Raw genomic sequence first — 111,157 nt, forward strand, 5'->3', positions numbered from 1 at the left:
GAAATCCCCATAACCATCGCCTGTGGCCCGCGGGTTCCTTCCTCGGGGACTTTCGTACGCCTGCCGGCGCCCGAAACTCTTCACGGAAGCGGACCGCCTGCTCGTAGAAGCGAGATCTATACAAGCTGACATTAAGTTCCGCGCGAGCAGCCTCCTGATCTGATCCAAAACGGTCCTTGCCGAGACTGATCCATTGCCTGAAAGCGGACGTAGGTAGAATCGGTGCGCCTGCCCCGGCTTAGGCGACGTTGCGGACGTCCGTTCTCCAAAGTTGTTACGCCGGGTGGACGGGGATGCACGTGCAAGCTGGGGTCAGAACGGGTTATCAACGCGCTTGTCCGCAGCAAGCGCTTCATAATCATGCAATCGCCTCTGTTGTGCGTGACAGGAGGTCTTCCGCCAGCCGTGACGCGGCCTCTCGCGCATCCTGGCGAGCCGCATGATCAATATCGGGTCCAAAGAGGGTCTTCTGGATGATTAGACTGCGGACATCTTCGATACCGATGAAGCGCAACCACGCTTGTATATAAGGTTTTTGAAAATCGAAGCGCTGCGCCGGAGTGATAGATTGCGCTGCATAGTCGAGACCTCGCGCGTAGACTACCACTGCGATCTTATCCCGGAGCAGTCCTCCGAACCCGTGTTCAGGATCGAACGAGAAAAGGATGTCCTTCTGCGATACCAGGTCGATGAAGTGCTTGAGCTTGTAGGGAATGCTGAAATTCCACAGAGGCGTCGACAGCAGGACAATATCCGCCCAGTGCAGTTGTTGCGCCAACTCTTGCAATGTGGCCCATGCCTGCTGTTGAGAAGGGGTAAGCGGCGCGCCGCTGAGCCCCGCATATTTGGCCAACATCGCGTCCACACCGAATTCTGGGAGGTCGACATCCCATAGGTCGAGCGTTGAAATCTCCAAGTCGGGTCGTCGAGCACGATAGCTTTGAACAAAGGCGTCGGCGACCTCACGCGAGGCGGAACGCTCTTTGCGGGGCGAGGAAACGATATGCAGTAGCTTGGTCATGGATCACCCTTGCTCATTGTGACGAACCACATTGCGTCATATTTCAATTCGATATAGAAATTGAGATTATCGACGATATTAATCATGGATCAGAATATATGTTGGAATTGGTCCTGCTCAGGACGTTCGTCGCCGTGTTCGACGAAGGCGGCTTCAGTCGGGCAGGAGCGCGACTAAACCTTACGCAGTCGGCCGTCAGTGGGCACCTGCGCCGTCTCGAGGAGCAGGTCGGAAAGCCCTTACTCAACAGGACGACGCGCTCGCTGGAGATGACACCCGATGGCGAGCGCCTGCTCGCCTATGCCCGGGCGATGCTCGCCCTTAACCGGGATGCTTTGGCCGATCTGGCGCAGGCACCCTTTCACGGCAGGGTTCGCGTCGGCCTCTCGGAAGACTTCGCACAGGTCCCCATCCTTCGCGCCTTGCAGGCATTCGGCGCTGATCGCCCCGGATTGCAGGTCGAGGTGCAAGTCGGGATTCCGAGTGCGCTCCTCTCGAAGATGAAGGAGGGCAACATCGAACTGGTGCTCGGATCACAATGTGAGGGTGAGGAGATGGGGCGCCTCCTGTGGCGCGAGCCTCTTGTCTGGGCATGGGGGGATCGTACCGGCGTGAATCTTCCGGACCCGCTGCCGTTGGCGGTGTTGCCGGAACCTTGCCCCTACAGGGAAGTTGCTCTTGAACGGCTTGCCAAGGCCGGGATCAGCCAGCGCACGGTGATGATCTGCGCAAGCAACTCCAGCCTGAGGGCGGCTGCCATCTCAGGCTTTGCTGTAGCGCCGATGATCGCCAGTCAGCTGAGAAACGGCCTTGTCAGGGTACCCGAAAGCTACGGTCTGCCAGAGTTACCAGAAGCGGAGTTCAGGCTATTTGCCGCATCGAACGGCGATACCTCCGTCCTCGAAGAACTGGCGGAGGCCATCATGAATGCCGTTCCTCGAAGGCACGCTGGCGAGGACTGATCCTGAACTCGCACCGACGTCTGCTTTATGGCTAGTTCCGAATGTCCAGAAATGGCGCAACCGCGCGACCTCCATCATGGTCACAACAATGTCTGCTGTCAGGCAATGGTAACGGTCACCTCAATGGCCGAGATTGCGGCGGGAAGCGGCCATTTAAACCCGGGCTGACGTCAGTCGCCTTTGGATCATGGGCGTGAATTCGCGGGCGGACGAGCGGCCGCTTGAGATCAAAACTCGGTCGCTCGAGGTAATTGGGTTTTGACCTCACCGATACTCGAAGATCGACCTGAAGATCCCGGGCGCTATCACCGATAGCGGATTGACCTCCAGGTTGGGCTTGTTGGCGTTGCCCTTGAGCCTGTAGGTGACGCCGATCAGGCCGCGGTCGCGGCCGTTGCCGAGCAGCGCGCCTATCACCGGCAGTTCGCCGAAGATGCGGTTTACGCCGTAGGCCGGCATGAACGTGCCGGTCATGTCCATGTTGTTGTTCTGGTCGTAGAGCGTGCCCTGGAAGGTGGTGCCGATGCGCGGGCCGCGCAGCACGCCGTTGCGCAGCTTCAGATAGCCACTGCCCTTGTCGATCTCGCTGAAGCCGCGCTCGAATTTCACCCTCGACGTGTCGAGATTGCCCTTGACCGCCTCGTTGAGGCTGCGGCTGTCGCCGGCCGGCGTCGTCGACACGATCGAGGCGAGCTTCGGCTCGTTGACGACAACGAAATTCCTGGCGTCGACCTGGCCCTTCATCGGCCCGTCGCCGGCCCCGGTGAGCGCCAACGTGATCGAGCCGCCTTCCATATGCTCGTAGATGTTGAGGAAGCGCAGTATGGCGCCGGCGTCGGCCGACTTCATGTTGAGCGTTCGCAGGCCGCCGCCGGTCGTGTTGCTGACGGTGATCGCGGCTCCCGAACTTGCGGTGGCGCTCACCTTGAGCCCGTTCACTCTGGAGCCGGCGGCGCTGTAGTCGAGCTTCAGATTCGACAGCACCTCGTCGTGGAAGCCGGTCAGGGAGCTGACGTCGGCGCTGACCGAGATCGCATCGACGCCGGTGGTCTTCGTCGCGGTATCGACATCGGACGTGAATTGCTTGATCAGCGAGCGTGCGTCCAACGCGCTGCCGCTGACCTCGACCGCATAGGCCTTGCCCGACCGCTTCACCGAGACGGCGACGTCGTCGCCCCTGTTCAACGTGACCTTGCTGAACCGGGCCGAGGACAAGGCGCCGTTAATCAGCACGGCGCTGCCGTCGATGGAGAAGGTCTTGCCGTCGAGTTCGAAATTGGACAGCGTCGTGGTGTCGCCGGTCTTCGCCATGGCGAAGACGACCTTGGCGGGAATGCCGGGGCCCTTGCTCCAGCCGGCCCAGGGAATGTCCAGCCTGGCATTGGTCAGGTCGGCCGACACGTTCTGGTAGCCGGCGCCGCTCTTGTCGATTGCCACCTTGATGGTTCCGGAAAGCAGTGTCGACAGGCCAGGCATGGCGCTGGCGCGCGTCTTGTCGTCGAGCACCAGCGCTACTTTACGACTGCGCGGCGGACCGCCATCCCTCAGCGGCTCAATCAGGTCGAGCTCGGCCGGAATCCCGTTGAGCAGTGCCTTGGCCGAGATCACCGCCCGGTCGGGCGCGACCGTGATCGAGCCGTCGGCATGGCTGACCGTCTGGCCCTCGAACGGCTTGGCAAGCGACAGGTCCTTGTAGTCGAGCGCCACCAGCCAATCGAGTTTGGACGAGTCGACACCGGACTGCAGCGGAATATCAGCCTTGACGTGGCCGGTCACCGTGCCGGACAGGTCGTCCGGCAGCAGGCCGACATGGCGCATAGCGTTGATCGGATCAAACGATGCCAGTTCGGCGATTGCCGGCGCCTCGCCGGCGACATCGATGTCGAGCGCGCCGATCACCGGCGGATGGTTCGCCGCCTTGACGGTAAGCGTGCCGTTGCTTGCCGCCACGGTGCGGCCGCTCGGCATATAGACGCTACCCGACGACAGCGCGACGTCGACGTCGTTGCCGTGGAAGCCGACGACGCCGACGGCATCGCGGATCGGCGGAATGCGGCCGGCCGTGTCGAAGCGCGATCCTTCGACCTGGAAGCGGCCGAACACTTCATCGGCGGAAAGCGGCACGCCGTTGCCGAGCCGTCCGGGCACGACCTGGAATTGCAGGCTGCCATTGGCGACGCGGCCGCCGAACAGGTTCTTAAGCACCCACAGCCTGGCATTGCGCGCCGAAAACCACGGCCATAATTGCTTGACGTGCGAGACCGGCATGTCGTGGACATTGAGCGCCACCGATATGCCCGGCGCCTGGTTGGCGACGTATGAAACCGAAGCCGTGCCCAGCACTTCGCTGCCGGGTCCGGACCGGACGCCGATCTGCTCGGCGATCAGCTTTTGGCTCGTCGGCTGGTAGAGGCCGGCAATACGGGCGATGAAGCTGAGCGCCGGCTCCGGCGAATCCGAAGGCGCCAGGGTCGAACCGTCGCTGGTGAGGTCGTAACGATAGGATGGCTCCTCGCCGGCTGTGCCGGTAGCCGGCTTCGGCCCGATCGAACCGGCGAAATCGAAGGTCGAGCGGCCGGTTTTCAGCAGCAAACTGTCGACCTGGATCTTGTTCGACCCGGCGACGAGCGTCGCATCGAGATCGATATCGGCCGGAAGCAGGCCGCGCGAACCGAGATCGAGCACCGATCCGGTCAGCGACAGGGCAGCGGTCAGCCGCGAACCGTTGTCGCCGGTCCCTTCCGACCCCGCCAGCTTCAAGGCGATCGCGCCCAATTTGCCACCTGCTGCCGCAGCGTCGGCGTCCGCCGTCTGGATGCTGGCGTCCAGCATGGTGATGCGTCGCGTCGCCGGATCGCGGGTGGCGGAAGCGGCGATGGTGAGCGCCCTGCCGTCGACATCCGCGTCGGATGAAAACTCCATGCTTCCCGGTCCCGATTGCGAGACTGAGGCGTCGGCGATGGTGACCGACTCGACAGATCCGGTCTCGGGCAGTACCAGCTCGACGTTGCGCAGATCGATCTGGCGCATCGAATCCTCGCGCACCGCATCGAGCGCCCGGTTGAGGTTGGCGAAGACGGCGGCGGAAAGTTTTTCCGGATCGATGAGGCCGTCCTGGTTGCGCAGCTCCGCCGTCCAGTCACCGCCGGACGGCATTGCCGCCATGACGATGTGCGCGTCGGAAATCCGGGCGCTGGTCAGCCGCACCTCGCCCGAAAGCAACGGGATCAGCCGGATGCCAAAGCGGACCCGGCCGGCGTCGGCCATCGGTGTTCCGTCGGCGGTCTTGAGGCTGACGTCGCTGACCTGCAGCGCAATGAAGCTCGACCCGTCAAGCGTCAGCCGGGCCGGTCCGACGGCAACGTCGACATCGAAGCCGGCCAATTTCTCGATTGCCGTTTCGGCTTCCGCGCGAAGCCGCTCCGAGCCGAAGCCGGATACGCCGATCGCGTAGACGCCGGCGGCAGCCAGCAGCACAAGGGCGACGAGGCCGGCAAACAGCCGCGCCATCAAACGGACGCCGCGACCGATCGACGCCTGGCCGAGCGGCGGGACGCGGCACGCGGACGGAAAGGTTCCCAGGTCGGTGATCTCGTCACGCCTGAACCTGATCTTCTCGTGCTGCGGTAGCTCCTGATCCACGCAATCTTCCGTTGAGACGAATTCGATCGTGGACGAATCCTCGCTCGACATTATATCGGTGCAGCCTGGCGCGTAACTTCAAACAAGGGCATCGGTATGGCTGACCTCGACGTGGGCGATGTTGCGCCGCAATTCGATCTTCCGCGCGACGGCGGCGGTTCACTCAGCCTCGCCGCATTGCTGGGAAAACCCATCGTACTCTATTTCTACCCACAGGACGACACCACAAGCTGCACCAACGAGGCGATCGGCTTTTCGCAGTTGAAGCCAGAGTTCGAAAAGGCCGGCGCTGTCGTCATCGGGCTCTCGCCGGACAGCGCCAAGAAACACGACAAATTCAAGGCGAAGTACGATCTGAGCGTCGATCTTGTCGCCGACGAAGAGCGCAAAGTGATCGAGGCTTACCATTTGTGGGTGGAAAAGAAGCTCTACGGCCGCACCTATATGGGCGTCGAGCGGGCGACGTTCCTGATCGGCCGCGACGGACGCATCGCCAGGATCTGGCGCAACGTCCGCGTCAAGGGGCACGCCGAAGAGGTGCTGAACGCGATTCGCGCTCTTTGAGAGCTGCGCCAGGCCGCCGCAATGCGATACCCGTTTTGCGCGAAGACCTTTGCCTGTCGTTCGATCCGGCAAAACTTTGTTAACCCTAATAATGTGTAATCAGGCTCGTCGTTGGTGTCGTAACGAAAGCTTGGTCCCGTGAACGTAGCCAGTCAGTCAGCGGTCTTCGGCAGACGCAAAGAGCCCCACACGGTCATCATCGCCCGGGGCGACCAGATAAGGCATTTCACCATACACCCGTGGCTTGCGGCATTTTGCGGCTCGGCGCTAGCGGCGATCGTCATTGGCTACCTGCTGGCGACCTCTTATCTGGTGCTGCGCGACGATCTGATCGGCGCCACGACGGCGCGGCAGGCGCGCATGCAGCAGGCCTACGAAGACCGCATCTCGGCACTGCGCAGCCAGGTCGATCGCATCACCAGCCGCCAGCTACTCGATCAGCAGCTGATGGAAACCAAGGTCAGCGAGCTGCTGGAACGGCAGAGCCAGCTCAGCCTGCGTCACGGCCGCCTCGGGCCGATCCTCGAACGAGCCGAAAACGAGGTCGCAACGCCGCCCGTGCCGACGGCAAAGCCGGACGAACATGCCGACGCGACCGGCAGCATCCAGCCAATGGGCTATTCCGTCGCCAGCCTTGCCGCCCCCCTTGCCGCTCCTGTGGGCGTTGACGACACCAGGCCGTTCTCACTGTGGTCGACCCGCGCCGATCCGCTGCCGAGCGAAAGCGCGGCCGACCGGGCGGACAAGCTCTTCGTTTCGATCAACAACTCGCTGAAGGCCATCGAGAGCCAGCAGCTCACCCGCATCGCCACACTTGCCGACAATGCCTACAAAAGCGCCGACGCGATCTCGCAGGCGCTTGAGGCCGCCGGCCTGCTCGTCGATAGCGAATTCGAAAAGAGCGACGTCGGTGGCCCGCTGATACCACTCGACAGCTCGTTGGTCTTCGACAGCAAGGTCAAGGAGTTGGACGAGGCTCTTGACGCGCTGGACCATCTTAAAAAGGAAGCGCGGCGGCTGCCGCTCGCCAACCCCGCGCCCGGCCATAGCGTCACCAGCCCGTTCGGCGTGCGCACCGATCCCATCCTCGGCACGGCCGCCTTGCATTCCGGCATGGATTTCAGGGCGCCGGTCGGTATGCCGGCCAAGGTCACGGCAGCCGGCGTGGTCGTCAAGGCCGGCTGGAACGGCGGCTACGGCCGCATGATTGAGGTCGACCACGGCAACGGTTTTGTGACGCGTTACGGGCATCTCAGCGAAATCGACGTCGCCGTCGGACAGAAGCTCGATGCCGGAGACATCATCGGCAAGACCGGCAACAGCGGCCGCTCAACCGGCCCGCATCTGCATTACGAGGTCCGCCACAACGGCGAGGCAATCGATCCGCTACGGTTTCTGGCCATCGGCAAGAAGGTCGAGCGGTACCTCTAGGGAGCCGGGCTGCTCCCTTCGGGCTCGGCATGACGCCAGGTTCGCTCCGCACGGGGTGTCAATTTTATTTTTGAATTCCATTTGACTGAATAAATCTTCGGTGCCAGTCTGACCTCTCTCGAGGGCGCAAGGCATGGCACTGCGGGGAACCAATCAGGAGTTCGGGCGGCCGTATAATCGGCGCATCGTGCTCGAATCCATCCGCCTTCACGGACCGATTGCCCGCGGCGACATTGCAAGACGCGTCGGGCTCACCGTGCAGACGGTGTCGACCATCGTTCGCGAGCTGGAAGAGCACGGTTACGTGTTGTCGCTGCGCGAAGAGCCCAAGGGGCGCGGCCTGCCACCGGCGACGCTGCGCATCAATCCGGAAGGCGGCTATGCCGTCGGCATCCACGTCACCCCGCTGGGCATCAATGCCGCCCTGATCAACCTAAGCGGCGATGTTATCGAGAGCACCTACCGCGAAGCCCCAAATGCAACGCCCGACCACGCTTTCGACCTGATCGGCGCCATGGTGCTCGAATTGACGGCATTGCGGCCCGGTGGCCGCGTTCTCGGCATCGGCATGGCGCTGCCCGGACCGTTCGGCGTGGAGTCCATGAGCTTTGTGGGGCCGACCACCATGACCGGCTGGAAGGATGTGGCGCTGCGCGAGCGGCTGGCCGCCTCAACCGGGCTGCCGGCCTTTTTCGAAACCGACATGGCGGCGGCGGCTATCGGCGAGCGCCTCTACGGCCTCGGGACGGCATATTCCGAATATTACTATCTCTATTTCGGTGTCGGCCTCGGCGGCGTCATGGTGCATGATGGGGCCGCATTGCGCGGCGCCTGGGGAAATGCCGGCGAGATCGGCCACATTCCTGCTGTGCCGGGCGGCGAGCCGTGCCCGTGCGGCAATCGCGGCTGCCTCGAACGGTATCTCTCGCTCGAGGCGCTGCGGCGCCGCAAAATCGCCGACGCCGAGTGGGTGAGCGAGATTGCGCCGATATTCCGCAACGCCGTCACCATCATCGAAAACCTGTTCGACCCCGAAACCATCATCCTCGGCGGGCTGGCGTCCACCGACCTGCTCGAAAGGCTTGCCGGCGCGGCCGCGCACCTGCCCAATTCGGTCTCGGCGCGAAGCGATCGCACGACGCCCCGCGTCAGCGTCGCACGCGGCGGCCAGCATGCGGTGTTGCGCGGCGCCGCCGCACTTGCCGTTTCGGGGGTGCTTTCGCCGCGCTTCGGCCAGATCTTCACCGCCGAACGCGAACGCGGTCGGGATCTCTTGCATAACAAGGGGATCGCGGCATGAGTGAACCGCTGCTGGTGCTCGACAACGTCGCCAAGAATTACGGCGCCATCGAAGCGCTGAAAGGCATCAGCTTTTCGATCGGCAAGGGCGAAGTGGTGGCGCTTCTGGGCGACAACGGCGCCGGCAAATCGACGCTGGTCAAGATCATTGCCGGCGGCCTCGAGCCGACCTCCGGCCGCATGCTGTTCGAAGGCAAGGAATTCCTGGCCAAATCTCCCGCCGAGGCCAAAGCCGCTGGGATCGAGACGGTCTACCAGGACCTGTCGCTTTGCACCAACGTCGACGTGGTCGCCAATTTCTTCATGGGCCGCGAGATCACCAGGAAGGTTCTCGGCATTCCGGTACTCGACGAGCGCGCGATGGAGCAGGTGGTACAAAGGGCACTGGCCAGCGCCGGCACCCGCATTCCCTCGCTTCGCACCAATGTCGAGCATCTTTCCGGCGGCCAGCGGCAGGCCATCGAGCTCAATCGGTTCGTGCATTTTGGCGGCAAGCTGGTGCTTCTCGACGAGCCGTTCGCGGCGCTCGGCGTCGAGCAGACGCGGCGCGGCCTCGACATGATCCGCCAGGTGGCGAGCCAGGGCATCGGCGTCGTCATCATCACCCATATCATGCAACAGGCCTTCCAGGTCGCCGACCGGATCGTGGTGATCCGGCAAGGTGTCGTGGCTGGCGACGTCGCACGCAACAAAACAAGTCCCGACGCGGTGATCAACATGATCACCGGAGAGACGCTCGCCGGTGCCGGACCGGCGAACTGAGGGACAAATGAGGGGTCCGGCGCAAGAGGAGCGAACGACATGAAGAAAATACTTCTTTCCGTCTTCGGTATCCTGGCACTGGCCTTTGCCACGCTCACGCCGGCATTCGCTCAGTCGAAGGGCACCGTCTACTACATGGTGCCGACATTGCTCGATGAGTTCCAGACCGGCTCGGTGAGCGCGCTGGAACTGTTCCTGAAGCAGGTCGGTTACGAGATGAAGACGCTGAACGCCGACAACAAGACCGACGCGCAGCAATCGCAGATGAACGACGTCATCGCGCTGAAGCCGGCGGCGATCATCCTTGCCGCCGTCGATTTCAATGCGCTGAAGCCGTCGGTCGAGGCGGCCCGTGCCGCCGGCATCCCGGTCGTCGAGTTCGACCGCCAGATAACCTCGACCCCGTCCGACTTCACCTCGGTGGCCGGAACCGTCGAGATCGGCTACGTCGCTGCCGATCAGGCGCAAAAGCTCCTGACCGCGAAGAACGGCTCGGTGAAGGGCAAGATCCTGCAGGTGCTCGGCGATCCGGGCGACCCCTACACGCTCGACATTCAGAAGGGTTTCGAGGAGAAGATGAAGGCGTTCCCGGACGTCAAGATCATCTCGCTGCCGGCCATGCAATGGGAGGCCAGTAACGCGGGCACCATCGTTGCCGACCAGATGCTCGCCAACCCCGACATCGACCTGATCTTCAGCCACGCCGCGCATCTTTCGGTCGCCGCCGTCGCCTCGCTCGAGGCCGCCGGCAAGAAACCGGGCGACGTCATGCTGATGAGCTCGAACGGCGCTCCGGTCGGCCTCGACCTGATCCGCAAGGGCTGGCTCAATGTCGAAGTCGAGCAGCCGCTCTACGCTCAGGCTGCGGCGGTCGCGATGTTCATGGACAAGGTGGTCAGCAAGCAGGAGATCAAGCCAGGCGAATATGATGTGCTTGGCCTGAAATCGACCCTGACCAAGGAAGCGTGGGGGCCGAACATCAAGATCCCCGGCGCTGCGATCACCAAGGAAAACGTCGATAACCCGGCCTTCTGGGGCAACATGAAGCCGCCGACCGAAACCATAAAGCCGGTCGAATAGCGAACTCACCAGAAGCTCCGGGCCATGCCGGCCCGGAGCCCAGCCCTGCAGCCACGGTGCGTTCGAACGGACGCGCACGGGAATGCTGCAGCAATTTGCAACCGCGCCTGATAGTCCGAAAACCGGGTGGTTTTTCGGGGTCGGCGCCAACCGGATCCTGAGATGAACCCCCGCACGCGCCAAACCCTCGAGTTCATCCTCGACAATCTCGTCTGGTTCATGCTGGTCTTCGTGCTGGTGGTCTTTTCCATCCTTATCCCGAACTATTTTCAGCTCGGCATCTTCGCCAACATCATCGAGGCGTCGAGCGTGCTCGGCGTCATGTCGATCGGCTTGGCGCTGGTCATCATCGCCGGCCATATGGACCTGTCTGTCGAATCGGTGGCGGCGCTCAGCGCCATGGCGGTCGGCATTCTGTTCTGCTCGTCGGGCATCGGCCTTGGCATCCAGTTGCAGCCGCAATGGCTGATGGTTCCGGTTTCGCTGCTCATCGCCCTTGCCGTCGGCGGCCTCATCGGCGTCATCAACGGCTACCTGGTGGTCAAGGTGAAGATGAGTGCCTTCATCATCACGCTGGCCTCCTACATCTGGGTGCGCGGCCTGGTGCTGGTCATTTCCGGCGGCCGCTCGGCACAGGACCTTGCGCCGGCAATCCGCTGGTTCGCCATCCAGCGCCTGGGCGGCCTGCCGCTGACCGCCTGGATCGCCATCGCCTGTTTCATCGTCTTCTCGCTGATCATGGCCAAGACGCCCTTCGGCCGGCACCTGGTCATGATCGGCGGCAACGAGACGGCGACCTTTCGCGCCGGCATCCGCGTCAACCGCAACCTGGTCATAGCCTTCGTTCTCGCCGGCGCCATTGCCGGTCTTGCTGGCTGGCTGCTGGCAATCCGCACCTCCGGTGCAACCGCCAATCTCGGCGTCGGCCTGTTGTTCAATGCCTTCGCCGCGGTCGTCATCGGCGGCGTCAGCCTGAAGGGCGGCGTCGGCACCTTGCCCGGCGTCTATGCCGGCGTGCTGCTGCTCTCGGCCATCAACACGGCGATCAATTTGATGGGCCTGCCGGCCAACTTCACCCAGGTGATCCACGGCCTTCTGGTGCTCGCCGCCGTGCTGCTCGACGCATTCAAGCAGACCATTCGCCAGAGGCTGGCATGACCGGCCGTCTGGAAGATAAGGTCGCGCTGATCGTCGGAAGCGCACGCGGGATCGGCAAGGCGATCGCACAGCGCTTTGCCGAGGAGGGCGCGAAGCTGGTCCTGGCCGATACCGAGGTTGAGGCCGGGCAAGCGACTGCGGACGAGCTTGGCGCCGCCTTCATTCGCACCGACATCTCGCAGATGGCCGATGCCGAGGCTGCTGTTGCACTGGCGCTCGACCGTCACGGCCGGCTCGACATCATGGTGCAGAATGCCGGAATCTATCCTTGGCAATTGCTGGAAAACACGAGTCCCGACGATTGGGATCGGGTCATGGCGGTGAACTTGCGTGGCAGCTTCATCGCCGCACGCGCGGCGCTGGTGCCGATGAAGGCACAGCATTTTGGCCGCATGCTGTTCACCTCCTCCATCACCGGCCCGCACGTCACCAGCCCCGGTCATGGCCACTATTCGGCGACCAAGGCCGGTATCAACGGCCTCATCCGTTCGGCGGCTCTCGAATTCTCGACGTACGGCATCACCGTGAACGGCGTCGAGCCCGGCAACATCCTCACCGAAGGCATAGAGCAGCATCGCGGTACGGCCTTCATCAAGAACATGGAAGACGCCATCCCGCTCGGCCGTCTCGGCAGCCCACGCGATGTGGCCAATGCCTTCCTGTTCCTAGCCTCAGATGACGCCGACTACATCACCGGCACGACCATCATCGTCGACGGCGGGCAGCTTTTGCCTGAGGGCAAGGATTTCCGGCTGCTGCCGCCATGATCCTCGATTTCGGCGGCGGTTTCTTCCTGCGCCGGGCGACCGCCGCCGATCATCCGGCACTTGCGATGATCTGTCTCAAGACCGGCGATGCCGGCAAGGAGGCCAGCTGCCGAGAGGACGACCCGGACCTGCTCGGCCTGCTCTACACCATTCCCTACCAGGCCCTCGAACCCGATCTGGCCTTTATTATCGATAGCCCGACAGGTGCGGCCGGCTATCTGCTTGGCGCAGCCGAAACAGCCGCTTTCAATGCCAGCCTGGCATCAGACTGGTACCCGGAGCTGCAGCGGCGCGTTGCAGCCCCGGGACCCGACAGCTCACGCTGGCGTGGCAGCGATTGGGCGCGGCACCGGGTCCATCATCCCGATTTCGCTGTTTCGCCTGCGCTGGCGGCCTACCCGTCGCATGGCCATATCGACCTGTTGCCGCAAGCGCGCGGGAAAGGCATCGGCAGGCGCGCGATGGCCTTCCTCGAGCAGCGCCTTGCCGCGAGCGGCTCGACCGGCATTCACCTCGAAGTCATGCCGGAGAACGATGGTGCGCTGAAGTTCTATAAGGCGATTGGATTTGAGGTGGTGCAGGACGCTGATTCATCGAAGCGTTGTGTTTATGTGGCGAAACTGATTGCTCACGCTCCGGCGAGTGCAGGCTGATCTGCGACAAGCCAATCGCCCAAGTTGCAAAGAACCGGGAGGCCGATGGAAGTACAATGCTGCCGTTCTGCAGCAGCCAGTTGCCCCGTGTGAACACCTTTGCCGCGGGAACGAAACCTTCCTCGGGTGGTCCACCGCAGACACGAAAGTTACCAGCATCAACACAGTGCGGGGCTAATTCGAGTGTTGGCGGAGCGGCTACTAGTTCACTGTGGGCGGCAGGGGAACATTCGCGACCGTTTCCCCGGCCACGATCGAGAACACATAAAGCAGATAGATCGCTAACACCAACAGCGCGAGGAATGAGCCGCTGGCCAAGATTCCCGCAATCGTGGCGCGGCGATACGGTTCGCCTTTTTCCTTCTTGAAGGTGTCTTCTGCGCTACGGGTTGTCTCCACAACCCGTTCGCCCGGAAGCCGGTTTCCTTCGGCCTCCTTAGATATCTTATCGGCGAGATCTCCTGCGATCACCGCATCATCCGGAAGATGACTCGCAAGCCATCCAGGAATATTTTCGCGCCCACCCATGCCCATGTGCAGTAAGATTTTAGCTTTCTTTTGTGCTCCCTTAAATTACTGTAAGCTTTAACTTTCGGCAATCGTTTGCCACCCAGGGAGCCAGCAGATCAGACTTAGGTCCCACGGGAAAGACAGTTCGATCAGACCAAAGTCCTACTGTCTATGCGCTCACCCCGGACCGCGAAGCGTTTGGGAGCGGAGATACCGCAACAATCACGAAACCGCCAGTTGCGTCGATTGCTGGTTTGTTTGCCGGGACAACTCAGTATCGAAGGGTCCATGTGCACTGCGGCGGGACCTTACCGTCGACCGACCACGTGCCTGTTAGCCAATCTCGATACCATCACTCTCGAGAGGCCTGCCCTGGCTCTGCGACCTCTTCAGCAGTGAATGTGACGCCTCGATCAGCCGACGCGATAGGGCGATCGTGTAGCGAAGCTCTTCAATCAGCGCGGTTCCGTGTTCAGTGGCCTGACGAGCACGTGCTACTTGGTTATTGTCGGGCTTCCGAGGGAATTCTTTCACGCTCCGACCTCCAAACCATGCCGACATTATCGCGAAGACCAGTGCCTGGCAACGAAGAAGCCCGCCGCCTCTTTCCGATGCGGCGGGGCGATCAAGGAGAAATGATAAGATGCCAGATAGTTGCGTCTACCAACCGCCAGTTGGACGATTCTCCGACGGTGCAGGCGTGTGAACCGGACATTGCAAAAAGACAATGCCTGAATGAACACGTCGATGGAAAGTGGTGGGCGATGACGGGCTCGAACCGCCGACATCTTCGGTGTAAACGAAGCGCTCTACCAACTGAGCTAATCGCCCGCTCCGGGCCGGACCTTTAAGCAGTTAGGACCGGCTTCGCAAGGCCAAATGAACGGCGAGTGGCTTGGCCGGGAGTCGGTTTCGGCAACAAAGTTCGGCTTGTCAAAAAACCTTCTCCTGTTTGCTGTTATGCTGTCCGGGTCCGCTTGACACCCGGTGGCTTACCCCTTATCCACCGCCCCAACGACGAACACGGCTGACACGTGCTCGTCCATGCGCGGGTGTAGCTCAGTTGGTTAGAGTGCCGGCCTGTCACGCCGGAGGTCGCGGGTTCGAGCCCCGTCACTCGCGCCATTTCTCCTTAGGGCCACGTGCCCTTGATGTCGGAGAAATGTCGACGTTGATTTGTCAAAAATCATCTTCTTTCGTGACCCAGTCCAGGTCCATTCCTTTCGAATTCTGGCATTGATCCTCATCCATCGACCTGCCCGCCTGTTTGTGGTCAAGCCAGAAGACAATAGCTTCTCGGACAAGAGCCGGGTCTAACCCATTCGCTCCCGCTCACAGTCTCATCCCGCAGCGCCGGGCTTCACCCCTTGGCGAGCAGTGCCTCGACTTCCTGCAGCGTCGGCATGGACGGCGCGGTGCCCGGGCGCGTGACCGAGATGCCGGCGACGGCGCAGGCGAAGCGCACCGCCTGCAGGGGTTCGATCCCGCTCGACAGCGCGGCGGCCAGGCCGCCATTGAAGGCGTCGCCCGCCCCGGTGGTCTCGATGACCGGGCCGGCGGCGACCGCTGCGACATGCTCGGAACGGTCGGCCGTGTGCAGCAGCGCGCCCTTTTCGCCGAGCGTCACGACGACAGCGCCCACGCCCTTCTCAAGCAGGCTGTCGGCGGCACGGCGGGCATCGTCGATGGAGGACACCTTGATGCCGGTCAGTTCCTCGGCCTCAGTCTCGTTCGGCGTCACATAGTCGCAAAGTGTATAGATGCGGTCCGGAAGCTTGGCCGCCGGCGCCGGGTTGAGAATGGTGGTCACCCCTGCCCCGCGCGCGATCTCCAGCGCCCGCATCGCCGCCTCGATCGGCTGCTCAAGCTGGGTGACGAAGACGCCGGCCGCGCGGATCAGGCCGGCATTTGCCTCGATATCGGCGGGCGTGATCAGCATCGCCGCACCGGGGCTGACGATGATCGCGTTGTTGCCGCTCGTCTCCTCGATGAAGATATAGGCGGCACCGGTGTAGCTTTCCGGCGTGTCGATGACGGCGCTCTTCACTCCGGCCTGCGACCAGGTCTGTCTCGCCATATCGGCAAAGGGGTCAGCCCCGAGGCGGGTCAGGAAGGTGACATCGGCACCGAGCCGGCCGGCTGCCACCGCCTGGTTCGAGCCCTTGCCGCCGGGGCCGAGCGTGAAGGACGTGCCCAGGATCGTCTCGCCCATCCGCGGCTGGCGGGCGGCGCGGTAGGCCGTGTCGGCGACGAAGACGCCCAATATGACAACCGGCTTCATGACGATCGGTTTCGCCGGCATGCCCCTACTCCGCATCCGGTGGCACGACGCCCTTGCGGAAGGCAAAACAGCCATAGAAGCGGCGCTCGCCGGTCTGGATGACGCAATAGGCCTTCTTGGCGCGTTCGTAGAAGGCGTAGCGCTCGACCGAGATCATCGGCCAGGCCTTGCCCTCGGCGGCATCGATCTCTTTTTGCACTTCCTGCTGCACGGCGGGAATGTCGTCCGGCTTGCCGACGATCTCCATGCGCGCGGCCGCGTCGTCGACGAAGGTGTCCAGCGGATAGAGCGAAAGCACCGCCTTGACCACGTCGGCCGCCGACGCATCGATGCGCAGCAGCCGGCCAAGCACGGTCTGGCGCGCCACCGAATCGGACGGGAAATTGGTGTCGGAGATAATCAGATCGTCGCCGTGGCCCATCGCCCGCAGCGCCTGCAGCACATCGGCATTGAGCAGGGGATTGATTCCTTTGAGCATGGTATTCCTCGCGAAGTTTGCTGGGGCGAAATCAAAGAGGCTTGCCGGTCTCTGCGTCGAAGAGATGCACCTGGTCGAGCCGCGGTTTCAGCTGCAGTGTGTCGCCCGGCTTGAAGTCGTGGCGCTCACGGAACAGCGCCACCATCTCGCCCTCGCCGAAGCGCAGGAACACCAACGTCTCGGAACCGGTCGGCTCGACCACCGAAATCTTCGCCGAAACACCATCTGGATGGATTTCGAGGTGCTCGGGCCGCACGCCGTAGACGACATTGCGGCCATCTTCCACGGCACTCTTGGCAGCAATCGGGAACGGCGTCCCGGCGATCTCGACGACGGGCTTGTCGCCCTTGCGCACGACGCCCTTGAGCAGGTTCATCGAGGGCGAGCCGATGAAGCCGGCGACAAACAGGTTGGCCGGCCGGTCGAACAATTCCAGCGGCGCGCCGACCTGCTCGATGCGACCGTCGCGCATCACCACGATCTTGTCGGCCATGGTCATGGCCTCGATCTGGTCGTGGGTGACGTAGATGGTGGTGGTCTTCAGTCGTTGGTGCAGTTCCTTTATCTCCGTGCGCATCTGGACACGCAGCTTGGCATCGAGATTGGAGAGCGGCTCGTCGAACAGGAACACCTGCGGGTTGCGCACGATGGCGCGGCCCATGGCGACGCGCTGGCGCTGGCCGCCCGAGAGCTGGCGCGGATAGCGCTTGAGGTAGGGATTGAGGTCGAGGATGTCGGCGGCCCGCTTGACCCGCTCAGTGACCACCGCCGGGTCGGTTTTGCGCAGCTTGAGAGCGAAGGCCATGTTCTGCTCGACCGTCTTGTGCGGATAGAGCGCGTAGTTCTGGAACACCATGGCAATGTCGCGCTTGGCCGGCGGCAAATGGTTGACGACGCGCTCGCCGATGGCGATGGTGCCGCCGGAGACCGTTTCCAGCCCCGCTACCATCCTCAGCAACGTGGACTTGCCGCAACCGGAAGGCCCGACCAGCACCACGAACTGCCCGTCGGCGATGTCGACGCTGACATCGTGCAGAACCTTGACGGTTCCGAACGCCTTGGCCACATTGCGGATCGCGACTTGAGCCATCATTCCCCCTTTGGTTGCCGTGAAGCTAAACAACGCAAACGGCGAGGGCAAGTCGGTCTCTTATAGATAAAAAACCCATTCACGTTGACACCGCACTTCGTTGTGCGAATAGTGACAGTGTCCGGCTTATGACCCTGTTCCGGGCGCACCGGTACGCTTGTCCGGGACTGAATGCCAAGCGTCGCGGGAGGGAGAATTCGGGCCGCTATTTACGGGAGTCGCTGTCGTTGGGGAACATAATCGGCGCTCCATCATCTGAACCAAATTCACGATTGACCTTCTGGGAGGAACGAGATGAAAGTCAGCCTTTATAACCAATTTGTCCGCGCCGGGGCCACCCGCCGCGACGTGCTGAAGGGAGCGGCCAGCATGGCCGCCCTCGCCGCGGCGTCTGGCGCCGGGCTTGGCGCCCTGACGCGCCCGGCCGCGGCCGCCGATGACCTGCGTGCGCAGATCCTGCAGATTCCGGGCGTCGGCAAGGGTCAGCCGACCGATGCCGATTTCCAGCAGGTCGGCGAGCTTTGCCTGGGAGCCACCAAGGCCAATGTCAAGGAAGGCGAATTCGCCGGCGTTGAACTCACCTTCATGGGCCTCAACAACCAGAACCTGCACAATGTGCTGTTTCGCGGCTTCCTGAAGCCGTGGGAGACCTATACCGGCGCCAAGATCAACTGGATCGACCTGGCGCAGGCTGACTACAATCCGCGTCTGCAGCAGGCGATCGCTACCAACACTATCGACTTCGACATTGTCGAAATGGGCGCACCGTTCGAAGGCGACGTCTGCGGCAAGGGCCTGACTTCGGAGATGCCCGACTGGGTCAGGACGCAGATCGACATGGACGACCTGGTGGCCTATCTGAAACCTCCCGTCGGCACATGGAACGGCAAGCAGTATCGTGTGACCGTCGACGGCGACGCGCATAACTTCAACTACCGCACCGATGTGTTCGCCGATGCCGATCTCGCCAAGGCGTGGAAGGATGGGGGCGGTGAAGGCGAATGGGGCGTGCCGAAGACCTGGCAGCAAGTGCAGGCGGTGACCAAGTTCCTCAAGGGCAAGCAGGTGAACGGCCAGGACGTCTATGGCTATCTCGATGCGCCCAAGCCCTGGGGCGGTTTCGGCTTCTACTTCCTCGGCAGCCGCGCCAGCGCTTACGCCAAACATCCCGACGACAAAGCTTGGCTATTCGATCCGGACACCATGAAACCGCGCGTCAACAACCCGGCCTGGGTCCGCGCGATCCAGGACGTGATCGATGCATTGCCTTCCGAACCGCAAGATCAGATCAATGCCGACCCGAACCAGACCTGTTTCTCTCAATTCCTCGGCGGCACCGGGTCGATGCTGGTTTGGTGGGGAGACGCTGGCTCGAACGTCAAAACCAACGACTCGTCGGTCGTAGGGGACGTCACCGGCTTCTCGATCCTGCCGGGCTCGGACGATGTCTACAACTCCAAGACCGGCCAGTGGGACAAGCTCGCCAGCGGCCCGAACCATGCGCCGAACTGCGCCTATCTCGGCTGGGGCGTCTACGTCATGGCGCGCGTCGACAGCGACGAAAAGAAGAAGAAGGCCGCCTGGTCCGCCGCCGCTCATCTCGGCGGCAAGGACCTGTCGCTCTGGTGCGCGGCCTATCCGTCGGGTTTCCAGCCCTACCGCAACTCGCATTTCAACATTCCGGAATGGGTGGCGGCGGGCTACGACGAAGCGTTCATAAGCTCATATCTCAAGTCGGAAGCCGACAGCTACAACCATCCGAACGCGGCGATCGAGCCGCGTATCCCCGGCATCTTCCAGTACTACAGCGCCGCCGAGGACATTTTGGCCAACACCTTTGCCGGCAAGATGAAGGCGCAGGAAGGCGCCGACGCCATCGCAGCCGCTTGGGAGAAGATCACCGACCAGATTGGCCGCGACAACCAGATCAAGCTCTACAAGGCCTCGCTCGGCATGTAGGCTGAGATCGTGAAACTTGGTCCGGCAGCGCAAAGCCGCCGGACCTCCGCTTGACCGACTTGGCCTCGACCGGCTCGGCCGGTCATCGAGCCTCCTGTGAACGGGCAAGACGCGTGGCTGACCGGACCCTGGCTGACCAGACTTTGTCGACAAGTGAATGGCCGGCAGGCGCCGTGCCATCCGACCTGATCCCACGGAGCCGCAAACGGCTTGGCTGGGCGCTGATGGCTGCTGCAACGCTCGGCCTTCTGGCGGTGATCGCGCTGCAGATCCTTTACAAGAGCGATGTCGACGCTATCGGCTTCGAGAGCTGGCGGCCGGTGGTCTACGCCTATGTGCTGTGGGGTGTCGCACTCGGCATCGGCCAGGTGCTGACGCGCGGCGAGGACGGCCAGCGCGCGCTGTTCCTGCTGCCGGCGCTGCTGTTCACCATTGCCATGGTGATCTTCCCGACCCTGTTCGGCTTCTACATCGCGCTGACCGATTGGAACCTCAGTTCTTTCAGCGGCCGGAAGTTCAACGGGCTCGACAATTTCTGGCAGATGCTGAACGATGCCTATTATCGCAACGCGCTGTTCAACATGGTGCTCTACGTGCTGGCGGTGTTGGTCGAATATGTGATCGCCTTCGGCCTGGCGCTGCTGCTCAACGCGCAGATCCGGGCGCGAAAATTCTTCCGCGTCGTCTTCCTGCTGCCGCTGATGCTGTCGCCGGTGGCGGTGTCGTGGATGATCGGCAAGTCGTTGATGGAATACCGCTTCGGGCCGGCCGCCACGCTGGCGCGGCATCTCGGCTGGGAAAACCCGGCCTTCTTCTCCAACCCGATCACCGCCCGCATCTCGATCATGGTGCTCGACGCCTGGACCTTCATCCCGTTCATGATGATCATGCTGCTCGCCGGCCTGCAGGCGATGTCGCGCGAAGTGCTCGAGGCGGCGCGTGTCGATGGCGCCAACCCATGGCAGACCTTCTGGCAGGTCACCTTCCCGCTGATGCTGCCGGTCTCGGTGACGGCAGTCATCCTGCGCATCATCTTCAAGCTGAAGCTCGCCGATATCATCATCACCGTCACCTCTGGCGGCCCGGGCGGCGCGACCGATTCAGTGTCGAGCTTCATCTACCGCGAATATCGCGATCGATCGAATGTCGGCTACGGCACGATGCTGGCGATGGCCTATTTGATCATCATCATCGTGTTCGTGACCTGGCTGCTGAAATTCGCCAGCCGCTTCGTGCGCAACGTCAACTGATCGGGCCGGCAAGATGAGCGTTCAGACCACGGACTATGCCGCTTCCGAAATTCGTTCGCCGGCGAGCTTCGTCGCCAACCGCGTCTTCATCTACGGCGCGCTCATCTTCTGGGCCTTCATCTGTCTGTTCCCGATCTATTGGACGATAACCACTTCGTTCAAGACCGCGGTGGACGTCACCCAGGGCCATCTGATTCCGTTCGTCGACTTCCAGCCCGACTGGAAAGGCTGGCGGTCACTCGGCCTCTCTCCGGACTCGATCCTTCGGACGTCGACGGTTCGCGACGAATTTATCAAGCGCTTCATGAATTCGGTCATCACTTCGGTCGGCGCCTCGAGCCTGGCGATCGTCATTGGCAGCCTCGCCGCTTACGGGCTGACCCGCTATCGTTACAAGTTCGCCTGGTTCAGGAACGAGGACATCTCCTTCTTCTTCCTGTCGCAGCTGATCCTGCCGCCGGTGGTACTGGCCTTGCCCTTTCTCGTGCTCTACCGGGAAGTCGGCCTGCTCGACACACGCATCGGGCTGATCCTGCTCTATACGCTGATGGTGCTGCCGATCGTCATCTGGATCATGCGCGACCAGTTCAATTCCATTCCCGTAGAACTGGAGGAGGCAGCACTCGTCGACGGCCTGTCGATCTGGGGCGCTTTCTTGCGCATCGTCATGCCGATCGCGCTGCCGGGCATGGTCGCGGCCTTCATCCTTGCAATGGTGCTGTGCTGGAACGAGTATTTCTTCGCCGCGCTTCTGACCTCGACCGACGCCAAAACCATCCCTGTCATGGTGGCGAGCCAGACCGGCTCACAAGGCATCAACTGGTGGTCGATGGCAGCGCTCGCCACCGCGGCCATCACACCGCTCGCCGTTATCGGCATCGCGCTCGAGCGTTACCTGATCATGGGCATGACGGCGGGCGCGGTGAAATAACTGCGCCAGCCTTCCCTTCTTCCACAACAAGGGAATAACAAGGGAAGAGGGAAAACCGCGCTAACCCGAAAGGGTTGCCCGCAAATGATCGAGGATCATGGCGATCCCTTTTTGCCCCAATTCGGCCGAGGCTTCGGAAGCACTTGCCGTGTACCAGCCGGTGTTGTCGGCGAAGCGGTCGGCATCGACCGCTTCCGGGCACAACGCCAGCATCAGCGACGTCTCGCCGATGCCGGCATGGTCAAACGGGTATTGGGTGTGCATTGAAGCCGGCATCAGCGGATGCACCTGCACCCAGTTGAAGAAATTGCTGCCCTCGGCGTGCTCGGCATAATAGTTGGCCATCGCCGCAGAGCCCCACCAGCCTTCGCCACGTTCTTTCTCCAGGAAGCGGAAGATCGCCTGCCGGCCGGCGGCCTTGAAGGCGAGATCGGTTGGCATGCCGGCAGCAAAATTTTCGGTCTGGTGGTGAATGATGGCGTGGATGTTGCGGAAGCCGATACGCAGCAGGCTGTAGAACAATTCTTCCGCAAATGGCGCCAGCACATTGCCGCCGACCTGCACCGAACCACTGCCCTCCGGTGCTGCAACCGCATAGCTCGCCGCGCCGTAATAGAAGGGCGGCAGAATGACGATCTCGGCTTCTTTTTCGAACAGTTCCAGGCTCTTGATCACCGCCAGCGTGTCCATGCCGACGGCCATGTGCTCGCCATGGTATTCAAGCACACCGAGCGGCAACACGACCGGCCGGTTCTCGACAATCGCCTTGCGGATCTGGTGCGGCAGCATCAATTCGTACCGCATGACAACTACTCCATATTGGTGTGGCGGGCGCGCATCGCTTCAGGCGAGACGCCGGTCAGGTCCCGGAGCTTCAGCACCATCACTTCGAAGAGAACGAACAGCGCGCCTTCGAAGACCGAGCCCATCGGCAGCACGGACGTCTTTTCCGGCCCCTGGTCGTCGGCCATGGTCTGAGCCGGGATAAGCAGTGTGAAGTCGGCCAGCTTCGCGGCAGTGCTGTGGGATTGCGCGGTGAGCAGCAGGACTGTGGCACCGGCCTCGCGCGCGACCCGCATCAAGGTCAGCACCGTCGAGGTCTCGCCCGGGCCGGAACTGGCGAGGAAGACATCGCCCGCGCCCAGGGGCGGCGTGGTCATATCGCCGACAACCGAAACCGGCAGACCGAGGTGATAGAGCCGCATGGCAAAACCCTTGACCTGCAGCGCCTCGCGGCCGCACCCATAGGTGACGATCTTTCTCGCGCCCGCCAAGATGGCGCAAGCGGCGTCGATGCGGCTTTCGTCGATACGTTCCAGCACGGTACCAAGCTCGCTCAGCGCAATCCCAAACAGGTTTTCGCCGGCGTCCCTCATGACTGCACCAGCTTGCAGTTGCCGGAGAACCACTTGAATATGTCAGTCACATCTGCCCCGAACAGCTTGTTTTCATTCATGCTATCACCGCGAAAATCGGTGTCCAACGACACGCAGTGCTTTTGATGTGCCACAGCCGTGATAGTGTCACGGCAAATCGCAAATGAGGAACAACAGTATATGAAGACACGGCATTTCGACCGCATCGGCAATGGCGGCATCACCTTCACCGAGCTCGGCTTCGGCACCGCGCCGCTCGGCAATCTCTACCGCGCCGTCTCCGACGAGGACGCCAATGCCACGCTGGAGGCGGCATGGCGGGTCGGCTGCCGCTACTTCGACACCGCGCCGCTTTATGGGCTAGGCCTAGCCGAAACGCGGCTCAATCCGTTCCTGCGTTCGAAGAAGCGCGACGACTACGTGCTGTCCAGCAAAGTCGGACGCATCATGCGCGCCTGTCCGCCGGATCAGCGCACCGGCATCGGCAAATTCTTCGACACCCCTTCGCGCCGCGAGGTCTACGACTATAGCTATGACGGTATCATGCGCTCCTTCGAGGCCTCGCTGGAACGGCTCGGTGTCGACCGCATCGACATCCTCTTCGTGCACGATGTCGACGTCTTCACGCATGGCAGCAAGGAAGCCTCGGACCAGCGCATCCAGGAATTCATGAGCTCCGGCTACTATGGATTGCTGGCATTGCGCGACCAGGGCGTGATCAAGGCGTTCGGCGGCGGCATCAACGAGTGGCAGGTTGCCCAGACGCTGGCCGAGCGCGGCGATTTCGATCTGTTCCTGCTTGCCGGGCGCTACACGCTGCTGGAGCAGGAGGCGCTGCAGTCTTTCCTGCCGCTATGCCAGCAACGCGGCATCGGCATCGTTCTCGGCGGGCCTTACAATTCCGGCATCCTGGCAACCGGGCCGAAGCCCGGCGCCTACTACAACTATTCGAAGGCGCCGCAGGACATCATCGACCGCGTCACCCGTATCGAGGCCGTCTGCAAGCGCCACGGCGCGCGCCTGATCGAGGCGGCGCTGCAGTTCCCGCTGCTGCATCCTTCCGTCGTCTCGGTAATCCCCGGCGGCCAGTGGCCTGGCGAAGTCGAAAGCAATCGCTCGCTGCTCGACGCGAAGCTGCCATCGGCGCTGTGGGCCGATCTCAAGAAAGAAGGCTTGATGCGCACGGACGCGCCGACGGCGTAGCGCCGTCCTTTCCAACAGAAAAGAAAAACCGGATATGCCGGTTCTTCTTTTCTCTGAAAGACTTAAGGAGGCGCTTAGTTGACCGCGTCCTTGAGGCCCTTGCCGGCCGAGAACTTCGGCACGGTGCGCGCCGGGATCTTCACTTCCGCACCGGTCTGCGGATTGCGGCCGGTCGACGCGGCGCGTTTTGACACGGTGAAATTTCCGAAGCCGACAAGCCGGACATCGCCGCCCTTTTTCAGTTCGCCGGTGATGACGGAAAACACCGCATCAACCGCCGACTGCGCGTCACCCTTCGAAATACTCGCGGCATCGGCGACAGCGGATACCAGTTCGTTCTTGTTCATAAAAATTCCCTTCCATGAGAAAACCGGAACACTCGACTCATCCGGCAGGAAACGGACTTTAGAAAGAAGCGCCCCGGCAACCAAGTCGAAAAGCGCCAAGAAAGTTGAAAAAAGCCCGGAAATCTGCGGTTCTTCACATGAAAAAGCCGGGCTCAAGGCCCGGCTCTCTCTTTGTGCATTGCAACTTTAGCAAGCGCTAATGCGCCAGCGATTTACCAGCTTCGTCTGCGACATCGACCACGGCCGGCGCATTAACGGGTTCGACCCACTGGATCGGTTCCGGCATGCGCACCAGCGCATGGCGCAACACTTCACCGACGCGTGAGACCGGAATGATTTCCATGCCGCTCTTCACGTTTTCCGGAATCTCCGCCAGATCCTTGGCGTTCTCTTCCGGGATCAGCACCTTCTTGATGCCGCCGCGCAGTGCGGCAAGCAGCTTTTCCTTAAGGCCGCCGATCGGCAGCACCCTTCCGCGCAGCGTGATCTCGCCGGTCATCGCCACATCGGCCCTGACCGGGATACCGGTCAGCACCGAAACGATTGCCGTCGCCATCGCCACGCCAGCCGACGGTCCGTCCTTCGGGGTTGCGCCCTCCGGCACGTGGACGTGGATATCGCGCTTATCGAACAGCGGCGGCTCGACGCCGAAATCGATGGCCCGCGAGCGGACGTAAGAGGCCGCCGCCGAGATCGATTCCTTCATCACATCGCGCAGATTGCCGGTCACGGTCATGCGCCCCTTGCCGGGCATCATGACGCCTTCCACCGTCAACAGCTCGCCGCCGACTTCCGTCCAGGCGAGCCCGGTGACCACGCCGACCTGATCGTCGCTCTCGACCTGGCCGAAGCGGAAGCGCGGAACACCAAGGTAATCGGCAAGATTGTCCGCCGTGATGTTGATCGTCTTCTTCTTCGTCTTCAGGATCTCGGTCACCGCCTTGCGCCCGAGCTTCATCAGCTCGCGCTCCAGGCTCCTGACGCCCGCTTCACGGGTGTAGGTCTGGATGATGCCGCGGATCGCGTCCTCGCCGACGGAGAACTCCTTCGGCTGCAATGCGTGGTCGCGGATCACCTTGGGCATCAGGTGACGCTTGGCGATTTCGATCTTCTCGTCCTCGGTGTAACCGGCGATACGGATGATCTCCATGCGGTCCATCAAGGGCGCAGGGATGTTCAGCGTGTTCGCCGTCGTCACGAACATCACGCTCGACAGGTCGTATTCGACCTCGAGGTAATGGTCCATGAACGTCGAGTTCTGCTCGGGATCGAGCACCTCGAGCAAAGCCGATGACGGATCGCCGCGGAAATCCTGGCCCATCTTGTCGATCTCGTCGAGCAGGAAGAGCGGATTGGATTTCTTCGCCTTCTTCATCGACTGGATGACCTTGCCGGGCATCGAGCCGATGTAGGTGCGCCGGTGACCGCGGATCTCGGCCTCGTCGCGCACGCCGCCCAGCGCCATGCGGATGAACTCGCGACCGGTCGCCTTGGCGATCGACTTGCCGAGCGAGGTCTTGCCGACACCGGGAGGTCCGACGAGGCACAGGATCGGCCCCTTCAGCTTCTTCTGGCGGCTCTGCACGGCGAGGTATTCGACGATGCGGTCCTTGACCTTGTCGAGGCCGAAATGATCCGTATCGAGCACGTTCTGGGCAAAGGCCAGATCCTGCTTGACCTTGGAGTTCCTGCCCCATGGGATCGACAGCAGCCAGTCGAGATAGTTGCGCACCACGGTCGATTCAGCCGACATCGGCGACATCGTCCGCAGCTTCTTCAGTTCGGCTTCCGCCTTTTCGCGGGCCTCCTTGGAAAGCTTGGTCTTCTTGATACGCGCCTCGATCTCGGCGGCCTCGTCGCGGCCGTCCTCGCCCTCGCCGAGCTCCTTCTGGATCGCCTTCATCTGCTCGTTGAGGTAGTATTCGCGCTGTGTCTTCTCCATCTGGCGCTTGACGCGCGAGCGGATGCGCTTCTCGACCTGCAGCACCGAGATTTCGGCTTCCATGAAGCCCATCGCCTTTTCCAGCCGTTCCTTGACGGACAGCGTGGCAAGCATCTCCTGCTTCTCGGGGATCTTGATGGCAAGATGCGAAGCGACCGTGTCGGCGAGCTTGGAATAGTCGTCGATCTGGCTGGCGGCACCCACCACTTCGGGCGAGATCTTCTTGTTCAGCTTGACGTAGTTCTCGAAGTCGGTGACCACGGAACGCGCCAGCGCCTCGACCTCGACCTCTTCCTCATCCGGTTCGACCAGCGCCGCAGCACGGGCTTCATGGAAGTCGGGACGGTCGGTGAACGCGACGATTTTCGCACGCGAGGCACCTTCGACCAGCACCTTCACGGTGCCGTCCGGCAGTTTCAGCAATTGCAGCACATTGGCGAGCGTGCCGATGTCAAAGATGGCATCGGGCTCCGGATCGTCGTCGGCGGCATTCATCTGGGTCGCGAGCAGGATCTGCCTTTCCTGACCCATCACTTCTTCCAGCGCCTTGATCGACTTTTCACGCCCGACAAAGAGCGGAACGATCATGTGCGGGAACACCACGATGTCGCGCAGTGGGAGGACTGCGAAGACGCCGTCGCTGGGAGCCTTGGATAATTTGGCCATTGTCCAACCTTTCATGTCGCGGCCGCCAATCGGCCAACCGCGAATCTCATATTAACGACCGAGGATCGTTCCGCCTACCACCGTTTGTGACGGGAGTTTTACAGCACAGAATTCGGCACCACGGCCTTCTGCCATTAGTTGGAGGCACTGAGGGTAAAGATCAAGGGTCAACACGGTCCGTACCTCCAATCCGCACCCAGCACGCGGCGCCATGCGCGGTATGCGACAGCAAAACGGCGCCCCGCGGCGCCGTTTCAGAAAAATCCATTGCCGGCTCACGTCAGGCGCTGACGTTGCCCTTCTTCTCCTTCTGCTCGGAATAGATGTAGAGCGGCCTGGCGTTGCCTGACACCACCTCTTCCGAAATAACCACTTCGCGCACGCCTTCCAGTGCCGGCAGCTCGAACATGGTGTCGAGCAAGATCGCTTCCATGATCGAACGCAGGCCGCGTGCGCCGGTCTTGCGCTCGATGGCGCGCTTGGCGATCGCCGAGAGCGCGTTCTCGTGGAAGGTCAGGTCGACATTTTCCATCTCGAACAGCCGCTGATACTGCTTGACCAGCGCGTTCTTCGGCTCGGTCAGGATTTGGATCAGTGCCGGCTCGTCGAGATCCTCCAGCGTCGCCAAGACAGGCAGACGGCCGACGAACTCGGGAATGAGGCCAAACTTCAAGAGGTCCTCAGGCTCGACCAGGCGGAAAACATCGCCGGTGCGGCGATCCTCGGGCGAAGCGACGATAGCGCCGAAACCGATCGAGGTCTTCCTGCCGCGATCCGAGATGATCTTGTCCAGCCCGGCGAAAGCGCCGCCGCAGATAAATAGGATGTTGGCGGTGTCGACCTGCAGAAATTCCTGCTGCGGATGCTTCCTACCGCCCTGCGGCGGCACGGACGCGACAGTGCCCTCCATGATCTTCAAAAGTGCCTGCTGCACGCCCTCGCCCGATACGTCACGGGTGATCGACGGGTTGTCCGACTTGCGCGAGATTTTGTCGATCTCGTCGATATAGACGATGCCGCGCTGGGCGCGCTCGACATTGTAGTCGGCCGACTGCAACAGCTTCAGGATGATGTTCTCGACGTCCTCGCCGACATAACCGGCTTCGGTCAGCGTCGTCGCGTCGGCCATGGTGAAGGGGACGTCGATGATGCGGGCCAGCGTCTGCGCCAGCAGCGTCTTGCCGCAGCCGGTCGGGCCGATCAGCAGGATGTTCGACTTCGCCAGTTCGACATCGTTGTTCTTGCCGGCATGGGCGAGGCGCTTGTAGTGGTTGTGGACGGCCACCGACAGCACGCGCTTGGCGTAGGGCTGGCCGATGACGTAGTCGTCGAGAACCTTGAGGATTTCCTGCGGTGTCGGCACGCCCTCGCGCGACTTCACCATCGAGGTCTTGTTCTCTTCGCGGATGATGTCCATGCACAGTTCGACGCATTCGTCGCAGATGAACACCGTCGGCCCGGCGATCAGCTTGCGCACTTCGTGCTGGCTTTTGCCGCAAAACGAGCAATAAAGCGTGTTCTTGGAATCACCGCTGTTGTTGCCGACCTTGCTCATTTTCCTGTCCTTTCATGGCCGCCCGCCGATGGTCTGGTTGAAAGGGCGCATATTCAATCTATCGCGGGAATCCGCTGCCGCCAGTGCCCCGGCTCCCGCAACGCATTCCGTACGAAACACAAATCGGAAAACGGGGCAATGATTCGAACAACCCCACGCAAAGCTAAGCCGTCGAAAATCAACATAGCCTTAACGTAGGCAATTGCACCCGTCGAGGGAACAGCCAATTGTGGCCGAAATGCCGCAAGCTGCGCCAAAAGCGCGTAATCCCGCCACTCATTGCCACCGCGTGGCCACCGCGGGACTATAAGGCAATACCTTCGACCGGCTCACGTGACGAAATGACCTTGTCGATGAGGCCGAAATCCCTGGCCTCGTCGGCAGTCATGAAATGGTCACGGTCGAGCGTTCTTTCAATCTCATCGTAGCTCTTGCCGGTGTGCTTGACGTAAACCTCGTTGAGGCGGCGCTTCAGCTTGATGATATCCTGGGCATGGCGCTCGATGTCGGAGGCCTGGCCCTGGAAGCCGCCGGAAGGCTGGTGGACCATGATGCGGGCATTCGGTGTAGCAAAGCGCATGTCCTTGTGGCCGGCAGTCAGGAGCAGCGAACCCATCGATGCGGCCTGGCCGATGCAGAGCGTCGACACGGCGGGCTTGATGAACTGCATGGTATCGTAGATCGCCATGCCGGAGGTGACGACGCCGCCGGGCGAGTTGATATAGAGGTTGATTTCTTTCTTCGGATTCTCCGCTTCGAGGAACAGCAGTTGCGCGCAGACCAGCGTCGCCATGCCGTCCTCGACCGGGCCGGTGATGAAAATGATGCGCTCCTTGAGGAGCCGCGAGAAAATGTCGTAGGCCCGCTCGCCGCGATTGGTCTGTTCGACCACCATCGGAACGAGGTTCATGTAGGTTTCGACGGGGTTCTTCATGGACTATCCCTTTTTGAGGATGGGATTCCGGCGCCGGAGATTTGCAATCGGGCAGAATCGGTTCTGGATCGTTATTGTGTAAATAGGATGCCGGCTCACCCTAGCGCAAGGCCGCCTCTCCTAGCCATCCGGTTAAGTCGAATCAAGGTTTCCAAAGCAAGTTTTGCCCGTCGCCGTGCCGGCAGCCCTCTCCTGCCGTCGGAAGGTCGCTCATGCCTGGCCGGCGTTTAGCGTTTTCTTAACCGCATCGCTTAACGAAAAGTGGTGAAACCGCTTTTTCCAGCCACGGCTTACCCTACAATTCAACGTTGAACTCGCTTCATGCAGTTCAAACAGGGGAGTGCGATGATCAGGAAAGCTGCTTCCTTGGCCCTTACCGGCATCACCGTTCTCGGCATGGCGTCCGAAACGGCTGCCGGCGGACGCGTGATCGAATGCTACGAGCAGGTCAACAGGCCGGCCGTCTACGACACAGTCTATGAGGACGTGCTCGTCAGCCCAGCCGGCCAGCAGGTGGAATACGAAGCGCCAATCTACGGGACGCGCGAGCGCTTGGTGCAGATCGCGCCGGCGCACGTCAGCTACGAGATCGTGCCCGCCATCACCCGCATCATCTACCGCTCCGTGAAGGTTGCTGACGGCGGCTATTCCTGGGAATGGCGCATCATCAATGGCCGCAAGGTGCTGTGCAAGGTCAGGCACAAGGCGCGCTATGAACGCGTGGCCGAAATCGTCGTGGTTGAGCCGGAACGCCGGCGGCGCGTTGTCCTCCCCGCCGAATACGAGAGCGTCGCCGAAGAGGTTCTGGTGCGGCCGGAGCAGCGGCGCATCATCGACATTCCGGCGTCGTATCAGACAGTGGCTCGCCGCTTGGTGGTCAGGGAGGGTTCGTCGAGCTGGCGGCGAGTGCATATTCCGAGGCATTGCCGATACTAGGCGCTCAGGGCGCCTCGGCCCTGAGCCATTTCTTCAGGCCGTCGACATCGTCATTGCCGACGCAGGCCGCAACCCTTCTGCCAACAGCCGCGCCGAACTTGTAGCCGTGGCCGGAGCAGGCCGAGACGACCAGGCATTTGCCTTTCCGGTGGGCCAGGAATCTCTCGTCGACGGTGAAGGTGTAGGCGCAGGTGACCACTTCGGTGACCCTGTACTCCTCGATCCGGGCAATCGGCGGCGAAAACAGGTTGCGGATCGCCTCACCCTCGCCCGGCACCGGCTGGCGGTTCCAGTCGGCATCGCTGGTCGGCACCCTGTGCAGGCCCGAGCCGAATTTCATGCCGGCGCCACCTGTCGGCGGAATTGCGTAGCCGTCGATGGTGCCGCCGACGTTGAGGACGACCGGCGCTGCCTGCCAGGCTGCCTTCAGATCAACCGGCGGTTCGACATAGGCGAGCGCGGTGCGCCAGGTTTTCAGTTCGCCGTCCAGTTCCGGGAACAGTTTCAGGACCCAGGCGCCGGCAGCGACGACGATCCGGTCGGCCTGCATCGTTTCGCCGCTCGCAAGCACGACCTGTCCGGCGTCGGCGTCGATCTCGGCGACCTTGCTGTTTTCGTAGACATTGGCGCCGTTCGCGCGCAGCCACCTGGCGAGGCCCGAAGCGATCTTGCGGCAGTGCAGCGCGCCGCCGTCCGGCGAAAAATATGCATAGCGGAATGAACCAGGTTCTAGGAACGGCCAGCGTTCGACCGCGGCGTCCGGCTCGACCAATTCGAACGGATAATTTCCCGCTTCCATGCCCTCGCGGTATTCCTCCGCCTCATCTCCCGGCTCGCGCGAAATACAGATGAAGCCGCGCGGATCGAGATGGCTTTCACCGAGATCGGCCCACATCTCGTCCCAGGCCTCATAGGCTTCGGTGATCAGCCGGCCGTAGCCCGTTCCGGCCCGGTAGGCGCGGCGAATAATGCGATGGTGGTCGCCGGAGGCGGCGAGCGGATTGGGAATCGATCCCTGCTCGACGATCGAGACGAGGTGACCAGCCTTGACCAGCGACCACGCCGTCGAAAGTCCGGCAATGCCTGCACCGACCACGATCACATTCATGAAAACTGTCCTTCCGCAACCGCTTCGGCGGCTCACCTCACGGCAGGGCCAACATACGGTCTGGCACCAGACTGGCAAGCCGCGCTAATGATCTGGCATGACCGAATTGAAGCCGCCCTACCTTGCCTTTGATCCAGCCACGCGCAGCCTGCGGCTCGATCCGCACGAGCCGGCTTTCTTCCACAATCCATACGAGGCCTACACCTTCCTGCATGGCGCATCGAACGCCTTCTTCTGGGAAGAATTTGGCTTCTGGTGCTTTGGCGGCTTCGACGATGTCAACCGTCTGCTGCGCGATCGCCGCTTCGGCCGCCAGAACCCGGCCGGCATTCCGGACAGCCGAGGCATCGGCCAGGACCGTACGCATCTCAGCGCATTCGACGGCGTCGAGGCCAATTCGATGCTGGAGCTGGAGCCGCCTGTCCACACACGGCTCAGAACGCTGGTCAACCGCGCCTTCGTCTCGCGCCAGATCGAGCGGCTCAGGCCGCGCGTCGAGGCGCTGGCCAACGAACTGATCGACCGCTTCGAACCAGGAGAAGTCGACCTGCTGCCGGCGCTCGCCGCTCCCTTGCCGATCACCATCATTGCCGAGATGCTCGGCGTGCCGGTCGACATGGGGCCGCAGCTGCTCGACTGGTCGCATCGGATGGTCGCCATGTACATGCACGGCCGCACCCGCGAGACCGAAGAGACGGCCAATCGCGCGGCGCGGGACTTTTCGCATTTTTTGCGCGGCTACGTCGCCGAGCGGCGAAAGAGGCCGGGCGACGATCTTCTGTCGCTGCTGATTGCGGCGCAGGAGGACGGCCAGAAACTGTCGGAGGACGAGCTGGTATCCTCGGCCATCCTTTTGCTCAATGCCGGCCATGAGGCAACTGTCCACCAGACCGGCAATGCGGTGCGGTCGATCCTCGCACAAGGCGGCGATCCACGCCGCTTCTTCACCTCGTCGGAAGCAACAGCCGCGACGGTCGAAGAGTGCCTGCGCTTCGACGCGCCGCTGCACATGTTCACGCGCTACGCCTATCAGAAGGTCGAGGCCGGGCCTGGTATCGTCGTCCAGCCGGGCGAGACGATCGGTCTGCTGCTCGGCATGGCCAATCACGACCCGGCGGCCTTTGCCGAGCCCTTCGCCTTCAGGCCGGGCCGCGCCGACCAGAAGAACGTATCGTTCGGCGCCGGCATTCATTTCTGCATCGGCGCGCCGCTCGCCCGGCTCGAATTGCAGGTGTCGCTGAAAACCCTGTTCGACCGGCTACCGCAGCTGCATCTTGCCGAACAGCCGCGCTTGCGCGACACCTATCATTTCCATGGGCTGGAAACGCTCGCCGTGCGCTTTTGAGCATTCGTCCGGCAGGCTCAGCCGCAGGGGTGATCAAAGCTTGATCACATACTCCTTGCGAGTCGTTTCAAACACTTCCCAGCTGCCCTTAAAGCCCGGCCTCAGCACGAAGCTGTCGCCTGCCCTGACAGTGCGCGCATCGCCGCCGTCTTCGGCGATCACCGAAACCCCTGACAGGATGTGGGAGAACTCCCACTCATCATATTCGATGCGCCATTTGCCTGGCGTCGCTTCCCAGACGCCGGCATAAAGGCCGCCGTCCTGTTCCTCGACATTCCAGGTGCGGAATTTCGGATCGCCCGAAATCAGGCGATCCGGCGCCGGCGCGCCAAGTTCCGGTTCGACGGTGTCGACGCCGACGGAAAGAAATTTCGGCGGAGTCATGGCGATCAAACCTTGGCGAGAGCCTGTTCCAGATCGGCGACGATGTCGTTGACGTCCTCGATACCGACCGAAAGCCTGACTGTGTCCGGCCCTGCCCCCGCGTTGATCTTCTGCTCGTCGGAAAGCTGGCGATGCGTGGTCGATGCCGGGTGGATGACCAGCGACTTGGTGTCGCCGACATTGGCCAGGTGCGAGAACAATTCGAGCGCTTCGACGAATTTGATGCCCGCCGCATAGCCGCCCTTCAACCCGAAGGTGAACACCGCGCCGGCGCCAAGCGGCGAGTACTTCTTCTGCAGCGCATTGTTCTTGTCGCCGGGCAGGCCGGGATAGGACACCCAGGCGACCTTGGGGTGCTTGGAGAGCCATCCGGCGACCGCCGCCGCATTGTCGCAGTGGCGCTGCATCCTGAGCGGCAACGTCTCCAGGCCAGTCAGGATAAGGAATGCATTGAACGGCGAAAGCGCCGCGCCGATATCGCGCAGGCCAAGCACGCGGGCAGCGATGGCGAAGGCGAAATTGCCGAAGGTCTCGTGCAGGACGAGGCCGCCATATTCGGGGCGCGGCTCCGACAGCATCGGATATTTGCCCGACTTCGACCAGTCGAAGGTGCCGCCGTCGACGATGGCGCCGCCGATGGAATTGCCGTGACCGCCGATGAACTTGGTCAGCGAATGCACGACGATGTCGGCGCCATGTTCGATCGGCCGCAGCAGATAGGGCGAGGCCAGCGTGTTGTCGACGATCAGCGGCAGGCCGTGCTTGCGTGCAACGTCGCCGATCTTCTCGATGTCGACGAAGACGCCGCCCGGATTGGCCAGGCTTTCGATGAAGATTGCCTTGGTCCTGTCGTCGATCTGGCTCTCGAAGCTCGAGATGTCATTGGTGTCGGCCCAGCGCACCTGCCAGCCGAAATTCTTGAAGGCATGACCGAACTGGTTGATCGAGCCGCCGTAAAGCTTTGTCGCTGAAACGAAAGTGTCGCCGGGCTGCATCAGATTGTGGAAGACCAGCACCTGCGCGGCATGGCCGGAGGCGACCGCAAGGCCTGCCGTGCCGCCTTCGAGTGCCGCGATGCGCTCTTCCAGCACCGCCTGGGTCGGGTTCATGATGCGGGTATAGATGTTGCCGAACGCCTTCAGCCCGAACAGCGAGGCGGCATGGTCGGCATCGTCGAAGACGAAGGAGGTCGTCTGGTAAATCGGCGTCGCTCGCGCGCCGGTCGCCGGATCCGGCTTGGCGCCGGCATGGACGGCGAGCGTGTTGAAACCGGGCGTGCGGGCCATCGAAAAACCTCCCTTTGAACCTTCTGAAAAGCGCGCCGCATTCTTGGCGGAGCCCGGCTCCGAATGCAAAGAAGAAAATGCCCTTCCCCGTGACAACGGCGGGCGGGGCTGGCGGAAAAATACAGCAGAACTGGAAGATTATTTCTGGCGAACGCCGAAACTCTGGAATCCCGGGCGCATCAGCGGCTTTTTCGACGACAAGACGCCGGAATTGACGCCGGTCCAGCCGATCTCGCCGGACAGCTTGCCGTATTCGATCTTCGGGCAACGGTTCATCACCACCTTGACGCCGGCGGCCTCGGCACGCGCGGCGGCCTCGTCATTGCGCACACCAAGCTGCATCCAGATGACGTTCGGCAGCGGATCGAGCCGCAAGACCTCCTCGACGATGCCCGGCACTGCCACGGAGCCGCGAAAGACGTCGACCATGTCGATTGGCTCTGGAACATCGGCCAGCCTGGCATAGGTCATCCGCCCGAGGATTTCCTTGCCGGCCTGGCCGGGATTGATCGGGAACACCGAAAACCCCTTGCCGAGCAGATATTTCAGCACAAAGTAGCTCGGCCGCACGTCATTGGCCGACGCGCCGACCATGGCGATGGTCTTCACCGAATTGAGGATGCCGGCGATATAGGCGTTGTCGTAGGCGTCGTGGTTCATGCCTTGTCATACAGCGCTTCGGAGTGAGGTGCCAACAGCCGAGCAAGTGGCTTGCAATGGGCCAGAGGGGAACCTCGTCAGCCGGGCAGCGAGATCGTTCCGTCTTCCGCAATCGGAAAGGCCGGATTGTGCGCGACTTCCCAGACATGCCCGTCGGCATCGGCGAAATATCCATACCAGCCGCCCCAGAAGGCGCGGCCAGCCGGCTTGACGATACGGCCGCCGGCTTTCTCGGCCATCGCCAGCACTGCATCGACCTCGGCGTCGGAGCGGGTGTTGTAGGCGAGATAGACGGCCGACGGCGCCTTGGAGAAGGTAACGCCCGAATCCTCTTCGGCGCTTTGCCGCGGGAACAGGCCGAGAATGGCGCCGCCCATCTGGAAGAAGGCAACGCCCTCGGTGATCCCGGCATGGCGCTTCAGGCCCATCGCCTCGTAGAAGTGCACGGCGCGGTCGAGATCGTCCGTGGCGATGGTGATGATGGAGACGCGCGGTTCCATACCCGCCTCCTATTCCTCCGGCCATTCCGGCTTGCGCTTGCCGATGAAGGCGCCGATGCCCTCTTCCGCATCGCGCGCCAGCATGTTCTCGACCATGACGCGCCCGGTGTAGTCATAGGCCTCGGCCAGCCCCATCTCGGCCTGCTCATAAAACGCTTCCTTGCCGATCTTGACGACCAAGGACGATTTGGAGGCAATGGTTTGCGCGTATTTGGTGACGATTTGATTCAGATATTCGCGCGGCACGACGCGGTTGACCAAGCCGAATTCCTTGGCGGTTACCGCATCGATCGTCTCGCCGGTCAAAAGCATCTCCATGGCGTACTTGCGCGAGACGTTGCGCGACAGCGCGACCATCGGCGTCGAGCAGAACAGGCCGATATTGACGCCAGGCGTGCAGAAGGTCGCCTCGTGCGAGGCGATGGCGAGGTCGCAGCTGGCGACCAGCTGCAATCCGGCCGCTGTCGCCAGGCCATCGACTTCGGCGATCACCGCCTTAGGATGGCGAACGATCGCCTGCATCAGGGAAGCGCAGGCGGAAAACGTCTTTTCGAAGAAGGCCCTGCCGCGATCGGCATCGGCGCGGTGCGCGCTCAACTCCTTGAGGTCGTGCCCGGCGCAGAACACTTTGCCGGTCGCCCCAAGCACGATGACGCGGACGGATTTGTCGGCCTTGGCGCGGTCGAGTTCCGCCGTCAGCGCCGCCATCATTGCAAGCGAAAGAGCGTTGGCCGGCGGATTGGCGAGCGTCAGGCGCAGCACGCCGTTGTCCAGCCTGGAGACGACCGGCCCTTCGGCAACGGCAGGCTTGATGGCGACGATTTCGGCCATGATCGTTCCTCTGCGATTCCGGATCGGTGATGAACTAATCTAGTATGCCGGCTCGCTTCGTCCAACTCCCTCGTCCGCTTCTGCCCTAATGAATGGCCGTTGCCAGAAACGCCACGTCGCGTTCATACAAGCAGGGCGCAAACCGGGAGACTGAAATGCCTGCCCAAAGCAATCTCCAGCCGATGCTGGCGGCTGCCGAAATCAACACGCTGATGGCAACCGTTTTCCCGCAGCTCAACGACCAGTTCACCTTCTATGAGGCGTTGGAGGTGTTTCCAGGCGGCTGTATCGTGCGACTCAATGCCGACGAGCGCCATTTGCGCCCCGGCGGCACCGTGTCGGGTTCGGCGCTGTTCACGCTGGCCGACATAGGCGGCTATGTCTGCGTGCTATCGCATGCCGGACCGGATGCGCTTTCGGTCACCACCAGCCTCAACATCAATTTCGTCCGCAAGGCCGAGGCCGGGCCGATCGACGGCCATTGCCGCATCCTGAAGCTGGGCAAGAGCCTGATGGTGTTCGACATCGACATCGTCGCCGGGCCTGAGAGACACACGGTAGCGCACGCAACGGGCACCTATTCGATCCCACCAAGGCGGGTACCGGCCTGATGCTTTCTATTGAATTTTTTGTTGATGTGTATATATGTGCGCACAGGGATTTTTGTTTGAGCGTGACAGCCGCAAAATCGTGAAGCGTCTCGAGGATGATGGTTTCGAGCTGGTTTCCGTACGCGGCTCGCATCACAAGTTTCGAAAGGGCGAGATCGTGTTGATCGTTCCGCATCCGGAGAAGGATCTACCAACCGGTACAGCTCGCGCCATCTCCAAACAAGCGGGCTGGATATAGGTACCTGAAGCGTCTTGGAGGCTGAGATGAAGAACTATTTCGCGTTGGTCGATAAAGATCCCAACAGCGCGTTCGGCATTCGCTTTCCCGACATTCCCGGCTGCTTTTCAGCCGCGGACGAGGCGGAAGACATCGTTCCGAATGCAGTCGAAGCGTTGCAACTGTGGGCGGAGGACATGCCTGTTCCCGAACCGTCCAGCCATGAGGCGATCGTTGCGCTTGCGGATATACGCAAAGCACTTGCTGAAGGAGGCTATCTGGTCTCGGTACCACTCATCGACAATGACAGCGCCGTCGTAAGGGCGAATGTAACTTTCGAGCGCGGCGTCTTGCGGGCGATCGACGCCGCAGCGCGCGACCGAGGCATAACGCGATCGGCATTCCTCTCCAGCGCAGCTCGCAAGGAAATCGAGGCAAAGCACTGAACTCACCTGACACAGGGCCAAAATCGCGATGTGGTAAAATCATACCTTTAACTCAAATCCTTGTTTTCATTTAAGTTTATCTTCCAGCAATCATTTCATGCGCCTTGACGCGATAACCACCCTCCCCTATAAACCGTGACGAAGCAGCGGCCCGCAAAGGCCGCCGTTTTGTTATTGGCGACGGCAAGTGCCTTTTGCCAATCCAAGCAACAAGAAACGCCTTCTTTTGAAGGTCCGAACCGAAAGCAACAATCCATGGCAACCTTTTCGCAGAAGCCTGCGGATGTGGTGAAGAAGTGGGTGCTGATCGACGCCGAGGGTCTCGTCGTCGGCCGTCTCGCCACTGTCATCGCCAATCATCTTCGCGGCAAGCACAAGCCCACCTTCACCCCGCACGTCGACGACGGCGACAACGTTATCGTCATCAATGCCGACAAGGTGGTGTTCACCGGCAAGAAGTTCACCGACAAGGTCTATTACTGGCACACCGGCCACCCCGGCGGCGTCAAGGAGCGCACCGCGCGCCAGCTGCTCGAGGGCCGCTTTCCCGAGCGTGTCGTCGAAAAGGCCGTCGAACGCATGATCCCGCGCGGCCCGCTCGGCCGACGCCAGATGAAGAATCTCCGCGTCTATGCAGGCACGGAACATCCGCATGTCGCCCAGCAGCCCGTTGTCCTCGACGTGGCCAAGCTGAACGCCAAGAACAAGAAGGTTTCGTAAGATGGCTGAGCTTTCCTCGCTCGCAGAACTCGGAACTGCCACCGGTAACACCAACACCCAGCCGGCGGCACCCGTCCATGTCCAGAAGCTCGACAAATCGGGCCGCGCCTATGCCACCGGCAAGCGCAAGAACGCCATCGCGCGCGTCTGGGTGAAGCCCGGCTCCGGCAAGATCGTCGTCAACGACAAGGTGTTCGCCGAATATTTCGCGCGTCCGGTCCTGCAGATGATCCTCAACCAGCCGATCATCGCGGCCAACCGCGCCGGCCAGTACGACATCGTTGCCACCGTCATCGGCGGCGGCCTTTCCGGCCAGGCCGGTGCCGTGCGCCACGGCATCTCCAAGGCGCTGACCTATTACGAGCCGGCGCTGCGCGCCGTACTCAAGAAGGGCGGCTTCCTGACCCGCGACAGCCGCGTCGTCGAGCGCAAGAAGTACGGCAAGGCGAAGGCCCGCCGGAGCTTCCAGTTCTCCAAGCGCTAAGCGCTGCGCAATTACACGCTATCGAAAGGCCGCCTCCGGGCGGCCTTTTCATGAATGGCGGCAACCAATCACCGGCGGCAGGCGCGGCTCGCTCGCATCGTGGCAGACTTCAGGCCTTGATGAAGTCGATAAACGCCCGGAGCGGCGCCGGCACGAGGCGCCGGCCGGGATAATAAAGGAACGGCCCGGAGAAGCTCTGCCACCAGGGTTCAAGCAGCGGCTCGAGCGCCCCGCTCTCGAAATGAGGGCGTAGCCAATCTTCGAACAGGCTGATGATGCCGGTGCCAGCGATGGCTGCATCGACTTTGAGGTCCGTCGCCCCGCCCAGGGTCACGAGAAGCGGCCCCGTCGGGTCGACCCGCACCACCTCGCCGTCGCGCTCGAATTCCCACGGCGGCATCGCACGGCTGGCAAAGCGGCCGCGCAGGCAGGCGTGGCCGAGCAGGTCGCTCGGGTGTTGCGGCCGGCCATGACGATCCAGGTAGGCAGGGCTGGCGGCGGTGGCGAAGCGCTGCACGCGCGGTCCGATCGGCACGGCGATCATGTCCTGCTCCAGCCGCTCGTCGTAGCGGATGCCGGCGTCGCAGCCGGCCGCCAGCACATCGACGAAGCTTTCCTCAGCGATCACCTCCAGCCGGATGCCGGGATAGGCGGCAAGGAACCGCGGGACGATGCTGGGCAGGACCAGCCGCGCCGCGCTGACCGGCACGTTGAGGCGCAACAAGCCCGCCGGCCTGTCGCGAAAGCCGTTCACCACGTCGAGAGCCGACTCCACCTCGGTCAAGGCTGGACCGAGCCGCGCCAGCAGGCCTTCGCCGGCCTCCGTCAGGACGACGCTGCGGGTCGTCCTGTTGAGCAGCCTGACACCGAGCTGCGTCTCCAGACGCCGCACGGCCTCGCTCAACCCCGACGCGCTGCCGCCGCTGGCGCGGGCGCCATCGCGAAAACCCTTGGCGCGCGCTACGGCCACGAAAGCGTTCAGATCCCCGAGATCGATCTTCATTGTTCGTCATTCCGCACAGCCTGTGCGGATTGTACCCAATTATCATTGGATCGGACAGCGTCTATCTGTGCGCCATCCCTGAAGGAGAAAGACCATGTCCAGTATCGACCAGTCCGGCACATTCATCCTCGGCGACCGCAAAGTCAGACGGCTCGGCTACGGCGCCATGCAACTCGCAGGGCCCGGCGTCTTCGGGCCACCAAAGGACCACGACACGGCATTGGCCGTGCTGCGCGAAGCCGTTGCACAAGGCGTCAATCACATCGACACCAGTGACTTCTATGGCCCGCACGTGACTAACCTGTTGATCCGCGAAGCGCTCGCACCCTATCCTGACGACCTCGTTATAGTCACCAAGATCGGCGCCAGGCGCGGCCAGGGCGGATCGTGGCTGCCGGCCTTCTCGGCCCAAGAACTCACCCAGGCGGTGCACGACAATCTGCACAATCTCGGGCTCGACGTGCTGGAGGCGGTCAACCTTCGGATCATGTTCGACGCGCATGGCCCCGCCGGAGGGTCGATCGAGGCGCCGCTTGCGACGCTCGCCGAGCTTCAGCGACAGGGCCTCGTGCGCCACATCGGGCTGAGCAACGTCACCGCTGCGCAGATCGCCGAAGGCCGCAGGATTTGCAAGATCGTCTGCGTGCAGAATCAGTACAATCTGGCGCATCGGGGCGACGATGCCTTGATTGACGATCTCGCCCGCGACGGCATCGCCTATGTGCCGTTCTTCCCGCTTGGCGGCTTCAATCCGTTGCAGTCGTCGACCTTGTCCAAGGTCGCCGCACGCCTCGGCGCCACGCCCATGCAGGTCGCGCTCGCCTGGCTGCTTCGCCGCGCGCCCAACATTCTTCTGATCCCAGGCACGTCTTCCGTCGCGCATCTCAGGGAGAACCTCGCCGCGGGCGATCTCGCGTTGCCCGAAGATGCGATCGAGGAATTGGACAGTATCGCCGGAACTGTCCCCGCTCACGCGTAGCGCGGCAATCGCTCTGGTTCGTGCCCGGCGTTAGTTAATGCTGGCCGTATTCGCCGGCTCGGCCGGGCGCTTCTCACCGGCGTAGGGCACGCGAAAACCGTTCGCCGCCAGCCAACCGATGGCCGCCTTCGGTTCGTCGGTCTGGATGATGGTGGCGCCGCGCTCGACCCAGAAGCCGTAGGTCTCGCGCGGCAGGCTGGCCGCGACCGCCAGCTCGTCGCCGCGACCGCCGGCGAGGAAGCCGCCCGGCTTGTTGACGATGGCATAGGTGTCGGCCCAGATGTGCCAGTCGCCCCTTACCGCCAGCGCGCGCATGCGCGGGCTGAACAGCGGGCCGCCGGTCTCCGTCAGCGTCTCTGATCCCATGCGCCAGTTGATCATCTCGACTGCGCGCATCGGGAAGGCCCGGCTCAGTTCCTCGGCAAACATGGCGTCGCGAACCGCGTCATCGGCGATGATCGGCATGAACTGGAAGCCGCTGCCGATCTCGGCCATGGCAGCCTTGACCCTGGCGATCCTCTCCGCATTCCACAGGTTCTCTTTGACGATCACCTGTTCGGCCATGCCGAGATCGCGGGCGACGGCGACCATGCCGGCGAGGCTTCCGGTGTCGAGCTTGTTGTCGAGGTTGACGAGAATCCTGTCCCTGGTCGCCACCAGCATCTCGCGCAACGTCGAGACCGTCTCGCCCGTAACGGCGCCGGTGCCTTCGATCACCAATCGGCAGGTCTTGAGTTCGGCCAATGTGCGGTTGACCACCTCGCCCTTGCAGGTCGTGGTGCGGTCAAGCCAGCTGTCATGCATGACGACGAATTCTCCGTCCTTCGAGCGCCTGATGTCGACCTCGACGATTTCGGCGCCCATTGCGATCGACGCCTCGACGGCGGCGATCGAGTTTTCGGGATAGAGCGTCTTGCCGGCCTGCATGCCGCCGGCGCGGTGCGCGGCCACCATCACATGGTCGCGCCATTGGTTGGCGTGCTCGAAACGGTCGAGAATCTGCCTGGCGCGCGTTTCACCCGCCAATGCCTGGCCAAGGGAGACCACCAGCGCCGCGGAAAGCAGAAGGCTCAGCCAAATCGTTCGCATGAGACAAGTCGTTCGCACGAGAATCGCTCCGTACCGGGATCGCACCCCGGTTAAGCGATGCCCGTGACAGGCAGGTGAACGAAGCCGGCTTCGCAAACGCAGGAAAATCAGATCAATGCCGGCCGAAGCAGCCGTTGGCGGCTACTTTCGGTTATTTACCAGGCAATCTCCGGGCCGGCCATGCGGGGTTCGCCTGGCGAGCAAGGATTTGTGACCGGATCGAATGGCCGTGATCCTCCGCAGGGGTCGCAATTCTGAGAATTATGTCCAATAAGGTTGCGCGTCGACGCACAGGAGATCGCTTCATGCCGCCAAGGACCATCGATCACGCCTTCACCACCCGCTCCAGGACGGGCGCGTCGTTTGAGCCGACCTATGCCGGCGCGCTGTCGTTCATGCGGCGCAAATATTCGAAGGACGTGAAGGGCGCCGATGTAGTGGTGTGGGGCATTCCCTTCGATGCGGCGGTCACCAATCGGCCGGGCGCTCGTTTCGGACCGCAGGCGATTCGCCGCGCCTCGGCCATCCTCGACAACGATCCGCAATATCCGTTTTCGCGCGACCTGTTCGAACAGCTTGCTGTGATCGACTTTGGCGACTGCCTGCTCGACAGCGGCAATCACCAGAAGACGCCTGCCACGATCGAGCGCGAAGCGGCGAAGATCTTGAAATCCGGCGCCTTTCTGCTTTCACTCGGCGGCGATCATTTCGTCACCTGGCCGCTGCTCAAGGCGCATGCCGCCATCCACGGCCCGCTGGCCCTGGTGCAGTTCGACGCACATCAGGACACCTGGCCCGACGACGGCAAGCGCATCGATCACGGCTCCTTCGTCGGCCGTGCGGTCAAGGAAGGCATCATCGATCCCGACCGCTCGATCCAGATCGGCATCCGAACCCATGCGCCCGACACATTCGGCATCAAGATCCTATATGGCCATGAAGTGGAGGAAATGCGGGCGTCCGACATCGCCTATGCCATCGTCGACCGTACGGGCGGCAAGAAGACCTACGTCACTTTCGACATCGATTGTCTGGATCCGGCTTTTGCGCCCGGCACGGGAACGCCGGTCGCGGGAGGCCCGTCTTCGGCAAAGATCCTGTCGGTGCTGCGCCAGATCAACCAGGTCGATATCGTCGGCGCCGACGTCGTCGAGGTTGCGCCAGCCTATGATCACGCCGATATAACGGCAATTGCCGGCTCGATGGTGGCCATGCACTATCTCGGGCTGCTGGCGGAACGAAAGGCCCGGCTCGAGGACATGAACCAGAGCAACCACAGCGTTGCCGGATTGAATCAGGCAAGCGGCATATAGCTTTGAGATAACAGGAATTTTGGCAGGCAATGAAACCGAAAATCTTCATCGACGGCGAGCACGGCACCACCGGTTTGCAGATAAGGGCGCTGCTTGCCGAGCGCGGCGACCTGGAAATCATCTCCATCCCGGCCGAACGCCGCAAGGAAACGGCAGCGCGCGCCGAGTTCCTCAATGCCGCCGATGTTGCGATCCTCTGCCTACCGGACGCGGCCGCTAAGGAAAGCGTTTCGCTGATCGCCAATGACACCACCAAGGTGATCGACGCCTCGACGGCGCATCGCGTCGCCGAGGGCTGGGAATATGGTTTCGCCGAAATGGAAAAGGAACAGGCGAAGAAGATCGCTTCGGCGAAGCGCGTCGCCAATCCGGGCTGCTGGCCGCAAGGACCGATCGCGACGCTGCGGCCGCTGGTTGCGGCGGGGCTGTTGCCGGCCAATTTTCCGGTCACCGTCAACGGCATTTCCGGCTATTCCGGCGGCGGCCGGCCGATGATCGAGGATTATGTCGCCAAGGGCGAAGATGCGCCGGAATTCCTGCCCTACGGGCTGACGCTGCAGCACAAGCACGTGCCTGAGCTAAGGACCTATGCCAAGCTTTCGCACGATCCGATCATGCAGCCGGCAGTCGGCAATTTCGCGCAAGGCATGATCACCGTGGTGCCGCTGCAACTCGGCGGCCTCGACCATGTGCCGACCGGCGCCGAGCTTCATGCGGCAATCGCCGATCATTTCGCTTCCATCGATGGCGGCGTGGTCGAGGTGGCGCCGTATCTGCATCAGGAACGCATGCCCGACATCGATCCGGAGATCTACAACGGCACCAACCGGATGAAGCTTTATGTCTTTGCCAATGATAACAGGGCGCAGGCGCTGCTGATTGCCGTCTACGACAATCTCGGCAAGGGCGCCTCGGGCGCCGCTGTGCAGAACATGGATCTGATGCTCGGCCTTTGAATGGATGCGCCGAGATTTCCAAAGCGCTGGAAGGTCGGCGCGCCGGAGCTCATTGCCGAAACGTTCGGTAGCCGCATCTGGAAAGTTGTTCGCGAGGACGGCTCACCGGCAATCGTCAAGGATCTAAAGCCTTTCGACGATGTGGAGGACGAGTTGCGTGGCGAGCATTTCCTCACCTGGCGACGCGGCGAAGGCGCGGTGCGGCTGCTCGGCCGCGACGGCCACCGCATGCTGCTCGAATACGCCGGCGAAATCTCGCTGTCACAGATCATTGCGGATCAGGACGACAATGCCGCCACCGCCATCGCGGCCGAGGTGATGGCAAGACTGGTCTCGCCGTCGAAGCACGCCGCCCCGCCGGACCTTCAGCCGTTGCGGAGACGGTTTTCCAGCCTGTTCAAAAAGGCGAAGGCCGATCGCGCCGCCGGCGAAAAGAGCCTGTATGTCGAAGCTGCCGAAATCGCGGAACGGCTGTTGTCCAATCCGCACGACGTACGGCCGCTGCATGGCGACCTGCATCACGACAACATCATGCACGGTCCACGCGGCTGGCTGGCGATCGATCCGAAGGGCGTCCTCGGCGACCTGGGTTTCGACGCCGCCAACATGTTCTACAACCCACTCGACCGAGATGATCTTTGCCTCGATCCGAGGCGGATCGCCCATATGGCGCAAGTCTTTGGCGCCACGCTCGGCCAGACGGGGCCTGCCGTACTGGACCACGCCGTTGCCTATGGCTGCCTGTCGGCTGCATGGCACCATGAAGATCGCAATGCGGTCGACGAAAACCGCGAGCTGGCGATTGCCGCAGCAATCTGGCGGGTGCGGCTCAGCCTCTGAGAGCGATCTCGTGGGGCAGCGGGTAAGCGCCCTTGGTACCGCGCCAATGCGCAGCGGCGAAGCCCAGCAGAACCAGCGCGAATGCCTGATGCGTCAGGGCCATGTGCAGCGGCACCTGCATCAACAGGGTGCCGATGCCGATCGACGCCTGCACCACGACAATCAGGAACAGCAGCGTCGCGCGTCGGGCATGCGTCGTGCCGGGCAGACGCCGGCGTGTCGCGATCATATGCCAGAGCGCGACCGCGAAGATCGTGTAGGCGCCGATCCGGTGGACGAACTGCACTGTCTTCGGATTTTCGAAGAAATTGCGCCACGCCGGCTCGAGCAGCAGCAGGTCGCCAGGGACCAGCTTGCCGTCCATCAGCGGCCAGGTGTTGTAGCTCAAGCCGGCGTCAAGCCCCGCGACCAGCCCGCCGAGATAGATCTGGACCAGCGCCAGCAGTACCAGAATGCCGGCCAGACGTTGCGTCGAGCGGTCGGCGGCAGGTTCCGAGTGCGGCGCCAGCCCACGCGCGACAACCATGGTCGCCGTGAAGATCAGCGCCGCCAGCGTCAGATGCGTCGCCAGCCGGTATTGGCTGACCGAAACCCGGTCAACCAGGCCGGATGCCACCATCCACCAGCCTATCGCGCCCTGCAGCCCGCCGAGCAGGAGGATGCCCGACAATCTCGTGCCGAGGCCCCGCTCAATGCGGCGCGTCACCCAGAAGAACAGCAGCGGCAGGGCGAAGACCGCGCCGACACTACGTGCCAGGATACGATGCACCCATTCCCACCAGAAGATCGACTTGAACGCCACGATGCTCATGCCCTTGTTGAGTTCGGCATATTGCGGGATCTGCTGGTAGCGCAGGAACTCCTCCTGCCACTCGGAATCGTTGAGCGGCGGGATGACGCCGTGAATCGGCTCCCATTCGGTGATCGACAGGCCGGAATCGGTGAGCCTCGTAGCGCCGCCGACCACCACCAGCGCAAACAGCACGAGCAGCACGACATAGAGCCAACCGCGCACCAGTGCACGATTGCGAACGTCTCGATCGCGGGCGGCGAAGGGCGCGTCGTCGGATATGGCAGCAGCCATGGGTTTGTCCCGGCAGTTGAAGTCGCGGATTGGTGAACCATCGCAACCCGGCTTGCAAGGCCGGGCGACGCGGCACGCCGTCGCGCCGTTTCTGGCGGGTTGCGCGCATTCGCCGTTCGGCCTAAGCGATAGCGATCAACGAGATCGCGCCATGCCCATTCGCCTGAAAAAGCTGATCGGAAGCTTCCTGCTGGTAGTGCTGGTCGTCGTCTATGCGCTGGTCGCCTCGATCGTCGCGGTCGCCCAACTGTCGCAGTCCGGGCCGCTGGCGCACTTCATCTTCTTCCTGCTGAGCGGGCTTTTGTGGGTGCTGCCGGCGATGGGCATCATCAAGTGGCTGATCCTCGAGCCGCGGCCGAAGGGCCGAGGCAACAGTTAAATCGTCACCACCGTCTTGCCAGCATTGGCCAGCGGCGTCGTCACGCCCGACAACATGGTTCGGATGTGGGCGATGCTCTGATAGCGGCCGTTGACTGAAATGCGCGGCAGGGCATGCAGGAACCCGGCATGCTCGGCGCGCAGTACGCCGTGGCGGGTCGTCACCGCCGACGCATAGCCGGCATCGCGGACAAGGCCCACTTCGCGGCGGCCGACTGCGCTGGCATGACCGTAGGGATAGGCGAAATGGCGCGGCTCCTCGCCGAGTTTGGCCTGCAATATGCGCTTGACGTCGCCGATCTCATGCCGCGCGTCGCTCTCGGAAAGCCGCTTCAGATTGCAATGATTGACGCTATGCGCGCCGATCGTCACCAGCGGGTGTCCGGCCATGGTGCGGATCTCGTCCCAGTTCATCAGCGTGCTCGGGCGCGGACCGCCCAACTCGATGCCGTTCGAGCGCGCCAGATCGCGCAACACCGCACGCTGGTCCTGCTCGTGCACCTTCAGCGTCAGATAGGCGTGCAGGCGCGCATTGGCCTGGACTTTTTTTCCCCGATTCGAGCAGTCGATCGTCACCGGGCCGTCCGGCGTCGCCAGCGTCAGGCGATCGCGCGCATTGACGATATCCTCAACCACGTCCCACCACAGATCGGCAGCGCCGTCGATCAGTCCCGGCGCGACGTAGATGGTGATCGGCGCGCCGTGCTTCTCCAGCACCGGCAGCGCCTCGGTCATGTTGTCTCGATAGGCGTCGTCGGCGGTGATCGTCGCGAACTGGCCGTCCTTGTCGCCGGCCTTGATGCGCTCGATCGCCTCGTCCAGCGTGACGAACCTGTAGCCGTTCGCCTTCATGTCGGCGATCACGATATCGAGGAACCCAGGCGCGATGTTCAAGTGTCGGTTGACGCCATTCGGCTTTTCCGGCGTCGCGGTGACCCGATGGAGCATCAGGATGACGCCAACGCCGCCGATAAACGGCTTGGCCAGCGGCGCGAGACCGGAATAGCGGGCGAGATTGAGCGCCAGTTTGCGAATTGCCTCGCCCCCGTCGATCATTCATTCACCTTTTGCGCCTAAGCTCATCAAGCATGGAATGCGCCTGCGCGGACCCCCAATCGCGACGAATACGCCCTAAGGATTGAGGTATGGTTGACGCCACCGCGTCATTTGACGGCAATCAGCTGGCAAGCAACGAGGCGTCGCCGTATGCCTTGCCGGCCGGCAAAGCCGGCTTATCGATCTCGGTTGCCGATAGTGCGGCGCTGGCGGCGTACGCCGAATTCTGCCGTTCGGCGCTTTTTGCCCCGCCGCAGAGCGCAGGCTGGATCCTGAACTGGGCCGCACATACCGGCGCCGACGTCGTCGTTGCGACGCTGCGCGCCGACAACAGGCCGGTTTTCTCGTTAGCGCTGGAGGTCACTCGCAGTGGAGCGTTCCGCGTCGCCCGGTTCATGGGCGGCCGCCATGCCAACGGCAATTTTGCCGCCGCCGACCCGCAATGGCTGGCGAGTGCCGATAGCGCGGCGATCCGCGCTATGCTGGCTGCGATTGGCAAGGCGCGGCGTGATATCGATCTTGTCGCGCTAGAGCGGCTGCTGCCCGATCTCGACGGCGTTGCCAACCCGCTCTCCGCCTTGCCGCATTTTTCGAGCCCCAATCTGTCTCTGGCCGCCGGCCTAGCAGGAGGGTTTGATTCATTGCTCATCCGCGTGAGCGGCAAGCGCAGGCGCAAGAAGCATCGCTCGCAGGCGCGCAAATTCGGGGCCGTCGGCAGCCATTGCCGCATCGAGGCGAGGACTGCGGACGAGGTGAACAGGCTGCTCGATGCCTTTTTCGAGATGAAGGAATTCCGCTTCCGCAAGATGGGCATCGCCAATGTTTTCGGTGAGGCGGAGGTGCGCGCTTTTTTTCGCTCGCTGTTTACCGACGCGCTCCAAGAGGAAGATCCGTCCTTCGTGCTGCATGGGCTGGAAGTCGCCGGCAAGCTTCGTGCGGTCACCGGATCGAGCCGCTCGGGCAAGCGGCTGATCTGCGAATTCGGGGCGATCGCCGAGGACGAACTCGCACACACCAGCCCCGGCGACTTCCTGTTCTTCGAGAACATCCAGGAAGCCTGCGAGGCAGGTTTTGAAATCTATGATTTCTCGGTCGGTGACGAACCCTACAAGCGATTGTGGTGCGATGTCGAAACGCAACATTTCGAGGCGCTGGTTCCGCTGACGCTGAAAGGTCGCGCGCTGGCGCTTGCGCTCAGGCACGGCGCAAGCCTGAAAGCATTCATCAAGCACAGCCCAATGGTCTGGAAGCTGACCAAGCTGCTGCGCCGCAAGGCCGTGGGCCAGACAGCACCGGCCGCAGGCGAAGACGACAGCTGATTTCAATTTGAGAAAAATGCCTCAGGCCGCCGAGCGCCGTCCCGGCATTGGCCCCGGCGCCACATGGCCGATTGGCGTGACCAGCGTTAGGTCGGGATAACCGCTCTCGATGAGCGCGACTGCGGCTTGCGTCACCTGGTCGTCCGGCTCAAGCATGGAGAGCAGCACCTCGGTGCCCTCGCCCACCAGGCGGCTGATGCCTTGCGCGTCGGCCGGCCCGCATTCGACCACAACCAGATCATAGGCCGTGGTTAGCGACTGCATGATGATCGGCAGCCGGTCGGCGGCGCGCATGGCACGGACCGGATCGGCTGTGCCGACGGGAATCACGTGGCAATCCGAATAAAGATCGGGGTGGATCACATCGCTGAACTGCGCTTGCGAGGCGAGCAGATCGGTGATGCCCGGAAACAGCCCGCTGTCCAGCATCGGCCGCGAGGCAGCACCCGAAGCGGTGAGATCAAGCAGCAGCACGCGTAGCCCGGCGTCGGAGACTGCGCGCGCCACCAGCACCGCCGAGGCAGCCGCCTCGTCGCCTTCCGGTGACACGAATATGGCCCGGGCTGCACCGGTGGCGATCAGTTTTTCCGCGGCCTTGTCGATGTCGATCTCGCCGAGGATAGAACGTGCCGGTTCAATGTCTCCAGCAGCCATTTCAGAGTACTCCGGTTCGATTTTCTCGGCAGCCGCTTCCGCCACCGCGACGGGTTCCGGCTCCACTTTGGTTTCAATGATGCTGTCGTCGTCGATCTCGGCGACTGCCGGTTCGGACCGCGCAACCGGCGGGTCGGGCTCGGCCGATGCGCGTTCGGCCTGGACAGCCGGCATCGCAACCTGCTCGATGTGTTCGAAATGGGCACCGGCGGCCGGACGCATGGCACGGCCGGAAAACAGTTCCTGCAGCAACGTGACGATCGCCATGATGAGCAACGAGCCGACAAAGGCCGCGCCGACAATCGGACCAATCTTGGGGAAATAGGGTTCGGTCGGCGCCCGGGCCTCCGAAAATAGGCGAGCGTCAACAGGTAGGTAGTTGCGATCCTTGCGTGCGGCCGCCTGGAGATAGCTGGACGAGTAGAGATCGAGTTGCTGGCGCTTGGTCGCGGCATCGCGCTGCAGCGCATCGAGTTCCACCTGCTCTTCGCCGGCGCGGGCGGACGCCGCCTTCAGCGTGTTGACGTCGGCCACGAGTTGAGCCTCGCGCGCCTTTGCCGTCTCGGCCTGCGCCATCAGACCCTTCATGATCTTTTCCGCTTCGTTGCGGATCTGGCGGTCGAGATCGGCGAGTTGCGACCTCAGCGCCCGGATGCGCGGATGGTTGTCGAGCAAGGTGGTGGAAAGGTCGGCGATGTTGTTCTTGAGTTCGACTTGGCGCTCGCGCAGGCGCTGGATCAGTTCGGACGACAACACCTCCGGAACGGCATCCAGTGAGCCGCCACTGCGCAATGCCCTGCGCACGCTGTCGGCGGTCGCTTCCGCTGAAGCGCGGTTGGCGCGCACCCGTGACAATTCGCTCGACAATTCGGACAGCTGCTGGGTGGCAAGCACCGAATTGTTGCCGCCCATCAAAAGATCGGACTGGGCACGGAATGCGGCAACCTTGGCTTCCGCCTCCTTCACCCGATTCTGCAGATCCGCGATTTCCGGCGCCAGAAAGTCGGTGGCGGCGGAATTCGATTCGAGCTTGGCGTTGCCCTTGGAGGCGATATAGGCGTTTGCAATCGCGTTCGGGATCGCGGCGGCAAGCTGTGGATCCTCTGACGAGAACTCGATTGCGATCGCACGGGTTTTTTCGACGCCATAGACGTTGAGCTTCTCATGCATTGCGTCCAGCACGCGCTCTTCCAGCGGGATCTCGAAGGGATCGCTTTTCAAGCCAACGAGGACAAGGGCGCGGCTCAGCGCCGACATCTTCAGCGCCTCGTCGAATTCGGGCAATTTCGCCAGGTTGAGCTTCGCCGCTACCTGTTTGAGGATGTCGGGGGACGAGATGATCTGGACCTCGGTGGCCACAGCCTCTTCGTCGGGAATCGACCGCTCGTTGCCGTTGGCCCCGGCTGGCCGCGTGAACTCCGATTCTCGAGGCCCGATCTCCAGCTTGGCTGCCGCCTTGTATTCGGGCGTTGCAAGCCAGGCGAGCGCAAAGGCCAGGCCGGTTACAACCAGCGCGACGACAAGGATGCGCAACCAGTTTCGCGCCAGGCTGGCGAAAAGCTGCCTGAGATCGATGTCGACATCTGCGGCCGCGGATTGAACGGACATGCATCCCTGCTCCGGTACTGAGTCAGCATGCACCGTAAACAACTATGGTAACTCAGCCGTTAATATCGCGGTAAGAACCTGTTAGGCTCTACTAACAAGCCGCAAACAAGAGGCTGAAAACGATCTGCATTTGTCGATCCGGCCCGTACCGGCCGCGCGCCTTTACCGGCCATTAACCCTAACAGGACGATAACCGAGCTCGATCGTTAAGGTTTGCCGCAGAGTCGCCGGCTATTCAAAGGTACGTGTCCGCTCATGAAAAGCATTGCTCCCCTTTTCCGCGCGCTGCTTGCCGTATCGATGCTTTCGGGCTGCTCCAGCTACCGGCCGACGCCGGCCGCATTCCATGAAGTTCTCGACCAGCCCTATCGCCTCGGCGCCGGCGACCGCGTCCGCGTCACAGTGTTCGAGCAGGAAGGATTGACCAACACCTACAGTGTCGACCAATCCGGCTATCTCTCGCTGCCGCTCGTCGGCAACGTGCCGGCGCGCGGCCACACCGCCCAGCAGCTCGAGGGCGAGATCGCCGAGAAACTGCGCCAGGGCTATTTGCGGGATCCTGACGTTTCTGTCGAAATCGATCGCTACCGACCGATCTTCGTCATGGGTGAAGTGGGTGCGGCGGGCCAGTATTCCTATGTTCCGGGCCTGACCGTGCAGAAGGCCGTCGCCATCGCCGGCGGGTTCACGCCACGCGCCAACCAGGAGAGCGTCGACATTACCCGCGACATCAACGGCAAGGTGATAACCGGACGCGTGGTGACCTCCGACCCGCTACTGCCCGGCGATACAGTCTATGTTCGCGAACGCCTGTTTTGATGTGCTGACCAAGTGGCGGACACACTCAGGATCGTCCACTGCTTTCGCTCACCGGTCGGAGGCATCTTCCGGCATGTGCGCGACCTGACCGAGGCTCAGGTCGCCGCCGGCCATGCCGTCGGCATCGTCTGCGATTCGACGACGGGCGGCGATTTCGAGGAACGGCTGTTCGAACAGATGAAGGGCAGCCTGGCGCTCGGCATTCACCGCACGCCGATGCAGCGGCATGTCGGGCCAGGCGATCTCGCCTCGGCCCGGCGCACCTATAGGATCATAAAAGAATTGCGGCCGGACGTGCTGCACGGGCATGGCGCCAAAGGTGGCGCCTATGCCCGTCTGTTCGGCTCATTGTTGCGGGTATCCAGGTCTCGCGTAGCCCGCCTTTATTCGCCGCATGGCGGCTCGCTTCACTATGACGAGACGACCGCCATGGGGAAGCTGTTCTTCGCGCTCGAGCGCTTCATGGCTCGCTTCACCGATTGCCTGCTGTTTGTTTCCGATTATGAGCGACGGACTTATCGCAGGAAGGTCGGCGAGCCGCCTATTCCGAACGCTCTCGTCCACAACGGCCTGCGCGCCGCAGAGTTCGAGCCGGTGCGGACCGAGCACAATGCGGTTGACCTCCTCTACATCGGCATGATGCGAGACCTCAAAGGCCCCGACATCTTCATCGATGCGCTGGGGCTTGCCGCAACACGGCTCGGCCACCCATTGAAGGCGCTGATGGTCGGCGACGGCGACGACCTGCCGCGCTATCGCGCCCAGGTGAGTCAGCGCGGCCTGGACGTCGGCTTCCTGGCGCCGATGCCGGCCAGGCTGGCCTTCACGCTGGCCAAGCTGGTCGTCGTTCCATCGCGCGCGGAAGCCATGCCCTATATCGTTCTGGAAGCGCTCGCCGCCGGCAAGCCGATCATCGCGACGTCGGTCGGCGGCATACCGGAAATCTTCGACACCAGCTCGCCTGCCCTGATCCGGCCCGACCCGCGCGAACTTGGCGACAAGATAAGCGCCGCATTGGCCGATCTCGACGCCTACAAGGGCCTGATGCCCGGCATCGCCGACCTCAAGGCACGATTCGGCGCCGATGTAATGGCCGCTGAAATCGAAAAGGCTTATTTCGCCGCGCAAAAAAAATAGGGCAACGGGTTCCACCGGGCTGCACCTGGTGAAAGCGTCTCCAAAGCCATCTGTTGTTTCAAGGGTTTCTTAGCTCTCTTTTGCTATTCACCTGAGGGAAACCTGCGGACACCCCATGAACGAAATCGACCCCGCGCGCCGTTTTTCGCTAGACGCGGTGCGCAAATTCAACGCCCCTGCCGAGAACAACACGGCCGGCGGCATGAACGACGTCGCCCGCCAGGTCGCCTCGCAATACCGGCGCGATACGATGTCGCCGATCATGGTGAGCGGCGTGCTGCGCATGGTGGAATTCGCGCTGCTGTTGGTGTCAGGTCTTGCCGTCTATTTCTACTACGTCGGCTTTTTCAACTATCTTGCCTGGCAATACTCCCTGACGATCGCCGCCACCTCGTTCCTCGCGGTCGTTCTGCTCGACGTCACCGACTGCTACCAGATCGTCGCGCTAATGCGGCCGATCGCCAATTTTGGCCGGCTCCTGCTGGTCTGGGCCGGAACGTTCGCCTTGATGGCGCTCACCGCCTTCACCATGAAAATGTCGGAAGACTATTCGCGCCTGCTCTTCGGCACGTGGTTTGTTGTTGGCTTCGTGCTGATCCTGGGTCTCCGCCTGGTGATGTCGAAGCTGATCCGGCGCTGGGCGCGCGATGGGCGGATGGAGCGCCGCGCCGTCATCGTCGGTGGCGGCAAGGCGGCGGAGGTACTGATTCGCTCGGTCGAAAGGCAGCCCTACAACGACATCCGCATCTGCGGCATCTTCGACGACCGCGGCGATAAGCGGTCGCCGCCGGTTGTCGCCGGTTATCCCAAGCTCGGCACAATTTCCGAACTCATCGAATTTGCCCGCATCGCGCGCATCGACATGCTGATCGTATCACTGCCGCTGACCGCCGAATCGCGCGTGCTGCAGTTATTGAAGAAGCTATGGGTGCTACCGGTCGACATCCGGTTGTCGGCGCATTCGAACGCGCTGCAGTTCAGGCCGCGCGCCTATTCCTACATCGGCTCGGTGCCGATGCTCGATATCTTCGACAAGCCGATCAACGACTGGGATTCGGTCGCCAAGCGCGCCTTCGACATCGTCTTTTCGATCATCGGCATCATCGTGTTCTCGCCGGTGATGCTGGCGACCGCAATCGCGATCAAACTCGACAGCAAGGGGCCGGTGCTTTTCCACCAGAAGCGGCACGGCTTCAACAACGAGATCATCGAGGTCTATAAGTTCCGGTCGATGTACACCGACAAGGCGGACCCGACGGCGAAGCAGACCGTGACAAAGAACGATCCGCGGGTCACCCGCGTCGGCCGCTTCATCCGCAAGACCTCGATCGACGAATTGCCACAGTTCTTCAATTCGCTGTTCGGGTCGCTGTCGCTGGTGGGTCCGCGCCCGCACGCCATTGCCGCGCAGTCGCACAACCTCCTCTACAATGAGGTGGTCGACGGCTATTTCGCCCGTCACAAGGTCAAGCCCGGTGTGACCGGCTGGGCGCAGATCAATGGCTGGCGCGGCGAGATGGACACCAACGAGAAGATTCGCATGCGGACGGAATACGACCTGTATTACATCGAGAACTGGTCGCTCCTGTTCGACCTCAAAATCCTGTTCCTGACGCCGATCCGCCTGCTCAACACGGAAAACGCATATTGAGCGCGACGGCCTATGAATTGCCGGCGGCGGCGGTCAACGCCAAGCTGATCGCACTGATTGCGTCGGGGGCGGTTTTCCTCGGCGTCTTCCTGTCCGGCTTCGTCATTGCCGAGCCGGCGCCGTACGACGTCTATATGATCGGGCTGATCGTGGTGTGGCCCTTGTTCGGAATGCGCATACAGCGCGCGGGGGTACCGCTTCTGGTGCTGCTGTTGATCATGAACATCGGCGGCATGATCTCGATGACGCAGATGTCGGACCTCGCCGGCACGCCGCTCTATCTCGCCGTCTCGCTGTTCCTGGCCTTAACCGCGGTTTTCTTCGCTTCGGTAACGGCGGTCCGGCCCAGTCTCTATCGGGTGATCTTCGTCGCCTATGTGGTGTCGGCGGTGCTGACTTCGCTGGTCGGCATAGCCGGCTATTTCCATGCCTTTCCGGGAGCCGAGATCTTCACCAAATACGACCGCGCCGCCGGCGCCTTCCAGGACCCGAACGTGTTCGGGCCTTTCCTGGTGCTGCCGGGCATCTACCTGCTCTACCTGCTGCTGACCGGCTCCGTCGCGCGCATGCCTCTATTGGCTGTGCCGCTGCTGATCATCACCGCTGGCATCTTCTTTTCCTTTTCGCGCGGCGCCTGGGGCATGTTCGCCGTTTCGGCGATCCTGCTGACCGGTGCCTTGTTCCTGCAGAGCGCCAGCGGCAAGTTCCGGCTGCGCGTGGTCGTCATGACCATCGCCGCCGTCGGACTGCTGGTCATCGCAATGATCGTCATCCTGCAACTGCCGGGCGTCGCCGAGATGTTCTCGAACCGCGCACAGCTTGAACAAAGCTACGACACCGCCCGCCTCGGCCGCTTCGCCCGCTACACGATCGGCTTTCAGATGGCACTGGAGCATCCGTTCGGCATCGGACCGCTCGTCTTCGGCAAGATGTTCGGCGAGGACACGCACGACATCTGGCTGAAGATGCTGATGGATTACGGCTGGCTCGGCTTCGTGTCGTTCCTGACGCTGACGTGCTGGACGATCGCCGCCGGCTTCCGCATTCTGCTGCGCGACCGGCCGTGGCAGCCTTATCTTCTATGCGCCTACGTCGCCTTCATCGGCAATATCGGGCTCGGCACCTTCATCGACATCGACCACTGGCGCCATGTCTACCTGCTGCTTGGCTTGATCTGGGGTGCCATCGCGCTCGAATACCGCCACCAGTGGCAGCTGCGGGCGGCGCAGCGACCGGCAATGCCCGTTGCTGTTGCTTCAGGCAGGACAGCAACCGAATTCGGTTGACCGGAGCCGGTCTATCACGATACATCGCGACCGGTCCGGAGTGTAGCGCAGCCCGGTAGCGCACTTGACTGGGGGTCAAGGGGTCGTCGGTTCGAATCCGGCCACTCCGACCATTAAAATCCAAAGGCTTAGCCAGTTTTCCCCCAAACTGGCTGTACAGACATAACCGCACTGCAGCCAGCGCAACATACGCAGGCGCGTGATCTCATCGAGGAATCGATCACGCATCACTCGTGCGCGAGGCACGGAGGCTGGCGTCTAGCCAGAAGCCCACCGAGAAACCGCGCCGCAATAGGTAGGTAAGCTTTGCTGCGTACGCCAACCTTTATCGTGAGCCCGTATTCCAGCTTCAATAAGAAAAGGTCCCGCCGCACATGCCAGAACGGCGGGACTCGATCAGGCGCCTTGCATCAGGCAGGGGTGACTCGGGGGTTTGGGCATGCCCGGTGCGCGCGGATCGTAGTGAACCCTAGGCCCATCCGCTGCAATGCGTCCACCAACCGTCGGTTGGAAAGAACTAAATCAATCCCGATGGCTGGCCTGGCCTGAACAGGCGTGCTCAAGGCTCAGTTTCTTCCCGCGGAAGAGCTTTTTGGTCAGGACAATCAGGATAGGGCAATTCTTCACACGGAGAGGGCCTGTGGCCAACTCTGCCATAATGTTCCGCGAGTTTTGCGAAACCGTAGGCGAAGGCGAAGAGAAGCGCGAGGATAACCGCTATTCGGACGGCCATACCGTATTGTAGCAGGATCCTCGCATTGGAGCGCGCGGCGTTTTGGTACGTTTGAATGTTGAGTTCGAAAAAGGTTGGCTTTATTTGAATTGCCGTCGTCCGCAGTTGTAAGGGCGAGCGGACGCTACGAAGATGCCACGCGCTTTCGCCCTTAGGGGAGAGATGCAATGTCGCTTCAAGGGGTTGCCTGTCCTGCCGAGCTGACCATGTTGACCAAGGCACTTGATGCCCGATGCCGTGAACTAGGCCTCGCTGACGGCGATCCAGGCAGAGAAGTGCTCGGCCGCAGGGTGATGGATTTGTTCGAAAGTGGTCAGCTCAGCGCCGAAGACCTGAGACTGGCTCTGAGCGGCGAGATCTTTAACGCCAAAAATCCTCCGGCCGGAGCCAGTGGGCTTTGATACGGCAAGCGGCTATCCGCGCAGCCATTTGAATTACTGGGCCAGCGTGTGAATAAATGTGATTTGGCCGTCGGTGCCAGACGGGCTAAGTTTGCCCATCGAACGAACGAGGAGAATGATCATGAAGACATTCCTCGCAATAGCCGCGGCACTGACCATGTCCATATCAGTTGCCTCTGCGGATTGCCCCGCGCATTCAAAGGTCCAGGCATCGGTCGACACGCAGACGACAGCGAGCGTCGAGAAGGCCGATATGTCGACTGTCACGGACGCTCAGACGATCAAGAAAGAAGAGCCACAGAAGACCGAGTAGCGGTAACGCTCAGCGGATCCCACGACCGGGATAAATGGCTACTGGCACACATCCACCCACTCGGCGTCGACAAGTTCGGCCAGGCGTTGCGGGCTGAGCCGTACGGCGGCATTCGTCGCGCCTGCCGCCGGGACGACCTCGTCAAAGGCGCGCAGCGAGATGTCGCAGTAGACCGGGAGCGGCGCCGGTAGGCCGAACGGGCACACCCCACCGACGGGATGATCGGTCGCGGCGAGCACCTGCTCGGCGTCCAGCATTCGCGCCTTGCCACCAAACCGGTCCTTGAATTTGCGATTGTCCAGCCTGGAGATCCCGCTGGCCACGATCAGCATCGTCTGGTCGCCGGCGCGCAAGCAGATCGTCTTGGCAATCTGCGCCGGCGCTACGCCATGCGCTTCGGCGGCCAAAGGCACCGTCGCCGAGCTTGCCTCCGTGACGATGACATCAATTTCGGGCGCGTGTGCGGCGAAAAAGGCGCGAACGGATTCGAGGCTCATCTCCGGCAATTTCCGTCTGGCGTCACCGTGGCCGCCGGCAAGTCCACTACCTGGCCGAAAAAAACGAAGCCCGCCAGGGCGACCCATGGCGAGCTCGTGGAATAAAAGCATGACACGTCGCTACGACACGGATCGCCTTTTGGCAGGCAACACGGCTTCGTCAAACAGAGCGCTTTCAGGAAGTTGAAGCGCGGAGGCAATACGCCGACGTTTCGAGGGATCGGCATCCTTGCCGCTTTCAATGTCGGCAATCTCATAGGCTGCCAGCCCGCACGCCAGGGACAGCTCTTCGATGCTGTATCCACGGGCTTCCCGGGCGGTTCGGACGGCACTGCGTTCAGGCGTAACCGCGCTCGCCGCCAGTTCGGAGTAAGGTTCGCGTTTTGCTATTTGGGGCATTGGCAACTCCGTGGGATGAAAGAGTTAGATCAAATCATGTTGTTGCCTGAGACGATCGGGAGAATGCCCGCTCGCCGGTGATTTGCCAAGCATCAAAGATAGCGTCACGGCATCGTGAACCGACGCCGGAATGGATGGCGGATGCCGGCGCGCCGGCATCTGGCCGGATCCTCAGCAGACACAGTTCGGAAACAAAATTCTACAGGCCGGAAAAACGGCCGAAAAACTCCAAGGCGATAGTCCCAACCGCACCGATTGGGTCACCGACCTGAATCAGTGACGCTCAATTTCCGCTTGCGCAAAAAGGAAACGATGTCATGAACAAGCCTCTTCTCTCCGCCCTTGGACTTGCAATCGCACTTGCCCTCTCGATGCCGATCATCGGCGCAAGCAACGCGAATGCAACGACGATGCACACCACCGTCAAGAAGCATCACCGCCATCACTACCATCACCGCGTCCACCACTACCGCCACCATCACAAGAAGGTTGTCGCGAAGAAGTACTGAAAACACCCTCGGGCGAACAACCCGCAATCAGGCGTTCTGGTGCTTGATCAAGGGCGGCGCGCTTGCCGGGCTTTCCGTGTCGGCGAAAAATGGCGGCGGTCCGCTGACCACCGCCATTTGCTTATCTCAACGTGCCGATCTTGAACGCGCCCGCGGTGCTTGTTGCTGCCGGCCGCCGAGGAACAGACTGGCGACGAGCCCGACCAGAACCAGTCCGACAGCGGCCGCCGTCGCCGGGTGATCTCGGGCGGTCTTCTCGATCGCCCGGCCTTGCCTTCTGATTGCCGGCAAAGCGTCGCCGAGGCGCTCAGTGATATCCGAATAATAATCCGATGCGGTATCGCGCCCGTCTTCGTAAAAGGCGCCGCCCCGCTTTAACACGGCTTTCTTCAAGGTGGCCAGTTCCCTGGTCAGGGCCGCGACCTGCTTGTTCAGATCGGTGTCGGAGATGCTCGAAAGCGATGGCATGACGTGCTTCCTTCATATGTAGAAGGAAGCCTAACGCATGACCCTGAAGACCGTTCCGGTCAGCCCGGCGGGCTCTAGCGAACCTGATCGAGCAGGCGCTTGCATTCCAGGAGGTCGAACAGCGCCTCCTGCAGCAATGCGCGATTGTCACGGGAAAGCTTTGACGTGTCCGGCGGAACCGGACCTTCCTCGTCGGTCTTGCCGATGCCGAAAAAACGACGGCTGGGTTTCACCCTCGGTTGGCCGACCAGCATTTCGTCGTCCGGGCCGCGCGGCTGCGCCGCTTGCGTCAGCGGTACCGTGTCAGCCTGTCGGCGCTGCGAGATCGCCTCGACCGCCGCCATGTCGCCACTGCCGACGGCGATCAGAAACTGGTTGCCGTTCTCGCGCAACAGCTTCTGCACGCCCTTGATCGTATAGCCCTGGTCGTAGAGCATATGACGAATACCCTTGATCAGTTCGACGTCCTGCGGACGGTAGTAGCGGCGGCCGCCGCCGCGCTTCATCGGCTTGATCTGGTTGAAACGCGTCTCCCAGAAGCGCAGCACGTGCTGCGGCAAATCCAGATCCTCCGCGACCTCGCTGATGGTGCGGAAAGCATCAGGGCTCTTGTCCATGGGCGAATCCTCACGCTAGAGCATGATCGCGAAAGGCGGGAACCGGGTTCGGGCGACATCACACTTAACAAGGAGAGCAGCTTTCCGTCCCGCCGGAACGGATCACACCCAAATACCGATCCGGCGTACCGAATCGCATCTTATTTCAGCGGTTTATGAAACAATATTCAAGCCCGGCGCAAAAGCAGGGTTCGCTTTTCAACCGAAGCCTGGAGCATGATTCTTGGCAAAGGGGGATTGGGCGGCTACTTGCTGCCCTTGACTTTGCTGTTTTGATGGGAGCGCAGGATACGGTTCTTCAGCACGTTCGACGACTTGAAGGTCATCACCCGGCGCGGCAGGATCGGCACTTCCTCGCCGGTCTTGGGATTGCGCCCGATGCGCTCGTTTTTGGAGCGCACGTGGAAGGTCGCGAAGGACGACAGCTTCACCGTCTCGCCGCGAACGATCGCCTCGCAGATCTCATTCAGCACCGCCTCGACAAGCTCAGCCGATTCAGTACGCGACAGCCCAACCTTGCGGTAAACGGCTTCGGCGAGGTCGGCGCGCGTAAGTGTCTTTCCCCCCATACGAACCGTCCCATCAGCTCAAAAACATAAATCGATACAAGCAACGGCAGAACCTAAGTAATTGATCCGTCAAGGTCAAGGACCCGAACCCGATAGTTCGGCACTTACCAGCGGAGCAGGACCGCGCCCCAGGTGAAGCCGCCGCCCATCGCCTCAAGCAGTACCAGGTCACCCGTTTTGATGCGACCGTCGGCGACGGCCGCGGACAGTGCCAGCGGCACGGAAGCAGCGGAGGTATTACCGTGCAGATCGACGGTCACAACCACCTTCCGCTCCTCTATCCCGAGCTTTTTGGCCGAAGCGTCAATAATTCGTTTATTGGCTTGATGCGGCACGAACCAGTCGAGATCGGCGGCGCTGATGCCGGCCTGTGCGAACGTCGCCTCGATGACGTCGGTGATCATGCCGACCGCATGCTTGAACACTTCGCGGCCTTCCATCCTGAGGTGCCCGACCGTTCCGGTGGTCGACGGCCCACCGTCGACGAAAAGCTTGTCCTTGTGGATGCCGTCGGAGCGCAGGCTGGCCGCCAGAACGCCTCGGTCGGCGATGCCGCCTGCTCCCGTGCCTGCTTCCAGCACCATCGCGCCGGCGCCGTCGCCGAACAAAACGCAGGTCGAGCGGTCGTTCCAGTCGAGAATGCGCGAAAATGTTTCCGAGCCGATCACCAGCACCCGTCTGGCCAAGCCGCCGCGGATATAGAGGTCGGCGGTCGTCACTGCATAGACGAAGCCGGAGCAAACCGCCTGCAGGTCAAAGGCAAAACCGTGGTGCATGCCGAGCCGGTTCTGGATCTCGACCGCGGTCGCGGGAAAGGTGTTGTTGGGCGTCGAGGTCGCCAGCACGATCAGGTCGATGTCGTCCGCCATCAGGCCGGCGCTGTCGAGGGCTGCGCGCGCCGCCGCCTCGCCCAGCGAGGCCGTCGTCTCGTCGTCGGCCGCGATGTGGCGCTGGCGAATACCGGTGCGCTGGACGATCCACTCGTCCGATGTCTCGACCATGCCTTCGAAATCGGCATTCTTCATAATGCGGCGGGGCAGCGCGGCGCCCGTGCCGCGCACGACTGATCTGATCAATGCTCTTTCCTATTCCTTTGCGTCGATGACGACGTCGGATTTCCGGATTGTCTGGGCATTCGGATTGCGGGCATGGAACAGGTCGAGATCGGCTTCAATGCGGTCAAGCAGATTGTTGCGTACCATGTCGTAGCCAAGCTCGATCGCCGCCGCAAAGCCATCCGAATCAGCCCCGCCATGGCTTTTCACCACGATGCCGTTCAACCCGAGGAAGACGCCGCCATTGGAGCGGCCGACATCCATCTTCTCGCGCAGGCGATTGAAGGCGGTCTTCGCGAAGATATAGCCGATCCTGGCCATCAGCGTCCGGTTCATCGCCGCGCGCAGATAGCCGGCGATCTGCCTGACCGTGCCTTCCGCCGTCTTCAGCGCGATGTTGCCGGCAAATCCTTCGGTAACGACGACGTCGACACTGCCCTTGCCGATGTCGTCACCCTCGACAAAGCCATGGTAGTTCATCGAGGCCATGTTGGCCTCGCGAAGCATGCGGCCCGCCTCCTTGACCTCCTCCTGACCCTTGATCTCCTCGACGCCGACATTGAGCAGGCCGACGCTCGGCCGTTCGATGCCGAAAACCGAGCGCGCCATGCCGGTGCCCAGAATGGCAAAATCAACCAGTTGATGCGCATCCGCGCCGATAGTGGCGCCGACGTCCAGCACCACGCTTTCGCCGCGCAATGTCGGCCAGAGCGCTGCGATTGCCGGGCGATCGATGGTCGCCATGGTGCGAAGGCAGAACCTGGACATTGCCATCAGCGCCCCGGTATTGCCGGCTGAGATGCAGGCGTCGGCAGTGCCTGCCTTGACCGCCTCGACGGCCTTCCACATCGATGATTTCCAGCGACCATGGCGCAGCGCCTGGCTCGGCTTGTCGTCCATCCGGACTGCGATCTCGCAGTGGATGAACTCGCTCACGTCCGCCAGCTTGGGGAATTTGGCGAGTTCGGGCCGTACCACTTCTTCGCGCCCATAAATGACGAAGCGTATGTCCGGACGGCGGGTGGCGACAGTCATGAGCGCCGGGATGACCACGCTTGGCCCGTGATCGCCGCCCATGGCATCGATGGAAATCCTGATCACGCGGTGTTCATCTCACGGTTGCTTGGCCAGCGGGCTTGCCAAGGTACGGGGCTCGCGAAGGTTCGGCGAAAATAACGGTTTTGGGCTGCCGCACAACCAACTTTTCTCAAATTGGATCAGCTATCAGGATTTTCCCAACAGTGATCTCAGCTTTTGCTGGAATTCATTCTCCACAGGCTCGGCATCGCCGGCAGCCTCCAGCGACACACCGGGCTTGCGCGGATAGGGATCGATCGCCAAGCCAAAGAACTGTTCGGCAAGCGCCCCGACGTCGATGGCGTCGCCGGAAAAGGTTTCCGGGCTGTCCGGCCCTTCGGCGTCGAGCAGGATCTCACCGCCGCCGTCGAAACCTTGCCGCCCGAGTTTGGATTGCTCCGGCAGGAACAGCGCTTCGACCGGCTCGTCGATATGCGCCTTGACCGGGTCGAGGGTGACGATGCAGGCCTGCGTTACATCGGCCTCGACATGGCCGCTGACTTTCACCCCGTTGCGCTTCCAAGGCTCGACCAGGAGTTCGGCGCGATAGTTTTCTACCGAAAGCAGCTCGTGCTCGGCGGCCAGCAGGGCGCGCTGCCCGGCGTCGGCATCGATCACCACCGGCAGCCCCTTTTGCGGCAGCCGAGCGACATTTGCCCGGAATGACACTGGGCTGTGGATATCAGGACGTTTCATCTTCGCCTCCACTTCGCCATCTTCATTCGGCCTGCCGCCGCTCAAGCGTTGGCCACGGGAAATACCACCGTGCCGGAAACGATCGATTCGGTCGGCTGTTCCGTGAGTTGCCTGGATGCATTGGCGGCATAGAGTGCCAGCTGCGACGCTTGCGGCCAGGCGCCGGCATCGGGCCTGACATTGCGGGCAAGGGCGGCGGCAAGTGCATCATGGTCATTTCGTTGCAGTGCATCGTCATAGGCGGCGGTGCGGCCGTAGAACATCTTCGCCAGTTTCCGCATGCGCTTCGGCACGCCGACGTCGCCAATGCCCAATTCCCGCAATGAATGTTCGACATCCATGAAGAACTCGTCGATCAGCACCTGCGCAACCTCTGCCGCCGCACCACCCTCGCCGCGCAACCGGTGCTGGAACAGGAACATGTGCAACGACAGCATCTCGAAGCGGCCGAGCGGTGTGTCCGGCACGTTCCAGGCGGAATAAAACACCGTTTGCCGCGCCGCCGCCACGATTTGTGCGTAAAGCGCCTCGGTGATGGCGCGGTTGGCATGTCGTTCGCGGCCAAAGAGGCGCTGGAACATTTGAGGGTGGTCTCCCGGGACCGTTTGTTGAAGTGGCCTTGTTGCATCGGCAAGCAAGCTGGTTTACCGGTTTTGCGGCCCAGCGCAAGTTGCGGCCAGCTTATGGAGTTGTAGTTGCGCGCGCTGAAATTCAAGTCGACTTTCCTGCCCAGGCCCACCGGTGCGGTTCCGCTGCTGGTGATCGCTGCGGCGCTTTCCGCCTGCAATTCATCCAAGATGATCGGCGATCTCAATCCGAGCGAGACGCTGACGCAAGGCTACGTCATCGACCAGCAGGCGATCGACCTGGTGCCGGTCGGCTCAAGCCGCGAACAGGTGCTGCTGGCGCTCGGCACTCCCTCGACGAAAGCGACCTTCGACAACGAGGCCTTTTATTACATTTCGCAGACGCGCAAGCGCTACGTCGCCTTCGACAAGCCGCGGCTGGTCGACCAGCATGTACTGGCGGTCTATTTTGGCGATGATGGGCGCGTTACGCAGATAGCCAATTACGGGTTGAAGGACGGCAAAGTGTTCGACTTCATCTCGCGCACCACGCCGACCGGCGGCAAGGACCAGAACTTCCTCAGCCAGATCATCAGTGGCGCCAGCAAGCTGGCGCCTGGTGTTCCCGGCGCCAGCGGCGGCAGCTCGCTCGGCGGCACCTGATCCACCCAGGGTGTCGGCTTCCTTCCGTTCCTTTCGCTTCCCTGTAAGCGGCACATCTCAGGCAATGAAAAACCCGCGGGAGCGATCCCGCGGGTTTTTGTCTTAAGGTCGTAGCGACCGAGCTTAGCCGTGCGCGAGAACGGCCAGCAACAGCAGCGCGACGATGTTGGTGATCTTGATCGCCGGGTTGACCGCCGGGCCGGCAGTATCCTTGTAGGGGTCGCCGACCGTGTCGCCGGTTACCGAGGCCTTGTGCGCTTCGGAGCCCTTCATATGCTTGACGCCGTCCTTGTCGACAAAACCATCTTCGAACGACTTCTTGGCGTTGTCCCAGGCACCGCCGCCGGAGGTCATCGAGATGGCGACGAAAAGGCCGTTGACGATGACGCCGAGCAGCGAGGCACCGAGCGCGGCAAAGGCGGATGCCTTCGAACCGGAGATCAGGAGGACGCCGAAATAGACGACCAGCGGCGCCAGCACCGGCAACAATGACGGAACGATCATCTCCCGGATCGCTGCCTTGGTCAGAAGGTCGACGGCGCGCGCATAGTTCGGCTTCGAGGTGCCGGCCATGATGCCCGGATCCTCGCGGAACTGCTTGCGCACCTCCTGGACGATAGCACCCGCGGCGCGGCCGACGGCGGTCATGGCGATGCCGCCGAACAGATACGGGATCAGGCCGCCGAAGATCAGGCCGGCGACGACGTAAGGATTGGAGAGGTCGAAGGAGACGTCGCCCATGCCCTGGAAGTACGGGTATTTGTCGCCATTGGCGGCAAAGAACTTCAGGTCGTTAGAATAGGCCGCGAACAGCACCAGCGCGCCGAGGCCGGCCGAGCCGATGGCGTAGCCCTTGGTTACCGCCTTGGTGGTGTTGCCGACAGCGTCAAGCGCGTCGGTTGACTGGCGCACTTCCTTGGGGAGGCCCGCCATTTCGGCAATGCCGCCGGCATTGTCCGTAACCGGGCCGAAGGCATCGAGCGCGACGATCATGCCGGCGAGGCCGAGCATCGTCGTCACCGCGATCGCCGTGCCGTAGAGGCCGGCAAGCTGGTATGTCGAGATGATGCCGCCGACAATGACGATCGCCGGCAACGCCGTCGCTTCCAGCGAGACCGCGAGGCCCTGGATGACGTTGGTGCCGTGACCGGTGACCGAGGCCTGGGCGATGGAGTTCACCGGACGCTTGTTGGTGCCGGTATAATATTCGGTGATCACCACGATGAGGCCGGTCACCGCAAGGCCGACAAGACCGCAGATGAACAGGTTCGTGCCGGTAATAGCCATGCCGGCGACGGTGCCGATCTCCCCCCAGCCGATACATGCCGAAGTGGCTACGGCAAGGCCGACAATCGACAGCAGCCCGGTCACGATCAGGCCCTTGTAGAGCGCGCCCATGATCGAGCCGCTGGAACCAAGCTTGACGAAGAAAGTGCCGACGATCGAGGTGAGGATGCAGGCGCCGCAGATGGCCAGCGGATAGAGCATGGCCGCGCCGAGAACGGCGGTGCCGCCGAAGAAGATGGCGGCGAGGACCATGGTGGCGACCACAGTCACTGCATAGGTCTCGAACAGGTCGGCCGCCATGCCGGCGCAATCGCCGACATTGTCGCCGACATTGTCGGCAATGGTGGCCGGATTGCGTGGATCGTCTTCGGGAATGCCGGCTTCAACCTTGCCGACGAGATCCCCGCCGACGTCGGCGCCTTTAGTGAAGATGCCGCCGCCGAGACGGGCGAAGATCGATATAAGCGAGGCGCCGAAGCCGAGCGAAACAAGCGAGTCGATGACGACGCGATCGTTTGGCTGCAGACCCATGAACTGGGTCAGGATCAGGTAGTAGATGGAGACGCCGAGAAGGGCCAGGCCAGCAACCAGCATGCCAGTGATGGCGCCCGACTTGAAGGCGATCTCAAGGCCGGCAGCGAGGCTGTTGGAAGCCGCCTGCGCGGTGCGCACATTGGCCCGCACCGAGACGTGCATGCCGATGAAGCCAGCGGCACCCGACAGAACGGCGCCGATCAGGAAGCCGATGGCGGCGGTAATCGAAAGCAGCCACCAGGCGAGCAGCAGGACCACGACACCGACGATGGCGATGGTGGTGTACTGGCGCGCCAGATAAGCCTGCGCGCCTTCGCGGATGGCCGCGGAAATTTCCTGCATGCGTGCATTGCCCTGATCGGCCGCGAGAACCGAACGTGTCGCCCAGATGGCGTAAAGGACTGAAAGCAGACCGCAGGCGATGACAGCTGAAATTATGGTCATTGCCGAATTTTCCTCGATTGGTGGCCCAAAAGAACCCCTCCCCGGGCCGTTGAGACAGGGGACGAATTTCCGCAACCGGAATCCGTCCCTTCGCAGCGGCTTATGCGAAACAGGGCTCGGAACGTCAAGATATTGTTCGGTTCTTGTCCGGCTTTCGCCCAAAAGATCCCGGGTTTCGCCCAAAAGGCTGGACGGCAGTGCGCCTGTCGACACCGCCATCCGGTTAGATCGATTGAAATCGACGAAGGGCCGTCAAGCTTTGCGCGGGTCGCCGTCCGGCTGGACGACGAAGACCAGCACCACCAGCATGGTCATGTAGAATTTGAACGCCGCCTCCTGACCATTCCATGTCGAAGACTGCCACATGGCAAACCACTCGCCGCCAACGACCATGAAGCCGAAATACCAAACGAGAAAGCCAATTGTGGCGGCAATGATGGCGAACTTCTTGGCATCGTTGAAAGCCTGTCCGCTGGCGTTGCGCGCCTGCCAAAGTTGCCAGGCGGCGATCAGGTACAGCAGGCAGGTCAGCGCCTCGCCAAGGATGATCAGCCAGTAGCCTGCCGTCCACAAGGCCGGGTTGGTGATCGAGCGGTACATCAGTGCGTTGCCGGGAAAGGTCGTGTCCATGCTCAGCACATGCTGGACAAAGGCGAAGTTTGAGCCGTAATCGGTGATGTTGCCAAAGGCGACGAGGAAGGCGAAAGCCGCCAGACACAAACACATGACGATCTTGGAGAAACGCGCGGTCATGGCAAGAACTCCTGCTGAAAGATCGGGGGATCACACTCATCAATCGCCGAGTCCCGAAGATCGCGCAACGGGTGGCCCAGTGATCATCGTACTCACAGCCATTGCAAGACATTATGCCGGCAAGCAAGACATTGCCGAGACTGTCGAAGCCCTCGATCTCGATAGTGATTGCGCTGTGGGCGACTTGGTCTCTGTGGTTAGAGCCGGTACACAGCACGATTTCGCCGTCATCCGCCGCCGCTGGATCGCCAGCGGGACGGGTATGGCGCTCGAACTGACGCTTGATCATCCGGCGCGTTCGATCGGCCGCTGAAAGGAACGAAGCTCGCTCGGAGAGGCTTACTCCGCCTCGCGTCCCATGCGCCGCGCTGTGCGGCGCTCGATCGCCGACAGCCCGTCATAGATCAGTACGGCAAGGGCGGCGACGATCAGGCCGCCCTGCAGGATGAAGGCGAGGTTGTTCGACAGCAGGCCGGCGATGATCACCTCGCCCAATGTCCTCGCCGCAACTGTCGAGCCGATGGTCGCGGTGGCAAGGCTGATCACCACCGACAGCCGGATACCGCCGAGAATGGTCGGCGCGCTGAGCGGCAGCTCGACCTTGACCAGCCTTTGCCAGCCAGTCATGCCGGCGCCACGCGCCGCCTCGACGACGTTGGCCGGCAGCGTCGTCAGGCCGGTCAGCGCGTTCTCGAAGATCGGCAGCAGGCCATAGAGAAACAGCGCAATCAGCGTCGGCTTTTCGCCGAAGCCGACCGCCGGCACGGCAAGCGCCAGCACCGCCACCGGTGGAAAGGTCTGGCCTATATTGACCAGGCTGCGCGACAGCGGCAGGAATTCGGCGCCGGCCGGCCTGGTGACCAAAATGGCGAGCGCGACCGCAACGATCGTCGCGGCAACCGTCGCGATCAGCACGGTCCGCAGATGCAGCAGCGTCAGCGTCAACAGGCTGCCCTGATTGTAGATTACCGGCGCGTTGTTCTCTGTCAGCGGCTTCAGCAGCGGTTCGAACCAGCCGGGATTGGTGACGAAGGCGATAAGCACCACCACCAGGGCAAGCCTGAGCAGTGATGGAAGCCAAGCCTTGAAGCCAGCCTCTTTCATGCCGGTCTCGCCGCGCGCTTAACTAGCCCGTCCACCGTGACGCGGCCAAGCGGCTTGCCGTCGGTATCTGTCACCGGCAGCGCAGGGCGGCCCGACCACAGGAGTTCGGCGAGCGCGTCGCGCTGGCTGGCGTCACCGGGGATCGCCTCGCCTTCGGCGGTGCCGTTTTCCACCGCGTCGCGGACCCGGCCAAGCGACAACAGCCGGAACGGTTTTTCGCTGGCACCTACCAGGGTTTCGACAAACGTGCTGGCCGGTTTCGCCAGTATTTCGGCCGGCTCGGCATATTGCACCACTTTGCCGCCGTCCATCACGGCGATCTTGTCGCCCATGTGAACGGCCTCTTCCATATCATGGGTGACCAGGATGATGGTGGTGCCGAAGCGCTTCTGGATTGCCAGCAGATCCTCCTGCGCCTTGTTGCGGATAATCGGATCGAGCGCCCCGAACGGCTCATCCATCAACAGCACGTTGGGTTCCGCGGCAAGCGCCCGAGCGACGCCGACGCGCTGCTGCTGGCCGCCGGAAAGCTCGTGCGGATAGCGTGGCCCGTAGTCTTGCGGGTCGAGCTGGTATAGCGTCATCAGCTCGTCGACGCGGGCCTTGATGCGGTTGGCGTCCCAGCCGAGCAATACCGGCACAGTGGCGATGTTCTGCGCCACCGTGCGATGCGGAAACAGGCCGTGGCCCTGGATGGCATAGCCTATGCTGCGGCGCAGCTCATAATCCGGCACCGAGCGGTTGTCGACGCCGTCGAGCTTGATCACGCCCGATGTCGGCTCGACCAGCCGGTTTATCATGCGAAGCAGCGTCGTCTTGCCGGAGCCGGAGGTGCCGACGATGACGGCGATGCTGCGCGGCTCGATTACCATCGACACGTCGTTGACGACTGTCGTCTCGCCATAGCGCTTGGTGATGCCTTCGATCTCGATCATGCCGTTTCAACCCTGCGCTTGCTGGCGCTCATTTGGATCACTGCATCGAGGATGATGGCGACGGCGAAGGCCAGCGCCACCGTCGGCACGGCGCCGAGCAGCACCAGGTCCATCGCCGTCTGACCGACGCCCTGGAACACGAACACGCCAAAGCCGCCGCCGCCGATCAACGCGGCAATCGTGGCGAGGCCGATATTCTGCACCAGCACGATGCGGATGCCGGTGAGGATCACCGGGAAGGCGAGCGGAAACTCGACGCCGAACAGCCGCTGGCGGTCGGTCATGCCCATGCCGCGCGCTGCGTCGTTGGCGGCACGCGGCACACCGGCAAGGCCGACCACGGTATTAGTCACCACCGGCAGCAGCGAATAGAGGAACAGGGCGACGAAAGCCGGCGCTGTGCCGATGCCGCGAATGCCGAGCGCGGCAGCACCCGGCACATGCGAAGCGACCCAGCCGAGCGGCGCGATCAAGAGGCCGAACAGCGCGATCGAAGGAATGGTCTGGATGATGTTCAGCACGTTGAGCACGCCGGCCCGCAATTTCTCGACGCGATGGCAGAGGATGCCAAGCGGCAGGCCGATAATCACTGCTGCCGCCAGTGAACCCAGCGCCAGCGTAACGTGCTTGGAGCCTTCCGCCCAAAAACTATCGGAGCGATTGAAATATTCCTTGAGGATCGACAGGCTGTTCCAGCTCCCCGAGACGAGCAGCAGGCCGATCGCCGCTGCGGCGACAACAAGCACGCCGACCCGTGCCCGGGGCGACAGGTTCAGTCTTGTGAGCACGTCGGCGAGCAGAAGGGTGAAGGCGAAGATAAGCAGCCCGAAGCCCGAAGCCGGCGAGATACGGGCGAAGGTGTTGCCTGCGGGCGTCAGGAAGCTGCCGGCAACGCCGATCAGCAGCGCCAGCGCCGCAAGTGCAACCGCACTGGCGGCGAGGCGCAGAGCAAGCGGCGTTTTCAGCAGCGCAATGAGCGCCGCTGCGACAACAATCGCCATCAATAGCGGACCGACCGCCGCGGGCAAAGATTCGAGGATCGAGCGCGCCTCGCCGGGTACGATGCGATTGGCACGGAAGGTGGCGAATGGCGCCGCGAAAGCCGCATAGGCCGATATCGCCGCGATGACCACGCCAAGCTTGTCGAACCGGATGCGCACGCCCTCCCCCATCGGCCGATCCGGCGCACCTTGAAGCGGAGCGCCGGAATCGCCTTACTTCAGGAAGCCGTTCTTTTTCAAAAAGTCCTCAGCGACGCCCTTGACTGGCTCGCCGCCAACCTGCACGCGGCCATTCAACTCCTGCAGCGTGACGAGATCGAGCTTGGCGAAGACCGGCTTCAGCAGCGTCTCGATTTCGGGATGCTCCTTCAGCACCGCCTCGCGAATGATCGGCGCCGGCTGGTAGACCGGCTGCACAACCTTGTCGTCTTCAAGCACGACTAGGCCGGAGGGCGCGATGCCGCCGTCGGTGCCGTAGACCATGGCGGCGTTGGCGCCGTTGGTCTGGTTGGCCGCAGCGGCAATGGTCGCCGCCGTATCGCCGCCCGACAGCGTGATCAACTGGTCCGGCTTCAGCGTGAAGCCATAGGTCTTCTGGAACGCGGGCAGCGCGGCCGCCGAATTGACGAACTCGGCGGAGGCCGCCAGCACCACCTTGCCGCCGCCCGAGACATATTTGCCGAAGTCAGAAAGGGTGACGAGCTTATTGGTATCGGCGACCTCCTTGCGCAGGGCGATCGCCCAGGTGTTGTTGGCCGGTGACGGTGACAGCCAGACGATCTTGTTGGCGTCGTAGTCGAGCTTCTTGGCAGTCTCGTAGGCCTTGGCGGCGTCTTTCCACACCGGATCGTCGGCCTTCTCGAAGAAAAAGGCGGCGTTGCCAGTGTATTCCGGATAGATGTCGATCTCGCCGGCTGTAATCGCCTTGCGGACCACGGGCGTGCCGCCGAGCTGGATACGGTCGGTGGTCTGGATATTATTGGCATTCAGCACCAGTTGGATGATATTGCCGAGCACGCCGCCCTCGGTGTCGATCTTCGACGACACCACCACCTGGGCACTCGCCGAGGCAAACGTAATTCCGAGCGCTAGTACAGCGCCGGCCAGAACCTTGATTGAAAACATCTCACAAATCCCTTGCTGTGAACCGGAATACGGCTGCCGCATATGAGCATGGCTTCGATGCCCCGTCGGGGTACACGGTTTCATAAGAGGGGGGATGGGCGCAATAATTTTGTTCGGATGTGAGTGAATCCGCTGCCGCGACGCCCCGACAGCGTGACGTCAGTTGGCCGCCCGCAAGCCCGTCATCTTCAACACGCCCAGTGCCACGAAGCACAGCGCGACGACCGGGAAAATCATCCAGTTCAGCATCTCCCAGCCCCAGGCATTGTAGACCGCGCCCGACATCAGCGAGGCGAAGGCGACGGAGCCGAACAGGACGAAATCGTGGAACCCCTGGACCTTGCCTTTTTCGGATGGCTGGTAGCTGTCGGCCACCATGGCAGTGGCACCGATGAAGCTGAAGTTCCAGCCAAGGCCGAGCAGGATCAGCGTCGTCCAGAACTGCCACAGTGCCAACCCCGACAGCGCGACTATGCCGCAGCCAACGAGCAGTACCAGGCCGATAGCCACGATCCGTTCAGCGCCAAAACGATGGATCAGCGACCCCGTGAAGAAGCTCGGCGCGAACATCGCCATGACGTGCCAGGAAATGCCGAGCGTGGCGTCGTCGGTCGAAAGGCCGCAGCCGACCATGGCCAGCGGCGCGCCGGTCATCACGAAGCTCATCAGTGCGTAGCTGCCGATGGCGCAAAACAACGCCGCGACGAAGCGTGGCCTGGTGACGATTTCTGAGAGCGGCCTGGCGTCGCCGTCGGAAATTTCAACCTTCTCGGTTGCTTTGGCTGGGATACGCAACAAAGAGAGAATGGCGGCGCCGACCGCCGCCAGCACCAGGATGGACGCAAACGAGCCGGCAAACTTCACCGGCGAGAACAGATCGCCGGTGAAGATGACGATCTGCGGCCCGAGTATGGCGGTGACGATGCCGCCGGCCAGCACGAAGGAGATGGCACGCGCCTTGAATTCAGGCGGAGCATTGTCGGCGGCGGCAAAGCGGAATTGCTGGACGAAGGCGCCCCCGATCCCGATCACGGCCAAGCCGAAAGCGAACAGCCAGAAGCTGGGATGAAACAGCGCCAGCGTGGCGATCAGGCCGCCAAGCGCTGTCACCGCCGTTCCGGTCATGAAGCCGTCGCGCTGGCCGAGCCGGCGGATGACCGCCGCGGCCGGCAGGGAACCGAGTGCCACGCCGACATTGAAGCCGGTGATCGGCGCGGTTGCCAGCGACTTGTCAGCGTCGAGCAGATACTGCCCGGCCAATCCGCCCATGGAAATGGCGATGGGTGCGGCCGAGCCGATGATCGCCTGCGAGGCTGCGAGGATGAAGGCGGTGCGACGCGCTTCCTTGCCCGCCTCAACGGCGACGACGGCGGTCATGAGGCGTCCTTACCGCGGCCCTCGCCGCGCACCCGGCGCGACACGCGATCAAGCACGGCATTGACCAGTTTCGGCTCGTCGTCCTCGTAAAATGCCTTGGCGATGTCGACATACTCGGAGACGATGACCGCCACCGGCACGTCCTCGCGCTGCATCAGCTCGTAGACGCCGGCGCGCAATATGGCGCGCAATGTGGAATCGAGCCTGGATAGAGGCCAGTCCTCGGTCAGTGCCTGTCGGATGATCGGATCGATGGTCTTCTGGTGCTCGACGACGCCTGCAAGAATGGCGCGAAACCATTGCGCATCGGCTTCGCGATAGAGCGCGCCGTCGACTTCCTTTCCGAGCCTGAACGCCTCGTATTCGGCGGTGATCTCAAACACGCCGCTGCCGGCGACGTCCATCTGATAGAGCGCCTGTACAGCGGCCAGACGGGCTGCACCGCGCTTGTTGGCATGGCGAACCGCAGGCTGGCCGGGCGAAGCGGGTTCGCTCACGTTCGCTCTCCCAGCTGTTCCTTTAGAGCGATCATGGTCAGCGCCGCGCGCGCCGCAAAGCCGCCCTTGTCGCCTTCCGAACGCCTGGCCCGTGTCCACGCCTGTTCGTCGTTTTCGGTGGTCAGGATGCCGTTGCCGATACAGACCGAATCCTGCACGGACAGGTCCATCAGGGCACGGCTGGATTCATTGGCGACAATCTCGAAATGATAGGTGTCGCCGCGGATGACTGTGCCGAGGGCGACGAAACCGTCATAGTTCGTCCCGCCTTCGGAGGCACCGTCGAGCGCGAAGGAAATCACGGCGGGGATTTCGAGCGAACCAGGAACGGTGACGACATCGTATGTCGCGCCCGCTTGGTCGAGCGCGCTGGTCGCGCCTTCGAGCAGCGCGTCGGCAAGGTCGTCGTGAAAGCGCGCCTCGATGACAAGAAGGTGCGCCTTCTTCTTCGGACGGGTGAACGCTTTGCCGTGTTGGGATGTGCCTGCCATAGATGTCTCCGGGGATCGCCGGTGACTTAGGCCGAAGCCGGTTTGATCGCAAGCGGAAGATTGCCGAAGGAACTTTCAAGGCCAACTCGGCGGCGATCGCATCAGGGAATGGGCTTTATGGACGAGCGCCTCAAAGCCCCTCCTTCGCCGCCTCCATCAGCCGCGCGGCGTAGCGGGCCATGGTGTCGATCTCGAGATTGACCCAGTCGCCGACCTGGCGTTCGCCCCAGGTGGTGACGGTCAGCGAATGATGGATCAACAGCACGTCGAAGCGGGTGCCTTCGACCTTGTTGACGGTGAGCGAAGTGCCGTCGAGTGCGACGGAACCCTTGGGGGCGATGAATTTGGCAAGCCCGCGCGGTGCTTCCAGGGTAAAGCGCACGGCGTCACCCTCCTCCTTGCGGGCCACGATCTCGGCCATGCCGTCGACATGGCCTGATACAATGTGGCCACCGAGTTCGTCGCCGATCTTCAGCGCCCGCTCCAGATTGATCCTCGTGCCGGATTTCCAGGCCATAGCTGTCGTCAGTCTGAGTGCTTCTTCCCAGGCCTCGACCTCGAACCACCGTGCGTTGGCGCCGTCTTCCGGCAGTCCCGTTACCGTCAGACAGACGCCGCCACAGGAAATCGAGGCGCCGATGGCAATGGTCTGCGGATCGTAGGCGGTGTCGATACGCAAACCGACGCCTTCCCTGAGCGGCTTCACGGCAGCGACGGTGCCGACATCGGTGACGATTCCAGTGAACATTAGTTTGGCCCCGTGAACATCAGTTCGGTCCTAGATGTCTCTTATCCATTCCGCATATGTGTCTTCGCCGAAACGCATGTTGCGCAATTTGCGAAATCCCGGCGGGATATTGTTGGCATCGATTGGCGATACAATGCCGCCCTCGCCGATCGCGTCCGGCCCCTGAAACAGCACGATACGATCGACCAGTTGTTCGTCGAGGAACGCCTTGGCCACCCTGGCGCCGCCCTCGACCAAGAGGCTGGCCATGCCGAGCGCCGCCAGATCCTCGAGCAGTTCCGGCAGCGCAATATCGCCTTCATACGTCTCAGTGCCGATGAAGCGAACGCCGACGCGTTCGAGCGCGGCGCGCCGGTGCGGATCGGCCTCGGCGCAGGCAGCGATATAGAGCGGCACACGGTCGACGCCGGCGACCAGTTTCGAAGTCTCGGCTAGCCTGATCTGACGGTCGAGCATGATGCGCGCCGGCGAACGGCTCTCCAGTCCCGGAAGCCTAACCGTCAGCGCCGGATCGTCCTCCAGTGCCGTGCCGATGCCGATCAATATGCCATCGGCTTCGCCCCGCATCAGATAGACTTCGCGCCGGGCGATATCGCCGGTGATGGAGACTTGTCCCTCGCCTCTCACGCCGATCTTGTTGTCGCTTGAAAGCGCAAGCTTCAGAATCACTTCCGGGCGTTTTTTCAGAGATCGAATCAAATAGCCGGCCATCTGCTCCGCGGCGTCGGCCGCCAGCACTTTTTCCACCACCTCGACCCCAGCGGCACGCAAGATTGCATAGCCCTTGCCGGAAACACGCGGGTCCGGATCGCTGGCAGCGCCGACCACACGCGCCACGCCGGCACTGACCAGCGCATTGGCGCAAGGCGGCGTGCGGCCGTGATGGGCGCAGGGCTCCAGCGTTACATAGGCGGTGGCGCCGCGCGCCAGTTCGCCGGCCTCTGCCAAAGCCTCGGTCTCGGCATGCGGCCGGCCGCCGACGGCGGTGACGCCGCTGCCGACGATCATCGGCCCGTTGCCGTCATCACGCACGATCAGCGTGCCGACGGAAGGATTGGTCGAGGTCCGGCCGGCATTCTTGCGCGACAGCCTGAGGGCTGCCGCCATATAGCGGCGATCGAGGAGCTCTTGCTCAGCCGTGCTGGGTTCGGACCCTGCCATGCTCAACTGGCATCCTCTTCGCTCTTCCGCTCTTCGCCCCTGGGCTCGTCGGTTTTGAGCTCGTCGCCTTTGAGTTCACCCAACACGTCGTGGAAATCCTTGGCCTCGCGGAAATTGCGGTAGACGGAGGCAAAGCGCACATAGGCGACATCATCGAGCGACTTAAGCGCCTCCATGACCAGCCGGCCGACTTCGCCCGAAGCCACTTCGGTCTCGCCCGAGCTTTCGAGCTGGCGCACGATGCCGGTCACCGCCCGGTCGATACGTTCCGGGTCGACATTGCGCTTGCGTACCGCGATCTCGACAGAGCGCAGCAACTTGTCGCGGTCGAACGGCACCTTGCGTCCAGACTTCTTCACGACGACGAGATCGCGCAATTGGACGCGCTCGAAAGTGGTGAAGCGGCCGCCGCAATCCGGGCAGACGCGCCGCCTGCGGATCGCCGCTCCGTCTTCGGCAGGGCGCGAATCCTTCACCTGGGTATCTTCGGACTGGCAATAAGGGCAGCGCATGGAGAGCCTTCGGTTCGCGATTCTCGTGGAGCGAAAGGCTTAGAGGTTTTTGCCACGATGGCAAAGTATGGCCGATGACCGATCGCGCCTCAGAGATAGCGAGGCACGAGGAAAATTGCGAGAGTGGCAAGCAGTTGAACGGCAATACGCCAATCAGGGAGCGACGTCGCCGGTCGGGAAGCCGCAGGACGTGCCGAGATAGCGATAGGCCTTGGTGAAGCCGTCCATCGATATGGTCGCGACCGGCTTGTCGGCGAAGCTGACATCAAGGGCGCTCGTACGGCGCATGGCACGCAGTATGGCAAGCGTGGTCTCGGGTTTGTTGTCCATCATCCACTGTCCGTCGGCGATAAGATGAAAACCAGCCTTGATCTTGTCGTTAACGTCGCGAAACACCGCCGGGACGTTGTCACCTTTGGGCAAGTCACTGTTTCTCACGGCGATGATGAGGCTCGGATAGCCTCCGGGTGGCAGTACGTCGCCGTTCGAGATGGCCAGCGTAAGGGTACCGGTGGTCCCGTTAGCGTCGAAAAAGACCGTCGAAGCGGCGCAGGTCTTGCGCACATCCTCACCGGTGTTGACCTCGTCCATCGTGGTGGACCACCTGCCGAAGGTCTCTGTCCTTGGCGCTGCCGGCGTCGGCTCGGTCTGCGCCAAGGCGAGGCCGGACAGCTGCAAAATGGCCGATGCCAGCAAGGCACCAAAGCCGGCGACACGGAAAGTTTGCATCATTGAGCTTCTCCGCAGGTGCCTTGCTGTCGCACCGGGATTGTCGCGCACATGGAGGACACTCGGCGTCGGTCAACCAAGATACGGGTAAAGCGGAAAACGATCCGTCAATGCCGCCACCTTGGTCTTCACAACTGCCTCGACGGCCGCATTGCCATCGTCGGAATTGGCGACTTTCAGTCCATCCAGCACCTCGGCGATCAGCTTGCCAATCTCGCGGAACTCAGCCTGGCCGAAGCCGCGCGTGGTGCCAGCCGGCGTGCCAAGCCGAACGCCCGAGGTGACGAAAGGCTTTTCCGGGTCGAAGGGGATGCCGTTCTTGTTGCAGGTGATGTTGGCGCGGCCAAGGGCAGCCTCGGCGCGCTTCCCGGTGGCGTTCTTGGGGCGCAGGTCGACCAACATCAGATGGTTGTCAGTGCCGCCGGAGACGATGTCGAGACCGGTTTCCTGCAGGCTGGAGGCCAGTGCCTTGGCATTGGCAACGACGCTCTCCGCATAGACCTTGAAGCTCGGCTTCAGCGCCTCGCCCAGGGCCACCGCCTTGGCGGCGATGACATGCATCAGCGGTCCGCCCTGCAGGCCGGGGAAGACGGCCGAATTCATCTTCTTGGCAATGTCCTCGTCATTGCACAGGATCATGCCGCCACGCGGGCCGCGCAGCGACTTGTGCGTCGTGGTGGTGACCACATGGGCATGCGGCAGCGGCGACGGATGCATGCCACCGGCGACCAGTCCGGCGATATGAGCCATATCGACCATCAGATAGGCGCCGATCGAATCGGCGATCTCGCGAAAACGCTTCCAGTCCCAGACACGTGAATAGGCTGTGCCGCCGGCCAGGATCAGCTTCGGCCTGGTCTCATGGGCGGTCTTCTCGATCGCGTCCATATCGAGCAGATGATCGTCCCGGCGCACGCCATAGGAGACGACCTTGAACCATTTGCCGCTCATATTGACCGGCGAGCCATGCGTCAGGTGCCCGCCGGAATTGAGGTCGAGACCCATGAAGGTGTCGCCGGGCTGCAGCAGCGCCAGGAACACCGCCTGGTTCATCTGGCTGCCGGAATTCGGCTGGACGTTGGCGAAGTTGCAGCCGAACAGCTTTTTCGCGCGTTCGATGGCGAGTTCCTCGGCGACATCGACAAACTGGCAGCCGCCATAGTAGCGTTTGCCTGGATAGCCCTCGGCATATTTGTTGGTCATGATCGACCCCTGCGCCTCGAGCACGGCGCGCGAGACGATGTTTTCCGAGGCAATCAGCTCGATCTCATGGCGCTGGCGACCGAGTTCGTTGCGGATGGCGCCGAAAATCTCGGGATCGGCATCGGCAAGCGTGGTTTCGAAGAAGGATTCGAATTTGTTCGACACTGCCGCTGCTGTTGCCATGGGCTGAACTCCTCAAGGTTCGGGGTCTGTCGCGCCATTAACACAGTTGCTTTCGGCCCGCCACGTTTGGAGCGCGAAATTTGCTGGCCGGATTGCGCCAGAGAGACTGGCGGCCTATTCCCTTGCCCTGCTGAAGGGCCGGCAGGCTTCGGTGAGCGTGATCTCGGTGAACAGCGCCTGCATCGTATGGTCGTTGATCTGGCCGGCGTGATGGCGCCGCGCACGCCGGCAACAGAGCCGGCGATCCGGACGCGCAGCCCGAACGGCTCGGCCTTGCGCTTGTGTAATCGCGCCGAGACGCGCGTCGCGATGTCGCCGACCCAGACCCCCAGGAAGCGCAGCCCCATCCGGCGATCGGCCCAGCGAAGCTTGTCGCGAAAGACCCGGCAACGAAAAAGGCCGCCCTTCCGGCGGCCTTTTGCAAATGAACTCAGCTGCTTAGAGCGCGGATGTGATCTGCAGCTCGTTGGCTCCGTCGAGGCCGTAAATGTCGTCACGGAACTGGACCACGCCCGGTCCTGTTGACCAGGCCGAGACGTAGAGAAAATAGACCGGCACCGGATTGGTGACCTGCACCGGCGTGTTCTCCCCGGTCTTGATCGCCGCCTCGAAATGCTGGCGATCCCAGCCCGGTGTGTCGCGCAGAATCCAGGTGACGAGGTCGCGCACGTTCTGAACGCGCACGCAGCCAGAGGAATCGAAGCGCATCAGCTTGCCGAAAAGGCTCTGCTGCGGCGTGTCGTGCATGTAGACGCCGTCCGGGCTGGGGAAATTGATCTTGACCGAGGCCATCGCGTTGCCGGAACCGGGATCCTGGCGGAAGCGATATTTTTCGGCATCGTCGGTCGACCAGTCGACCGTCATTGGGTCGACCTCGCTGCCGTCCGGCGCGAACAGGCGGATATGGCTATCCTTGAGATAGTTGGGGTCCTTCCGCATCAGCGGAATGATGTCCTTGCGCACGATCGAGACCGGCGCGTTCCAGTACGGATTGACGATGATTTCGTTGATCTTGGAATTGACGATCGGCGTCTGGCGATCGATCTTGCCGACGATCGCGGTGTGGCGCAGCACAACGCGGTCGTTCTCGACAGCCTCGATCTGCGCCGCCGGGATGTCGACCAGCACATAGCGGTTGCCAAGCGTGCCGGCCCGCTCACGCAGCCGTTGCAGATTGGTCTGCAGCTGACCAAGCCGAACCGGCGCCGACACGTTCATTGCCGCGAAAGTATATTTGCCGGTGGTCCCGTCGGCCGGCAAGCCGTGACGCAACTGGAAGCGCTTGAGCGCCGAGTCGACGTAAGAATCGAACGCTTCCGAGAGCCCGGCGCTCTGCGCCAGATCGCCCGATATCATCAAGCGCCTGCGCAGCGGCACCACATCGGGATCCTCGACGCCAAGCTGCAGCTTCTTGGTGTCTGGAACCTGCTCCCAGCCGCCTTGCGCGACGATATTCTGATACTGCATGATCGCCTGCTCGGTGAAGGACACCGTCTGCAGGCTGAAGATCGGCAGCGTCGAGGCAACCTTGCCGCCTTCGCTGGCACGCGCATCGAATTGGTCGTCCCAATTGCCACGCGCCGAGGATTTCAGGATATCCCCGATCACATCCTGTGCACTGGCGCGGCCGGCGACCATTGCGGCTGCGAGCGCGGAGGCTCCTGAAAGGAAGAAACGGCGGCTGGTTCTCATGGATGGTCCAGACATTCTTGCTACAATTCAACCCACCGGGCGGTCTCGCCCGCACTCTAGAGTTGGCTTCTTAACAATTAGCCAACCATGGCCCGCATCACTTCGGTGTAAAAACACATGGGTGTAAAAACACATGGAAGTGACTTGAGCACAGGACAAATGCACGGCTTTGGCCCAGCATCACCCGCATCTTCGGTTCCATTCGAATATGGCGGCAACGTGGCTGTTGCTCGAATTTGGATCGGCCGGCCTGACGAAACGGCAAGACCGGTGCTTTTCGGCACCGGTCTTTGGTCTGCTCCGCGGCAGCACTTCCGTGGTCCAGCTTCAGATCTTGCTGCGGCGGGTGCGATTACATCCGATAGGCGATGGTATCGTTCCAGAACCGATCCAGCCGCTGCAGGGCGCGGTTCATCTGCTTGAACTCTTCCGTGTTGATGCCGCCGACCTGCTCGATCGAGCCGACATGGCGTTCGTAAAGGCCGGCGACGACTTCCGCCACCTCGTTGCCCTTCGGCGTCAGCGAGACACGGACCGAACGGCGGTCGATGCGCGAGCGCTGGTGGTTGATGAAGCCGAGATCAACCAGCTTCTTTAGATTGTAGGAGACATTCGAGCCGAGATAATAGCCGCGCGAGCGCAGTTCGCCAGCGGTCAGCTCCGAATTGCCGATGTTGAACAGCAGCAGCGCCTGGATGGCGTTGATGTCGGAGCGACCGTTGCGGTCGAATTCGTCCTTGATCACATCAAGCAGACGGCGATGCAGCCGCTCGACCAGCTGCAGCGATTCCATGTACAGCGAACGGATCGCCTCGCGGCGGTCATCGGATACGTTGGCGGTCTTCGCCGCCGGACGCGAATTGATCATTGTCTTTGCCTCTCGTTTGTCGCCAGGTGATTTTTTTGTTCTTCACCTTGATCGCGACACTATCGAATACTCATAAAATTCGACTTAAACGCCAAGGCTAACAAGAGCTTACCGGTAAGGGGTTTCGAAAGAGGCTTAACGGACGGTCACCCGAGCAAGGATGATTAACCTAAAGATTTAGCCAACGATCCTGGCCGGAATTGCTATCGCCGGGCTTGCCGCTTCTGGATCCAGATCACCACGCGGAACACTATGTAGAGCAGCGCCACCGCAAGGTGCGAGGCGACGATCAGCGGCCGGCGGCCGAACAAGTCGGGGAAGCCAGCATACATGACGCACTCGGTCACCGCGCAGATGAACCAGATCACCGGCCCCCAGGACGCCAGCATCCACAGGCCGGCGGCAGCGAATGGAAAAAACACCGCCAGCACCACCGCCGCCACCTGCCAGTGCACCGGCATCAGATCGAAGCGCCACAACTGGCCGGGGTAAACGCCGATCAGCCGGATCCAGTACAAGATGCCGAACAGCAGACAATAGCCGGCGATAACGCGCTGGAACCAGGCGAAGATGACCTCGATCGTCGAGGGCTGCAGCACCACGCGTCTCGAGGTGGCCTCGCTCACAGCTTCAGTTCCCGTTCGCCGAGCGATGCGAAATAGGCATCGACGTCGGCGGCGCTGACGTCATCGATGCCTGCCGGCCGCCATTGCGGCGTCGAGCCTTTATCGATGATGGCGGCGCGGATACCTTCATAGAAGTCGTGCCCGACAAGCATACGGTTGAGGATACGGAACTCCATTTTCATGCACTCGTCCATCGACAACGTCTGCCCGGCGCTGATCTGGCGCCACGCGACATGCAGGCTGGTCGGTGAACGTGTGCGGATGGTGGCCAGCGTCTTTGCCGCGAACTCGTCGGCGATGGCTGCCCGCTCCAGGCTGGCGACCATATCGGCCAGTGACGGCTGCGCGAAATGCCGAGCGATGGCTTCCAGCGTCGGCCTGTCTGTCTCGCGTTTGGCCGGGACGAAGCAGCCGCGCAGCACCGATTCCGGGTCGGCGCTTGCCGCCAGCCGGTCGAGAAAGCCGGGCTGGTCCTCCGCCTTGATCGTATGGGTGGCGAGGCCCGACCACAAAGCATCGCCATAGCGGATGCGGTTGCCGGTCAGCGCCAGATACATGCCGAAGCTGCCGCCGAGATCCGGCAACAGATGGCTGGCGCCGACATCCGGGAAAAAGCCGATGCCGACCTCTGGCATGGCAAATTGCGCGTTCTCGGTCAGCACCCGCTGCGAGCCATGGAAGGAGATGCCGACGCCGCCGCCCATGACGATGCCGTCGATCAGGGCGACATAGGGTTTCTTGAAACGGGCGATGCGGGCGTTCAGCCGGTACTCGTCGGCGAAGAACTCGACCGGCGGTTTTCCAGCCCGGCCGGCTTCGTAGATGTGGAGGATGTCGCCGCCCGCCGAAAATGCCCTGCCCTCGGCCTTGACGACGACGACGTCGACACCATCGTCGCGTTCCCAGCTGCGCAGCGCCTTGTCCAGCGCCTTGACCATGCGGTGGGTTACGGCATTGAGCGCCTGCGGCCGCGTCAGCGTGACGACGCCGGCCCTGCCCAACCTTTCGAAGCGAATCTCGTCGCCTCCGCCAAAATCCATCGCCAGAGAATCCCTCCCGCGCCCGCCGGGAGTGAAGTGCTAATGCGTGGCGCATAGCCACGTCAATGGCAGCGCCAATCCCGCCTGCTGGCCCGTGGCCGCAGCCGGTGCTAATGCTGGCGCTTTGAACTGGAAGGTTGGGCCATGCCTTGGTTGCCACGCCTTGCTGTTGTGGTGGTCGGCCTAATCGCTGCGAACACTCCTCCCGTATCGGCCGAAACCGTGGATAGTCTCTACCAGTCGCAGACCATCGTCACCGGCCAGGGCGAGGTCAATCGCGAGATCGGTTTCAAGACATGTTTGGATGCGGTGCTGGTCCGTGTCTCCGGTGATCAGCGGCTGGCGAAAAAACCTGAGGTGGCGGCGCTGCGCGACAAGGCCGGCAGCTTCGTTGCCGAATTCCGCTACCACGACCGCCTTGAAGGCATTCCGGTCCATGACGAACAAGGCACGCACGACCGGCCGCATGATCTCACCTGCCTATACAGGCCCGACGTCATCGATCCGGTGCTTGCCGCGCTTGGCAGCAAGCCATGGCTTGCCGAGCGGCCACGCCTGGCGATTTTTCTGGCGGCGGAGCAAGGCACAAGGCATTTCGCGCTGACTGCCGACGACCAGCGCGGGGCGGCGATGCGCGAATCCTTCGTCAATGCCACCGGTCCGCTGGTCATGCGGATTTTGTTTCCCGAAGCGTCGATGCTGTCGGCCTCGAAGCTTGACGACCGGGCCCTGCGCCATGCCGATATGGCGACGCTGGACCAGCTTGCCCGAAAGGCCGGTGCCGATCAGGCGCTCGCCGGCAGCCTGATCTGGAGCGACAAAGAGTTGGGCTGGATCGCCGATTGGCGGCTTGCCATGAACGGCAAGGCTTATAAGTGGCAAGTGCGCGGTGTCAGCTTCGACGAGGCATTCCGCGTCGCCATGCGGGGTGCTGCGCAGATCCTGTCGAGCAATGGTCAACCAGAATAACGCCCAACAGGACCGCTGGCACAATCGTGTCGCATTGGTCAGCAGCGAAGGCTCGTGGTAAAAGCCGCCCGTCCGGAGTTTTGGCGATGAACAAATTCACACCTGCAAAGCCTGCCGGCGCGCGCAGCGTCGACGAGATCACCGGCAGCCGGCGGCTGCGGCGCATGCGCAAGGCCGATTGGTCGCGCCGCCTTGTCCAGGAGAACCGGCTCTCGGTCGACGATCTGATCTGGCCGATCTTCGTCGTCGACGGCAGACAAGTGCGCGAACCGATCGCCGCCATGCCCGGCGTGTTCCGCCTGTCGCTCGACCTCGCCGTCAAGGAGGCTGAGCGCGCGGCCAAGCTTGGCATTCCGGCGATCGCCACTTTCCCCAATGTGGAGCTCGGCCTGCGCGATCAGACCGGTTCGCACATCCTCGATCCCGAAAACATCATCAACCGCGCCACCCGCGCCATCAAGCGGGCGGTGCCGGAGATCGGCATCATCACCGACGCGGCGCTGGATCCGTTCACCTCGCATGGCCATGACGGCATCTTGCGCGAGGGCATTATCGTCAATGATGAAACGGTGGAGCAGGTGTCGGCGGCGGCCGTCATTCAGGCGGCGGCGGGGGCCGACATCATTGCCCCCTCGGACATGATGGACGGCCGGATCGGTGCCATCCGCGATGCGCTCGACGCCAATGGATTTCAGGATGTAGCGATCATGTCCTATGCGACCAAGTTCGCATCCGCCTTTTACGGCCCCTATCGTGAGGCGGTCGGCACCGCCGGCCTGCTCAAGGGCGACAAGAAGACCTATTACATCGACCACGCCAATTCCGACGAAGCGGTGCGCGAGGCCGAGCAGGATCTAGCCGAAGGCGCCGACATGCTGATGGTCAAGCCCGGCCTGCCCTATCTCGACATCATCCGCCGGCTGAAGGACGAGTTGCAAATGCCGACCTTCGCCTATCAGGTCTCGGGCGAATATTCGATGATCAAGGCCGCCGCCGCCAATGGCTGGATCGACGGCGACAAGGCGATGCTGGAATCGCTGCTCGCGTTCAAGCGCGCCGGCTGCGACGGGATTCTCACCTACTTTGCGCCCGAAGTAGCGGCGATGCTGAAGGGATAGGTGATCGCATCGTTTTGGGACTTTGGTGCATGGGATGGGGCCTGTCGTAAACCTTCGGGATTGGCCGAATCCTCCCTCCCCCTCGTCATCCTGGGGCGGAGCAGGAGCGAAGCGACGCGGCGCAGACCCTAGGATCCATGCCGTGACCTGGCGGCAGCGCTCCGGCGGATCGAAAACGAACGCACCCATCCGGTTCTCCGAAAAAGTTCGGCCCATTCCGGATTGGTCTTCTTGATCTCCATTCGCGTGGTTCGTCGTTCTGGGCCGCTGTATTCTTCGGCCGATGTCACGGCATGGATCCTAGGGTCTGCGCCGCGTCGCTTCGCTCCTTGCTTCGCTCCAGGATGACGACGGGATGGTTGGTTATGGCCAATCGCCAGCGTTGGGAGATTGGCGGTTGTGGCCCAGCCGTTCATCGCTAGCCGGCGATCCAAAAACACCGCTTGCAAAATGCAATCAGTTAAGCTAACCCGATAACTGCTTGCATGTCACAATTGGTTATCGAGGAGGCTCTCATGTCCAAACTTCGCGTCAGCGCTTTCACCCTGTCGATCGACGGCTTCGGCGCCGGTCCCGACCAAGACCTGAAGAACCCGCTGGGTGTTGGCGGGGAAGCCCTGCACGGATGGATGTTCGGCACCCGCACTTTCCGCAAGATGGTCCTCGGCAAGGATGGCGGGACCACGGACACTGACGAGGCGTTCGCCGCACGCAGCTTCGAAAACGTCGGCGCATGGATCCTCGGCCGCAACATGTTTGGGCCAATCCGCGGCGAATGGCCGGATGACAGCTGGAAAGGCTGGTGGGGTGACAACCCGCCCTACCATGTGCCGGTCTTCGTGCTCACGCATCATCCGCGTGATCCGATTGTAATGGAGGGCGGCACGACCTTCTATTTCGTGACCGATGGCATCCACTCAGCGCTACAAAAGGCGAAAGCAGCGGCTGACGGCAAGGACATAAGGCTCGGCGGCGGCGTCGCCACGATCCGGCAATATCTCCAGGAAAAGCTCATCGACGAATTGCATCTGGCGATCTCACCGGTCCTGCTCGGCGCCGGCGAGAACCTTTTTGCCGGCATCGACATGCCCAAGCTCGGCTATCGCTGCAGCGAGCAGGTCGCGACGCCGAAAGCCACGCACGTCATCATCGAACGTGCCTAGCTTGTCGCAGGGCGCCACAGAGCAGCGCCCTCCTCGCCGCTTTAGTCAGTACTTCTCCGGCACATACAGTTCGCGCGGCAGTACCTGGCGCTCGTATTCGGGATTGAAGACGCGCTCCGGCAGTATGATCTCTTCGTGCGGCACCTCCTCATAAGGCATCTGCTTGAGGAGTTGGTCGATGCAGTTCAGCCGTGCCCGTTTCTTGTCGTTGCCCTCGACGATGAACCACGGGGCGCCACCCTTGCCCGCCGAGTCGCGGCCCTCGAAGACCACGACGAGCTTCTTCTTGTGATAGGCGACCCAGGACTGCAGCTTGATCAATTCGGATTGCAGCATGATGAGATCGCGAAAATACTGCAGGCGGTCGATCGATGGCGGATGCGCATTCTTGTAGATCTTGGCGATCTCCATCGACAGCGCCGGCTCCGAGATTTCCAGCTTATAATCTTCGTCGAGCGTGTCGGCGAGTTCCGCTTCCAGCCAGTCCCCGGCCGGGGAATTCTGTTTTATCTCGATCATTTGCGCTGCTCCGCTTACAGTCCTTGCCGGCCGCTGTCAGGCGCTCCGCCGCCCGGCCCGGCGGCCGGAAATCGAAGCGCTGAACCGATGTTAGTATAGGCCGGCAATGACGGTTTTATTGCAGCCACTGCTGCGCTGGCTGTGCGTTCAATCCGAAAGATGTGATCGAGCTTGCCCTGCGGAACTGGCGACAAGCGGAACGAATTATCCTACAAATGCCCGGTTCATTGAGGGCTGTCGTTTGCAACGCCCTTTCCCGATAAATCGTGAGGATACGACATGGAATACCGCACTCTCGGCCGTTCCGGGCTGAAGGTTTCGACGCTGACCATGGGGACAATGACATTCGGCGGCGGCGGCGCGTTTTCGGCGGTCGGCAAGACCGACCTCGACGAGGCGCGTCGGATGATCGACCTTTGCATCGATGCCGGCGTCAATGTTATCGACACCGCCAACGTCTATTCGAACGGCGTGTCGGAAGAGATCATCGGCGAGGCGCTCGGAGGCAAGCGCAAGGGCGACGTGCTGATCGCCTCCAAGGCACGCATGCGGATCGGCAAAGGCCCCAACGATGAAGGCTTGTCGCGCTACCATCTGATCCGCGAATGCGAGAGGAGCCTGAAGCGCCTCAGGACCGATGTCATCGACATCTATTTCCTGCACGAGTGGGATGGCCTGACACCGCTAGAGGAAACCATCGCCGCGCTCGACACGCTGGTCGCGCAGGGCAAGGTCCGTTATGTCGGCTGCTCCAATTATTCCGGCTGGCAAGTGATGAAGGGGCTGGGGATCAGTGACCGTCATCACCAGCCGCGCTTCGTCACCCAGCAGATCCATTACACGTTGGAAGCGCGCGAGGCCGAGTATGAATTGTTGCCGATCTCGGTCGACCAAGGGCTCGGCGTGCTGGTCTGGAGCCCGCTTGCCGGCGGGTTGCTGTCCGGTAAATACCACCGTGACCAGCCGACCGCCCGCCAGCTCAGCGGCTGGTCGGAACCGCCGATCCGCGACGAGGACCGGCTGTGGCGGATCGTCGACGCGCTGATCGACATCGGCAACAACCACGGTGTGTCGGCGGCGCAGGTTGCGCTTGCCTGGCTGCTCGGTCGGCCCGCCGTCAGCTCGCTGGTGATCGGCGGACGAACCGAAGCGCATTTCAAAGACAATATCGCCGCTGCAAGCCTTGTGCTTGGCGATGAGGAGCGCACACGCCTCGACGCGGTCAGCAGGCCGCCCGTGCTCTATCCTTACTGGCACCAGCAATTCACGGCAAAGGACCGGTTCGGTCCGGCCGATCTCGTCCTCGACCGCGACGGCGCCTGAAAACAGCCTGAAGCCAGGTTCCCGGACTGCGCCGAGATATGGAGCCGATCGTGCCTTGCGGTGTTGTGTTTGCGGCCCAATGCTCCTAGGCAAAGGCCAAGCACAATGAAAGGAACCGATATGGCACGAGCACCGAACTACGGTCAGGAACGCAAGGAACGCGACCGGCAGAAGGCTGCCAAGAAGGCGGAAAAGCAGGCTGCCAAGGTCGCAGCCAAGGAGCGATCGAAGCCCGAGGGCGAGAGCGAGTCCCAAACCAAAACCGAAACGGCCGAGTGATGACGCCCGGCCTGTCAGGCGGTCCGGGCCTCGGTCAAATCCCGCTATGCCTCAGGCGGGCGCCTTGTCGCTGACGAAGACGTTCACTTCACGAGCGGCGGCAATGAAGGCCCGTCTTGCGTTCATGGCCGGCTTGTCGCCGGCCAGCGCATCATGACAGGCCTGCAGCGCTTCGCGGTGCTTGGGGCTGCGCTTGCCGGGCCAATTGTTGAGGAGGTAGTCGGAAGCCTCGCGGGCCGTACGCAAGAGCTGATTGCTTCCTGCCGCGCCCTTGACGGTCACGGGTGTGTCAAATCGGTTGTTTTCCATCGCCGCTCTTACGCCATCGGCATTTGCGAAGCGAGACCGAAAGTAGCATTCTTCGCTCATCTGCCCTTTTTCGTCATCAATGGCCGCGGATCCTCACTCAAGCGACGACGGCAAATCCCCGGGCGCGCAGGCCGCGCCGGTCGTTGCGCAGCGAGGTCACCAGCCGGTCGCGGCTGCCGATGATATGGGTTGAAAGCAGGCGGGCAGCGCTATCGGCATCGCCGGCCCGTACCGCCGACAGAATGGCATGGTGTTCGGCCCAGGCACGGCCAAGTGCTGCCTCGTCGCGAACCTCGAGCCAGCGGGCGCGCGACAGGCGTGTCATCGCGTCGCGAACCGCTCTGAACAGAAACTCGTTGCCGGACAGACGCGCCAACTCGATATGAAAGTCCATGCCGACGCGATGCCATTCCTCGCGCGGCGTCTTGTCGTCGCAAGAATCGAGCATCCCCTCAATGATTTCGACGGCACTCCGGTCCTGCAAGGTGCAAGTTATTCTGAGCGCCGCGACCTCGACCGCCTCGCGATAGACGGCGATCTGCTCGAGTTCGGCGAGATTAATAGGCGAGACCGTCCAGCCGCGGCCGTCGCGGCAGATCAGGCCTTCGGTCTCGAGCCGCAGCAATGCCGCCCTGACCGGCGTGCGCGAGGCGCCGAAACGGCTTTCGACCCAGCGCTCCGTCAGCCGCTCGCCGGGACCGATCTCGAGCCCGAGGATCATCTCGCGAAGCTGCTTTTCGACGTTTTGCATCTGCGACATTGGCGTTCCTTTTGTTGGAGCCGGTTCATTGGCTCTCTGTTCACCGGCCATTTGTTGCCGATCCCTTTGCAGGGGCCGCATTGACAGCGACCAGCCTTGCGTCCATGATGGATACCAATCTGGTATACCAAAATGGGATCCACAACAAGTTTTCATCCAAGCCGGCGGGACAGGACAGGACATGCCGCAAGACGCCACCCTCGCCACGCAAGGCACGCACAACGTCCACTGGCGTCGCAATCTCGCCGTGTGTTTTGCCGGCTCGTTCAGCACGCTTGTAGCGATGACGCTGCTGTTGCCCTTCCTGCCGCTGTACGTCGAGCAGTTGGGCGCCGAGGGTCACGCGGCGATCGTCCAGTGGTCGGGCATTGCCTACGGCGCCACCTTCCTTGCTGCCGCGCTGGTTGCGCCCTTGTGGGGGCGGCTAGGCGACCGCTACGGCCGCAAACTGATGCTGGTGCGTGCCAGTTTCGGCATGGCGCTGTGCATGTCGCTGACCGGCATGGTGCAGACCGTCTGGCAATTGGTGCTCCTGCGCCTGCTGATCGGCTTTGCCGGCGGCTATTCTTCGGGCTCGACCATCCTGGTTGCCATGCAGACGCCGAAGGATCGCTCTGGCTGGGCGCTGGGCGTGCTGTCGGCCGGCATAACCGCCGGTGCTCTGGTCGGTCCGCTGCTCGGCGGCGCGCTGCCGCCGCTGATTGGAATCCGCGCCACCTTCCTGCTCGCCGGCGGCGTCATTTTCCTGGCGTTTCTGGCAACCACCTTGCTGATCAGGGAGGCCCCTCGCCCGGTTGCCGTCAAGGCGGCGTCACAAGAAAAAGCGAGAGGCGGCTGGTCGCAGATTCCCGACAAGCGCCCCGTCGTCGCCATGCTGGCGACCGGCATGCTGTTGAGTTTTGCCACCATGTCGATCGAGCCGATCATCACCGTCTATGTCCAACAGCTCATCGAAGATCAGAGCCAGGTCACGCTGATCTCCGGCATCGTCATGTCCGCGGCAGCGCTCGGCGCCATCCTGTCAGCGTCGCGGCTCGGCAAGCTCGCCGACCGTATCGGCCATTGGAACGTAATCGTTGCCGCACTCGCCGTCTCGGCGCTGCTCCTGATCCCGCAGGCCTTCGTTACGCAGGGCTGGCAACTCGTCGGCCTGCGTTTCTTGATGGGCCTGGCGCTTGGCGGTCTCGTGCCCTGCATCACCAGCGTCATCCGCCACAATGTGCCAGACGGCGTCGGCGGCAATGTGCTGGGCTTGTCGATCTCGGCGCAATATGTCGGGCAGGTCGCCGGACCGTTGCTCGGCGGCTTCGTCGGCGGCCATTTCGGTATGCGCTCGGTGTTTCTCGGCACATCGGTGCTGATGGCGGGCGGAGCGGCCTATAACTGGCTGGTCCAGTCGCGCCGCGAACGCGCCATGCTGGCGGAAGCCGGCAAATCCTGACACGGTTCGCCGCACTATCTCAGGCGGTCGCCAGGAATCGCGGAGGCGTGGAAATGAGCATGGCTGAACAGACGGCGGGCAGTCGCATTCTGATTTTTGCCGGCAGCCTATGCGGCGCAACCGGCGTGGCTCTTTCGGCGGCGGCGGCACATCTCGGCGGCGCTTTCGTCGGTACGGCCGCATCCTTCCTGCTCATGCATGCGCCGGTCTTCCTTACCGTCGGGCTGCTCGGTGGCAATAGAATCCTGCGAACCGGAAGCCTCATCCTTCTCGTCGGGCTTCTGCTTTTCTCGGGAGATCTTTTGGCCCGCGACTTCCTTGGCTCGCGGCTGTTCCCGATGTCGGCGCCGATCGGCGGCACGTTGCTCATCGGCGGCTGGCTCGTGATGGCCGCCTCGGCGCTGGTACACCCGCGCCGCCATTGATGCGGCAACCAATGGCGGCCGCTGCTCTTTTCGCCAGCCGCGCTCGATCCACGAGCTCTGTCTTGCCAGCTCAGTCTTGCGGACGTTCGGGCCGGACTTGGCCGTCGCGCTTGGGCGTCTTGACTATACGCCGTCGCTCCAGCCGTTCGGTGGCCGGCGAGATGCCCCAATAATTGCGATAGATGTCTTCGAACAGATGCTTGATCGGATGCATGGCTTAATGTCCTCTAGCTTTTTGAATCGATCCAATGCGCGGGCACAAATAATAGGCCGCCGATCAGCTCCGCTTGCGCCCTACGAGGAAACGCAGGTCGCGAATCCACGGACCGGTCCTGTCGCGCCCCTTACGGACATCCGCGCCCGAGCGGATGCTCCAGTCGTTCCGGTAAATGTCCTCGAACAGATAATTGACGGGGTGCATGGCGCTCTCCTCTTGTATCGATCCAATCTGCGGATAAAAACCGCTCTTGGATCGATTCAAGAATACGCGTCACATTATAAATGTCAAGCAGAAATTTGAATCGATCCAAGGAAGATGTTAGGTAATCGGCGATACTGTTGGACAGGAGTCCTGGAGACAAACAAATGGCATCACTCACCGAAGGCGGCAGGAGGCCCATCCGGCTGGCGGACATCGCCAAGGCCGCGGGCGTATCGCACGGCACTGCCTCCAATGTCTTCAGCCGTCCCGAAATCGTGCGCGAGGAGGTCCGCGAGCGGGTCAAGGCGGCGGCCGACGCGCTGGGCTACGCCGGCCCGGATCCCAAGGGCCGCCTGCTGCGCGCCGGCAAGGTCAATGCAATCGGCGTCGCCACAACCGAGCCGCTGTCTTATTTCTTCGACGACCCGTTTGCCCGCGTGATGATGGCCGGCATCTCGGAGGCCTGCGACGCCACCGGCGCGGGAATAGCCCTCGTGTCGGCTGGCAACGAGGAAAAACTTGCCTGGAATATCCAGAGCGCCCTCGTGGACGGCTTCATCCTGTTCTGCATCGAGGGCGGTCCGCGTCTCGTTGAGCTGACGCGCGAACGAAAGCTCCCCTTCGTCGCGCTCGAGCTCGGCTCGCAGGACGACACGGTCTCCGCGATCAGTATCGACAATGTTGCCGGCGGCCGGCTCGCGGCGCGCCATCTGGCGGAACTTGGACATCGCCGCTTCGCCGTGTTGTCGCTGGCCTTCGCCGACGACAGCACCGGTCTTGTCTCGCCCGAGCAGGTCCGGACGGCGTCCTATACCGGAACCCGTGATCGCCTCCTCGGCTATTTCGAAGAGCTTTCCCGGTTTGGTGTCGACACCACCAAAGTGCCGGTCTACGAGACCGAAAACGATAAGGCGAGCACAAGGGCTGGCCTTGAAACCATCTTCGCCTCGGCGGAACCGCCGACCGCCATCCTGGCGATGTCGGACCGGATCGCAATGGTGGCATTGGAATGGCTCAACGCACGGGGCATCGCGGTTCCCCGCGATGTTTCCGTCGTCGGCTTCGACGGCGTGCCTGAAGCCGCAACTTGCGAGCCTCCGCTCACCACCATCGCCCAGCCGATCGCCGAGATCGGCCGCCGGGCAGCGCGAAGAATCCTCGACTTCGACGGCACGGTGCGGCGAGAAACGCTCGACGTCGAACTTGTCGTCAGGGCATCGTCCGGACCACCGCCAAGTACAGGCTGACTGGGGCAGATCGGCTCCAAATCTTATCTATTGGCCGCCATGGGACCGATGCCAAAGGATGGACGAACAGGCAGCGCCTCGTTGCGGACCGGCTTGCCCTTGCCGGACCAGCCGATTGCGGACAGCCACTCCAGATAAAAGGCGAGCGCGAACTGCATGGCGATGCCGGCGGCGAGCAGCAGACTGTCATAGGCAATGCCGCCCGGGTTGATCAGCTTCATCACCTGCGCCGCCATGGCAATCACCGTGCCGGCAATGAAAACCGGCAGCGAGCGTTTGCCCAATATGGCGAGCGGATTGTCGCGGCCGGTGCGGAACAGGTTCGAGACGAAAGGCAAGGCGACGACCAGATAGCTCATCGCCAGGATGTGCAGCAGCCGCGGCAACGACAGGAACGTCTTGTCGAAACCGGTCAGCACCACCGGCAGGTCGAGCCATGACACATGCCCCCACAGCGGGCTATGCACCCAGACGAGCGCCGTCAGCACATAGGCGGCCGCCGCGCCGACCAGCCATCGATTGACCGGGATGGTGCCGCCGCGCCGCACATGCAACACGCTGGCCATGCCGATATTGAACAGCAATTGCCATGACAGCGGATTGAGGAACCAGAACCCGGGCTCCGGGTAGTTCGGCGGCGCGATCTGGTAGATTCCGGCAACCAGCCAAAGGGCTGCGGACACGGCAAGCGCGGCCAGTGGCCTGTAGCTGATGAACAGCAGGAAGGCCGGCGCCATCAACAGCAGCACCGCATAGACCGGCAGTATGTTGTTGTAACCGAGCTGATGGCCGAGCGTGACGACACCGACCAGGACTTGCGGCGGATTCCTGACGAGCGGCTCGATGTTGATCAGCGTCAGAAGGTCCGGCCGTTTCGCAAACACCGCCGCTGCGCAGAAGATGGCCATGACCACCATCGTCGTGACGATGTGGGTGACATAGAGCACGCCGGCGCGGCGCCACATCTTCAGCGTTGCGACCAACCGGTTTCCCGGCTGGAATCTGGTGCCGTAGGCAAGAGCGACGGACATGCCGGAGATCAGCACGAAGGCCTCGGCCGCATCCGAAAACCCGAAATTCTTGTAGGTCAGGGTTTCGAAAACTGTGCCCGGCACGTGGTCGATGAATATGGTCAGGAGGGCGAGTGCCCGGAACACGTCAATACGCGTATCGCGTTCCGGCGAAACTGGCATGGTCATCGATAAAAGGCCTTAAAGCTGGTTGTTCATGCGCGGTATGCGACCACCCGGGCGACCACCCGGCGCACACTGCTTCGAATCCCTCCCGCGGGGATTATATCGGCAAAGAAACGGACTGAAATGCGCCCGGTTCAATCAACTTTCGCGGAGCTTGAAAATATTCCGTTTTGAAGCCGGCAAATGAATGAAACATCGTGAAAACAAAAGGATGCAACTATGTCCGAAAAACCTCCGGAAGATGACTTTTTGCGGCGCGACCTGCCATTTTTTTATCGCGTTTACAGGCCCGCAGCACCAACCGGAGAGTGCCTCTTTCTGCTGCATGGATCGGGTGTCGACGAGACGACTCTGGTGCCGCTGGGGCGCCAAGTCTCGCCGCACGCCACCTTGGTGGCGGTGCGTGGCCGCATCGCCCAGGAAGACGGTTTCCGCTGGTTCAGGCGGATTTCGCCGATACGATTCGAGCAGGACAGCATCCGCAAAGAGGCGGACGCTTTCGCTGACTTCATCCCCAAGGCCGCGAAACGCCACGACCTCGATCTCGCCCGAGCCTCCTTTATCGGCTACTCCAACGGCGCCAACCTGGTTTCAAGCGTGATGCTGCTTCATCCGCGGCTGATCGTCCAAGCGGCTTTGCTGCGCCCGATGCCGGTTCTGGACGAGGTGCCGCCGGCGGATCTCAGCAACGCACGGGTGGTAATCTTATCCGGCGCCGACGACCTGATTTACCGGCCCTTCGCACTCGCGCTGGTCGGACTGCTCAGCCGGCATGGCGCCAAAGTCGAGGCCCACACCGTCGCCTCCGGCCATGAAATCGGCAATCCGGACGCCGCGATCGTCAGGCGGTGGCTGGCAGATCCTGCAGCCGCCGTTGCAACGTCAGATCGATAAGCCTCGAAGCTAGCCTCGCCCCATGCGGTTCCAGGCGTCCAGCCCGGCGATCTTGTAGGCTTCGGCCAGCGTCGGATAGTTGAAGGTGTTGTTGACGAAGAAGTCGACAGTGCCACCGAGATTGATGACCGCCTGGCCAATGTGGATGAGTTCGGTCGCGCCCTCGCCGACAATATGGGCGCCGAGCAGACGGCGTGTTTCGATCGAAAACAGAAGCTTCAGAAAGCCGGTGTTGACGCCCATGATGTGGCCGCGCGAGGTCTCGCGAAACCGCGCCACGCCGACCTCATAGGCTGCACCACTCTCGCGCACCTGCTCCTCGGACTGGCCGACAGTGGAGATTTCCGGCACGGCATATATGCCATAGGGAAAGGTTTCGGGCGGCGGCGGCAACGGCACGCCGAACGCGTGGCAGGCGGCCACCCTGCCCTGCTCCATCGAAGTCGAGGCCAGGCTCGGAAAACCAATGACGTCGCCGGCGGCATAGATGTTGGGCGCGCTTGTCTGGAACGTCTGCGGATCGACCTTGATGCGGCCCCTGGGATCGGCCTCAATGCCGACCGCTTCCAAGCCCAGGCTGCCGACATTGCCGGTACGCCCTGCAGCATAAAGCACCATCTCGGAACGTATGGTGCGGCCGTCGGCCAGCATCACCTCGGCATGATCGGGTTTCGAGGCGATCTCCTTGACGGCGCTGCCCAAGCGGATGGTCATGCCGCGGTCGCGCATCTGATGGATGAAGTCGTCGACGATCTCGCGGTCGACGAAATCCAACATGGTATTGCGCGGCTCGACCAGCGTCACCGACACGTCGAGCGCCGAAAAGATCGTTGCATATTCGACGCCGATGACGCCGGCGCCGATCACCGTCAGAGTGCGCGGCAGGCGGTCGAGCTCCAGCATCTCGTCGCTGTCGAAGATCCGTGTCTTGTCGAACGGCACGTCGCGCGGCCGGTGCGGCCGGGTGCCGACCGCGATCAGCGCATGGGCGAAGCCAACCTCGCTGTAGTCGCCGGTGTCGGTGGTCAGGCTGACCTTGTTGGGGCCGAGGAATTTTGCCGCGGCACGTGCGCTCTTGACCGTGTTGCGCATGAACTGGTGCTGCAGCACCTCGACCTCATGGTCGAGCGTCTTATGCAGGCGCTCGACCAGATCGCCAACCGAAATGTCCTGCTTGACCCGGTAGCCGCGACCGTAAAAGCCGCGCTCGCGCCAGCCTGAGAGGTTGAGCACCGTCTCGCGCAACGTCTTCGACGGGATGGTGCCGGTATGCACCGACACGCCGCCGAGGCGCCGGCCTCTGTCGACCACCAGCACCGACTTGCCGAGCTTGGCCGACTGCACCGCGGCGCGGCGCCCGGATGGGCCGCTGCCGATGACCAGCATGTCGTAGTCCATGTCGCCCCGTCCCCTCGGCTTGGCGCTTTTGTTGCGCCGCAGCAAGCTAACGCTATCCGCGCCACAAATTCAACAAGTCACAGACGGCGCCAAGTGCTCCGTCACCATCTACATGGTGGACGGCTCGATCTTGATTCCGCCGCGAACCTTCACCATTTCATCCACAAGCGGCCCCGTGCATTAACCCGGGTTCGATTACGAGGAAATGACATGAACGCTCGCGTTCTCGACGGCGAAATCATCACCAGCAGGCTCGAAGATATCAGCGCCTATGAGGGCGTACGCACGCGGCGCATTCTCGCCTTCTTCATCGATTATTTCATCGTGGCGCTGCTCACCATTCCATTCGCGATCCTGGTGTTCTTGTTCGGGCTGTTGACGCTCGGCCTCGGCTGGATGCTGTTTTCCATTCTCGTGCCAGCCGTCGCCATCCTCTACATCTGGAACACGCTCGGCAGTAAAGACCAGGCCACCACCGGCATGAAGATAATGGGCATCCGGCTCGACCGACTCGACGGCAGCCCCATCGACGGGCTGACCGCCGTCGTGCATTCGGTGCTGTTTTGGGCCGGCAATGTCATCCTTTCGCCGCTGGTCCTGCTGGTGAGCCTGTTTTCCGATCGCAAGCGCACGCTGCACGACCTGCTGCTCGGCACTGTCGTCAGCCGCAGCGGCCGCTGAGCAGACTTTTGAAGCGCGGCCGCAGCCTTTGCGCACAAATGTGAAGACGTCCAATCAACCAGGCTTTCACAATCCTGTTGAATTTTTCGGCTTCCGCGCCAAAGGTAGAGCGATTCGCAGGAGTGTTTCCAAGGCTCGATGACGCAGCACCCGACCCAGTCGCCGCAGTTCTTTCTGACCGCGCCCTCGCCATGTCCCTATCTCGAGGGCCAGTTCGAGCGCAAGGTGTTCACACACCTGGTCGGCGACAAGGCCCCGGAAATGAACGATCTGTTGACGCAGGGTGGATTCAGGCGGTCGCAGAACATCGCCTACAGGCCGGCTTGCGAGACCTGCCGCGCCTGTGTGTCGGTGCGCATCCTGGCGCAGGAATTCACCGCCAGCCGCAACATGAAACGGGTCATACAGCATAATTCGGATCTGGTCGGCGCCATGCACGACGCCGAGCCCTCCACCGAGCAGTATTCGCTGTTCCGCAGCTATCTCGACGCCCGCCATCGCCGTGGCGGCATGTCCGATATGACCGTGCTCGACTACGCCATGATGGTAGAGGATACCCATGTCGACACCAAGGTCATCGAATACCGTCGCCGCGGACCCGACAGCTTCATCACCGGCAAGGGCCAGGGCGAGCTGATCGCCGTGGCGCTCACCGACAAGATGGCCGATGGCCTGTCGATGGTCTATTCCTACTTCAACCCGGACTTCGAGGACCGCTCGCTCGGCACCTTCATGATCCTCGACCACATCGCCCGCGCCAGGGCGATGGGCCTGCCCCATGTCTACCTGGGTTACTGGGTCAACGGCTCGCGCAAGATGAATTATAAGATGCGCTTCCAGCCGCAGGAGCATCTCGGCCCGAAAGGTTGGGAACGCTACAATCACGAAGCGGTTTCGCGCTGATCTTCGCTTTCGGTATTCAGTCTTAAATTGTTTCGAGGAAGATGCCCGCTGGGCTTCCGGCCGATCGGCTGGAAACCGGGCAGGTCAATTTTGCGCCTCCAAGCCTACGCGAGAATTGCCGCATGTCTTCCCACAACGAGCACCAGAGAGGCCTTCTGATCACCGCCATCGGCGGGCTGACGCTGACGGTCGACATTCCGCTGATCCGGCTCGCCGATGGCGAGGCATGGACGATCCTGCTGTTGCGCACCGGTACGACCTTCGTCGCCACGCTCATCATCTGGGCCGTCTGGCGCTCGCTGAGCGCAAAGGCGCCGCAGCTTATCCCGGGCTGGTCAGGGCTCATCGTTGCCGCCCTCTACGGGCTCGGCTCGATCGCCTTCATCACCGGCGTCTACAGCACCTCGACCGCCAACCTCGTTTTCATCCTGGCGTTCACAACCATGTTCGCGGCCCTTTTGTCATGGCTGTTCCTGAAGGAGAGGCCACGGCCCCTGACGCTTGCAGCGCTGGCACTGATGATCGTCGGCGTGACGATCATTGTCGGCGATTCCGTTGGAACCGGACATCTCTTCGGCGACCTGATGGCGCTATGCTCGGCTTTCATGATCGCAGCGGCCATCACTATCTCGCGCGCAAGCGGCAAGGATATGGGTTTCACGGCGCTGATCGGAGTGGTCCTGCCGCTGGCCGTCGCCACCCTGATGGTTTCCAAGGTGGGTTTCCACGTCAACGCGCCGTGGTGGATCGTCTTCAACGGTGCCGTCATCATGCCGATCTCTTTCTTCTGCCTCGCCAACGGCCCGAAATACATCTCCGGGCCGGAAGTGGCGATGTTCTACCTGTTAGAAACCGTGCTGGCGCCGGTCTGGGTGTGGATGATCTTCGCCGAAACACCGTCGCGCAACAGCCTGATCGGCGGCGCGATCCTAATCATGACTTTGATCGGCCATTCGCTCTGGCAGTTGCACGAGGGGCGCAAACGCCGCGCCACGTTCGCCGTCAGTCACCCGGCCTGATTCTTTTTCGCGGCCGCGCGCTCGGCAACAATTTCGATCTGCGGCGGCGCGTCATCGTGCTCCGCCGGTTCGGCGGCAGCGAGTTCATCGGTCAGTTCCACTTCGCGCAGCCATTCGCGCCAGATTGCGACGAGCAGGGCCATCAGCACCGGGCCGATGAACAGGCCGAGAAAGCCCATTGTCTTGACGCCGCCGATCAGGCCGAAAAAGGTTGGCAGGAAGGGCAGCTTTATCGGCCCGCCGACCAGCTTCGGGCGCAATGTCTTGTCGACGATGAAGAGTTCGACCGCGCCCCAGACGAACAGCGCCAGCCCCGCCATCGGCGAGCCGCTGGCAGCGAGATAGATCGAGACCAGCGTGAAGGACAGGGGCGCGCCGCCGGGGATCAGCGCCATGATGCCGGTCAGCGCGCCGAGCGTCACCGGCGACGGCACGCCGGCCAACCAGTAAGCGATACCCAGCACCAGCCCTTCGCCGATGGCGATAACAGTCATGCCGGTCACCGTCGAGGAGATCGTCGCCGGCACCACGCGTGAGATCCGTTCCCATCTGGCCGGCAGGATGCGTTCGCCGAGGCGATCGACCTGTCCGGCGAAATGCTCGCCGTCGCGATAGGCGAAGAACAGCGCGATCATCATGAACAGCAGCGTCAGCAAAAGGCCGAAGGCGCTGCCGCCCGCGGCAAGCACGCCGCGGTAGATGCTGCCGATATTGGCGCCGCTGATCAGCTGGATCAGTTCGCCGATACCGCCAGGGTGGCCAACGTTAACCGTCCATTGTTCATTGAGCCATTCGCCCACCACCGGCATGGTGGCGATCCAGTGCGGCGTCGGCGCACCGTAGCGGTTGGTCTCGATCGACCAGTTGACCCATTCGCGCACCTCATTGATGGCGTAGGTGCCGGCAAGCGCGATCGGCACCACCAGGAAGGTTAGGATGAACAAGATCGCAAGCGTCGCCGCGATCGTGCGGTTGCCGCCGACGCCGGCGAGCAGCCGTCGGTAGAGCGGCCAGCTGGCGAAGGCGATCACCAGGGCGGCAAGGACCGGAAACAGGAAGCCGTGGAAGAAGTAAACGCCAGCGGCAACGATCAGCACCAGGAGCCAGCGCGCCGCCGACAGCGGCGGAATGACAGCGGCCCTGAGCGGCGTCGACAGGCCAAACAGGCGCTGCTGCCGCTCCGGCTTCTGTATCCTGACTTCCTTCAAGCTCCCAATTCTCCCTGGCCCATAGCGTCGCTTATGCACTGATATAGTGCAGCAATCGTGACGACATTCCAAATGATTGGGTAGAGCTGCTAATCTCCCCGCTTGAGGAGGAGATGGCCGGCAGGCCAGGGGGGTCGCCGAGCGTGAGACGCCAGCCTCCTCTGTCTGCGATACGTGAGGCGCCAGTCCCCTCCGTCTGCGATAAGGGTCGTGTCTGGACGTTCCGACCCCCTCTGTCGCCTTCGGCGACATCTCCCCCTCAAGGGGGGAGATACCGCTTCACCCGAACTTCCCCGTGCGCGGGAACCCCTTCGGCACCATGCGGCCGGCCGAGGCGCGGGCGCCGACCCATTCGGCAAGCTCGTCACGCGATTTGATGAAGGTGCGGTCTGCCGAATCCTGCCAGGACAGGCCGCTTGCGAGCGTGAAGGTCTTGAGGTCGAGGACGCCGCCATCCTTGTACTTCTGCAGGCGCACGCCCTTGCCGCGCCCCATCTCCGGGATCTCGGCCAGCGGGAACACCAGCATCTTGCGGTTCTCGCCGACGATGGCGAGATGGTCGCCGGCGACGCTCACGCAGCGCTGGGCCTCGTCGGGCGCCTTGACGTTCATCACCTGCTTGCCCTTGCGGGTGTTGGCGACGACTTCTTCTTCCGGCACGATGAAACCGTTGCCGTCATGCGACACCAGCAGCAGCTTGCGCTTGGGATCATGGACGAAGGCGGTGACGATATCCTGGTCGTTGTCCATGTCGACGATGATGCGGATCGGCTCACCATGGCCACGCCCGCCGGGCAGCCGGTCGGCGCCGATCGTGTAGAACTTGCCGCCGGTGGTGAAGACCAGCACCTTGTCGGTGGTCTGGGCATGGAAGGCGAGCTTGAGGCTGTCGCCTTCCTTGAAGGTCAGGGCCGAATGGTCGGTCAGATGACCTTTCATGGCCCTCAGCCAGCCCTTTTCCGAAACGACCACAGTGACCGGCTCGCGCTCGATCATGGCATGGGCGATATCGGTCAGGTCATGCTCGGGTGCGTCGGCGAACTCGGTGCGGCGTTTGCCGATGTCGGTCTCGGGCCCGTATTTCTGGCGAACATTGGCGACTTCCCACTTGATCGTCGCCCACTGCTTGGCGTCGGACGCAAGCAGTGCCTCGATCTGCTTCTTCTCGCCGGTCAGACCATTGAATTCCTCGCGGATTTCGAATTCCTCGAGCTTGCGCAGCGCCCTCAGACGCATGTTGAGGATGGCTTCAGCCTGGGTGTCGGTGAGTGACCAGCGGGCCATCATCACTTGCTTGGGCTCGTCCTCCTCGCGGATGATCCTGATCACCTCGTCGATGTTGAGGTAGGCAATCAAATAGCCGGCGAGGATCTCCAGCCGCCTCTCGATCTCGCCGAGGCGGTGCTTGGAGCGGCGGATCAAGACGTCGCGGCGGTGCTCCAGCCATTCCTTGAGCACACCTTTCAGCGACAGCACGTTCGGCACCTTGCCGCGCGACAACACGTTCATGTTGAGCGGAAAGCGGCTTTCGAGCTCGGTCAGCTTGAACAGCGATTCCATCATGATGCCGGGATCGACCGAGCGGCTCTTCGGCACCAGCACGACGCGGATGTCCTCGGCGCTCTCGTCGCGGATATCCTCGAGCAGCGGCAGCTTGCGTGCCATCAAGAGCTCGGCGATCTTTTCGATCAGCCTGGCCTTCTGGACGCCATAGGGAATTTCGGTGACGACAATGTTCCAGGTGCCCCTGCCCTGATCCTCCTGGCTCCATTTCGCCCTGACGCGAAAGCCACCGCGACCCGTTTCGTAGGCTTCGAGGATCGAGGCTCGACTGTCGACGATGATGCCGCCGGTCGGGAAATCCGGCCCCTGGACGAAGTCCATCAGCTTGGTGACGGGCGCATCCGGATGATCGATCAGGTGAAGCGCGGCGTCGCAAAGCTCGGCCGCATTGTGCGGCGGAATCGAGGTCGCCATACCGACGGCAATGCCGGACGAGCCGTTGGCAAGCAGATTCGGGAAGGCGCCGGGCAGCACCGCCGGCTCCTCGTCTTCCTCGTTGTAGGTCGGGCGGAAATCGACCGCATCCTCGGTGATGCCTTCCAAAAGCAGCGTCGACACTTCGGTCATGCGCGCTTCGGTGTAGCGCATGGCGGCGGCGTTATCGCCGTCGATATTGCCAAAATTACCCTGCCCGTCGACCAGCGGGTAGCGCATCGAAAAATCCTGCGCCAACCGCACCAACGCGTCGTAGATCGACTGGTCGCCATGCGGATGGAATTTGCCCATCACCTCGCCGACGATGCGGGCGCATTTGGCAAAACCCTGGTCGGGGTTGAGCCGCAACAAGCGCATAGCATGCATGATGCGACGATGCACCGGCTTCAATCCGTCGCGCACGTCCGGCAGCGCCCGATGCATGATGGTCGACAGCGCGTAGGCGAGATAGCGCTCTTCCAGCGCCTTCTTCAGATCGACCGGCTCGATATTGTCGCCGCCGCCACTCTCGGGCGGCAAAAGCCTTTTTCCCATGGGCTGGCACTAGCCGAGCGGGTGATTCGCGGCAAGAGGCACCAGTATGCCTCCTCCTAAAGCGCGTCGCGTTCGACCGGCCTCATGCGACGCTTTAGGTCCTTGTTTTGATGCATGTCGTCATCGCAAAACCGCTGCACACTTTGCGCGACATCCATTATGCAACGGGAATTGGGAGCGTCGCGACGCCGGCCAACATCAACCCGTTACATCCTGCTTCTATCGCAAGCCTGATGGATCGGGTTTGCCTTTAGCCGCGATTTTCGATCATTGTGCCGAGGCCCGCCTTTTTCCGGTCCAGTTCGTCGCCGAATGGTGACGACGCGACGATTTGAAAAGAATTTCAGGACACTCTCAGGGGAGCTCTCGATGACGATCAGGCACTCGACACTTATTAAAAGACTGGCTTTTTCGACCTTTTTGCTGACGCTGCCGCTGAATGCGGCATTCGCGCAGGATACCGCGGTCGCCGACCGGCTGAAGGCTGCCCTCGCCGCCCAGGGTGTCGACCTCTCCTGGACCGGAGTAACCGGCGACACCTCCAGCATGGTTCTGCAAGGCGTGGCGGTCAAACCGGCGGCCGAAAAGGAGGCGCTCAAGATCGGCGACGTCAAGCTCGAAGGGGTGACCGAAGCCAATGGTGGCTATCAAATCGCGACCGTGTCGACGTCGCCGTTCGAACATAGCGAGGATGGCGTCACGCTCAATCTCAGCCCCTTCGTCATCCACGACATGACGGTTCCGGCCGAAGGCGCAAGCGGCCCGCTGGGCTCGCTGATGATTTACAAATCGGCCGAGCTCGACAACATGACCGTCAAGGTGGCCGACAAGACCGCTTTCTCGATGGACGGGCTTGCCATCGCAATCACGCCGCCGGCCGACGGCAAGGCCTTGGCGTTTTCCGGCACCACGGAAAAATTCACTGCCGACCTGACACTGGTCGAAGATCCGAAGTCCAAGGAAGTCATCAACGCGCTCGGCTACCAGAACATATCGGGCAATCTTGAGATGGAAGGCACCTGGCAGCCTACCGACGGCAGGATGGACTTGTCGAAATACGAAATATCGGTCGACAATGCCGGCACGCTCGGCATGACCTTCGATCTCGGCGGCTACACGCTGAACGTCATCAAATCACTGCAGGAGATGCAGAAGAAGATGGCGGCGCAGCCCGAAGGCGCCGACAATTCGGCGCAAGGCATGGCCATGCTCGGGCTGCTGCAGCAGCTTTCGTTCAACAGCGCCTCGATCCGCTTCGATGATGATTCGCTGACCAAAAAGGTGCTCGATTATGCCGGCAAGCAGCAAGGCATGTCCGGCAAGGACATTGCCAACCAGGCCAAGGCGATCGTGCCCTTCGGCATGGCGCAGCTCAACAATCCGGAACTGACGGCGCAGGTTTCGGCCGCGGTCAACAAATTCCTCGACGATCCGCAAAGCATCGAGGTCTCGGCCGAGCCGCCGGCGGCGGTGCCGTTCGCGCTGATCATGGCGGGCGCCATGTCCAACCCGCTCGACCTGCCGAAAACGCTTGGCGTGACGGTTACGGCAAACGAAGACTGACCGAGATCCCAAAGCAAAAGCCCGGCAGCGATGCCGGGCTTTTTTATGAATCAACAGCATCGGTTCGGAGCGTTTCCTAAACCTCTTTCTTCGTCGCCACGACGCGCAGCGACAATTCGCGAAGCTGCTGCGGGCTGGCCTCCGACGGCGCGTTCATCAACAGGTCATAGGCCTGCTGGTTCATCGGGAACATCGTCACTTCGCGCAGGTTCCTCGCGCCGACCAGAAGCATGACGACGCGGTCGATGCCTGCCGCCATGCCGCCATGCGGCGGCGCGCCATACTGGAAGGCGCGGTAGAGGCCACCGAAGCGCTCCTCGACCGTCTCGCGGTCAAGCCCGACCGTCTCGAACGCCTTGACCATGGTTTCGGGCAGATGGTTGCGGATGCCGCCTGAGGCGATCTCGAAACCATTACAGACCATGTCGTACTGGAACGCCTTGATTCCGAGCAGATCCTCGCCGTTCAGCGCATCGATGCCACCTTGCGGCATCGAGAACGGATTGTGCGCGAAGTCGATCTTCTTCTCCTCCTCGTTCCATTCGAAGAACGGGAAGTCGACGATCCAGCACAATTCGAAGCGATCACGGTCGACAAGATTGAGCTCCTCGCCGGCGCGGCTGCGCGCCGCTCCCGCGAAGGAGACGAACTTCTTCGGATCGCCGGCGACGAAGAAGGCGGCATCGCCATCGGCAAGGCCGAGTTGTTGTCGAATCGCCTCGGTGCGCTCCTCGCCGATATTCTTGGCCAGCGGCCCGGCGCCTTCGAGCTTCTCGCCCTCCTTGCGCCAGAAGATGTAGCCGAGGCCGGGCTGGCCCTCGCCTTGCGCCCATGAGTTCATGCGGTCGCAAAAGGCGCGAGACCCGCCGGTCTTGGCCGGAATGGCCCAGACCTCGGCCTTCGGATCGTTGGCAAGGATGTTGGCAAATACCTTGAAGCCGGAATCGCGAAAATGATCAGAGACGGCCTGCATCTCGATCGGGTTGCGCAGGTCCGGCTTGTCGGTGCCGTATTTGCGCATGGCGACATCATAGGCGATGCGCGGAAACTTCTGCGTCACCGGCTTGCCGGCGGCAAAGGTCTCGAACACCCCCCGCATCACCGGCTCCATGGTGGTAAACACATCCTCCTGCTCGACGAAGCTCATCTCCACGTCGAGCTGGTAGAATTCACCCGGCAGACGGTCGGCGCGCGGGTCCTCGTCGCGGAAGCACGGCGCAATCTGGAAGTAGCGATCGAAGCCGGACACCATGATCAGCTGCTTGTACTGCTGCGGTGCCTGCGGCAGCGCATAGAAAGTGCCGGGGTGGATGCGCGACGGCACCAGGAAGTCGCGCGCGCCTTCCGGCGATGAGGCGGTCAGGATCGGCGTCGAGAATTCGGTGAAGCCGACCTCGCCCATCAGCTTGCGCATCTCGGCGATGATTTTCGTCCGCGCGAGGATATTCTTGTGCAGCGTGTCGCGGCGCAGATCGAGGAAGCGGTATTTGAGGCGGATGTCCTCCGGATAGTCCGGCTCGCCGAAGACCGGCAGCGGCAATTCCCTGGCCGCCGACAGCACTTCGATCTCGCGCGCGAAAACCTCGATCTCGCCGGTCGGCAAATTGGGGTTCACGGTGTCGGCGAGGCGCGCCTTGACCTCGCCGTCGACGCGGACGACCCATTCGCCGCGCAAGGTCTCGGCGATCTTGAAGGCAGGCGAATCCGGATCGGCGACGATCTGGGTCAGACCGTAATGGTCGCGCAAATCGATGAACAGCAGTCCGCCATGGTCGCGCACGCGATGCACCCAACCCGACAGGCGAACGGTCGAGCCGACATCGACCTTCCTCAACTGGGCACAGGTATGGCTGCGGTAACGATGCATTGTCATTCTTAAAGTCCGGATGTTGGGTTGCGGCCGAGGCATGATGGCCCAGCCTGAAAATTTGCGCGAAAAGCACATGAGAGGGTGCATTTGTCAAGGCAAGCGGCGGCTGGGCCGAGTTCGCGTTCTTCCCGCCCCTATCCCACCGGCATCAATTTATGCCAGAGGCGTCAATCTGAGTTCGCTGCTCTGTGCCGGCAGTTCAACTATGCACTCACCCCTTCACCCCGCCCGCCGTGAGACCGGAGACGATCTTGCGCTGTAAGATGAGAACGAGGACGACAAGCGGCACGGTGACGATCACCGATGCGGCCATGATGTTGCCCCACGGGATCTCGAACTGCGAGCTGCCGGAGAGCAGCGCGATCGCGACCGGCACGGTTCGCTGCTCGTTGCTGGAGGTAAACGTCAGGGCGAACAGGAACTCGTTCCAAGCACCGATGAAGGCGAGGAGCCCGGTGGTCGCCAGTGCCGGCCACATCAGCGGCAGGAAGACGCGGCTGATGATGATCCGGGGCGTGGCGCCGTCGAGGATCGCCGCTTCCTCCAGCTCGATCGGCAGGTCGCGAACGAAGGCGGTGAGCACCCAAACGGTGAACGGCAAGGTGAAGATCATGTAGGACAAGATTAGCGCGAACGGCGAATTGTAGAGGCCGAAGATGCGGATTAGCTCGAAAAGCCCGCCAACCACCGCCAATTGCGGGAACATCGAGACGGACAGGATGATGAGGAGCAGCGCCGAACGGCCTCTGAAGCGGATGCGCGCCAGTGCATAGGCAGCGGTGACGCCGAGGAACAGCGAAATGAAGACGACGGCGCTCGAGATGAACAGCGAGTTCACGAGGTTGCGCAGGAAAGTCCCCTCGGTGAATACGGTCCTGTAGTTGCTGAAGGTAATCGTCGTCGGCCAATAGTCGACCTGGAAGAGCGCGGTCCCCGATTTCAGGCTGGTGATGATGGCGTAGTAGAACGGGAACACCGCGACGACGACGATAACGGCGACGAGGAGGTAGAAAGCCGTGCGCTTGACGATCCACATGGTCAGTGGTCCCACATGATCAATAGTCCTTGTCCAGTCTTATCCGGCCGAGCCAAAGAACGAGCATGGTCAGCAGAGCGAGGATAAGGAAGAGCAACGTCGAGGCGGCGGAACCGTAGGCAAACTTGTCGAACTCAAACAGGCTCTCGCGGGCAAACACCGACATCGACTTGGTGTGTATGTTGTTTGGCGTGAGCACGTAGATCAGATCGAAGATGCGCAGGGCATCGAGACCGCGAAAGATCATGGCCACCATCAACGCCGGTCGGATGAGCGGCAAGGTGATCTTCCAGAAAACTTTCCACGCGCCGACGCCGTCGAGCTTGGCGACCTCGTAGATTTCTTGTGGAAGCATCTGCAGGCCGGCGAGAATGAGAAGCGCCATGAACGGGGTCGCTTTCCAGATGTCGACAACGAGGACGGCGACCATCGCCGTGTCGGCGCTGGCGGTCCAGGCGATTTTTGTACTGATCAGGCCGAGCTTGAGCAGGACGTCGTTGATGATGCCGAACTGGTCGTTGAGCATCCACTGCCACATTTTCGCCGAGACGATCGTCGGGATGGCCCAAGGGATTAGAATCGCGGCGCGCACGATGCCGCGGCCGCGAAACCTCGTGTTGAGCACCAGCGCGACGATCATGCCGAGCACCGTCTCGCAGGTCACCGAAATCACCGCGAAGCGCACGGTGTTCCAGACGGCGCGCCACCAGACCGGATCGGCGAGCAGCCCGTCGTAGATGACGCGGCCGCTCGGCATTTGCACGACGGAGAAATAGTTGGCGAAACCAACCCAGCGGCGGGCTTCGAGGTCGGCGAGCGAGGCATCGGTGAAGCCGAAATAGATCGTGCGCATCAACGGCCAGCCGGCAACGGCGGCGAGCACGATGAGCGTCGGGGCAAGCAGCAGCCATGCCGAGCGCGCACGCTGACGCGCCAGCATCGAGCCTGAGCGCGGCGAGGTCACCAGGCGGTGCCTTTGAGCCTGGTCAAGGAGAACTCCACATCGGCAAGGTTGTCGGCGGCCGTGCCCTCGCCGGAAATGGTGTTGTGGACGGCGGTCCAGAACTCGCTCGATGCCTCATTGTACCTGCTCTTGGCTTGGGCCGAGGGACGCGGCACCGCGTTGAGGACGACTTCCTTCCAGCGCGGAATCACCGGCTGGGCGCTGGCGATGTCGGCATCGTCATAGAGTGCCTGGATGGTCGGCAGATATGCCCCCTTCAAGGCGCGGTACTTCTGCATCTGCGGCGAGGCGATCCATCTGACCAGATCGATCGCTGCATCCGGGTTCTTCGAATATCTGGAAACCGCGAGATTCCAGCCGCCAAGCGTTGCTGCCGGGCGGGCGCCCTCGCCCGACCCCGGCGGCAGCGTGGTCACCTCGAACTTGCCTTTGATGGGGGAGCTTTCGCTGTTGCCAAGCGCGTAGGCATAGGGCCAGTTGCGCATGAAGACGGCGTTGCCGGTCTGCCAGACTCCGCGCGACTCTTCTTCCTGATAGGCCAGAACGCCGGGCGGCGAGATGGTTCCCACCCAGCTCCTCGCCATTTCCAGCGCCGCAACTGCTTGCGGATTGTTGATGGAGATCGTGCCGTCCGGCTCGATAATCTGGCCGCCGCCGTTCGACTTCACCCATTCGAGTGCATCGCAGGTCAGCCCCTCATAGGCGTTGCCCTGGAAAACGAAACCCCACATGTCCTTGTTGCCGGCCGCGCGCTCCTTGTCCATGACAAGCTTGGCGGTATCGGCAAGTTCAGCCCAGTTGGCCGGGACCCTGGCGCCGTATTTGTCGAGGAGATCCTTGCGGTAGTAGAGCGCCGGAGCGTCGGTGAATATCGGCAAGGCGACCAGCTTGCCGTCCACGGTCTGCGATTTGATGATCGATGGGAAATGGGTGCCAACGACATCCTTGGTCGCTTCGGTCAGGTCGATGAACTGCCTTGCAAGCTGGGGGGCCCAGATGATGTCCGTTTGATAGACGTCGACGTCGCTGCTTCCGGCGGCGAGCCAGAGCCGGTATTGGCCAAACTGGTCCGTCGCCGAGGGAGGCAGCGGAACGACGCTAACCTTATTGCCGGTCTTCTTCTCGTATTGATCGAGGATCTCGCGAAGGATTCTCTGGCCGTTGCCGGTATCGCCGGATACCATGGCGAGGTCGACAGCCCGCGCCGGCCCGGCCGCCAGAACTGCGGCCATGGCAAATGCCGCAAATGCGGGATGAAATTTCATGACGGCGGACCTCCCTTTGGAGCTTCAGGCCGGGCAGCAGAAACCACATCGATGCCCAACACCGTCTCCGCACACCGCCAGCTCACAAGACGCGTATTCGCCCCACCAGCACTGAACTACAAAGATACGCCTTGGTTCCAACACGGAGGGTCCGGCGCCACGCGGCAGCCCCCCGCTGGCCCCAACGCCGCCGGGAATTGCCGCTGGTATTGGCGAAGGCGATGGTTCAAGAAGGGATCAACGACAGGCTTTCCTTCATGTCTTCCATCCGCCCGCTGATCCCCCTCCTGATCGCCGCCGGCATCCTGCTCGGCGGCAACGGCCTGCAGAGCACGTTGATTGCGCTGCGTGGTGCGCAGGAGGGTTTTCCCGCTTCGTCGATCGGCTTGATGGGCACGTTCTATTTCGCCGGCTTTTTGCTCGGCTGCCTTGCCGTGACGCGCATCATGAAGTCCGTCGGCCATGTGCGCGCCTTTTCGGCACTGGCGGCGATCGCCTCGGCGGGGACGCTGCTTCTGGTGCTTGTCATCGATCCGGTGATGTGGTGCGCCGTGCGCTTTGCCGGCGGGTTCTGCTTCGCCGGCTTGTTCACAATAATGGAAGCCTGGCTGAATTCCGGCGTCACCAACACCGACCGGGCGCGGGTGCTTGCCATCTACCGGATGGTCGACATCGGCTCGGTGACGGGCGCCCAGTTCCTGATCCCGATCTTCGGCGCCGGCGGCTTTGCCATCTTCGCCATCATGTCGATGATGATCACCGTTTCGCTGGTGCCGGTGTCGCTCGGCGACCGCTCCAATCCGACGCCGCCGGACGACGTCAAGCTCGATTTGGCGCGCGTCTGGCGGATCTCGCCGCTCGGCTGCTTCGGCTGTATCGCCGTCGGCGTCACAAACAGCGCCTTCCGCACCCTGTCGCCGGTCTATGCCGAGCAGATCGGCATGTCGGTCGCCGACGTCGTCACCTTCGTCAGCGTCGGCATTTTCGGCGGCGCTATAATCCAATACCCGCTCGGCTATCTCTCCGACCGCTGGGACCGGCGCTCGGTGCTGCTGATGACGACGTGCTGTGCGATGGTGGCGGCACTGGCCCTGGCATTCGTGGCAGGCGGCAGCCCGTTCCTCAACTTCCTGCTCGTCTTCATCTTCGGCTGCTTCGCCATGCCGCTCTATTCGCTGTCGGCGGCGCATTCCAACGACCGCGCCGACAAGGGCGAGTTC

General features: G+C 62.2%; 112 protein-coding genes and 3 tRNA genes (1 of these 115 cut by a window edge). 51 read left to right on the top strand and 64 right to left on the bottom strand.

What is annotated here, in order from left to right:
- Positions 1 to 358 precede the first annotated feature (358 nt).
- Complete coding sequence (locus NKJ17_RS15855; RefSeq protein WP_352689357.1) at positions 359 to 1,021, bottom strand: FMN-dependent NADH-azoreductase; 663 nt, start codon at positions 1,019 to 1,021, stop codon at positions 359 to 361.
- 98 nt (positions 1,022 to 1,119) lie between these two features.
- On the opposite strand from NKJ17_RS15855, the gene NKJ17_RS15860 reads away from it, so the two are divergent.
- A complete protein-coding gene (locus tag NKJ17_RS15860; protein WP_352506453.1) occupies positions 1,120 to 1,983 on the top strand; it encodes a LysR family transcriptional regulator in 864 nt (287 codons plus the stop codon).
- Positions 1,984 to 2,247: 264 nt separating this feature from the next.
- Here the strand turns inward: NKJ17_RS15860 and NKJ17_RS15865 are convergent, their stop codons facing one another.
- Positions 2,248 to 5,625 carry an AsmA-like C-terminal region-containing protein gene (locus tag NKJ17_RS15865; RefSeq protein ID WP_352506454.1) on the bottom strand — a complete coding sequence of 1,126 codons (3,378 nt, stop codon included), beginning with the start codon at positions 5,623 to 5,625 and terminating at the stop codon, positions 2,248 to 2,250.
- A gap of 96 nt (positions 5,626 to 5,721) precedes the next feature.
- Here NKJ17_RS15865 and NKJ17_RS15870 point away from each other — a divergent pair, with 96 nt between their 5' ends.
- The 8 genes from NKJ17_RS15870 to NKJ17_RS15905 all read left to right on the top strand — a co-directional run bounded on the left by NKJ17_RS15870 (position 5,722) and on the right by NKJ17_RS15905 (position 13,339).
- Positions 5,722 to 6,189, top strand: a complete 468-nt coding sequence (locus NKJ17_RS15870) for a peroxiredoxin (protein WP_352506455.1) — start codon at positions 5,722 to 5,724, stop codon at positions 6,187 to 6,189.
- A gap of 138 nt (positions 6,190 to 6,327) precedes the next feature.
- Complete coding sequence (locus NKJ17_RS15875; RefSeq protein WP_352506456.1) at positions 6,328 to 7,620, top strand: M23 family metallopeptidase; 1,293 nt, start codon at positions 6,328 to 6,330, stop codon at positions 7,618 to 7,620.
- 133 nt (positions 7,621 to 7,753) lie between these two features.
- Positions 7,754 to 8,920: an ROK family transcriptional regulator gene (locus NKJ17_RS15880; RefSeq protein ID WP_352506457.1), complete on the top strand. Its 1,167-nt coding sequence runs from the start codon at positions 7,754 to 7,756 to the stop codon at positions 8,918 to 8,920.
- A complete protein-coding gene (locus NKJ17_RS15885) occupies positions 8,917 to 9,681 on the top strand; it encodes an ATP-binding cassette domain-containing protein (protein WP_254817614.1) in 765 nt (254 codons plus the stop codon). The genes NKJ17_RS15880 and NKJ17_RS15885 overlap by 4 nt, the downstream gene beginning before the upstream one ends.
- A gap of 39 nt (positions 9,682 to 9,720) precedes the next feature.
- The gene (locus NKJ17_RS15890; protein WP_352506458.1) at positions 9,721 to 10,761 is read left to right on the top strand and encodes a sugar ABC transporter substrate-binding protein; all 1,041 of its coding nucleotides are present in this window, start codon (positions 9,721 to 9,723) and stop codon (positions 10,759 to 10,761) included.
- A 162-nt stretch (positions 10,762 to 10,923) separates the two neighbouring features.
- Complete coding sequence (locus NKJ17_RS15895) at positions 10,924 to 11,919, top strand: ABC transporter permease (protein WP_254817612.1); 996 nt, start codon at positions 10,924 to 10,926, stop codon at positions 11,917 to 11,919.
- Positions 11,916 to 12,686 carry an SDR family NAD(P)-dependent oxidoreductase gene (locus NKJ17_RS15900; RefSeq protein WP_352506459.1) on the top strand — a complete coding sequence of 257 codons (771 nt, stop codon included), beginning with the start codon at positions 11,916 to 11,918 and terminating at the stop codon, positions 12,684 to 12,686. Before NKJ17_RS15895 ends, NKJ17_RS15900 begins: the two co-directional genes overlap by 4 nt.
- Positions 12,683 to 13,339, top strand: a complete 657-nt coding sequence (locus NKJ17_RS15905; RefSeq protein WP_352506460.1) for a GNAT family N-acetyltransferase — start codon at positions 12,683 to 12,685, stop codon at positions 13,337 to 13,339. The genes NKJ17_RS15900 and NKJ17_RS15905 overlap by 4 nt, the downstream gene beginning before the upstream one ends.
- Before the next feature lie 201 nt (positions 13,340 to 13,540).
- Here the strand turns inward: NKJ17_RS15905 and NKJ17_RS15910 are convergent, their stop codons facing one another.
- Positions 13,541 to 13,867, bottom strand: coding sequence for a hypothetical protein (locus NKJ17_RS15910; protein WP_254817609.1), 327 nt, complete (start codon positions 13,865 to 13,867; stop codon positions 13,541 to 13,543).
- Positions 13,868 to 14,604: 737 nt separating this feature from the next.
- A tRNA-Val gene (locus tag NKJ17_RS15915) sits at positions 14,605 to 14,680 on the bottom strand.
- Positions 14,681 to 14,897: 217 nt separating this feature from the next.
- Between NKJ17_RS15915 and NKJ17_RS15920 the strand changes: the two genes are divergently transcribed.
- Positions 14,898 to 14,974: transfer RNA gene (locus NKJ17_RS15920), tRNA-Asp, on the top strand.
- Between the two features lie 235 nt (positions 14,975 to 15,209).
- On the opposite strand, the gene rbsK is transcribed toward NKJ17_RS15920, so the two are convergent.
- The 3 genes from rbsK to NKJ17_RS15935 are packed head-to-tail and all read right to left on the bottom strand — an operon-like array spanning position 15,210 to position 17,698.
- On the bottom strand, positions 15,210 to 16,151 hold the full coding sequence (rbsK, locus tag NKJ17_RS15925) for a ribokinase (RefSeq protein WP_352506461.1): 942 nt from the start codon (positions 16,149 to 16,151) through the stop codon (positions 15,210 to 15,212).
- Between the two features lie 4 nt (positions 16,152 to 16,155).
- Positions 16,156 to 16,608 carry an RbsD/FucU family protein gene (locus NKJ17_RS15930; protein ID WP_352689359.1) on the bottom strand — a complete coding sequence of 151 codons (453 nt, stop codon included), beginning with the start codon at positions 16,606 to 16,608 and terminating at the stop codon, positions 16,156 to 16,158.
- 31 nt (positions 16,609 to 16,639) lie between these two features.
- Positions 16,640 to 17,698 (bottom strand): ABC transporter ATP-binding protein, encoded by a 1,059-nt coding sequence (locus NKJ17_RS15935; RefSeq protein ID WP_352689361.1) that lies wholly within the window; start codon positions 17,696 to 17,698, stop codon positions 16,640 to 16,642.
- Between the two features lie 294 nt (positions 17,699 to 17,992).
- Between NKJ17_RS15935 and NKJ17_RS15940 the strand changes: the two genes are divergently transcribed.
- The 3 genes from NKJ17_RS15940 to NKJ17_RS15950 all read left to right on the top strand — a co-directional run bounded on the left by NKJ17_RS15940 (position 17,993) and on the right by NKJ17_RS15950 (position 21,838).
- Positions 17,993 to 19,657 (top strand): ABC transporter substrate-binding protein, encoded by a 1,665-nt coding sequence (locus tag NKJ17_RS15940; protein ID WP_352689363.1) that lies wholly within the window; start codon positions 17,993 to 17,995, stop codon positions 19,655 to 19,657.
- A 128-nt stretch (positions 19,658 to 19,785) separates the two neighbouring features.
- Positions 19,786 to 20,907: a carbohydrate ABC transporter permease gene (locus NKJ17_RS15945; RefSeq protein ID WP_352506569.1), complete on the top strand. Its 1,122-nt coding sequence runs from the start codon at positions 19,786 to 19,788 to the stop codon at positions 20,905 to 20,907.
- Positions 20,908 to 20,920: 13 nt separating this feature from the next.
- The gene (locus NKJ17_RS15950) at positions 20,921 to 21,838 is read left to right on the top strand and encodes a carbohydrate ABC transporter permease (RefSeq protein WP_352506464.1); all 918 of its coding nucleotides are present in this window, start codon (positions 20,921 to 20,923) and stop codon (positions 21,836 to 21,838) included.
- Between the two features lie 60 nt (positions 21,839 to 21,898).
- Here the strand turns inward: NKJ17_RS15950 and NKJ17_RS15955 are convergent, their stop codons facing one another.
- Complete coding sequence (locus NKJ17_RS15955) at positions 21,899 to 22,642, bottom strand: creatininase family protein (protein ID WP_352506465.1); 744 nt, start codon at positions 22,640 to 22,642, stop codon at positions 21,899 to 21,901.
- A gap of 5 nt (positions 22,643 to 22,647) precedes the next feature.
- Positions 22,648 to 23,214, bottom strand: coding sequence for a 6-phospho-3-hexuloisomerase (gene hxlB, locus NKJ17_RS15960; protein ID WP_352506466.1), 567 nt, complete (start codon positions 23,212 to 23,214; stop codon positions 22,648 to 22,650).
- A 180-nt stretch (positions 23,215 to 23,394) separates the two neighbouring features.
- Here hxlB and NKJ17_RS15965 point away from each other — a divergent pair, with 180 nt between their 5' ends.
- Positions 23,395 to 24,417, top strand: a complete 1,023-nt coding sequence (locus NKJ17_RS15965) for an aldo/keto reductase (protein ID WP_352506467.1) — start codon at positions 23,395 to 23,397, stop codon at positions 24,415 to 24,417.
- A gap of 74 nt (positions 24,418 to 24,491) precedes the next feature.
- Here NKJ17_RS15965 and NKJ17_RS15970 read toward each other — a convergent pair whose 3' ends face one another.
- From NKJ17_RS15970 to NKJ17_RS15985, 4 genes are all read right to left on the bottom strand, one after another.
- Positions 24,492 to 24,764, bottom strand: a complete 273-nt coding sequence (locus tag NKJ17_RS15970; protein WP_006201846.1) for an HU family DNA-binding protein — start codon at positions 24,762 to 24,764, stop codon at positions 24,492 to 24,494.
- 196 nt (positions 24,765 to 24,960) lie between these two features.
- Entirely contained in the window at positions 24,961 to 27,372 is a 2,412-nt protein-coding gene (lon, locus tag NKJ17_RS15975; RefSeq protein WP_254817728.1) for an endopeptidase La, read from the bottom strand.
- 280 nt (positions 27,373 to 27,652) lie between these two features.
- The gene (gene clpX / locus NKJ17_RS15980; RefSeq protein WP_006332719.1) at positions 27,653 to 28,927 is read right to left on the bottom strand and encodes an ATP-dependent Clp protease ATP-binding subunit ClpX; all 1,275 of its coding nucleotides are present in this window, start codon (positions 28,925 to 28,927) and stop codon (positions 27,653 to 27,655) included.
- 304 nt (positions 28,928 to 29,231) lie between these two features.
- A complete protein-coding gene (locus NKJ17_RS15985; protein WP_254817601.1) occupies positions 29,232 to 29,861 on the bottom strand; it encodes an ATP-dependent Clp protease proteolytic subunit in 630 nt (209 codons plus the stop codon).
- Between the two features lie 345 nt (positions 29,862 to 30,206).
- Between NKJ17_RS15985 and NKJ17_RS15990 the strand changes: the two genes are divergently transcribed.
- The gene (locus NKJ17_RS15990; RefSeq protein ID WP_352506468.1) at positions 30,207 to 30,797 is read left to right on the top strand and encodes a hypothetical protein; all 591 of its coding nucleotides are present in this window, start codon (positions 30,207 to 30,209) and stop codon (positions 30,795 to 30,797) included.
- Between the two features lie 4 nt (positions 30,798 to 30,801).
- Here NKJ17_RS15990 and NKJ17_RS15995 read toward each other — a convergent pair whose 3' ends face one another.
- Positions 30,802 to 31,905 carry an NAD(P)/FAD-dependent oxidoreductase gene (locus NKJ17_RS15995; RefSeq protein ID WP_352506469.1) on the bottom strand — a complete coding sequence of 368 codons (1,104 nt, stop codon included), beginning with the start codon at positions 31,903 to 31,905 and terminating at the stop codon, positions 30,802 to 30,804.
- 97 nt (positions 31,906 to 32,002) lie between these two features.
- Between NKJ17_RS15995 and NKJ17_RS16000 the strand changes: the two genes are divergently transcribed.
- Positions 32,003 to 33,250 carry a cytochrome P450 gene (locus NKJ17_RS16000; RefSeq protein WP_352506470.1) on the top strand — a complete coding sequence of 416 codons (1,248 nt, stop codon included), beginning with the start codon at positions 32,003 to 32,005 and terminating at the stop codon, positions 33,248 to 33,250.
- Between the two features lie 33 nt (positions 33,251 to 33,283).
- Here NKJ17_RS16000 and NKJ17_RS16005 read toward each other — a convergent pair whose 3' ends face one another.
- From NKJ17_RS16005 to NKJ17_RS16025, 5 genes are all read right to left on the bottom strand, one after another.
- Positions 33,284 to 33,634, bottom strand: coding sequence for a cupin domain-containing protein (locus tag NKJ17_RS16005; protein ID WP_352506471.1), 351 nt, complete (start codon positions 33,632 to 33,634; stop codon positions 33,284 to 33,286).
- Between the two features lie 5 nt (positions 33,635 to 33,639).
- Positions 33,640 to 34,920 (bottom strand): O-acetylhomoserine aminocarboxypropyltransferase, encoded by a 1,281-nt coding sequence (locus NKJ17_RS16010; RefSeq protein WP_352689367.1) that lies wholly within the window; start codon positions 34,918 to 34,920, stop codon positions 33,640 to 33,642.
- Positions 34,921 to 35,058: 138 nt separating this feature from the next.
- Positions 35,059 to 35,580, bottom strand: coding sequence for a CoA-binding protein (locus NKJ17_RS16015; RefSeq protein WP_352506473.1), 522 nt, complete (start codon positions 35,578 to 35,580; stop codon positions 35,059 to 35,061).
- 77 nt (positions 35,581 to 35,657) lie between these two features.
- Entirely contained in the window at positions 35,658 to 36,080 is a 423-nt protein-coding gene (locus NKJ17_RS16020; protein WP_352506474.1) for a VOC family protein, read from the bottom strand.
- A gap of 9 nt (positions 36,081 to 36,089) precedes the next feature.
- Complete coding sequence (locus NKJ17_RS16025; RefSeq protein ID WP_352506475.1) at positions 36,090 to 36,911, bottom strand: enoyl-CoA hydratase; 822 nt, start codon at positions 36,909 to 36,911, stop codon at positions 36,090 to 36,092.
- Between the two features lie 155 nt (positions 36,912 to 37,066).
- On the opposite strand from NKJ17_RS16025, the gene NKJ17_RS16030 reads away from it, so the two are divergent.
- The 5 genes from NKJ17_RS16030 (at position 37,067) to rpsI (ending at position 39,389) form a co-directional block, all read left to right on the top strand.
- On the top strand, positions 37,067 to 37,522 hold the full coding sequence (locus NKJ17_RS16030) for a PaaI family thioesterase (RefSeq protein WP_352506476.1): 456 nt from the start codon (positions 37,067 to 37,069) through the stop codon (positions 37,520 to 37,522).
- A gap of 34 nt (positions 37,523 to 37,556) precedes the next feature.
- A complete protein-coding gene (locus NKJ17_RS16035; RefSeq protein ID WP_352506477.1) occupies positions 37,557 to 37,760 on the top strand; it encodes a type II toxin-antitoxin system HicA family toxin in 204 nt (67 codons plus the stop codon).
- A gap of 26 nt (positions 37,761 to 37,786) precedes the next feature.
- Positions 37,787 to 38,185 carry a type II toxin-antitoxin system HicB family antitoxin gene (locus tag NKJ17_RS16040; RefSeq protein WP_352506478.1) on the top strand — a complete coding sequence of 133 codons (399 nt, stop codon included), beginning with the start codon at positions 37,787 to 37,789 and terminating at the stop codon, positions 38,183 to 38,185.
- A gap of 255 nt (positions 38,186 to 38,440) precedes the next feature.
- On the top strand, positions 38,441 to 38,905 hold the full coding sequence (rplM, locus tag NKJ17_RS16045; RefSeq protein WP_023674645.1) for a 50S ribosomal protein L13: 465 nt from the start codon (positions 38,441 to 38,443) through the stop codon (positions 38,903 to 38,905).
- Position 38,906: 1 nt separating this feature from the next.
- Positions 38,907 to 39,389 (top strand): 30S ribosomal protein S9, encoded by a 483-nt coding sequence (gene rpsI / locus NKJ17_RS16050; protein ID WP_023717316.1) that lies wholly within the window; start codon positions 38,907 to 38,909, stop codon positions 39,387 to 39,389.
- Between the two features lie 109 nt (positions 39,390 to 39,498).
- Here the strand turns inward: rpsI and NKJ17_RS16055 are convergent, their stop codons facing one another.
- The gene (locus NKJ17_RS16055; RefSeq protein ID WP_254817589.1) at positions 39,499 to 40,392 is read right to left on the bottom strand and encodes a LysR family transcriptional regulator; all 894 of its coding nucleotides are present in this window, start codon (positions 40,390 to 40,392) and stop codon (positions 39,499 to 39,501) included.
- A gap of 94 nt (positions 40,393 to 40,486) precedes the next feature.
- On the opposite strand from NKJ17_RS16055, the gene NKJ17_RS16060 reads away from it, so the two are divergent.
- Entirely contained in the window at positions 40,487 to 41,371 is an 885-nt protein-coding gene (locus tag NKJ17_RS16060) for an aldo/keto reductase family oxidoreductase (RefSeq protein WP_352506479.1), read from the top strand.
- 30 nt (positions 41,372 to 41,401) lie between these two features.
- On the opposite strand, the gene NKJ17_RS16065 is transcribed toward NKJ17_RS16060, so the two are convergent.
- Positions 41,402 to 42,460, bottom strand: a complete 1,059-nt coding sequence (locus NKJ17_RS16065) for a glycerophosphodiester phosphodiesterase family protein (RefSeq protein WP_352506480.1) — start codon at positions 42,458 to 42,460, stop codon at positions 41,402 to 41,404.
- Between the two features lie 305 nt (positions 42,461 to 42,765).
- On the opposite strand from NKJ17_RS16065, the gene speB reads away from it, so the two are divergent.
- Genes speB through NKJ17_RS16080 form a run of 3 tightly spaced genes read left to right on the top strand, consistent with a single transcriptional unit; the run spans position 42,766 to position 45,569 of the window.
- Positions 42,766 to 43,773: an agmatinase gene (speB, locus tag NKJ17_RS16070; RefSeq protein WP_352477301.1), complete on the top strand. Its 1,008-nt coding sequence runs from the start codon at positions 42,766 to 42,768 to the stop codon at positions 43,771 to 43,773.
- A gap of 29 nt (positions 43,774 to 43,802) precedes the next feature.
- On the top strand, positions 43,803 to 44,729 hold the full coding sequence (gene argC, locus NKJ17_RS16075; protein ID WP_352506481.1) for an N-acetyl-gamma-glutamyl-phosphate reductase: 927 nt from the start codon (positions 43,803 to 43,805) through the stop codon (positions 44,727 to 44,729).
- Positions 44,730 to 45,569, top strand: coding sequence for an aminoglycoside phosphotransferase family protein (locus NKJ17_RS16080; RefSeq protein ID WP_352506482.1), 840 nt, complete (start codon positions 44,730 to 44,732; stop codon positions 45,567 to 45,569).
- Here the strand turns inward: NKJ17_RS16080 and NKJ17_RS16085 are convergent.
- Positions 45,559 to 46,653, bottom strand: coding sequence for a COX15/CtaA family protein (locus NKJ17_RS16085; protein ID WP_352689369.1), 1,095 nt, complete (start codon positions 46,651 to 46,653; stop codon positions 45,559 to 45,561). The genes NKJ17_RS16080 and NKJ17_RS16085 overlap by 11 nt on opposite strands.
- Before the next feature lie 151 nt (positions 46,654 to 46,804).
- Here NKJ17_RS16085 and NKJ17_RS16090 point away from each other — a divergent pair, with 151 nt between their 5' ends.
- Positions 46,805 to 47,032, top strand: coding sequence for a DUF2842 domain-containing protein (locus tag NKJ17_RS16090; protein WP_254817582.1), 228 nt, complete (start codon positions 46,805 to 46,807; stop codon positions 47,030 to 47,032).
- Here the strand turns inward: NKJ17_RS16090 and NKJ17_RS16095 are convergent.
- Positions 47,029 to 48,087, bottom strand: a complete 1,059-nt coding sequence (locus NKJ17_RS16095; RefSeq protein ID WP_352689370.1) for a polysaccharide deacetylase family protein — start codon at positions 48,085 to 48,087, stop codon at positions 47,029 to 47,031. The genes NKJ17_RS16090 and NKJ17_RS16095 overlap by 4 nt on opposite strands.
- Positions 48,088 to 48,176: 89 nt before the next feature.
- On the opposite strand from NKJ17_RS16095, the gene NKJ17_RS16100 reads away from it, so the two are divergent.
- Positions 48,177 to 49,406, top strand: a complete 1,230-nt coding sequence (locus tag NKJ17_RS16100) for a GNAT family N-acetyltransferase (protein WP_352689372.1) — start codon at positions 48,177 to 48,179, stop codon at positions 49,404 to 49,406.
- Between the two features lie 21 nt (positions 49,407 to 49,427).
- Here NKJ17_RS16100 and NKJ17_RS16105 read toward each other — a convergent pair whose 3' ends face one another.
- Positions 49,428 to 51,668, bottom strand: a complete 2,241-nt coding sequence (locus NKJ17_RS16105) for a GumC family protein (RefSeq protein ID WP_352689373.1) — start codon at positions 51,666 to 51,668, stop codon at positions 49,428 to 49,430.
- Positions 51,669 to 51,923: 255 nt separating this feature from the next.
- Between NKJ17_RS16105 and NKJ17_RS16110 the strand changes: the two genes are divergently transcribed.
- From NKJ17_RS16110 to NKJ17_RS16140, 7 genes are all read left to right on the top strand, one after another.
- Positions 51,924 to 52,487 carry a polysaccharide biosynthesis/export family protein gene (locus NKJ17_RS16110; RefSeq protein ID WP_352689375.1) on the top strand — a complete coding sequence of 188 codons (564 nt, stop codon included), beginning with the start codon at positions 51,924 to 51,926 and terminating at the stop codon, positions 52,485 to 52,487.
- Between the two features lie 12 nt (positions 52,488 to 52,499).
- Positions 52,500 to 53,624: a glycosyltransferase family 4 protein gene (locus NKJ17_RS16115; RefSeq protein ID WP_352650001.1), complete on the top strand. Its 1,125-nt coding sequence runs from the start codon at positions 52,500 to 52,502 to the stop codon at positions 53,622 to 53,624.
- Positions 53,625 to 53,739: 115 nt separating this feature from the next.
- Positions 53,740 to 55,275 carry an undecaprenyl-phosphate glucose phosphotransferase gene (locus NKJ17_RS16120; RefSeq protein ID WP_352477292.1) on the top strand — a complete coding sequence of 512 codons (1,536 nt, stop codon included), beginning with the start codon at positions 53,740 to 53,742 and terminating at the stop codon, positions 55,273 to 55,275.
- Complete coding sequence (locus NKJ17_RS16125) at positions 55,272 to 56,561, top strand: O-antigen ligase family protein (protein ID WP_352689376.1); 1,290 nt, start codon at positions 55,272 to 55,274, stop codon at positions 56,559 to 56,561. The genes NKJ17_RS16120 and NKJ17_RS16125 overlap by 4 nt, the downstream gene beginning before the upstream one ends.
- A gap of 36 nt (positions 56,562 to 56,597) precedes the next feature.
- A tRNA-Pro gene (locus tag NKJ17_RS16130) sits at positions 56,598 to 56,674 on the top strand.
- Positions 56,675 to 57,500: 826 nt separating this feature from the next.
- Positions 57,501 to 57,695, top strand: coding sequence for a hypothetical protein (locus NKJ17_RS16135; RefSeq protein WP_254817574.1), 195 nt, complete (start codon positions 57,501 to 57,503; stop codon positions 57,693 to 57,695).
- A gap of 121 nt (positions 57,696 to 57,816) precedes the next feature.
- Positions 57,817 to 58,008, top strand: a complete 192-nt coding sequence (locus NKJ17_RS16140) for a hypothetical protein (protein WP_352477180.1) — start codon at positions 57,817 to 57,819, stop codon at positions 58,006 to 58,008.
- A gap of 38 nt (positions 58,009 to 58,046) precedes the next feature.
- On the opposite strand, the gene NKJ17_RS16145 is transcribed toward NKJ17_RS16140, so the two are convergent.
- Both NKJ17_RS16145 and NKJ17_RS16150 read right to left on the bottom strand, forming a co-directional pair.
- Positions 58,047 to 58,505 (bottom strand): YbaK/EbsC family protein, encoded by a 459-nt coding sequence (locus NKJ17_RS16145; protein WP_352456594.1) that lies wholly within the window; start codon positions 58,503 to 58,505, stop codon positions 58,047 to 58,049.
- 120 nt (positions 58,506 to 58,625) lie between these two features.
- A complete protein-coding gene (locus NKJ17_RS16150; protein ID WP_023674515.1) occupies positions 58,626 to 58,904 on the bottom strand; it encodes a helix-turn-helix domain-containing protein in 279 nt (92 codons plus the stop codon).
- 317 nt (positions 58,905 to 59,221) lie between these two features.
- Between NKJ17_RS16150 and NKJ17_RS16155 the strand changes: the two genes are divergently transcribed.
- Positions 59,222 to 59,413, top strand: a complete 192-nt coding sequence (locus tag NKJ17_RS16155; protein WP_352689378.1) for a hypothetical protein — start codon at positions 59,222 to 59,224, stop codon at positions 59,411 to 59,413.
- 126 nt (positions 59,414 to 59,539) lie between these two features.
- Here the strand turns inward: NKJ17_RS16155 and NKJ17_RS16160 are convergent, their stop codons facing one another.
- The 7 genes from NKJ17_RS16160 to NKJ17_RS16190 all read right to left on the bottom strand — a co-directional run bounded on the left by NKJ17_RS16160 (position 59,540) and on the right by NKJ17_RS16190 (position 64,476).
- On the bottom strand, positions 59,540 to 59,881 hold the full coding sequence (locus NKJ17_RS16160; protein WP_352689380.1) for a hypothetical protein: 342 nt from the start codon (positions 59,879 to 59,881) through the stop codon (positions 59,540 to 59,542).
- Positions 59,882 to 59,955: 74 nt separating this feature from the next.
- Positions 59,956 to 60,498 (bottom strand): MerR family transcriptional regulator, encoded by a 543-nt coding sequence (locus NKJ17_RS16165; protein ID WP_023674511.1) that lies wholly within the window; start codon positions 60,496 to 60,498, stop codon positions 59,956 to 59,958.
- Positions 60,499 to 60,743: 245 nt separating this feature from the next.
- Positions 60,744 to 61,067, bottom strand: coding sequence for an integration host factor subunit alpha (locus NKJ17_RS16170; protein WP_023674510.1), 324 nt, complete (start codon positions 61,065 to 61,067; stop codon positions 60,744 to 60,746).
- Positions 61,068 to 61,171: 104 nt separating this feature from the next.
- A complete protein-coding gene (locus NKJ17_RS16175) occupies positions 61,172 to 62,143 on the bottom strand; it encodes a beta-ketoacyl-ACP synthase III (RefSeq protein WP_352506495.1) in 972 nt (323 codons plus the stop codon).
- Between the two features lie 9 nt (positions 62,144 to 62,152).
- Positions 62,153 to 63,223 carry a phosphate acyltransferase PlsX gene (gene plsX / locus NKJ17_RS16180; protein WP_352477175.1) on the bottom strand — a complete coding sequence of 357 codons (1,071 nt, stop codon included), beginning with the start codon at positions 63,221 to 63,223 and terminating at the stop codon, positions 62,153 to 62,155.
- A 123-nt stretch (positions 63,224 to 63,346) separates the two neighbouring features.
- Positions 63,347 to 63,895 (bottom strand): YceD family protein, encoded by a 549-nt coding sequence (locus tag NKJ17_RS16185; RefSeq protein ID WP_352477174.1) that lies wholly within the window; start codon positions 63,893 to 63,895, stop codon positions 63,347 to 63,349.
- Positions 63,896 to 63,936: 41 nt separating this feature from the next.
- The gene (locus NKJ17_RS16190; protein ID WP_352506496.1) at positions 63,937 to 64,476 is read right to left on the bottom strand and encodes a ubiquinol-cytochrome C chaperone family protein; all 540 of its coding nucleotides are present in this window, start codon (positions 64,474 to 64,476) and stop codon (positions 63,937 to 63,939) included.
- Positions 64,477 to 64,590: 114 nt separating this feature from the next.
- Between NKJ17_RS16190 and NKJ17_RS16195 the strand changes: the two genes are divergently transcribed.
- A complete protein-coding gene (locus tag NKJ17_RS16195) occupies positions 64,591 to 65,124 on the top strand; it encodes an outer membrane protein assembly factor BamE (RefSeq protein ID WP_352506497.1) in 534 nt (177 codons plus the stop codon).
- Positions 65,125 to 65,247: 123 nt separating this feature from the next.
- Here the strand turns inward: NKJ17_RS16195 and NKJ17_RS16200 are convergent, their stop codons facing one another.
- On the bottom strand, positions 65,248 to 67,389 hold the full coding sequence (locus tag NKJ17_RS16200) for a sodium-translocating pyrophosphatase (RefSeq protein ID WP_352477171.1): 2,142 nt from the start codon (positions 67,387 to 67,389) through the stop codon (positions 65,248 to 65,250).
- Positions 67,390 to 67,641: 252 nt separating this feature from the next.
- Positions 67,642 to 68,142 carry a DUF2165 family protein gene (locus NKJ17_RS16205; RefSeq protein ID WP_352506499.1) on the bottom strand — a complete coding sequence of 167 codons (501 nt, stop codon included), beginning with the start codon at positions 68,140 to 68,142 and terminating at the stop codon, positions 67,642 to 67,644.
- 79 nt (positions 68,143 to 68,221) lie between these two features.
- Between NKJ17_RS16205 and NKJ17_RS16210 the strand changes: the two genes are divergently transcribed.
- Complete coding sequence (locus NKJ17_RS16210; RefSeq protein WP_352506500.1) at positions 68,222 to 68,455, top strand: hypothetical protein; 234 nt, start codon at positions 68,222 to 68,224, stop codon at positions 68,453 to 68,455.
- 26 nt (positions 68,456 to 68,481) lie between these two features.
- On the opposite strand, the gene NKJ17_RS16215 is transcribed toward NKJ17_RS16210, so the two are convergent.
- The 16 genes from NKJ17_RS16215 to NKJ17_RS16290 all read right to left on the bottom strand — a co-directional run bounded on the left by NKJ17_RS16215 (position 68,482) and on the right by NKJ17_RS16290 (position 83,434).
- Positions 68,482 to 69,246, bottom strand: coding sequence for an ABC transporter permease (locus NKJ17_RS16215; protein WP_352506501.1), 765 nt, complete (start codon positions 69,244 to 69,246; stop codon positions 68,482 to 68,484).
- Positions 69,243 to 70,181: an ABC transporter ATP-binding protein gene (locus tag NKJ17_RS16220; protein ID WP_352506502.1), complete on the bottom strand. Its 939-nt coding sequence runs from the start codon at positions 70,179 to 70,181 to the stop codon at positions 69,243 to 69,245. Before NKJ17_RS16220 ends, NKJ17_RS16215 begins: the two co-directional genes overlap by 4 nt.
- Positions 70,178 to 71,353 (bottom strand): ABC transporter permease, encoded by a 1,176-nt coding sequence (locus tag NKJ17_RS16225; protein WP_352689383.1) that lies wholly within the window; start codon positions 71,351 to 71,353, stop codon positions 70,178 to 70,180. The genes NKJ17_RS16220 and NKJ17_RS16225 overlap by 4 nt, the downstream gene beginning before the upstream one ends.
- 42 nt (positions 71,354 to 71,395) lie before the next feature.
- Positions 71,396 to 72,307 (bottom strand): glycine betaine ABC transporter substrate-binding protein OsmF, encoded by a 912-nt coding sequence (gene osmF / locus NKJ17_RS16230; RefSeq protein WP_352506504.1) that lies wholly within the window; start codon positions 72,305 to 72,307, stop codon positions 71,396 to 71,398.
- Between the two features lie 159 nt (positions 72,308 to 72,466).
- Positions 72,467 to 73,684 (bottom strand): MFS transporter, encoded by a 1,218-nt coding sequence (locus tag NKJ17_RS16235; RefSeq protein WP_352689385.1) that lies wholly within the window; start codon positions 73,682 to 73,684, stop codon positions 72,467 to 72,469.
- Positions 73,681 to 74,181, bottom strand: a complete 501-nt coding sequence (gene nusB, locus NKJ17_RS16240; RefSeq protein WP_352506505.1) for a transcription antitermination factor NusB — start codon at positions 74,179 to 74,181, stop codon at positions 73,681 to 73,683. The genes NKJ17_RS16235 and nusB overlap by 4 nt, the downstream gene beginning before the upstream one ends.
- A complete protein-coding gene (gene ribH / locus NKJ17_RS16245; protein WP_352506506.1) occupies positions 74,178 to 74,672 on the bottom strand; it encodes a 6,7-dimethyl-8-ribityllumazine synthase in 495 nt (164 codons plus the stop codon). Before ribH ends, nusB begins: the two co-directional genes overlap by 4 nt.
- Before the next feature lie 130 nt (positions 74,673 to 74,802).
- Complete coding sequence (locus tag NKJ17_RS16250) at positions 74,803 to 75,420, bottom strand: riboflavin synthase (RefSeq protein ID WP_352506507.1); 618 nt, start codon at positions 75,418 to 75,420, stop codon at positions 74,803 to 74,805.
- Between the two features lie 30 nt (positions 75,421 to 75,450).
- Positions 75,451 to 76,581, bottom strand: coding sequence for a bifunctional diaminohydroxyphosphoribosylaminopyrimidine deaminase/5-amino-6-(5-phosphoribosylamino)uracil reductase RibD (gene ribD / locus NKJ17_RS16255; RefSeq protein WP_352506508.1), 1,131 nt, complete (start codon positions 76,579 to 76,581; stop codon positions 75,451 to 75,453).
- A gap of 2 nt (positions 76,582 to 76,583) precedes the next feature.
- Positions 76,584 to 77,093: a transcriptional regulator NrdR gene (gene nrdR / locus NKJ17_RS16260; protein WP_352506509.1), complete on the bottom strand. Its 510-nt coding sequence runs from the start codon at positions 77,091 to 77,093 to the stop codon at positions 76,584 to 76,586.
- A gap of 153 nt (positions 77,094 to 77,246) precedes the next feature.
- Positions 77,247 to 77,825, bottom strand: a complete 579-nt coding sequence (locus NKJ17_RS16265; protein ID WP_352506510.1) for a hypothetical protein — start codon at positions 77,823 to 77,825, stop codon at positions 77,247 to 77,249.
- Between the two features lie 69 nt (positions 77,826 to 77,894).
- A complete protein-coding gene (glyA, locus tag NKJ17_RS16270; RefSeq protein WP_254817549.1) occupies positions 77,895 to 79,208 on the bottom strand; it encodes a serine hydroxymethyltransferase in 1,314 nt (437 codons plus the stop codon).
- Positions 79,209 to 79,646: 438 nt separating this feature from the next.
- Positions 79,647 to 80,900, bottom strand: a complete 1,254-nt coding sequence (locus NKJ17_RS16275) for a L,D-transpeptidase family protein (RefSeq protein WP_352689388.1) — start codon at positions 80,898 to 80,900, stop codon at positions 79,647 to 79,649.
- 352 nt (positions 80,901 to 81,252) lie between these two features.
- Positions 81,253 to 81,768: a transcriptional regulator LdtR gene (ldtR, locus tag NKJ17_RS16280; RefSeq protein WP_023674486.1), complete on the bottom strand. Its 516-nt coding sequence runs from the start codon at positions 81,766 to 81,768 to the stop codon at positions 81,253 to 81,255.
- 203 nt (positions 81,769 to 81,971) lie between these two features.
- Positions 81,972 to 82,394, bottom strand: a complete 423-nt coding sequence (locus NKJ17_RS16285; protein WP_352506512.1) for a DUF6163 family protein — start codon at positions 82,392 to 82,394, stop codon at positions 81,972 to 81,974.
- A complete protein-coding gene (locus tag NKJ17_RS16290) occupies positions 82,391 to 83,434 on the bottom strand; it encodes an enoyl-CoA hydratase/isomerase family protein (protein ID WP_352689389.1) in 1,044 nt (347 codons plus the stop codon). The genes NKJ17_RS16285 and NKJ17_RS16290 overlap by 4 nt, the downstream gene beginning before the upstream one ends.
- A gap of 144 nt (positions 83,435 to 83,578) precedes the next feature.
- Between NKJ17_RS16290 and NKJ17_RS16295 the strand changes: the two genes are divergently transcribed.
- The 3 genes from NKJ17_RS16295 to NKJ17_RS16305 all read left to right on the top strand — a co-directional run bounded on the left by NKJ17_RS16295 (position 83,579) and on the right by NKJ17_RS16305 (position 86,684).
- Positions 83,579 to 84,403, top strand: coding sequence for a DUF8605 domain-containing protein (locus NKJ17_RS16295; RefSeq protein WP_352689391.1), 825 nt, complete (start codon positions 83,579 to 83,581; stop codon positions 84,401 to 84,403).
- An 86-nt stretch (positions 84,404 to 84,489) separates the two neighbouring features.
- On the top strand, positions 84,490 to 85,521 hold the full coding sequence (gene hemB / locus NKJ17_RS16300) for a porphobilinogen synthase (protein ID WP_352506516.1): 1,032 nt from the start codon (positions 84,490 to 84,492) through the stop codon (positions 85,519 to 85,521).
- A gap of 515 nt (positions 85,522 to 86,036) precedes the next feature.
- Positions 86,037 to 86,684: a dihydrofolate reductase family protein gene (locus NKJ17_RS16305; RefSeq protein WP_352506517.1), complete on the top strand. Its 648-nt coding sequence runs from the start codon at positions 86,037 to 86,039 to the stop codon at positions 86,682 to 86,684.
- Positions 86,685 to 86,729: 45 nt separating this feature from the next.
- Here NKJ17_RS16305 and NKJ17_RS16310 read toward each other — a convergent pair whose 3' ends face one another.
- A complete protein-coding gene (locus NKJ17_RS16310; RefSeq protein ID WP_352506518.1) occupies positions 86,730 to 87,203 on the bottom strand; it encodes a polyphosphate kinase 2 family protein in 474 nt (157 codons plus the stop codon).
- A 279-nt stretch (positions 87,204 to 87,482) separates the two neighbouring features.
- Here NKJ17_RS16310 and NKJ17_RS16315 point away from each other — a divergent pair, with 279 nt between their 5' ends.
- The gene (locus NKJ17_RS16315; RefSeq protein WP_352689393.1) at positions 87,483 to 88,526 is read left to right on the top strand and encodes an aldo/keto reductase; all 1,044 of its coding nucleotides are present in this window, start codon (positions 87,483 to 87,485) and stop codon (positions 88,524 to 88,526) included.
- 120 nt (positions 88,527 to 88,646) lie between these two features.
- Positions 88,647 to 88,805, top strand: a complete 159-nt coding sequence (locus tag NKJ17_RS16320) for a hypothetical protein (protein ID WP_254817539.1) — start codon at positions 88,647 to 88,649, stop codon at positions 88,803 to 88,805.
- Positions 88,806 to 88,856: 51 nt separating this feature from the next.
- On the opposite strand, the gene NKJ17_RS16325 is transcribed toward NKJ17_RS16320, so the two are convergent.
- Both NKJ17_RS16325 and NKJ17_RS16330 read right to left on the bottom strand, forming a co-directional pair.
- A complete protein-coding gene (locus tag NKJ17_RS16325; protein ID WP_023674477.1) occupies positions 88,857 to 89,114 on the bottom strand; it encodes a DUF982 domain-containing protein in 258 nt (85 codons plus the stop codon).
- A gap of 97 nt (positions 89,115 to 89,211) precedes the next feature.
- Entirely contained in the window at positions 89,212 to 89,874 is a 663-nt protein-coding gene (locus tag NKJ17_RS16330; protein ID WP_352506519.1) for a GntR family transcriptional regulator, read from the bottom strand.
- Between the two features lie 181 nt (positions 89,875 to 90,055).
- Between NKJ17_RS16330 and NKJ17_RS16335 the strand changes: the two genes are divergently transcribed.
- Positions 90,056 to 91,315, top strand: coding sequence for a multidrug efflux MFS transporter (locus tag NKJ17_RS16335; protein WP_352506520.1), 1,260 nt, complete (start codon positions 90,056 to 90,058; stop codon positions 91,313 to 91,315).
- Between the two features lie 53 nt (positions 91,316 to 91,368).
- Positions 91,369 to 91,740, top strand: a complete 372-nt coding sequence (locus tag NKJ17_RS16340) for a DUF423 domain-containing protein (protein WP_352506521.1) — start codon at positions 91,369 to 91,371, stop codon at positions 91,738 to 91,740.
- A gap of 70 nt (positions 91,741 to 91,810) precedes the next feature.
- Here the strand turns inward: NKJ17_RS16340 and NKJ17_RS16345 are convergent, their stop codons facing one another.
- Together NKJ17_RS16345 and NKJ17_RS16350 are read right to left on the bottom strand one after the other, a co-directional pair.
- A complete protein-coding gene (locus NKJ17_RS16345; RefSeq protein ID WP_352477145.1) occupies positions 91,811 to 91,954 on the bottom strand; it encodes a hypothetical protein in 144 nt (47 codons plus the stop codon).
- A gap of 63 nt (positions 91,955 to 92,017) precedes the next feature.
- Positions 92,018 to 92,161 carry a hypothetical protein gene (locus tag NKJ17_RS16350; RefSeq protein ID WP_352506522.1) on the bottom strand — a complete coding sequence of 48 codons (144 nt, stop codon included), beginning with the start codon at positions 92,159 to 92,161 and terminating at the stop codon, positions 92,018 to 92,020.
- 164 nt (positions 92,162 to 92,325) lie between these two features.
- Here NKJ17_RS16350 and NKJ17_RS16355 point away from each other — a divergent pair, with 164 nt between their 5' ends.
- A complete protein-coding gene (locus NKJ17_RS16355) occupies positions 92,326 to 93,408 on the top strand; it encodes a LacI family DNA-binding transcriptional regulator (RefSeq protein WP_352506523.1) in 1,083 nt (360 codons plus the stop codon).
- Positions 93,409 to 93,431: 23 nt separating this feature from the next.
- On the opposite strand, the gene NKJ17_RS16360 is transcribed toward NKJ17_RS16355, so the two are convergent.
- On the bottom strand, positions 93,432 to 94,607 hold the full coding sequence (locus NKJ17_RS16360) for an OpgC family protein (RefSeq protein WP_352506524.1): 1,176 nt from the start codon (positions 94,605 to 94,607) through the stop codon (positions 93,432 to 93,434).
- 216 nt (positions 94,608 to 94,823) lie between these two features.
- Here NKJ17_RS16360 and NKJ17_RS16365 point away from each other — a divergent pair, with 216 nt between their 5' ends.
- Positions 94,824 to 95,498: an alpha/beta hydrolase gene (locus NKJ17_RS16365; protein WP_352689395.1), complete on the top strand. Its 675-nt coding sequence runs from the start codon at positions 94,824 to 94,826 to the stop codon at positions 95,496 to 95,498.
- 9 nt (positions 95,499 to 95,507) lie between these two features.
- Here NKJ17_RS16365 and sthA read toward each other — a convergent pair whose 3' ends face one another.
- Positions 95,508 to 96,896: a Si-specific NAD(P)(+) transhydrogenase gene (gene sthA, locus NKJ17_RS16370; protein ID WP_352506526.1), complete on the bottom strand. Its 1,389-nt coding sequence runs from the start codon at positions 96,894 to 96,896 to the stop codon at positions 95,508 to 95,510.
- 210 nt (positions 96,897 to 97,106) lie between these two features.
- Between sthA and NKJ17_RS16375 the strand changes: the two genes are divergently transcribed.
- The 3 genes from NKJ17_RS16375 to NKJ17_RS16385 all read left to right on the top strand — a co-directional run bounded on the left by NKJ17_RS16375 (position 97,107) and on the right by NKJ17_RS16385 (position 99,499).
- A complete protein-coding gene (locus tag NKJ17_RS16375) occupies positions 97,107 to 97,577 on the top strand; it encodes an RDD family protein (RefSeq protein ID WP_352506527.1) in 471 nt (156 codons plus the stop codon).
- A gap of 138 nt (positions 97,578 to 97,715) precedes the next feature.
- Entirely contained in the window at positions 97,716 to 98,480 is a 765-nt protein-coding gene (locus NKJ17_RS16380) for an arginyltransferase (protein ID WP_023717252.1), read from the top strand.
- Between the two features lie 122 nt (positions 98,481 to 98,602).
- Positions 98,603 to 99,499 carry a DMT family transporter gene (locus NKJ17_RS16385; protein WP_352689398.1) on the top strand — a complete coding sequence of 299 codons (897 nt, stop codon included), beginning with the start codon at positions 98,603 to 98,605 and terminating at the stop codon, positions 99,497 to 99,499.
- Here NKJ17_RS16385 and NKJ17_RS16390 read toward each other — a convergent pair.
- A complete protein-coding gene (locus tag NKJ17_RS16390; protein ID WP_352689400.1) occupies positions 99,487 to 100,707 on the bottom strand; it encodes an AI-2E family transporter in 1,221 nt (406 codons plus the stop codon). The genes NKJ17_RS16385 and NKJ17_RS16390 overlap by 13 nt on opposite strands.
- Before the next feature lie 279 nt (positions 100,708 to 100,986).
- Positions 100,987 to 103,239 (bottom strand): DNA topoisomerase IV subunit A, encoded by a 2,253-nt coding sequence (gene parC / locus NKJ17_RS16395; protein WP_352689401.1) that lies wholly within the window; start codon positions 103,237 to 103,239, stop codon positions 100,987 to 100,989.
- A gap of 369 nt (positions 103,240 to 103,608) precedes the next feature.
- Here parC and NKJ17_RS16400 point away from each other — a divergent pair, with 369 nt between their 5' ends.
- Positions 103,609 to 104,802: an aq_1923 C-terminal domain gene (locus NKJ17_RS16400; RefSeq protein ID WP_352689402.1), complete on the top strand. Its 1,194-nt coding sequence runs from the start codon at positions 103,609 to 103,611 to the stop codon at positions 104,800 to 104,802.
- Between the two features lie 76 nt (positions 104,803 to 104,878).
- Here the strand turns inward: NKJ17_RS16400 and aspS are convergent, their stop codons facing one another.
- From aspS to NKJ17_RS16420, 4 genes are all read right to left on the bottom strand, one after another.
- The gene (gene aspS, locus NKJ17_RS16405) at positions 104,879 to 106,669 is read right to left on the bottom strand and encodes an aspartate--tRNA ligase (protein ID WP_352689433.1); all 1,791 of its coding nucleotides are present in this window, start codon (positions 106,667 to 106,669) and stop codon (positions 104,879 to 104,881) included.
- Between the two features lie 214 nt (positions 106,670 to 106,883).
- Positions 106,884 to 107,708, bottom strand: a complete 825-nt coding sequence (locus tag NKJ17_RS16410; RefSeq protein ID WP_352689403.1) for a carbohydrate ABC transporter permease — start codon at positions 107,706 to 107,708, stop codon at positions 106,884 to 106,886.
- A 19-nt stretch (positions 107,709 to 107,727) separates the two neighbouring features.
- Positions 107,728 to 108,648, bottom strand: coding sequence for a carbohydrate ABC transporter permease (locus tag NKJ17_RS16415; protein WP_352689434.1), 921 nt, complete (start codon positions 108,646 to 108,648; stop codon positions 107,728 to 107,730).
- Positions 108,649 to 108,668: 20 nt separating this feature from the next.
- A complete protein-coding gene (locus tag NKJ17_RS16420) occupies positions 108,669 to 109,937 on the bottom strand; it encodes an ABC transporter substrate-binding protein (protein ID WP_352506532.1) in 1,269 nt (422 codons plus the stop codon).
- Positions 109,938 to 110,194: 257 nt separating this feature from the next.
- Between NKJ17_RS16420 and NKJ17_RS16425 the strand changes: the two genes are divergently transcribed.
- A protein-coding gene (locus NKJ17_RS16425; protein WP_352689404.1) for an MFS transporter crosses the window boundary here: on the top strand, positions 110,195 to 111,157 show its 5' portion. The gene runs 285 nt beyond the window's last position; the window shows 963 of its 1,248 coding nt (coding positions 1-963); the start codon lies at positions 110,195 to 110,197; the stop codon falls past the right edge of the window.

Source organism: Mesorhizobium sp. M0208, from assembly GCF_040322015.1.
Taxonomy (GTDB): domain Bacteria; phylum Pseudomonadota; class Alphaproteobacteria; order Rhizobiales; family Rhizobiaceae; genus Mesorhizobium.

Bases quoted from the DNA above. Each gene is read 5' to 3' on its own strand.
- NKJ17_RS15965 (WP_352506467.1), top strand. From the start codon at position 23,395: ATGAAGACACGGCATTTCGACCGCATCGGCAATGGCGGCATCACCTTC.
- NKJ17_RS16355 (WP_352506523.1), top strand. From the start codon at position 92,326: ATGGCATCACTCACCGAAGGCGGCAGGAGGCCCATCCGGCTGGCGGAC.
- NKJ17_RS15880 (WP_352506457.1), top strand. From the start codon at position 7,754: ATGGCACTGCGGGGAACCAATCAGGAGTTCGGGCGGCCGTATAATCGG.
- NKJ17_RS16155 (WP_352689378.1), top strand. From the start codon at position 59,222: ATGAACAAGCCTCTTCTCTCCGCCCTTGGACTTGCAATCGCACTTGCC.
- speB (WP_352477301.1), top strand. From the start codon at position 42,766: ATGCCGCCAAGGACCATCGATCACGCCTTCACCACCCGCTCCAGGACG.
- NKJ17_RS16415 (WP_352689434.1), bottom strand. From the start codon at position 108,648: ATGCTGGCGCGTCAGCGTGCGCGCTCGGCATGGCTGCTGCTTGCCCCG.
- NKJ17_RS16365 (WP_352689395.1), top strand. From the start codon at position 94,824: ATGTCCGAAAAACCTCCGGAAGATGACTTTTTGCGGCGCGACCTGCCA.
- NKJ17_RS16310 (WP_352506518.1), bottom strand. From the start codon at position 87,203: ATGATCGAGATAAAACAGAATTCCCCGGCCGGGGACTGGCTGGAAGCG.
- NKJ17_RS15950 (WP_352506464.1), top strand. From the start codon at position 20,921: ATGAGCGTTCAGACCACGGACTATGCCGCTTCCGAAATTCGTTCGCCG.
- sthA (WP_352506526.1), bottom strand. From the start codon at position 96,896: ATGGACTACGACATGCTGGTCATCGGCAGCGGCCCATCCGGGCGCCGC.
- osmF (WP_352506504.1), bottom strand. From the start codon at position 72,307: ATGTTTTCAATCAAGGTTCTGGCCGGCGCTGTACTAGCGCTCGGAATT.
- NKJ17_RS16250 (WP_352506507.1), bottom strand. From the start codon at position 75,420: ATGTTCACTGGAATCGTCACCGATGTCGGCACCGTCGCTGCCGTGAAG.
- NKJ17_RS16265 (WP_352506510.1), bottom strand. From the start codon at position 77,825: ATGATGCAAACTTTCCGTGTCGCCGGCTTTGGTGCCTTGCTGGCATCG.
- NKJ17_RS16335 (WP_352506520.1), top strand. From the start codon at position 90,056: ATGCCGCAAGACGCCACCCTCGCCACGCAAGGCACGCACAACGTCCAC.
- NKJ17_RS16140 (WP_352477180.1), top strand. From the start codon at position 57,817: ATGAAGACATTCCTCGCAATAGCCGCGGCACTGACCATGTCCATATCA.
- NKJ17_RS15900 (WP_352506459.1), top strand. From the start codon at position 11,916: ATGACCGGCCGTCTGGAAGATAAGGTCGCGCTGATCGTCGGAAGCGCA.
- NKJ17_RS15885 (WP_254817614.1), top strand. From the start codon at position 8,917: ATGAGTGAACCGCTGCTGGTGCTCGACAACGTCGCCAAGAATTACGGC.
- NKJ17_RS16020 (WP_352506474.1), bottom strand. From the start codon at position 36,080: ATGGAACCGCGCGTCTCCATCATCACCATCGCCACGGACGATCTCGAC.
- NKJ17_RS16090 (WP_254817582.1), top strand. From the start codon at position 46,805: ATGCCCATTCGCCTGAAAAAGCTGATCGGAAGCTTCCTGCTGGTAGTG.
- NKJ17_RS16305 (WP_352506517.1), top strand. From the start codon at position 86,037: ATGTCCAAACTTCGCGTCAGCGCTTTCACCCTGTCGATCGACGGCTTC.
- NKJ17_RS16410 (WP_352689403.1), bottom strand. From the start codon at position 107,708: ATGTGGATCGTCAAGCGCACGGCTTTCTACCTCCTCGTCGCCGTTATC.
- NKJ17_RS16170 (WP_023674510.1), bottom strand. From the start codon at position 61,067: ATGGGGGGAAAGACACTTACGCGCGCCGACCTCGCCGAAGCCGTTTAC.
- NKJ17_RS16035 (WP_352506477.1), top strand. From the start codon at position 37,557: ATGTGCGCACAGGGATTTTTGTTTGAGCGTGACAGCCGCAAAATCGTG.
- NKJ17_RS16275 (WP_352689388.1), bottom strand. From the start codon at position 80,900: ATGAGAACCAGCCGCCGTTTCTTCCTTTCAGGAGCCTCCGCGCTCGCA.
- NKJ17_RS16085 (WP_352689369.1), bottom strand. From the start codon at position 46,653: ATGGCTGCTGCCATATCCGACGACGCGCCCTTCGCCGCCCGCGATCGA.
- NKJ17_RS16325 (WP_023674477.1), bottom strand. From the start codon at position 89,114: ATGGAAAACAACCGATTTGACACACCCGTGACCGTCAAGGGCGCGGCA.
- NKJ17_RS15990 (WP_352506468.1), top strand. From the start codon at position 30,207: ATGATCAGGAAAGCTGCTTCCTTGGCCCTTACCGGCATCACCGTTCTC.
- NKJ17_RS16010 (WP_352689367.1), bottom strand. From the start codon at position 34,920: ATGGCCCGCACGCCCGGTTTCAACACGCTCGCCGTCCATGCCGGCGCC.
- NKJ17_RS15985 (WP_254817601.1), bottom strand. From the start codon at position 29,861: ATGAAGAACCCCGTCGAAACCTACATGAACCTCGTTCCGATGGTGGTC.
- ribH (WP_352506506.1), bottom strand. From the start codon at position 74,672: ATGGCAGGCACATCCCAACACGGCAAAGCGTTCACCCGTCCGAAGAAG.
- rpsI (WP_023717316.1), top strand. From the start codon at position 38,907: ATGGCTGAGCTTTCCTCGCTCGCAGAACTCGGAACTGCCACCGGTAAC.
- NKJ17_RS16150 (WP_023674515.1), bottom strand. From the start codon at position 58,904: ATGCCCCAAATAGCAAAACGCGAACCTTACTCCGAACTGGCGGCGAGC.
- NKJ17_RS16030 (WP_352506476.1), top strand. From the start codon at position 37,067: ATGCCTGCCCAAAGCAATCTCCAGCCGATGCTGGCGGCTGCCGAAATC.
- NKJ17_RS16290 (WP_352689389.1), bottom strand. From the start codon at position 83,434: ATGGATTTTGGCGGAGGCGACGAGATTCGCTTCGAAAGGTTGGGCAGG.
- NKJ17_RS16060 (WP_352506479.1), top strand. From the start codon at position 40,487: ATGTCCAGTATCGACCAGTCCGGCACATTCATCCTCGGCGACCGCAAA.
- NKJ17_RS15935 (WP_352689361.1), bottom strand. From the start codon at position 17,698: ATGGCTCAAGTCGCGATCCGCAATGTGGCCAAGGCGTTCGGAACCGTC.
- NKJ17_RS15870 (WP_352506455.1), top strand. From the start codon at position 5,722: ATGGCTGACCTCGACGTGGGCGATGTTGCGCCGCAATTCGATCTTCCG.
- parC (WP_352689401.1), bottom strand. From the start codon at position 103,239: ATGGGAAAAAGGCTTTTGCCGCCCGAGAGTGGCGGCGGCGACAATATC.
- NKJ17_RS16185 (WP_352477174.1), bottom strand. From the start codon at position 63,895: ATGAAACGTCCTGATATCCACAGCCCAGTGTCATTCCGGGCAAATGTC.
- NKJ17_RS16120 (WP_352477292.1), top strand. From the start codon at position 53,740: ATGAACGAAATCGACCCCGCGCGCCGTTTTTCGCTAGACGCGGTGCGC.
- NKJ17_RS16100 (WP_352689372.1), top strand. From the start codon at position 48,177: ATGGTTGACGCCACCGCGTCATTTGACGGCAATCAGCTGGCAAGCAAC.
- NKJ17_RS15910 (WP_254817609.1), bottom strand. From the start codon at position 13,867: ATGGGTGGGCGCGAAAATATTCCTGGATGGCTTGCGAGTCATCTTCCG.
- NKJ17_RS16160 (WP_352689380.1), bottom strand. From the start codon at position 59,881: ATGCCATCGCTTTCGAGCATCTCCGACACCGATCTGAACAAGCAGGTC.
- NKJ17_RS16400 (WP_352689402.1), top strand. From the start codon at position 103,609: ATGACGATCAGGCACTCGACACTTATTAAAAGACTGGCTTTTTCGACC.
- NKJ17_RS15905 (WP_352506460.1), top strand. From the start codon at position 12,683: ATGATCCTCGATTTCGGCGGCGGTTTCTTCCTGCGCCGGGCGACCGCC.
- NKJ17_RS16135 (WP_254817574.1), top strand. From the start codon at position 57,501: ATGTTGACCAAGGCACTTGATGCCCGATGCCGTGAACTAGGCCTCGCT.
- NKJ17_RS15890 (WP_352506458.1), top strand. From the start codon at position 9,721: ATGAAGAAAATACTTCTTTCCGTCTTCGGTATCCTGGCACTGGCCTTT.
- hxlB (WP_352506466.1), bottom strand. From the start codon at position 23,214: ATGAGGGACGCCGGCGAAAACCTGTTTGGGATTGCGCTGAGCGAGCTT.
- NKJ17_RS16025 (WP_352506475.1), bottom strand. From the start codon at position 36,911: ATGGCCGAAATCGTCGCCATCAAGCCTGCCGTTGCCGAAGGGCCGGTC.
- NKJ17_RS15895 (WP_254817612.1), top strand. From the start codon at position 10,924: ATGAACCCCCGCACGCGCCAAACCCTCGAGTTCATCCTCGACAATCTC.
- hemB (WP_352506516.1), top strand. From the start codon at position 84,490: ATGAACAAATTCACACCTGCAAAGCCTGCCGGCGCGCGCAGCGTCGAC.
- NKJ17_RS16340 (WP_352506521.1), top strand. From the start codon at position 91,369: ATGAGCATGGCTGAACAGACGGCGGGCAGTCGCATTCTGATTTTTGCC.
- rplM (WP_023674645.1), top strand. From the start codon at position 38,441: ATGGCAACCTTTTCGCAGAAGCCTGCGGATGTGGTGAAGAAGTGGGTG.
- NKJ17_RS15970 (WP_006201846.1), bottom strand. From the start codon at position 24,764: ATGAACAAGAACGAACTGGTATCCGCTGTCGCCGATGCCGCGAGTATT.
- NKJ17_RS15855 (WP_352689357.1), bottom strand. From the start codon at position 1,021: ATGACCAAGCTACTGCATATCGTTTCCTCGCCCCGCAAAGAGCGTTCC.
- NKJ17_RS16065 (WP_352506480.1), bottom strand. From the start codon at position 42,460: ATGCGAACGATTTGGCTGAGCCTTCTGCTTTCCGCGGCGCTGGTGGTC.
- ribD (WP_352506508.1), bottom strand. From the start codon at position 76,581: ATGGCAGGGTCCGAACCCAGCACGGCTGAGCAAGAGCTCCTCGATCGC.
- NKJ17_RS16040 (WP_352506478.1), top strand. From the start codon at position 37,787: ATGAAGAACTATTTCGCGTTGGTCGATAAAGATCCCAACAGCGCGTTC.
- NKJ17_RS15955 (WP_352506465.1), bottom strand. From the start codon at position 22,642: ATGCGGTACGAATTGATGCTGCCGCACCAGATCCGCAAGGCGATTGTC.
- NKJ17_RS16080 (WP_352506482.1), top strand. From the start codon at position 44,730: ATGGATGCGCCGAGATTTCCAAAGCGCTGGAAGGTCGGCGCGCCGGAG.
- NKJ17_RS16420 (WP_352506532.1), bottom strand. From the start codon at position 109,937: ATGAAATTTCATCCCGCATTTGCGGCATTTGCCATGGCCGCAGTTCTG.
- NKJ17_RS15860 (WP_352506453.1), top strand. From the start codon at position 1,120: ATGTTGGAATTGGTCCTGCTCAGGACGTTCGTCGCCGTGTTCGACGAA.
- NKJ17_RS16345 (WP_352477145.1), bottom strand. From the start codon at position 91,954: ATGCATCCGATCAAGCATCTGTTCGAAGACATCTATCGCAATTATTGG.
- argC (WP_352506481.1), top strand. From the start codon at position 43,803: ATGAAACCGAAAATCTTCATCGACGGCGAGCACGGCACCACCGGTTTG.
- NKJ17_RS16165 (WP_023674511.1), bottom strand. From the start codon at position 60,498: ATGGACAAGAGCCCTGATGCTTTCCGCACCATCAGCGAGGTCGCGGAG.
- NKJ17_RS15940 (WP_352689363.1), top strand. From the start codon at position 17,993: ATGAAAGTCAGCCTTTATAACCAATTTGTCCGCGCCGGGGCCACCCGC.
- NKJ17_RS16215 (WP_352506501.1), bottom strand. From the start codon at position 69,246: ATGAAAGAGGCTGGCTTCAAGGCTTGGCTTCCATCACTGCTCAGGCTT.
- NKJ17_RS16190 (WP_352506496.1), bottom strand. From the start codon at position 64,476: ATGTTCCAGCGCCTCTTTGGCCGCGAACGACATGCCAACCGCGCCATC.
- NKJ17_RS16015 (WP_352506473.1), bottom strand. From the start codon at position 35,580: ATGAACCACGACGCCTACGACAACGCCTATATCGCCGGCATCCTCAAT.
- NKJ17_RS16000 (WP_352506470.1), top strand. From the start codon at position 32,003: ATGACCGAATTGAAGCCGCCCTACCTTGCCTTTGATCCAGCCACGCGC.
- NKJ17_RS16105 (WP_352689373.1), bottom strand. From the start codon at position 51,668: ATGTCCGTTCAATCCGCGGCCGCAGATGTCGACATCGATCTCAGGCAG.
- NKJ17_RS16375 (WP_352506527.1), top strand. From the start codon at position 97,107: ATGAACGCTCGCGTTCTCGACGGCGAAATCATCACCAGCAGGCTCGAA.
- NKJ17_RS16225 (WP_352689383.1), bottom strand. From the start codon at position 71,353: ATGGGGGAGGGCGTGCGCATCCGGTTCGACAAGCTTGGCGTGGTCATC.
- NKJ17_RS16055 (WP_254817589.1), bottom strand. From the start codon at position 40,392: ATGAAGATCGATCTCGGGGATCTGAACGCTTTCGTGGCCGTAGCGCGC.
- NKJ17_RS16235 (WP_352689385.1), bottom strand. From the start codon at position 73,684: ATGACCGCCGTCGTCGCCGTTGAGGCGGGCAAGGAAGCGCGTCGCACC.
- rbsK (WP_352506461.1), bottom strand. From the start codon at position 16,151: ATGCCGGCGAAACCGATCGTCATGAAGCCGGTTGTCATATTGGGCGTC.
- NKJ17_RS16110 (WP_352689375.1), top strand. From the start codon at position 51,924: ATGAAAAGCATTGCTCCCCTTTTCCGCGCGCTGCTTGCCGTATCGATG.
- NKJ17_RS16220 (WP_352506502.1), bottom strand. From the start codon at position 70,181: ATGATCGAGATCGAAGGCATCACCAAGCGCTATGGCGAGACGACAGTC.
- NKJ17_RS15995 (WP_352506469.1), bottom strand. From the start codon at position 31,905: ATGAATGTGATCGTGGTCGGTGCAGGCATTGCCGGACTTTCGACGGCG.
- NKJ17_RS16145 (WP_352456594.1), bottom strand. From the start codon at position 58,505: ATGAGCCTCGAATCCGTTCGCGCCTTTTTCGCCGCACACGCGCCCGAA.
- NKJ17_RS16005 (WP_352506471.1), bottom strand. From the start codon at position 33,634: ATGACTCCGCCGAAATTTCTTTCCGTCGGCGTCGACACCGTCGAACCG.
- NKJ17_RS16095 (WP_352689370.1), bottom strand. From the start codon at position 48,087: ATGATCGACGGGGGCGAGGCAATTCGCAAACTGGCGCTCAATCTCGCC.
- glyA (WP_254817549.1), bottom strand. From the start codon at position 79,208: ATGGCAACAGCAGCGGCAGTGTCGAACAAATTCGAATCCTTCTTCGAA.
- NKJ17_RS16315 (WP_352689393.1), top strand. From the start codon at position 87,483: ATGGAATACCGCACTCTCGGCCGTTCCGGGCTGAAGGTTTCGACGCTG.
- NKJ17_RS16320 (WP_254817539.1), top strand. From the start codon at position 88,647: ATGGCACGAGCACCGAACTACGGTCAGGAACGCAAGGAACGCGACCGG.
- ldtR (WP_023674486.1), bottom strand. From the start codon at position 81,768: ATGATCAATTCGCGTCCGGCGGCGAAGACCGCCAACGTATCCGATGAC.
- NKJ17_RS15930 (WP_352689359.1), bottom strand. From the start codon at position 16,608: ATGCTCAAAGGAATCAATCCCCTGCTCAATGCCGATGTGCTGCAGGCG.
- clpX (WP_006332719.1), bottom strand. From the start codon at position 28,927: ATGAGCAAGGTCGGCAACAACAGCGGTGATTCCAAGAACACGCTTTAT.
- aspS (WP_352689433.1), bottom strand. From the start codon at position 106,669: ATGCATCGTTACCGCAGCCATACCTGTGCCCAGTTGAGGAAGGTCGAT.
- NKJ17_RS16200 (WP_352477171.1), bottom strand. From the start codon at position 67,389: ATGACCATAATTTCAGCTGTCATCGCCTGCGGTCTGCTTTCAGTCCTT.
- NKJ17_RS16350 (WP_352506522.1), bottom strand. From the start codon at position 92,161: ATGCACCCCGTCAATTATCTGTTCGAGGACATTTACCGGAACGACTGG.
- NKJ17_RS16385 (WP_352689398.1), top strand. From the start codon at position 98,603: ATGTCTTCCCACAACGAGCACCAGAGAGGCCTTCTGATCACCGCCATC.
- NKJ17_RS16380 (WP_023717252.1), top strand. From the start codon at position 97,716: ATGACGCAGCACCCGACCCAGTCGCCGCAGTTCTTTCTGACCGCGCCC.
- NKJ17_RS16295 (WP_352689391.1), top strand. From the start codon at position 83,579: ATGCCTTGGTTGCCACGCCTTGCTGTTGTGGTGGTCGGCCTAATCGCT.
- NKJ17_RS16360 (WP_352506524.1), bottom strand. From the start codon at position 94,607: ATGACCATGCCAGTTTCGCCGGAACGCGATACGCGTATTGACGTGTTC.
- NKJ17_RS16330 (WP_352506519.1), bottom strand. From the start codon at position 89,874: ATGTCGCAGATGCAAAACGTCGAAAAGCAGCTTCGCGAGATGATCCTC.
- NKJ17_RS16205 (WP_352506499.1), bottom strand. From the start codon at position 68,142: ATGACCGCGCGTTTCTCCAAGATCGTCATGTGTTTGTGTCTGGCGGCT.
- lon (WP_254817728.1), bottom strand. From the start codon at position 27,372: ATGGCCAAATTATCCAAGGCTCCCAGCGACGGCGTCTTCGCAGTCCTC.
- nrdR (WP_352506509.1), bottom strand. From the start codon at position 77,093: ATGCGCTGCCCTTATTGCCAGTCCGAAGATACCCAGGTGAAGGATTCG.